The organism is Rhodococcus sp. p52 (assembly GCF_000763325.2).
GTDB classification, from domain to species: domain Bacteria; phylum Actinomycetota; class Actinomycetes; order Mycobacteriales; family Mycobacteriaceae; genus Rhodococcus; species Rhodococcus pyridinivorans.
In genome coordinates this window covers 2455325-2570667 of the sequence record NZ_CP016819.1, presented here as the reverse complement: position 1 = coordinate 2570667, position 115343 = coordinate 2455325, and the positions used below count along the sequence as shown (strand labels likewise).

Genomic DNA, 115343 nt, shown 5'->3' with positions numbered 1-115343 from the left:
CCGGCCTGCTCACCCGCCGTCTCCGCCCCTCCGACACCCTCGGATTCACGTGGGGTCCGGAGACCGTCGCCGTGGCACAGGCCATCCCGTCGGGTGTCGCCAGTTGCGCCACGATCGTCCAACTCGACGGCTCCCTCTCCACGAGCGCCTACCAGACCGGCACCGAGTTCGTCCTCGGCCGCTGCGCCGAACAGCTTCGGGCGCAACCGCTCCGGCTTCCCACACCGCTGTACGCCGATCCGTCCACGGTCGCGTCGATGCGCGCCGACTCGTTGATCTCCCGCACGCTCGAGGTCGGGCGCCGCGCGGAGGCGATGATCTTCGGTGTGGGCGCCGTGTCGACCTCGACCACCCTGTTCGAGGGCAGCTTCCTCGACACCACGATGCTCCACGAACTCGACGGCCTCGGTGCGGTCGGTGAGATCGGCGGCCGGGTCTTCCGTGCCGACGGCACCGCCGTGCACGGCGAACTCGAAAGCCGCACCATGTCGGTACCTCTCGACGACGTCCGCGACTGCCCCGCCACGATTCTCGTCACCGGCGGACAGTCCAAGCACCGCGCTGTACTCGGTGCTCTCCGAGGCGGTCTCGCGAACATGCTCGTCTGCGACATCGCGTGCGCCCAGTACCTGCTCGACCATCCCGACCAACGCCCTCGAGAACGGCACCCCGAAGGACGAGGCACCACCGAAATGAGGTAGACCATCGTGCCTACAGCAAGAAGATCCATCCGCGCGGCCGCGGCAGGAGCCGTGGCCCTGAGCGTCGCACTGACCGGTTGTGCCGGTGCAGGATCAATCGGTACGTCCGGCCGCACCGTCACCATCGCGATGGTGTCGAACTCCCAGATGCAGGACGCACAGCAACTCGCGTCGCAGTTCGAGGCCGAGAACCCGGAGATCGACCTGAAGTTCGTCACCCTCTCCGAGAACCAGGCCCGCGCCAAGATCACCGCGTCCACGGCGATGGGCGGTGGCGAGTTCGACGTCGTGATGATCAGCAACTACGAGACTCCCCAGTGGGCGGAGTACGGCTGGCTCACGAATCTGTCACCGTACATCGAGCAGACCGACGGCTACGACGCCGACGACATCATTCCCTCGCTGCGCGAAGCACTCTCGTACGAGGGCGATCTGTACTCGGTGCCCTTCTACGGCGAATCGTCGTTCCTCATGTATCGCAAGGACCTGTTCGAACAGGCCGGCATCACGCTGTCCGACCCGCCGACCTGGACCGAGGTCGCCGAGGCCGCAGCGCAACTCGACAGCCCCGACATCAACGGTATCTGCCTGCGCGGCAAGCCCGGCTGGGGTGAGCTGCTCGCACCGCTCGACACCGTCATCAACACCTTCGGCGGACGGTGGTTCGACGAGAACTGGAACGCACAGCTGAACAGTCCCGAGGTACGCGAAGCGGTGCAGTTCTATGTCGACCTCGTCCGCGAGTACGGTCAGCCCGGTGCCGCGACGAGCGGATTCAGCGAGTGCGCCACGCAACTCGCGCAGGGCCGGGTCGCCATGTGGTACGACTCCACCTCCGCCGTCTCGACCCTCGAGGATCCCGCGTCGAGCAACGTCGTCGGGAAGATCGGCTACGCGGCCGCGCCCGTCCAGGAGAAGGACCCCTCGGGCTGGCTCTACACCTGGTCGCTCGGCATCCCCGCGAGCAGCGAACACACCGAGGATGCTTGGAAGTTCATCTCGTGGATGACCGACCAGCAGTACCTGCGCACCGTCGGCGAGCAACTCGGCTGGGAGCGGGTGCCGCCGGGCAGCCGACTGTCGACCTACGAGATCCCCGAATACGCCGAGGCCGCCGCGGCCTACGGCCCGATCACCCTCGAATCCATCGAGGGAGCCGACCAGCAGAACCCCACGGTCGACCCCGTCCCGTACACGGGCATCCAGTTCGTGGCCATCCCCGAGTTCCAGGATCTCGGCACCCGGGTCAGCCAGCAGATCAGCGCCGCCATCGCCGGACGGCAGAGCGTCGAGGACGCCCTCGACCAGGCACAGAAGTACGCCGAGGCCGTCGGCGCGACCTACCGGGAGAAGACGTCATGACCGCACCTGCAGCGCAGCGTCCCGCACCGGACGCCGACGAGCGCATCCGCGCCGTACGGGAAGCGAAGGAGGAGCAGATCTCCCGCGCCGAGGGATGGCGCCGGCGCGGCCCCCTGCTCCCGGCCCTGATCTTCACGATCGTTGTCACACAGATCCCGTTCCTGTTCACGCTGTATTACTCGACCCAGTCCTGGAACCTCGTCAGCCCCGGCTCCCGCCGGTTCGTCGGACTCCAGAACTACGTCGACGTCTTCCAGGACAGCCAGTTCTGGCAGGTCACCCTGAACACGGTGATCCTCATCGTCGGCACGGTCCTGATCTCCGTGATACTCGGGCTGCTTCTTGCGCTCCTGCTCGACCGGGCGTTCCTCGGCCGCGGTATCGCACGGACCCTGCTCATCACGCCGTTCCTCGTCACCCCGGTCGCCAGTGCACTGATCTGGAAGACGTCGATGTTCGATCCCGTTTTCGGCATCGTCAACTTCGTTCTCTCCCCCTTCGGATTGGGAGAGGTGGACTGGATCAGCCGGTTCCCGCTCCCGGCCGTGATGGTCGCGCTGGTGTGGCAGTGGACGCCGTTCATGATGCTGCTCATCCTCGCCGGCCTGCAGTCGATGCCCCGCGACATCCTCGAGGCCGGCCGCGTCGACGGCGCCGGAGCCTTCGCACTGTTCCGCGAACTGACGCTGCCGCATCTGCGCCGGTTCATCGAACTCGGCACCGTTCTCGGCGCGATCTACCTGGTGAACACGTTCGACGCGATCTACATGATGACCCAGGGCGGACCCGGCACGGCCAGCTCCAACCTGCCGTTCTACATCTACCAGCGCGCGTTCCTCGGCTTCGACATCGGCCAGGCCGCGGCAATGGGTGTCGTGGTCGTCATCGGCACGATCGTCATCGCCACCTTCGCGCTGCGCCTGATCTTCACATCGTTCACCGGCAAGGAGGAAGCGGCATGAGCACCACGGCCACGCAGCCGCAGGCTTCGGACACCACGGCACCCACCGGCCGTGTCATGCGCACGGCCCGGAAGCGCAAGAACCGCAAGTTCAATCCCTGGGGTGTGGTCGCGTGGATCGCCGCCCTCGGATTCTTCTTCCCGGTCTTCTGGATGGTGCTCACCGCCTTCAAGCAGGAGGCCGACGCCTACTCCGACCCACCGAAGTTCTTCTTCACGCCCACCCTCGACCAGTTCCGGGCGGTGTTCGAGACCGGAGTGGGCACGGCCCTGCTCAACTCGGCCTTCGCCACGATCGTCTCGACGGTGCTGGTCCTGCTGCTCGGCGTGCCGGCGGCCTTCGCGCTGTCGCTGCGGCCGGTGAAGAAGACCAAGGACGTGCTGTTCTTCTTCATCAGCACGAAGATGCTGCCCATCGTCGCGGCGATCATCCCGCTGTACGTGATCGTCGCGAACGTCGGCCTGCTCGACAACATCTGGGCCCTGATCATCCTGTACACGGCGATGAACCTGCCCATCGCGGTGTGGATGATGCGGTCGTTCTTCCTCGAGGTCCCGGGCGAGCTGCTCGAGGCGGCGAGCATGGACGGCGCGAGCCTGTGGACGGCGGTGCGCGAGCTGATCCTGCCGCTCGTCTCCCCCGGCATCGCTGCGACAGCCCTGATCTGCGTGATCTTCTCGTGGAACGAGTTCTTCTTCGCCGTCAACCTGACCGCTGTTCAGGCGCAGACAATTCCCGTCTTCCTCGTCGGCTTCATCACCGGTGAGGGCCTGTACTGGGCCCGGCTGTCCGCCGCCGCGACGATGGCGGCGCTGCCCGTCGTGCTCGCGGGCTGGCTCGCCCAGAACAAGCTCGTGCGCGGCCTGTCGTTCGGCGCCATCAAGTAGACCCGATTCCTTTTACCAGCAAGGACTTCCATCATGGCCGACATCACCTACCGCAACGCCTCGTGCATCTACGAGAACTCCGACACCTTTGCGGTCGATTCGCTGAACCTCGACATCGAGGACGGTGAGTTCGTGGTCCTCGTCGGACCGTCCGGATCCGGCAAGAGCACCGCGCTGCGCATGCTCGCCGGGCTCGAGGACATCGACGAGGGGTCGATCTCCATCGGCGGCAAGGACATGACCGGTGTGCCGTCGAAGGACCGCGACATCGCGATGGTCTTCCAGAACTACGCGCTGTACCCGAACAAGACGGTCGCCGAGAACATGGGCTTCGCTCTGAAGATGCGCGGTGTGAGCGCGGACGAGCGGCGCCGCAAGGTCGAGGAAGCGGCGAAGATCCTGGACCTGACCCAGTTCCTCGACCGCAAGCCCGCCAAGCTGTCCGGTGGTCAGCGCCAGCGCGTCGCGATGGGACGCGCGATCGTGCGCGAGCCACAGGTGTTCTGCATGGACGAGCCGTTGTCGAACCTCGATGCGAAGCTGCGCGTGCAGACTCGCACCGAGATCGCGGCGCTGCAACGCCGTCTCGGCACCACCACCGTCTACGTCACCCACGACCAGGTCGAGGCGATGACGATGGGCGATCGCGTCGCCGTCCTGGAGAACGGAGTGCTGCAGCAGTTCTCCAGCCCCACCGAACTCTACGACCGTCCCGCCAACGCGTTCGTCGCCGGTTTCATCGGCTCACCGTCGATGAACCTGCTCCGCGCGAAGGTCGTCGACGACGGAGTCGTCGTGGGCAGCACCGTCATCCCCGTCGAACGCGACCGCATCGCGCGACTGCACTCTGCAGGCATCGAGGAGGTCACCGCCGGGATCCGGCCGGAGGACTTCGAGATCGCCGACGAGGGCGTCGAAGCCGTCGTCGAACTCGTCGAGGAACTCGGCAGCGAGTCGTACCTGTACACGCGGGTGCCCGGCACCGGCAATCAGGTGGTCGCGCGGGCCCTCGTCCGCACCCCCGCACGCCTCGCCGACACCGTGCACCTGCGCAAGCGCGAAGGTACGGTGCACCTGTTCCACGTCGACACCGGAGAGCGAGTGGGCGACTGACCCGGCGACGGAAGGATCCTCAGTGGGCGAGCAGAAGGAACGGATGCTGGCCGGCGAACTCTACATCGCCGACGACCCCGAACTCGCCGCCGACGCGCTGCGGGCAGCGCTGCTGACCGAGAAGTACAACGCGTCGAGTGCAGCGGATACGGATGCGCGTCGCGCACTCCTCGAGGAGTTGTTCGACTCGATCGGTGACGACGTGGAGATCCGGCCGCCACTGCAGGTGGACTACGGGTATCGGATCACCGTGGGGGACGGGACATTCGTCAACTTCGGCGCGATCATGCTCGACGTCGCGCCGATCACGATCGGCTCGGACGTGCAGATCGGCCCGAACGTGCAACTCCTCACCCCCACTCATCCCCTCGATCCCGATCTCCGCCGCGCGAAGTGGGAATCGGCGCAACCCATCACGATCGGCGACAACGTGTGGCTCGGCGGGGGCGCAATCGTCGGACCGGGCGTCACGATCGGCGAGAACACGGTCGTGGGAGCCGGCGCGGTGGTCACCCGCGACCTGCCGCCGAACGTCGTGGCGACGGGCGTACCTGCTCGGGTGACGCGCCGGCTCTGAGCCGATCGAAGCCACCGCCTCCGAGTCGATCGGAGCGGAACTTGCGTCGATCCCGACGCTCGCTATGCTGCCCCGCATGATCAGTCGCCGCGCACGCCTCGTCAGCTTCGTCGTCGTCGCGGGTGCGGCACTCGTCGCGGCAGGGGGTTCGCGCAGCGTGGAGGGTGAGGCCACCGCATCCGAAGCACCCCCCGAGCCGTCGAGCACCACGGCGACCTCGTCGGCGCCGACCACGACCGCGACCACCACGGCCGCACCGAAGCCGGTCGACCCCGACGACTACGCGGCGACCAGCGAGGGCGTGTACTACTTCGCCTCGCCGGGCGGGCAGTTCGGATGCGCCATCCTCGTCCACACCGCTCCCCTGACGGGCTGCCAGGGCACGATGCCGGCGAGTGCACCCCGGGTCCCCGGCAGCGGCGCGCCCGACGTGCTGGTGCCCGCGAACGCCCTGATGCTCGAAGGGGACGGCCCCGGAGAGTGGGTCAGCATCGGCGACATCGCGTTCACGGATCTCGGAGGTGCCCCGAATACGCTGCCCCACGGCAGCACTCTCACCGTTGATCCGTTCACGTGCACCGTCGACGAGAAGACCGCTGTCACGTGCGAGACGGACACCCATGGCTTCACCGTGTCGGAGACCGGTGGCGAGGTGTGGTGACCGCATCGGCGATCAAGGAGCGCGGTCAGGGCAGGTCGTCCCGCGCCATCGGCATCATGAAATCGCCGATCTCGTCCCGCATCCACCACTGGCGCGTCGCGCGTCGTTCGGCGCGCGTGGCGAAGCGGTAGCGGAACAGGCGGGCCCGCACCAGACGGGGCGGGTCGTCCGGGAACGGGTTGTGCCGGAGCAACTTCACGGTGGCCGGATCGTTCTCCAGCAGTTTTCCCGCGAACCGCGGGAACCACCCCGCGGCGTAGTCGCGCGAGATCCCCGCGAACCACATCAACCAGTCCAGACGCAGGTGGTACGGCGCGTACTGACGAGGCCTGCGATACACGTCGCCCGGTTTGCCCTTGAACTCGTACTCGCGCCACTCCGTCGCCGGTGTCACCACCGCATCGGTGGTGCCTTCGACGATCACTTCCCGCCGGGTGCGTGTGACGGTGCCGAACGCGCCGTAGGTGTTCACGAAGTGCCACTTGTTGAACGAGGCGTTCATCGCCTGCCGATGCGACATCAGATTCGACACCGGCCAGTAGCTGAGCACCGCGACCAGCACGGTCAGCGCCACCACGGCGACGGTGAACGCGATCGGTGTCGGACCGTAGGTCGTGGTGGAGTCGATCAGCAACCCGTAGAAGCTGTCGGGCACCACCGACAGCGCGATGACGATGGTGATCCAGTTGAGCCACGCGAAATTGCCGCTCGTCCCCAGCCACAACTGCGTGACGATCATGATCAGTGCGGCGATCCCGGCGACCGGTTGCGGCAGGAACAATCCGAACGGCACGACGAGCTGGGTGAAGTGGTTACCCGCCACCTCCACCTTGTGCAGCGGCCGCGGGATCAGGTGGAAGTAGCGGCTGAGCGGGCCGGGCATCGGCTGGGTTTCGTGGTGGTAGTACAGGCACGTCAGATCGCGCCAGCACCGGTCGCCACGCATCTTGATCAGTCCGGCACCGAACTCCAGGCGAAACAGCAACCAGCGCAGCAGGATCAGCACGAGCAGCGGAGGCGCGGTATCGGCGTTGCCCAGGAAGATCGCGAGCACACCGCCCTCGAGCAGCAGCGACTCCCAGCCGAACGAGTACCAGACCTGGCCGACGTTGACGATCGACAGGTACAGCAGCCACATCACGAACCACACGAGCATGCAGACCACGAGCGGCAACTGCTCGGTGACACCGAGCACCGTCACCACCGACAACACGAGACCCACCGCGGCAACCGCGGTGAACAGAGCGTCGGAGTATCTCCAGTGGAACAGGCTCGGCGACTGCCGGAACGATGTGAGCGCCAGGAAGCGCGGGGCGGGAAGGATGCCGCGTTCGCCGATCAGCACCCGGAACTGCAGCAGGGCCGCGAGGAAAGCCACGGCGTACAGCACCGCGAGTCCACGGGTGACCAGCAGCCGCCCGATCGTGTACCCGTCCGCGTCCAACCAGTCCATCGCTCGGCTCGTTCGTCGTCTGTCGTGCGCGCCATCTCGAGCATGCCACGTCCGGTTCGCCGACGGAGACAGTGTTGCGACGATGGGTCGACGGGATCGGGCCTCGTCCTCACTCGATACGGGTGCGGAGACGGACCGGCTACACGCGGATCTCCCGCCGCAGCCCACTCGCTCGGAGCACCTGCCGTGCCACGCCCGCGCGTACCGCATCCTCGGTCCCGATGATCCGCACGTGCGACCGCGCACGCGTGATCGCGGTGTACAGCAGTTCGCGGGTGAGCAGCGCCGATCCGGAATCGGGCAGCACCACCGAGACGGTGCCGTACTGACTGCCCTGGCTGCGGTGGATCGTCATCGCGTAGACGGTGCTCACCGCCGGGAGCTGACTCGGGCGCAGTTCGAACGGCGTCTCGCCGCGTGCGAACGCCGCGACGAGTTCGTCGCCGCGCCGCACGACCACGCCGGTGTCGCCGTTGTAGATCTGCATGTCGTGGTCGTTCGCGGTGACGAGCAACGGTCGGCCCGGATACCAGCTCTCGGGATCGAGTCGCTGCCCCGCGGCCTCCCCGATCCACTCGGCGGCCTGCCGCGCCCACCACTGCACACCGGCCGGGCCGTCACGGTGCGCGCACAGCAACCGATGTTCCTCGAACCGCTTCAGCGCCGTCTCGACGTCCCCCGTCTCGGCGGACTTGGTGACCTCGGCGGCGGAGCGGACGATGTCGTCGCGCAGGGCGTCGAGGTCGGAGGGGGCCACGAACGAGACCTCCGGGTCGCCCCTGCGCAGGATGTCGAGCACCTCGTCGTCGGCGCCCTTGCGGACGGCCACCGCCAGCTCGGCGATCGCACCACCGAAGCGGCGGCCGCGGCTCAGCCGCACGACACCGCCACCGAGCCGGGCGCGTTGGGTCGGAGTGAAGGCCGCCTCGGCGGGGTCGTCGGCGGCCGCCACATCGCGGGCGACGACCCGTTCGAAGACCGGATCGAGGGTGCCGCTGACCGGGCGCCCCACGAGGTCGGCAAGCACCGCACCGGCGTCGACCGAGGCGAGCTGGTCGGGGTCGCCCACGAGGACGAGCCGGGTGTCGGGCCGCACCGCCTCGAGCAGGCGGCACATCATCGTCAGCGACACCATCGACGTCTCGTCGACGACGATCACGTCGTACGGCAGGTGGTTGCCCGCGTGGTAGCGGAAGCGGGTGCGGCCGCGCTGCCAGCCGAGCATCCGGTGCACGGTCATGGCGGTGAGATTCGGCGGCAGACCCAGCTCGGTCTCCTGCTCGCGCACCGATTCCTGGAGGCGCGCAGCGGCCTTGCCGGTGGGAGCGGCCAGGCCGATGCGCAGTTCGTGTCCGTACAGGCGGGGGAGCAGCGCGAGGATCCGCGCCACGGTGTGGGTCTTGCCGGTGCCCGGCCCGCCCGCGATCACCGTGGTCGGTCGGGTGGCGGCGAGTGCCGCCGCGACGCGCTGACGATCGGGTGCCGGCGCGGGCCGGGAGGGATCGTCGGGATGGTGGAACAGCTCGTCGAGTGTCGTCGCGATGCGCTCCTCGTCGAGGTCGGGGAACGTCGCCGTGCGCTCGGCGAGCACCCGGCGGATCGTCTGCTCCTGCCGGAAGTACCGGTCGAGATACAGCAGCGGACCTTCGGCGGTATCGACGAGACGCAGCGGACGCAGAGGTCCGCGGTCGCCACCGACCACGAGGGGGCTGCGACGCAGCGCCGCGAGCACGTCCTCGTCGCGAGGCCACGGCAGGCTCGCGGGGGCGACGACGGGATGGCCGTCCGCGTCCTCGTCGACCGTGACCTCGCGGAAACGGGTGAGGTCGAGGCACACCGACCCGGATCGCACGGCACGCACTGCCAGCGCGGTGGCGAGATGCACGTGCGGGTCGTCCTCGCCGCCGAGCGCCGCGAGTCGCAGGGCGACGTGCACGTCGGCGGCGGAGAGTGCGCCCACCTCGTTGAACTGCCGCAGAGCGCCCTTGCCGCGCTGGGCGATCCGAACGTCGGTCATGGACTCGATCACGAAATCATGGCCTTTCCGGCGAGGAGGTCGGACAGGTCGGTGACGAGATCGGCCGGCGGATGCCAGTCGAACACGCCACTGCCGGGTGGACTGTCCGGTCCGGCCATGCCGCGGACGAACAGGTACTGCACACCACCGAGGTGGACGTGCGGGTCGTAGTCGCGCATCCGCCACCGCAGATAACGGTGCAGGGCAACGGAATAGAGCAGAGCCTGCATCGGATAGTGCGCGCGGAGCATCTCCGCCGCCATCGACTCGCGGGTGTAGTGGGCGGTGGTCAGTTCGTCGACGGGCGCGAGCCGGTTGGTCTTGTAGTCGACGACGACGAATCGCGGACCGTCGGTGCGCAGCACGGCGTCGATACTGCCGTTGAGGTAACCCCGCAGCGGCACGGACTCGAGGGTGCGCACCAGATCGGCGTAGGTCGCCATCGGATCGTCGGCGGGCAGGGGCCGGCGCAGCAACCCACCGACCGCGTCGAGGGTGACGGTGACGGGCACCGGGCTGTCGCCTCCGGTGAGCGGCAACTCGAAGTCGAGTTCGGAGAGCCGGTCGGACGGCGTGAAGTCGGCGAGGGTCCGGCCGAGTGGCCCGAGCGGGGTGCGCATCACCGGGAGCAACGCCGCCGCGAGCTGGACGGGGTCGATCGGCGACATCTGGCGTCGCACCGTCTCGTGGCAGCAGTCGAGCAGTTCGGCCTCGAGGTCGGCGGCGGAGGTGTCGACGACCTCGAGGACGGCGTGCACCAGCGTGCCGAAGATCGTGCCGCCGGGCAGTCCGTTCATCGGTGACGGAATGCCTTCGCGCGCCGCTTCCGGTGCGCTCAGCGGAGGCTCGGCAGGCTCGTCGGTCGTCACCGGTTCCTCCACCTCACCGCTCACCACGGGCGCATCGTGCACCGAGGCGGTGAGCGCCGAATAGGAGGTCCTGCGCCAGTTCTCGTCGACGACCCGATCGAAGCGCGCGGCGGCGAGTGGGCCGGTCTCCACGCGGGGGCGGGTCCAGCGCAACACCGGAATCGGGTGCGGCCCGACCGCTTCGGCGGCGATGACCCCGTCGGCGCGCGCGGCCCACCGGTCGAATTCCTCGGCCATGGCCTCGTCGTGGCCGATCCGGCCTTCCGCGGAGACCTCTGCCGAACCGGGATCGCGGGCGAACAGCAACCGGTGCAGCGGAGACCGCGAGGTGGGGGTGGACGGCGCCCACCAGAGAGTGAGCGCACACTGCGCGCGCGTCACCGCCACGTACAGCAGGCGCAGTTCCTCTCCCGCCTCCTCGAGTTCGTGCTGACGCCGCCGCGCGACATAACCGGGACCGCTCTTGCCGCCCACATCGAGGATGCGTCGGCCGTACTCGTGCAGCAGCAGCTTGTCGGGCTCGGGGTTCTTCGCGGCATCCCACCCGTACGGGACGTGGACGACGGGGAATTCGAGTCCCTTGCTGCCGTGCACGGTGAGGATCTGGACCGCCGCGGCGTCGCTGTCGAGGCGCCGGATCCGGTCGGCTCCACCTCGGTCGGGGTCGTTGATGCGATCCTCGAGCCAGCGGGTGAGTGCCGCCAGCCCCAGCGACTGTGCCGAGGCGACGTCCTCGAGCAACTGTGCGACGTGCCGGATGTCTGTGAGGGTGCGTTCCCCGGACGGCTGATCGAGGAGGCGGGCCTCGACCGAACCGAAGGACGCGAGGCGTTCGAAGACGGCGGCGAAGCCGGTGCGGGCGTAGACGTCGTTCAGTTCGCGGAGCAGTCCGCCGACCTCCACGACCAGCGCTTCGCCCTCCGAATCGATGTCGGTCATCGTGCGGCCGAGCAACGGGGTGAGCGCGGCGAGCCGGACGCGATCGGCGCGATGGGGCTGCTCGAGCGCATAGAGAACCCACAGCCAGTGCTGTGCGGACGGTGTGGCGAACACACTCGTGCCCCCGGCGACCACGCACGGCACGTTCGCCTTCGTCAGCGCGTCGTGGACGAGCGTCACCTGTTTGTGTTTGCGCACGAGGACCGCGATGTGCCCGGGTTGCACACGCTCGGGCCCGGAACCGAGGTCGACGGTGACGTTCTCGTCGTCGAGCAGGCGCACGATGTCGGCCGCCACGTCGCGAGCGACCCGCCCACGTAAGCCGTCGAGGTTCTGCGGGAAACCCCAGTCGTTGAGCGGACCGGCACCGGCGCGGGGCAGGTGACGCACCCGCAGGGGCGCGATACCCGAGAGCCGGGAATCGGCGGCTGCCGCCTTCACCGGGGTCACCACGATGCGGGGATCACCGAGAGCCGCACCGAGATGGACGTGTTCGAGCGCCCGGACGAGATCGCCGTCGCTGCGCCAATTGGTGGTCAGCTCGCAGTAGGTGTCGGATTCGGAGACGGCGTCGAGATAGCTGAGCACCTCCGCGCCGCGGAAGGCGTAGATCGCCTGTTTCGGGTCGCCGACGAGCACGAGCGTGCTGTGCCCGTGGAACGCCCGGCGCAGGATCTCCCACTGCTTGGGGTCGGTGTCCTGGAACTCGTCGACGAGGACGACGGAGAAGCGCGCACGCATCCGCCGGCAGGCGGCGTCGCCGTGCTCCGGATCGCCGAGCACCGCGTGCAGTAGGGACAACTGGTCGTCGAAGTCGCGCAGTCCGAGCCGGCGCTTGCGCCGTTCGACCTCCTCGCGGACCGCACGCGCGAATTCCACACGCTCGCCTGCCGCGGTGCCGTCGGCGTCGTTCGGTGCGAGTTCGGCCTGCGGGTCGAAGATCGCCTCCTTCGCGGCGACGGCCGCCTCGGCGTAGGTGATGGGGGCCTGTCCCCTGCCGTAGCGCCGCAGGTAGAGATCGTCGACGACCTCCACCCGCAGGTCGTCGACGTCCTCGACGACCGTGACGTCGGGTTCGCGTTCACCGGCGATCCCGAGTTCGTCGAGCATGCGGCGGCAGAAGCCGTGCGTGGTGGAAATGGTGCCGGAGTCGAAGTCGGACAACGCCTGTCGTAGGCGGGCCCGCCGCGCGTCGACGTCCTCGCTCGCGAGATGACGGACGAGCATGTCGGTGCTCGCCCGCGCACTCTCGGGATCGGCGAGGGCGGTGGCGACCTGCGCGAACCGGTTCCGGGTACGTTCGCGCAGTTCCTGCGTCGCAGCCCGGCTGAAGGTGACGAGCAGCAGATCCGACAGGTGGGCGCGCCCTTCGGCGACGAACCGGGTGGCGAGCCCGACGATCGCGTACGTCTTCCCCGTTCCCGCGCTGGCCTCGAGAACGGTGGTGCCGCTCGGGAGCCGGCCGAGCAGATCGAAGCCTGCCGGCGGCGGACCGCCCGCGGCGCGCGGATCGGTGATGGCGGTATCGGGCACGCTGCGTCCTTCTCTCACGGGCGTCCCTGGTTCTCGGAGGCGAGCAGGGGTTCCCACAACCGTCGGGCGAGCACACCGAAACGGGTGGGGTCGTCGAACCAGCCGGCCTCGACACCCTCCGGTGCGTCGGCGGTGAGCTGCCCGAACGTGACGTCGGGCCCGTACAGATACTGCACGTGACGGTCCTTGCCGTCGCCGAACGCGCCACCGAACGCCTTCCCGGCGGCCGACAGTGCCATCTCCACGGAATCACCGCGGTGGCGGCGATCGGCGTACTCGGCCGACGCGCCCGTCACGAGCGGCAGCGGCCGGCACAGTCCACGATCGCGCAGATCGACGAGTGCGGCGAGCAGCGCGACGGGATCGGCGGGGGCCAGAAGGGGCGAGCGCCAGGCCGGATACGAGCGCGAACGGCTGCGCCCGGTGGTCACCGCACGCCACTGTCCGGGATGACCCGAGGCGACGACGGCGAGCAACCGGATCCATGCTTCCAGCCGGTGTTTCGGGGACAGCTTGGAATAGGTGCTGCGGGCCAGTACCTCGCCGTGTACACCTCCGACGGTGCCGGTGAGCCGACGACCGTCGCCGAGATCGACGCGGATGTCGACGGTGCGGGCCTGCCCGGTGTGCACACCGGCGCAGGCGTGCACGAGGCGGTCGACGTTGTCGCTCACCGCGTCGAGGGTCCTGCGGCCGAGCGCGAACGGCGGGAGCGTGCCGCGACGCCATTCCGCGTCCTGGAAGGCCCCCGCGGACATGCCCGCCAATCGCGCTTCGAGCATGCGGTCGCCCAGTTGCCACTGGGCGAGACCGTCGAGTTCGACGTCGAGTGCGTCGGCGATGCCCTCGTCGGTGTCGGGGATCCGCAGACCGAGTCGCTGCCGGAGGAATCCCTGCGTCGGATGTGTCAGGAAGGAAACGAGTTCGTCGAGATCGACATCGGTGCGTGCCGGGGCCGGAAGGTCGTCGACGAGGAGCGCACCCGACCGGTCGCGCTCCACCGAAACTCCTTGTCCGGCACGGGCTCCCGCGAGTGCGGTGACACCGAACCCGAACGGGTCGTCGGCCCGGAAATTGCGCGGATCGAAGGGCTGCAGGGGATGTCGCCGCACGATGCGCTCGTCGTCGACGTCGACTCCCGTCATCGTCGACACCACGTCGCGCACCTCGGTGAGCGGAATCGCCGGTGGGCGCAGTGCTCCGGTGACGGCGTCGGCGCCGGTGTGGAACAACAGCACACGCTCCTCCGCGGCCATCAGCGCGTCGAGCAGCAGCTGCCGGTCCTCGCTGCGCGGATCACGCTCTCCCACACAGGGATTCTGGGTCAGGACATCGTCGCCGTCGATGTGGGCCGTGCGAGGGAAGACGTCGTCGTCAAGACCGAGGAGAACCACCACGCGATGGGGCACCGAGCGCATCGGCACCATCGTGCACACGGTCAGTTCGCCGGTACGGAAGTTCGAGCGCGACGGACGCCCGGCGAGCCGGGAGGAGAGCATGGACCGGACGTCGCTCAGGGACAACTGCGTGTCGCCGGCATGCTCGACGGCCTCGCCGATCTCGCGACGCGCGCGGGTGAGCTGCCATGCGTCGGCGGCGGGAACGTCGGCGAGCAGGTCGATGCCGTAACCGAGTTCGTCCGACCACCGCCCCGCCGGGTGCGGGCCGCGCAGCCGGAGCAGCACCACCGTCAGCCGGTCGATGAACTCGGCGAACCGACCGGCGAGGTCGATGTCGTTGCTGTCGACGTCGTCGAGGGGCAGTGACAGCGACAGCCACTCCCCGTCCGCTCCGTCGGCGGCGACACCGAGCAGGATGCGGTCGAGTGCCGCCCCGAAGGTGTTCTGCATGAAGTCGCCGAGACCGAAACTCTTGCGCTGCCACGGGCCGAGACCCCAACGGGCACCGGTCTCGGTGGTCCACTCCTGCAGGCGTTCGAGTTCGTCGTCGTCGAATCCGAACTTGCGGCGCACCGGGGCGGAGGCGGCGAGATCGAGGACCTCGCTGGCGGTGACCCGGCCGTCGGCGAGCGCGAGCAGTTCGGACACCACCGCAAGCACCGGATCGGTGCGGCGCAGGCCACGATCGGCGAGACGGACCCGCAGCGTGTGGCCGGGATGCTCACCGACTCCGGCACCGAAGGCGGCGTGGACGAGCGGCGCGTACGTCTCGACGTCGGGGCACATGACGACGACGTCGCGCGGTTCGAGCGTGGGGTCGTCGCGGAACAGGTGCAGCAGGCACTCGCGGAGCACCTCGACCTGCCGGGTGGGGCCGTGGCAGGCATGGATCATCACGGTCCCGTCGGGCGCGGCCGATCCGTGTGCGGGGGCGCGGTCGTCGCGGAGATCGGCCTGCAACCGGCCGAGGAGCGTCGCCGGCGGCCGGGGTGAGGGATGCGGAAGGTCGGTGCACTCGAGGCCGGAGAGCCGGCTCTGAAGTTCGCGCACGTCGCGGCCGAGCGCGGCCAGCAGCGGGTGCTGCACCCCGAGAGCGCTGTGGTCGTCGGCGCGACGCATCGACTCCGGACGCCGGGTCAGTCCGTCCCACATCACCGGGCTCGGATGCGGAAGCCAGATGTGCACGTCGCGGTGGTGCCCGAGCGCGGTCAGCACCTCGACGAGGACGGTGTCGAGGCGGGGGGGACCGAACATCGAGAGTCGTTCGGGCAGGTCGACGACGTCGGGGTCGTCTCGCAGCCGGCCGCACAGTTCGTCGAGTCGCTGCGACGGGCTGTCGACGCCGATGCGGGCGCGCAGCCGTCGCCACAGCTCGGCTTGCCAACGCAGATGGTCGTCGAGAGGCGCACCCGTGCCGTCGGTGTCGTTCCCCGCCGCCCACTGGGAGATCATCCCGGGGCGCTGGAGTCCGTAACTGCGGAGAAGGCCGGTGAGATGCGCTGCGGTGGCGTACCGGCGTCCGGCCCGGTGGTCGCCGGCGCCGTGACCGAGATGCCGCGCGAGGGTGGCGCACCACGGTTCGCCGACGCACTCGTCGATCACCCCGAGCAGCGACCACAACATGCGGGAGGGATGCCACGGATCGTCGTCGGCGGTGATGCCGGAGGCCGCGGCGAGCGCTTCGTCGACGAGGCGGGACGGGGACGGGAAGTCGATGTTGGCGGCCACCCCGTCGCCGGCGGAGGAACCGAGCATTCCCGACAACCGCTGGGTGAGCCATCTTTCGACACCGCGCGCGGGCACCGCGACGACCTCCCGCGCGAACGGATCGTCGAGGGGCTCGGCGAGCACCTCGGCCAGCGCATCCGCCAGGATGCCGGTGCGCTCGGCACGGTGCAGTATCAGCACGCGTCGCTCCCCCTCGTCGTCGCTCGTTCCCGTCCGGTACGGCTTATCACACCGCCCGGACAGGCGACTGCGTCGCAGGTCGCGAGTGCTCCGTGCCGGAGGTTGCGGGCGCTCCGTGCGACGGACGAGCTACAGGACGGGACGAACCCCGCCGGGAGAGACGCCGAAGACCGCCATCGATCGCGTACCCACGATCGAGACGACGTCCCCGGCACGAAGTGGAGTACGGGGACTGCGGACCTGGCGATGATTGACGCGGACGAGACCTTCCATGAGCAGCGCCGCCGCTTCACCGCCCGAGCCGGCCAGTCCGCTCTCCTGGAGGAAACCGAACAGGGAGTCGCGCACGAGTGCCTCCATGACACCTACGGTCCCCTCCGGAGGAGACGATGCCTCCTCACACGGGGTCCGTGCGGGTGCACATCCGATGAACACACGGCGAACACCGGCGGGCCGGGATTCAGGTCTCGGTCGAGATGTCGAACAACGACAACTGGTTCCTCGTCATCTCGGCAGTGATATCCGCGCGGTAGCGCTCCCCCAGATTCTGTGCGACATGGGCAGGGCAACCGAGTTCGCTGCCGATCTGCTCCCAGGTGTATCCGGCCTCGCGGCGTTCCCACGCGTAGCCGCCGTCCTCGTCCCACGGCATCGACATGATCCGATGGTGGCCTGGGTCACACCCCTCTTCAACGACCTGACCCGGTGTGTCGCCGACGAATCCGGCGGGAACGACGATGCCGCCGTACCTCGGAAAAGGAACGACGGCATCGGACCAGATGATCCGTCGATCGGAAGCCGATCGATCGGGCGCCCCTGCGAATCAGTTCTCCGTGAGCCACTTGTCGAGGTCGGTCCGATCGTTCTGGACGATGTTCTCGACGAGCTGGACGATCAGGCCCTCGATCTGCCCACCGACGACGGGAACCTTGACGGTGGCCTCGCCACGCACCTCGATCTCGGTACCGCCGTCCGCGTTGCCACGAAGCTCCGAACGGGCCGCGATCGTGATCGGCAGCCCCGACGTGCTGCCGGCGAGGGTTCCCTGCGCCGTACCGTCCCCGAGTCCGCCCCATTCGTCGGTGCGCTCGATGATCAGAGGTCCTCGCACCACGCCCCGGACGACCGCGGGCAGCGCGGAGGTGTCGATCTGGTCGGAGACCTTCGCGCGGAAGGTCCCGGGACCGGAGCCGACCTCGAGCTGCGCCACGCCGGTCTGGCTCGCAGCCAGTCGGCTGTTCCAGAAGTCCTCGCTGGTCAAAGCGCCGTGGACGCGTTCGACGCTGTGGTCGAGCGTGGACGTGAAAACGAATTCCTTGGACATGACCGGAGACGATATCCTCCCGCTCGGATCTGGACGAAACGGGCCTACCGGTGTCGTTCTGCCACGTCAGAGAACAGCGACGAGGGTCGCCGCCACTCCTCCGACGACACCCACCAGAGCGAGCCCGGCCGCCAGGGATCCTGCGACCACCGCGGCGGCTGCGAATCCGCAGACGGCGAGGACGACGAACATCAGCATGCCCGCGATCGGGTGCTCGAGCAGGGCCGGCATCTCCTCCGTCACCGGAGGTTCCACCTCCCTCGACGCCACGGCGGCCGACGGCGGGGCCTCGACGGACCGCGCGTCGATCGTCTGCGCCGGAATGTCGGCCGACTGCGACGGAGCAACCGTCGCCGGAGCGGTGATCACGTCCGTGGGCATGACGGGTGCTGCCGTGGTCATCGTGTCGTCCCCGCTTTCCTTTGTGCTGCTTGCGGCCGTCTCACGGTCGCCGATCACCTGAGGAGTCAGGCGGACCGCGTCTCGTCCCGGCCTCGATCTCTCACGTCAAGGTGTGCTCCGAAGTTTCCCCGCGAGTAACCGGCTCAAACCGAGACCCGTGCGACTCGCGTGCGCCGAGTGGTCACTGCAACAACGAACCCGACCAGAGGGTGTGTTATGGATCACATAGACGTTAGCAGTTACGGGGGTCGGGTAGCCGACAGTTGTCACGTCATTTCTCGATGGATGTGAATTCGTCGGTAGATCACCGACTCTTCCAGTGCGAAGGAGGCGAACGCACGATGACCGAGAACCGAACTCCCGCGTTGCTCACCCAGTTGCGCACTCTCCACGAACTGACCCATGCAGAGACCCAGGTCGCCGAAACGCGTGTCGCGCAGGCCCGAACCGAAGCGGTACGCAAGGAGCTGACCGAGAACGCCGAGAACTGCCGCATCCGTGCGGTGGCGATCGAAGAGGCGATCCGCGATCTGGGCGGACTTCCCGATGTGGTCGGGCCGTTCATCGGCCGCGCCGCCATCATGGTGAAGACCCTCACCGAGCAGGCGCAGCCGTTCGACGAAGCACTGCTGTCGGACCTCGCCCTCGAACATCAGCTCCTCGACCGTGCCCGCTACGTGAAGGCGCTGGCCATCGCGGGCGGACACAAGTCGATCGTGTCGCTGGCGGACCGTCTGATCACGGCTCACACGGCGACGGTCGAGTGGCTCACCACCGTCATCGCGGAGGAGGCGCTCGGTGGTCCTGCCGCTCTGCGTCGCACTCCTCTGCAGGCCGCGGCCGGCGCAGCGGTGCGCCTGGTCAACACGCCGGTCACCTGGTCGGCGCGCAGCATCGATCGAGCGATCGATGTCGCCCGCTCGACGCGTCCCCGCATCGAGTCGCTGCTCTCGCGCGGCGCGCATGCCGGTGACGTCGCAGCCAAGACCATCGGTGCCTCGCGCGATGCGGCTCTCGAGACGGCCGAGCGCGTGAGCCGTCGTGAAGGCGCCGACGGTACCGCCGACGCTCTGCACAAGGCACGCAGCGCCTCGGGTGTCCTCACCGAGGAGGAGTTGCCGATCCGGAACTACGACGATCTCACCGTCCCGAAGGCCGTGGCGGCGGTCAAGGAACTGACCGAGCCCGCGGACATCCGGGCGATCGTCGCCTACGAGGAAGCGCACAAGGCACGACACGGTGTTATCTCCGCGGCCCAGACCCGTCTGGCCGCCATCGCGCAGGAGGTGGTCGGCATCTGATCCGCCGCACCCCAGTCACGTCACACGATCGCCGGGTCCCTCGTGGGCCCGGCGATCGTCGTCACTGTCGCGGACCCGGCGACCGTCGTCACTGTCGCGGACCCGGCGACCGTCGTCACCGCCGGTGTCGGTCCCGCTCACAGCGGGTACCCGGCCTCTGCGTTCATCAGAGAGGACACACCATGACCCGCATCCTGTTCGTCGTCAGCTCCGCCGATCATTGGACATTGCAGGACGGCACCCGCCATCCCACGGGCTTCTGGGCGGAGGAACTCGTCGAGCCGTACACCGTCTTCGACGAAGCCGGCTACGACATCACCGTTGCCACTCCGGGCGGCCGCACGCCCGTCGTGGACCAGGCCAGCCTCGAACCCGACGCCGCAGGCGGTGAGGACCGCGTGGCCGAGTTGAAGTCGTCGCTCGAGAAGCTGCAGCCGGTACTCACCGGTGCGGCGGTGCTCGAGGACCAGCGGGCCGAGGACTTCGACCTGCTGTTCGTGCCCGGTGGCCACGCCCCGATGGAGGATCTGGCCGTCGACGAGCGGTTCGGTGAACTCGTCCGGCACTTCGTCGAGGCCGACAAAGTGGTCGCGATGGTGTGCCACGCCCCGGCTGCCCTGCTTCCCGCCCACGAGTCCGGCGGTCGCTGGTTGTTCGAGGGTTACAGCCTGACGGCGTTCACGAACGTCGAGGAGGTCCAGGCGGGACTGGCCGACAAGGCACCCTGGTTGCTGCAGGACCGACTCCAGGAGGCGGGCGCGGTCTTCTCGTCCACGGACGCCTGGCAGCCGCACGTGGTGGTCGACCGCGTCCTGTACACGGGCCAGAACCCGGCCTCCTCGCGGCCGCTCGCCGAACGCGTCGTCGCCGAGATCCCCGCGCGCGCTACGTCGTGACCTTGCGGACGAAATCGATCGTCCGCTCGAGCGCGGCACGCGCATCCGGTGTCGACAGATCGAACTGGTACTCGTGTGCCAGTTCCGGTGTGTGATCGTCCGGATAGAACAACGCATCCACCTGCACACCCAGTCCGGTGAGCCGCGGCGCGAGCCTCTCGGACTGGGTGGCGGTGAGCGGATCGGCGTTGCCACCGGAGATGTAGGTGGCCGGGAAGTTCTCGGTGACCGAGTTCAACACCGACATCTGGCCCGCCGCATCCGAAGTGGCGAACTCCCGGGCGCCGGTGTAGGCCCACATCGCCTGCTCCACGCCCCATCCGATCAGCCCGCCGCTCCCACCGATCGCGGACACGTCGTAGATGCCGCAGTTGAGCACGACACCGCGAACGTTCTCCGGAGTGAAGGCCGGGTCGACACCGAGGGTCGCGGCGTAGTCGGGATCGGTGATCGCGGCGGCGATCTGCGCGGACAGTTGCGCCCCGGCCGAATCACCGGCGAGCACGATCCGGTCGGTGTCGATGTGCAGTTCGTCGGCGTGCTCGAGCAGGTAGCGCTGCGCATCGACGAGTTGCCGCACCGGGGTCGGATAGCGGTGGCCCGGTGCGAGCGAGTAGCCGACCGACACCACGGTGAATCCGGCGGCCGCGAGACGCCTGTAGTAGCCCGCGTAGTTGGTGCGGTTGCCCGACAGCCATGCGCCGCCGTGCGTCCACACGATCGTCGGCAGCGCCTCGGTGGTCCCCGGCGGTGTGTACACGTCGAGGTAGGCGTCCGGGTCGTCCTCCCCGTAGTGGAGGTCGGCGACGAAGTCCGTCTCCGGAGCGTCCACCGCGAGCTTCGCGGTCTGCTCCCGCGCGTCGCGTTCGAACACCTTCCGCACCACCAGTGATCCCGGCACAGGGGTGAGGACGAACGCCGCCGCCACGCCGACGAGCACCACGACGAAGACGATCAGGATCCATCGACCGACGCGCCGACGCGGCGCTCTGTCCGTACTGCCCTCCGACACCTGTCACTCCTACCCGGGTCACGACGCGCCCGGGCGGATCCGGACCGAACGATCATGTCAAACAGTGCGGCGGGATGCGGGTTCTCGGGCGGGGCGTCCGCGCCGCGAGACGACCGTCAGGGTTGTTCGCTCAGCGCCTGCAATCGGGTCTCCTCGAGGTCGAGGCGGCGCTGGGCCGCACCGAGCGTCTGCGAACTGTAGGTACCGCGCGCCCGGCCCTCGAGCAGGGCCCCGCGTTCGGCCGCGATGGTGAGCAGCCGCAGTGGTCACGACGACGAGAAGGACCCCGAGTCCGCTGATGGCCTTGAAGTTCCGGCGGAAGTCCTGGGCCGGCATGCTCAGCGCGGCCGAGTACAGCCGCGATGCTCACGGTGCCGGCGATGCCGACCACTGCCATGAGAGCCAGATCCATTCGGATCATCGTGCTCGCTCATGACCCTTCGGCCGCGGAGCGGTGCACGTGGTGTTCGTCGTGCGTAGACGGATATCGCGGGCTTTCTCGTTGAATGAGAAGAATCGATCCTACGAGCCGTCATCGCTCCCACACTCGTGGAACACATCGGTGTCCCACGCGCGCGGGACGGCGACGACCACGCTGAGGAGAACTCTATGGCCTTGCTCGACGAAGCCCTGTGGACGGGAAAGATCCATCTCGACGGCTGGCGCCCCGGCAACGGCGGCACCACGAAGGTCACCAACCCCGCGACCGGGGAACAAATCGCCGAGATCGGCCTGGCCGACCCCGATGACGTCTACGCCGCCGCCCGCGCTGCCGCCGCCGCACAGAAGTCCTGGGCCGCCACGGCGCCGTCCGAGCGTGCGGAGATCCTCCGTCGCGCCGGCGAGAAGTTCCGTGAGCACGCCGACGAACTCATCGGCTGGGGACTCCGCGAGGCCGGGTCCATTCCGGACAAGGCCGCCATGGAGGTGTTCGGTTCCGCCACCGAGTGCTTCGAGGCGTCGGCGCTGCCCACCCATCCGCACGGTGAGTACCTGCCGTCGGACAACGGTCACTGGTCCATCGCGCGCCGCCTGCCCGCCGGCGTCGTCTCGGTGATCGCACCGTTCAACTTCCCGTTGCTGCTCGCGATGCGCTCGGTTGCCCCGGCTCTCGCCCTCGGCAATGCGGTGCTGCTCAAGCCGGATCCGCGGACCACCGTCATCGGTGGTGTCGCCGTGGCCCGGATCTTCGAGGAGGCCGGACTACCCGCCGGTGTGCTGCAGGTGCTGCCCGGTGGTGGTGACGTCGGCGCCGCAACCGTCGATGCTCCCGAGGTGCGGGTGGTCTCGTTCACCGGATCCACCGCCGCCGGACGCCACGTCGGCAAGGCCGGCGCGGAACATCTCAAGCGCACCCACCTCGAACTCGGCGGCAACAACGCGATGATCGTGCTCCCCGGCGCCGACGTCGATCTCGCTGCCGGTGTCGGAGCGATGGGATCGTTCTTCCACCAGGGCCAGATCTGCATGACCACCGGCCGGCACCTGGTGCACGAGTCCGTCTACGACGACTACGTGCGCGCCCTCGCCGCGAAGGCGGATGCGCTCGTCGTCGGCGATCCCGCAGGCGGCCCGGTTCACCTGGGCCCGATCATCGACGAGCGTCAGCTGGCGAACATCGACACGATCGTGCAGGACACCGTCGCCGCGGGCGGCACTCTCGCTGCCGGAGGCACGCACGAGGGGTTGTTCTACCGGCCCACCGTCCTGACCGATCTGACCACCAAGATGCCCGCCTGGGGCCAGGAGATCTTCGGTCCCGTCGCGCCGGTGCTGAAGTTCTCCGACCCGGACGAGGCCGTCGAACTGGCCAATGCGTCCGAGTACGGCCTGTCGGTGAGCATCGTCGGCGACGTGGGACAAGCGATGAAGATCGCCGACCGGATCCACTCGGGCAAGATCCACATCAACGAGATGACCGTCGCCGACGAGGCCAACGCTCCCTTCGGCGGGGTCGGGGCATCCGGTACCGGTTCCCGTTTCGGCGGTCCAGGCGCGAACATCGAGGCGTTCACCGAGACCCAGTGGGTCACGGTGCGTCCCGACATCGCGCCCTACCCGTTCTGACGCAGATCGCGAATCGGCCGGGCGAGCGTGTGCTCGCCCGGCCGTTCTCGTATGCCCGACAGGACTATTCGGCGAAGGTGAGTCCGCGGGCGGCTCGTTCCTCCACCGCCGCGGCCGTCTCCTCCGCGATCAGGTCGGCGTTCACGGCCGCCCCTGTCATCACGCCGGCGCCTGCAGCGACCACGACCACCGCGGAGAGGTCGGCGGAGTTGCCCGCCGCCCATACGCCGGGCAGAGCGGTCCTCCCCGTCGGATCGGTCTCGATGAGGGTCCCCACGGGATGGTCGGTGACCGTTCCGCCGAGCTGCTCGTACAGGTCGGCGCGGGCGACGAAACGCGGTGCGACCACCACGGCGTCGACCTCGACCTCGGTGCCGTCCTCGAGCACCACGGCACGGACCTCCTCGCCGTCCGCTCGCAGTTCCGCGACGGTGCCGTCGACGATCCGCACGTCGCGCGCCTCGAGCTGGTCGCGGGCCTCGCTCTCCAGGGCGGGCGCCGAGTGGGTGAAGAAGGCGACGTCGTCGCTGAGCTGACGGAACAACAGGGTCTGGTGCACGCTCATCGGCCCCGACGAGATCACGCCGACGCGCCGGTCCCGAACCTCCCAGCCGTGGCAGTACGGGCAGTGCAGGACACTCTTCCCCCACAGTTCGCGGACTCCGGGCAGGTCGGGCAGCTCGTCGACCAGTCCCGTCGCGAGGATCAGTCGACGTGCCTGCACGGTGGTGCCGCCGGAGAGACCGATCTCGAATCCCGTGTCGCTGCGACGAGCGGATTCTGCTCGTGCGGACAGGATTTCGGCGCCGTATCCGGCGGCCTCCTTCCGTCCGAGAGCCAGCAGTTCGGTCGGCGCGATGCCTTCGTGTCCGATCACGTTGTGCGCGGCCGCGGCAGGGGCGTTGCGCGGTTCTCCGGCATCGACGACAAGCACCGAGCGGCGTGAGCGTGCCAGCGCTGTGGCGGCACTCAGTCCGGCGGAGCCGCCGCCGATCACGACGACGTCGTAACCGTCCTGTGTGGGGTTCTCCTGGGTGTTCATCGGTTCTCCTCCTTGATTGCCTGTGCGATCCACACGGTTCGGGATCCACGCACCACCAGATCTGCCCGGTGCAGCACCGAGTCGGGACCGTCGCCGACGAGTCGATCGAGCGTGTCGAGATCCTCGTCGGACACGGCGTTGTCGAGGCCGGTCCGCATCCGGCTCAGCACCGCGTGGGCGTATCGGCGTGCGGTGTCGTCGACGTCGGCACCGAGTTCGTCGCGGCGCATCTCGACCATCCCGAACCCGGCGCGACGCAGGTTGTCGCTCCAGTCGGGCCACCTGTTCCACCCTCGGGACGCCGCGGCCTCGTGACATCTCGCTTCGAGGCCCGGTGTACCGATACCGATGTCGTCGGGCAGGAATCGTGGTTGCGACTCCATCTCGGTGACGACCACCGTCCCCCCGGGTGCCATCGCCTCGGCGAGTTGCCGGAGCGTTGCATCCGGATCCTCGATGTGGTGCAGGGACAGCGCCGCCCAGGCGAGGTCGATCGCACCGACGGCCGGAAGTCCTGCATCGAGGTCGGCCTCGACGGTCCGGATCCGATCACCGAACCCGTTGTACGCGGCGGTCTTCCGGAGTCGTTCGAGCATCCCGGCGGACCGGTCGAGAGCGACGAGCTGCGCGTGGGGGAACCGGCGCGCCAGGGCGAGTGTGCCTGTTCCTGTGCCGGCGCCGATGTCGACGACGGTGCGCGGTTCGCGCTCGAGCTGTCCGGCGACCCGGTCGAGCAACGACTCGAAGTAGGGCCGGTTCATCGCGGCGTCGAGGTCGAGCACCTCGGCCATCGACTCGTCGTGCGCGTGGTCGTGCGGTGCGTGGTGGGCGTGGTGGTGCATGACTCCACGTTAGGGCGCGTCATCCAGTTTCGGCATATACTCTTGCCTATGGAGCAAGAATCGTCCGATCTGGACCAACTCATCCGTCAGCGCATCCGCAGCCTGCGGCTCGCGCGGGGGGGGACCCTCGACACTCTCGCGGGCCGGTGCCACATCAGCCCGTCCAACCTGAGCCGCATCGAGACGGGCCGTCGCAGGATCGCACTCGACCAGCTCGTTCCCATCGCGCGGGCACTCGACACCACGATCGACCAGCTCGTCGAATCCGGCGAGGACCAGGACGTGGTGATCAGGCCCCAGGCGTGCGACACCCCGGGGTACACGACCTGGCTATTGTCGCGGGAACGATCACTGGGCGGCGTCACCATCGCCAAGATGCGGATCACGAAGCAGGAGCCGGTGCCGGCCGACACGCTCCCCGTGCACCCGGGGCACGAATGGTTCACCGTCCTGACCGGCACCGCCCGGCTCCAACTCGGCGAACGGACGATCCTCATCCAGGAGGGCAACGCAGCCGAGTTCTCGACGATGACACCGCACGCCATCAGCGCGCACGACGGACCGGTGGAGATCCTCACGATCCTCGATCAGAACGGGGAGCGTGCGCACCTGCGCAACCCCGCATCGCACTGAAAGGGCCGGGTTCACCCGTCAGGCGTACAGGCGATCGACGAACGCGCCGAGATTCTCGCGGACGCGCTCGGCCTTCTCCTCCGGCTCGAGATCCTCGCGGTACCGGCTGCCCAGTGCGGGCTTCTTCTTGCCGCGCGCGTACAGCGAGCACTGCAGGTCGATGCACATGTAGGTTCCGACCGCGTTGCCCGCTCGACCCGCATCGCCGACCTTGTTCGCCGTCATCAAAGCGATGCCACCCCGGGTGTGGGTGGTGAGGCAGATCGTGCACATCTGCGTCTTGCCCGAGCCCTGCTGTTCGAACCGCATGGCGACACCCACGAGTTCGCCGTCGCGGGGGACCACGATGTAGCCGCGACCGGGGAACGACGGGTCGGTCCAGCCGAGGAAGTCGAGTTCGTCCCACGGCCGGTCGTCGAGATCGCGCGGCACCGGAAGCCGCTTCGCATCACCCTTGGAGCAGTTGACGAAGGATGTTCGAATGTCCCGTTCGGTGAGCGGGTCCATGGCGGGGACCACCTTTCGTTCGCATATGTACCGACCCGAGGACGGTACGCGCACCGCTCACACCGGGCAAACGATTTTCGCGGCCCTCACGCCGACGAACGCGGTGCTCCGATACCCGGATCGATCGTCACCGGACCGGATGCGGTGGGCGCGACCGGGAAGTCGAAGATCGCCGTCGGAAGATACACCGTGGCACACGAATTCGGGATGTCCACGACACCCGACAAACGTCCCTCGATGGGTGCAGCCCCGAGCAGGAGATACGCCTGCTCGGGGCTGTAGCCGAATTTCGTCAGATAGTCGATGGCGTGCAGACACGCCCGCTGGTACGCCAATTGCGAATCCAGATACCGCTGTTCGCCGTCGAGCGTCACGGACGTGCCGGAGAACGCGAGCCACTCGGAATACTGCGGGTCGGTGTTGCCCGGCATGAAGATGGCGTTCTCGCTCACCCCATAGGTCTCCATACCGCCGGGGATCAGATCGACGCGCAGGTCGATGAACCCGCCCATTTCGATGGCACCGCAGAAGGTGATCTCGCCGTCACCCTGCGAGAAGTGCAGGTCGCCGACCGACAGATTCGCGCCGTCGACGAAGACCGGATAGAAGATCCGGCTTCCCTTCGTGAGGTTCTTGATGTCCTGGTTGCCGCCGTTCTCCCGCGGTGGAGCGGTGCGCGCCGCTTCGGCCGCGACCCGGTCGAAATCGGCGCCCGACAGGCTGCCGAGAATCGCGCCGTTCGGCTCGGGTGGCAGCGCCAGCGCCGGCTCGCGGTCGGGATCCGTCGCGATCAAAGCAGCTTCCCGAGTGTTCCACGTCGACAGCAGTTCGTGCGACGGCGCCGTCCCCATCAGGCCGGGATGCACGATGCCGGTGAACGACACGTGGGGCACGTGGCGGCTCGTCGCCTTCTGCCCGGAGAAGTCCCAGATCGCCTTGTAGGCGTCGGGGAACTGGTCGGTGAGGAATCCCCCGCCGTTCGTCTTCGCGAAGATGCCCGTGTAGCCCCAGCCCTGCCCGGCGAGCGGACCCGAGTCCTCCTGCGGAATCGGGCCGAGGTCGAGGATGTCGACGATCAGCAGGTCGCCGGGCTTGGCACCCTCCACTGCGAACGGTCCCGACAACGCGTGCACGATGTGCAGCGGGGCATTGCGGATGTCGTCGGCGGAGTCGTCGTTGTGGATCTCGCCGTCGAACCATTCGCGGCAGTGCACGCGGAAGGAATCCCCCGGTTTCAGCATCGCGACGGGCGGGATGTCCGGGTGCCAACGGTTGTGGCCGATCTTGTCCTGATCGGTGAACCGGCGGGTCGAATCGAGGGGGAACACGACGTCGGGCACGGGACCTCCTGGAGCGGTGTCTGATTACGGGCGGTGTCGGATCACGGGCGGTGTCGGATCACGGGCGGGGCAACGTTCGATGTCGGGGATCGGTCGTGACCGGCCGCGACGGACGCCTCGACACGCCTGGGAGGGAACCCGAGACGACGTCGGGCTCGGAAGCGGTACGGGCCGTCGCGTCGTGCAGGCGCATCGCTGCCGAACCTCCCCGACCGAGACGCGGTGGGGTGAGAAAACGACGAGACTGTTGCTCGCACCGCGGGCACGGAGCCGATGCGGAGACTTCACTCATGGGAACGGAGACGTCGAAGGGCCCGCAGTCGGCACATCGGAACTCGTACAGCGGCATCTGCATCGCCTCTCGCGCGTCGGTGCACCGACCATAACGGACCGAGCGGAAACCCGCGTGTCTACTTCGAATCTTCCTGCCGTCCGGATCTATTCGGTGACGCGCTCCCGTTTCGTCAGCACCAGCGGTTCACCTTCGGTGATCGCGATCGTGTGTTCGCTGTGCGCGGTACGCGAGCCGTCGGCGGAGCGGATGGTCCAGCCGTCCGGGTCGTAGACGATCTTGTCCGTCCCCGCCGCGAACCACGGTTCGAGGGCGAGCGTCAAGCCGGGACGCAGCACGAGCCCACGCCCCTTACGCCCGGCGTTCGCCACGTGCGGATCCTCGTGCATGGTGCGGCCGAGACCGTGACCACCGAACTCGGTGTTGACGGGATAGCCGTACTCGGCGGCGACGGCGCCGATCGCCGCGGAGATGTCGCCCAGGCGGTTGCCGGGGAGCGCGACGGCGATACCCGCGGCCAGTGCCACCTCGGTCGCCTCGACGAGATGCCGGTCCTCGGGACGCTCCGCGCCGACGATGATGCTGCGCGCCGAATCGGCGACCCAGCCGTCGATCGAGACCGCGATGTCCATGCTGAGCAGGTCGCCGTCCCGGAGCACGTAGTCGTGCGGGAGTCCGTGCAGCACTGCGTCGTTGACGGACAGGCAGATGACGTTGCGGAACGGTCCGCTCCCGAACGACGGCGCGTAATCCCAGTAGCACGAGACCGCGCCACGTTCCTCGATCATGTCCCGTGCGCGCTGTTCGAGGTCGAGCAGGTTCACGCCGGGACGGGCGCGGCCCGTCAGGTCGTCGAGCAACTCGGCGATGAACGTACCGGTCACATCCATTGCCGCGATCTCACCGGGGGTCTTCAGTTCCAACACGTGGGCACTCCTCAGGATCACGAGACGGTATTTAAATACCACCCTATCGCGACGATCGGTATTTTCATACCGACGCGGTTAGACTGCGGGTCATGGTGCGACTCCCTCTGACCCCGGAACAGCTGGCCGCCGGCAAACGCCTGGGTGGACGGCTGCGCGATGCCCGAGGCAGCAGGACGCTCACCGAGGTGGCTCAGGCCGCCGACATCTCGCCGGAGACCCTTCGGAAGATCGAGACCGGACGACTGGCGACGCCGGCCTTCGCGACGATCGCCGCCCTCGCACGGGTGCTGCCCGTTTCCCTCGATGATCTGGCCGAACTGACCCTTCCCTGTGACGACCTGCAGCAAACCGGGTGATCCCACCCCGCATGACGTAACAGCAGCAGACATCGGCAGCGATATCAGGAGGCGTAACACCGCGACAGCGAAGGGACCCGAATGTCGATGCAGCCTCCGCCGGACGGATACGGCTACGGCTACGGCGCTCCCCCGCCACCCTGGCCCACCCCGCCCCCGCCGCGACGACCGAAGTGGCCGTGGCTCGTGGGCGGTGCCCTGCTCGTCGCCGTCGTCGCCGCAGTCGCCGCCCTGGTCGTCGTCCTGACCCGCTCGTCCGATCCGGGATCGGAGAGCGCCGTCGCCGCGAGCCCGTCCCCGTCGACCGTGACGGTCACCGTGTCGCCATCCGCAGCCCCGCAGACCGAGGCGGATCCGCCCCCCCCGCGAGCGCAGACGAGCCGGCCTGCCACCCCGAGCGGCTTCCCGACCAACGGCACCCTGAAGGTCGGAGTCGACATCACCCCCGGCGAATACGCGCTACGCCCGACGGATTCGCTCGGCGGCTACTGGGAACGGCTGTCGTGCCTCACGGGCGACTTCGAGTGCATCACGGCCAACAGCATCGTGCAGGGCAACAGCTACGTCACCGTGCTGCCGGGCGACCTGGCCCTGCGGATCGAGGATCTCGAACTCACAGCAACCGGCAATCCCGCGCCCGCGACCGGACCCGCACGTCCACTACCGCCCGTGTCGGCCTCCGAGGACACCGACCCCCAGGGTTTCGTCGGCATCCCCGAGGCGCGGTGCAACCACACGAATCCCGCCGTCGCCATCGGCCAGACGGCCGACTCGCTCGTCGTGGTGTGCGAGACCGGGGCCGGCCGGTACTACTACAAGGGCGTTCGTACGAACGACGGTGCGGCGATCGAGATCGACGACCCCGTGCCCTCTGGCGACGGTTTCACCGCCACGAACGCCGGTGTGCAGTACAGCATCTCGTCGCGTGCTCTCGTCATCTCCGAGGGGTCGACGGTGCTCGCCGAGGAGCCGATGCTGCAGTACTGGTCGCAGTGATCGGCGGTACCGGTGATCACCGGGGACGCGAGGCCGCCCGCCCCGCGCCGCTCTGCCACACACCGTGCACCCCGCTCGGCCCGATGCCTCGATCAAGAGCGAGCAGCAGGACGGCACATCCGATTCCCGACAGCACCAGGCTCGTGCCGAACAGCGCGGGATAACCGAACACGTCTCCGACCACACCGGCGGTGAAGCCCGCGATGCCCTGCACCACGACGATCGCGCACGCGAGCAGGGTGTAGTCGCTGCCGGCGTGGTCCCTGTCCGCGGCGTCCATCATGAGCGTGAACACCGCGACCGTCGCGGCGCCGCCGAGGACGTGTTCGGCCAGGCTCGCGGAGACGATGAGCCCGAACCCGCCGTAGCCGAGCGACGCGACGACGTACAAGGCGAGGCTCGCCGTCTGGGTCACGCCACCGATCAGCAGGGCTTGCCGACGACCGCGACGGAAGCACAGCCACCCACCGAGTGCGGCACCGCCGAGAGCGCCTGCCGAGGACAGCACACCCTTGACCAGCGCGATCTGCCCGAGGGTGAGTCCCGAGTCGGACATGAACGGACCGACCATCGCCGAGCCCATCGAGTCACCGAACTTGAAGCCGCCGATGAGCAGGATGAACGCGAGCATCCCGGGGCGGCGCAGACGCGTCCACCACGCGACCGTCATGCGGGTCGCGCTTCGCGGTTCCCGATCCGTCGTGGCTCGTCGCTCCGTGCGCGGCAGTCGCCACACCGGGATCGTCGTCAGCACCAGCAGGAATGCCATCGCGAGGAACAGGCTGCGCCAACCGGCGAGGGAGAACACCCACAGCAGCGCTCCTCCGCCGACGATCATGCCGATGCGATACGCGCCGACCTGGATGCCGTTCCCCAGCCCGCGCTGTGTCGGTCCGAGCAGTTGCACGGCCAGACCGTCGGTCGCGACGTCCTGCGTTGCCGAGAGGGCGTTGACCACCGCGATGCCGACGAGCAGCCACCGCAGCGTCGACGACAGGTCGAGGCACGCCAGGATCAACGACACCGCCGACGCCGCGAGCTGAAGCGAGAGCAACCACTGCCGCCTCGTCCCGTAGTGGTCGACGTACGGCGCCCACAGGAACTTCAGCGCCCACGGCGCGAAGAGCACACCCGTCGCGCTGATCGCGATCAACGAGAAGCCGGACTCGCGGAGCACCACCGGAAGCGCCTGCGTGAAGAACCCGTACGGCAGACCCTGCGCGAAGTACAGGGCGGCCAGCAGCGCGAGCGTGCCGGTCGGGATGCCGAGCCGGGCCGGTGCAGTCATGCGGACATGGTGGCAGAACGGTGCCGACCGTCCCCGACGAGCATCTGTGAACCGCGCCTCGCTCTCCGATCGCGCCACCGCCGATCACCCGAGGCGCAGCTCACGTTGCAGCCGATGGGAGGATGGTGCCCGTGCCGATGCCCTCACCGTTGCCCGTCAGGAACGGGGTCGGGCCCACGCGACTGCATGTTCCGACCTCCGGTCCGTGGTCGACGGTCGCCGAGTACGTCGTCGCACGCTTCGACCATCTCGACGCCGACGATCTCTACCGCCGCTTCGACGCCGGCGAGATCGTGGGGATCGACGGAGAACCCATCGGTCGCGGCACCGAACTCGGAGCGCACCGGTTCGTCTGGTACTACCGCGATCTGCCCGTCGAGGAACCGGTGCCGTTCCACGAGGAGATCCTGCATATCGACGACGACCTCGTCGTGGTCGACAAACCGCACTTCCTGCCCACCACTCCGGGCGGGCGCTACCTGCGCGAATCGGCACTGGTCCGTCTGCGGACCCGCCTCGACAACCCCGATCTGACACCGATCCACCGGCTCGACCGGGCGACCGCCGGGCTCGTGATGTTCTCGGCCCGGCCCGAGACGCGCGGCGCCTACCAGTCGTTGTTCGAGAAGCGCCGGGTCACCAAGGTGTACGAGGCGGTGTCCGCACTGCCGGCGGAGTGGGATCCGGCAGCGCCGCAGATCGCCGGACGTCCGGTCCCCGTGCTGTACCGCAATCACATCGAGGCGCGACGCGGTGAGTTGCGCGTCGTCGCCGACGACACCCGCGAACCCAACTCCGAGACCCTGATCGAGGTGCTCGGATCCGGGGTGAGCGGGTCGGGACGGGCCGTTCTGCACACCCTGCTGCGCCCGCACACCGGTCGGATGCATCAGCTGCGAGTGCACCTGGCGGCGCTCGGTATCGGGATCCTCGGCGACCACTGGTATCCCGTGCTGCTGCCCGAGACACCGGACGACCATTCGCTTCCTCTCCAATTGCTCGCGCGGGAACTCGAATTCGTCGACCCCTTGTCGGGGGTCGAGCGTCGCTTCGCCACCCGGCGCAGCCTGGCCGAAGCACCGACCACGCAGGACTGAGTGCGCCCGAGCGGATCCTGGTCGATCCTCCGAAAACTCCGACATGCCCGGCTTCACGAAATACGCTGGTAGGCATGACCAAGGTCGTCGACGGTTACCTCCGGTCGCCACTGTCGGGCATCGCACCGTGGATCCTCATGTCCGTCCTGTCGGCCCCGGGACGGTTCGAGGAAGCGGTGTGTTTCGCTCTCGGCCTCGTCCTGCTGACGATGTGGGTGGGCGCGCGACGCGGCATCAAGATACACGCCCTCGACGTGTTCGGCGCGGCGTTCTTCGTCGTGCTGGCCGCGGTGGGCCTCATCGCGTCGGACGGCGTCATCGACTGGATGGAGATCTGGGCCGGTGAACTCACCAACATCGCGCTCGCGGTGTTCGTCGTCGCCACCCTGATCGCGCGTAGGCCGTTCACACTCCCCTACGCGAAAGAGGACACGCCCCAGGAGTACTGGACGTCTCCCCTGTTCATGAAGATCAACTACGTGATCTCCGCGGTCTGGGCCGGTGCGTTCACCTTCTCCGCCATCGTCGGGTTCATCGGCGACGCCGTGATGCGCGACCCGGGCAACTTCTGGACCGGCTGGGTGCTCCAGCTCGCGGCGATCTTCTTCGCGGTCTCCTTCACCGAGTTCTATCCGGACTACGCCGGTGCGAAGTTCGCGGCGTCGCAGGGCGAGTCCGAACCCGCCCCGTCGCTCCTGAAGCTGATCGACTGGATACCGACGTTCGTGCTGGTCGCGGGGATCTTCGGGTGGGTCACCGACTCGATACCGGACGCGGTCGGGATCGGCATGATCGTCGTCGGCATCATCGGCAGCGCCGTGATCGGCAGACTCTCACCGAAGATCGAGAAGGCCTCCACGTGACGCGGTGCCCTGGCGCCCAGGGGTGCGGATCAGGCCCGATCGATTCGGATCAGCGATGAGCGTTATCGGTCTCGATGTCGGTGGCGGTGCGTACCGTCGGCCCGATGGCAGCGAACAGGACCCGAGTGTCTCGCGTCGTGATGATGTGCGGCCCGGCCGGTGCCGGTAAGACCACCTATGCCAAGCGCCTGGAGCGCGAGGGTTGGACGCGTCTGTCGTACGAGGTGGAGTTCTGGGATCGCGGGATCACGACCATGCCCTCCGCCGACGTGGTGGCCGAGGTATCAGCAGACCTGAAGGCGCGCTTGCTGCGCCATGTGGCAGCCGGGAACGATGTCGTGCTCGACTTCGGATTCTGGTTCCGGCGACAACGTGACGAGTTTCGCGCACTGCTCGCACCGCAGGGCATCGTGCCGGAGACCGTGTACATCGCGACGGAGCTCGAGACCATCCTGAGCCGGGTCGGCGACCGGCACGGGAGGTGGGCGGACGATTGGCCGCTGACCGAGCGGACGGCGACGGAGTACTTCGAGCGGTTCGAGCCGCCGACGCCCGAGGAAGGACCGCTCGAAGTAGTCCGCTAGGCCGTGACCTGCGCCGAAGGACGCTCTGTCGCTTCCTCACCCACCGCATGTCGCATGCCCACCGCGTAGAGCACGAGTCCCACGACGATCCACGTGGCGAGGGTCGACAGCGCGACGAATCCGCCGGCACCGTCGAAGTATGCCGCGGAGCGCACGAGGGTTCCGGCAGCACCCGGGGGAAGGATCTGACCGAAGGTACCGAGTCCGGACGGCAGCCATGCCGACGTCGTCGCGATACCGGCCAGCGGATTGCCGAGGAACATCATGGCCATCGCACCGATGGTGAACCCTTTGGCGCCGAAGGCCTTCTGGAGTCCGGCCAACGGGAGTGCAAGGGCGGCGATACCGAGGGCCATGGATCCCGCGACCGGCCAGAAGGTCGATCCGATGCTTCCGAACGCGAAGGTGAGGATGGACGCGACGACGATGCCACCGACGGCAGCGAAGACGAGCAGGCCGGTCAGGTACCAGCCGTCGCTGCGCGGCAGGATCTTCCGGAATGCAACGACCGGGACGATGCCACCGAAGACGAGCGGGAAGGCGAGACCACCGATGCCGACACCGGTGGGGTCGGATTCCGGCAACGGAACGACGTCCTCGACGCTCACATCGGCCCCGAGTGCTCCGCCGACCGCCTGCGAGGTTCCGGCGAGCGAACCGGAGATGGCGGTCGAGCCCGCGCCGGCGACCAGCGTGCGAACGCCCGACTCGTCGACGACGAACCCTCCGATGACGTCGCGGTCGTGGATGGCGGCGCGCAGTTCCTGCTCGGAGGCGAATCGCTGCGAGGTGTAGGCGTCGGGGGCGGCCGTCGCGAGCGACGTCTCGAATTCTTCTGCCGCTGCGGAGGTTCCGACGATACCGACCTGCAGGTCGTGCGGTCCGCTCTTCAGCGACGGCATGATGAAGACCAGCAGCATCAGCATCAGGATCACCCCGAGCCCGCACGTCATTCCCAGCAGCGACAGCACGGGATGACGCTTGCGCGCGGTGGAGTCACCCGCGTCGGGAACTGTCGTCGTAGCGGCGTCTGCCATCGCGTCTTCCTTGTCCGAACCCTCGCTAATTGGATGATTTTCCTCCACTTTTATCGGAGATAAATCCTCCGGTTAGGATGGACATGTCAAGCGAAGTTCCTCACAGCCCGGTCCGGAAGGAAGGGAACCGATGCGTGCCGATGCCGCGAAGCGTCGTCAGCTGATCGTCCAGGAGGCGCGCCGGCTGTTCGCAGCCCAGGGCAGCGACGTCGCACTCGAGGCGGTCGCGGAGGCCGCCGGGGTCGGTATCGCCACCCTCTACCGGAACTTCGAGTCCCGGGCCGCGCTGGCCGACGAGGTCGCGCTGGCGATCCTCGCCGACATGCGCGCGGCGGGCATCGAGGCCCTGGAGCACGTCGGCTCGTCGCCCGAGGACGCGTGGGTGGGCTACGTGCAACGGCTGGTCGAACTCGACCTCGGTGCGCTCTCGGCCACCCTTGCCGAGTTCGTGACGGACGAGATCTCCGGATCGGTGCGCGACGCCCAGACCCAAACGGTCGCCGGGGTCGAGGAACTGCTCGACGCGGTGCGATCCGCCGGCATCGTGCGCCCCGACCTCGACGCGCTGGAACTGGTCCTGGCGATCGGCCTGATCACCCGCCCCTTACCCGACGCGATCCGTGCGGTGACACCGGATCTCGTTCCACGATTGGTGTCGATCGTTCTGGCGGGCATGCGACCGTCGTGAGCCGCGCGCACACCGACGACCCTGCGTATCTGCGGGCGTAGGATCGCAATCAGCCGGTGTCGGCGGCGCTCGATCGCGGGAGCGAACATGGGCAGGTCGGCGGTCCTGGACCACGCGCGGGCAGCGTACCGCGCGCGCGAGTGGCCGCGTGCCCTGGACGGATTCCGCAGCGCCGACACACTCGCTGCCCTGTCCGCGGACGACCTCGATCTGTTCGCCCGAGCCGCGTACCTCGCGGGCCACGACGACGACAGCGTCGCACTGTACGAGCGCGCCTTCGCCGCACATCTCGAAGCCGGCGAAACCGAGAGCGCGGGTATCAGCGCCTTCTGGTTGTGCTTCCTGCTGATGGGACGCGGTGAAGCAGCACGGGCCGGAGGTTGGCTGGAGCGAGCCCGACAGTCGGGTGTCCCGGACCGACCGGACTGCGCGACCAGCGGCTTCCTGATGATCCCCGGAGCAGTACAGCAGATGTACGCGAACCCGCCGACCGAGGCACTGCCGATCTTCACCGCAGCTCAGCGCATCGGACGGGCCTGCCACGACGCCGACCTTCTCGCTCTCGGCTCACTGGGCATCGGACAGTGCCGAGTCCTGCTCGGCGACGTCGACGGCGGGCTGCGGACACTCGACGAGGTGCTCGTCGCCGTCGGATTGGGCGAGGTCTCGCCCGTCGTCTCCGGCCTGGTGTACTGCGCGGTCATCGAGACCTGCTACGGCACATATCATCTGCAACGGGCGAAAGAGTGGACTCGGGCCCTCGGCCGCTGGTGCGACGATCAGTCCGGACTCGCGCCCTTCCGGGGACAGTGCCTGGTCCATCGCGCCCAGATGCTGCAACTCGAGGGCGACTGGTCGCAGGCGATGGACCTCGCCCGCCTCGCACTGCAGCGGCTGTCGGATCCGCCCGGTCAACCCGCGATGGGAATGGCCCTGTACGAGCAGGGCGAACTGCATCGTCTACGCGGTGAGTTCGCCGAGGCGGAAGCCGCCTACAGGTCAGCGGGCATGTACGGGCAGGAGGTACAGCCGGGTCTTGCTCTGCTGCGTCTGAGACAGGGCGACACCACCGCAGCGGTCGCCGGAATCCTCCGGGGTCTCGGCGAAGCCTCGAATCTCGACAGGCCGCGGATGCTCGCCGCCCACACGGAGATCGCGCTCGCCACCGGAGATGTCGCCGCAGCCCGGCGCAGCACCGACGAACTCGAGGCGCTGACCCGGACGCAGGACGCCCCTGCACTGGCAGCGATGGCCGACCACGCGCAGGGCTCGGTCCTGCTCGCCGAAGGTGACCCCTGCGGCGCCCTCGAACGGCTGCGGCGATCCGGCAGGCGCTGGCGTGACCTCGGTGCACCCTACGAACGTGCCCGGGTACGAGTGCTGCAGGGTCGATGCTGCGCCGCACTCGGCGACGACGATGACGCCCGGCTCGAATTCGACTCGGCAGCATCGATTTTCCACGATCTGTACGCGTTGCCGGATCTGCGTGAGCTCCGCGGTCCCGAACTCGCCGACGCACCGAACGGGCTGACGCCCCGGGAGGTCCAGGTGCTGCGCGCCGTTGCCACGGGCAAGACGAATCGAGCCATCGCCCACGAGTTCGTCATCAGCGAGAAGACGGTGGCCCGGCACCTGAGCAACATATTCACCAAGCTCGAGGTGTCCTCACGAGCGGCGGCGACGGCCTACGCGTACGAGCATCGCCTGCTCTGACTGGGTAGAACTGCCCATACGCTGCCACCTTCGACTGCACACTCCTCCCGACGCGGCCGAGGGGCGGCAGTGCCTAACGTCGTCGGTGTAGTTCCCTCACCTCGGGGAGTCGTCATGACCGTCCACAGCGCACCCCAGCAGATCGACACCGTCGTCGTCGGCGCAGGTCAGGCAGGCCTGTCCGCCGGTTACCATCTGGCCCGTCGTGGCCGTCCGTTCCTCATCGTCGACACGTACGGACGCATCGGCGACAACTGGCGCTGCCATTGGGACTCGCTACGCCTGTACAGCCCCGCCGGGTACGACGGACTGCCCGGCATGGCGTTCCCGGGCGACCCGCACCGCTCCCCCACCAAGGACGAGGTCGCCGACTACCTCGAGTCCTATGCCTCCCGCTTCGACCTGCCCGTGCTCGGCAACACCCAGGTCCGCCGGCTCTCCCGCGACGGCGGCCGGTTCGTCCTCGACTGCGGCGACACGCGGATCGAGGCGAACAACGTCGTCGTGGCCACGGGCACGTTCGGTCGAACCCCACGCGTCCCCGACTTCGCTTCCGAACTGGATCCCGAAATCGTGCAGTTGCATTCGAGTGAATATCACGATCCGTCGCAGTTGCGTGACGGTCCGGTACTCGTGGTGGGGGCCTCTCATTCCGGCAGTGAGATCGCGTACGAGCTGGCGGCGTCCCATCCGACGATTCTGTGCGGACGCGACACCGGGCAGTTGCCGGTGCGTGTGGACAGTCCCGCCATGCGCGTGTTGTTCCCGGTCCTGTGGTTCGTGTGGGGACATGTGCTGTCCGTACGCACCCCGATGGGACGACGTGCTCGCGAGGACGAACGGCATCACGGCGCGCCGCTGCTGCGAATCCGCCGGCGGGAGCTGGCCGCGCGCGGCGTCACCCGGATCACCGAGCGGGTGACCGGCGTGGACGAACTCCGCCCCGCACTGTCCGACGGCCGGATTCTCGACGTGACGAATATTGTGTGGTGCACCGGATTCCGTCAGAACTACGACTGGATCGACCTACCGGTGCTCGACACGGATGGCTGGCCGCGCGAGGAACACGGCGTGGTTCCCTCGGTGCCCGGCTTGTACTTCACCGGTCTGTGCTTCCAGTCGTCGTTCCGGTCGATGCTCGTCGGCGGCGCCGGCGCGGACGCGGAGTACGTCGTCCGTCACCTCGTCGCACGCGGCGCACCCACGTCCCCCGGAACGGATCCGGATCGGCACAGGACGCGCTACACGACGAAGCGGAGCTCCACCGCGTCGCCGTCGGCTACGACGTAGTCCTCGGCCATCGAGTCGGCCGACGTCAGAGCGCCCGTTCGAGTCCAACCTGGGTGCAGCCGTAGCCGAGCCGCGCCCCGAACATCCGAGCCCGCTCGTCGGACGCGTCCACGGCGACCTGCGCGAGCGTGGCACCCCGGTTCCGGCCGTGATCGTGGGCCCACTCGAGCATGGCTGTGCCGATGCCGCGGGAACGTTCGGACGAGGCGACCCGGATTCCTTCGACGAGCAGGCGGGGGGCACCGCCACGGAACAGACCCGGCACGATCGTCAACTGCATCGTGCCGACGATCCGGCCGACCTCGTCGCGCACCACCGCGAGGTAGTGCGAGGGGTCGCGGGCGACGGCGTCGTAGGCCTCTTCGTATCGGGCGAGTTCCGCACCGTCGCAGGGGGTCTGCTCGTCGTCGGAGAGCAATGCGACGATCGCCGGTACGTCGGATCGACCGGCACGTTGCACCCGATAGCTACTGTCGCCCAACCGGATCTGCCCGCCGACAGATTCGCGGGCGCGGGCCTGCAACCGGGCGATGAGCAGGTCCAGCCAGCCACCGACGTGCCGCCGAGCCTCGACGGTATCGGGATAGCGGCACCGCAGGTGCAGACCCGAGTCGTCGAGGATGAACCACAGCATCACCCCGTCGGTGCGGATGGTCGCGCCGACGTACTGCGCCTCGAGGCCGGTGGCGTCGACCCGGACGGGAAGCCTGCGCAGGTCCAGCCAGGAGATCGCGAACATGCCCGGGACCTCCGGCATACCGCCCCACGGGCGCAGGATGTCCTCGAGGGGCCAGGATCCGAGCCGGACCGCCTCCTTGACGGCGTCCGCGGCCGCGCGAGGTTCGGGGACGGACGATTCGAGCACCGAATTGGTGATGAACCAGCCGACGGAGTCGTGCCAGGTGGCGTCGTACCGGCTGTGCACCGGGAACACCGCCCGCAACGGGACTCCGGCCAGTTCGAGGGTCACCTCGGTCATGGCCGCGACCACCAGCGCGAGGGTGGACACCCCGTCGTCCTTGGCCTGGGAGGAGAAGGCGGCGCTGTCGTCGACGTCGAGCACGTCGCGCACCTCCACTCGTTCGCGTTGGAGACTCGCCACTCCGAGGGAGAGCGGGAAGCGCGGCATCACGTCACCGCTGGCGGCGAGCACCTCGGCCCAGCGCTCGTGGACTTCGGCGGGTGCGGCCGGACGGTCCTGCAGTGCCCGGGTGTGTTCCGCGAAGGCCGGTGTCGGCGACAGGGACGGTTCCCGTCCCGCGCGTACGGCGGCGAGGGCGGCGAGCAGGTCGCGAGCCATCACCAACATCGACCACATGTCGACGTGCGAGTGATCGGCGGCCACCACGACGGTCGGTTCCGTAGCGGTCTCGAGCACGCATAGTCGGTGCGACGGCCGATTGTAGGGCGAACATGCGCTGTCGAGGACGTCCCGGAGGGCGTCGTTGACGGCCTGACCGGGACCGATCGGATGTTCGACCCAGCCGCCCGGGCGGATCTCGGCCTCGTGCAGGCGCGGCTCACCGTCGTCGCCGTGGGTGAACACCGAGCGCAGGGTGCCGTGCCGCGCGATCACCGCCAGCCACGCGACCGCGAGGTCGTCGGGCGAGACCGGCTCGAACAGACGGAAGGACAGAGCCATCCAGGAGCCGGGACGATCGCCTGCGCCGACGTGCCGCCGCTGGTCGAACGACACGGGAAGCGCCCGGCCGAGCCCCGCGACGGTGATGTCGTAACCGAGCAGTCGGCCGAACGGCAGGCGCAGGTGCGCCACATTTGTCAGCCGCATGCCGGGTATCCTAGGCGCCTTCTCCAGCAACTGCTTTCCGACATCGGGAGACGACGTGCCGACCTTCAGTGTGCCGGGGGCCGAACTCGACGTGGAGCTGAGCGACGAGGGTGGCCACCCGGTCGTCCAGCTCCACGGACTGACCTCGAGCCGCCACCGCGACCGCCTCATGGATCTCGACCTGGGCCGCGGGCTCAGCGGCACTCGACTGTTGCGCTACGACGCGCGGGGGCACGGCCACTCGACGGGGCGTGCGGTGCCGGAGGACTACCGCTGGCCGGTGCTCGCCGACGACCTACTGCGACTGCTCGATCACTACTTTCCCGGAGAGCGGGTGCACGGGGTCGGGCCGTCGATGGGCACCGGGACCCTGCTGCACGCGGCGGTGAAGGATCCGGAGCGGTTCAGCAGCCTCACGCTGTTGGTGCCGGCGACCGCCTGGGCCACCCGCGCCGCGAAGGCCGCCGAGTACCGGGCCGCCGCCGATCTGATCGAGCAGCAGGGACTGGCGGCGTTCCTCACGCGCGATCTGAATGCACCACGACTACCGGCTACTGTCGACGCGCCCGACACAGTCCCCGACGTCACCGAGGAACTGCTGCCGTCGCTGTTCCGGGGCGCCGCGCTGAGCGACCTGCCCGATCCGGAGGCCGTGTCCGGCATCGACGTCCCGGTGACGGTGCTGGCGTGGATCGACGACCCCGCCCACCCGGTGTCCACAGCGGAGGCACTGGTGGGTCTGCTCCCCCACGCGAAGCTGGAAATCGCGCACACCCCGGCCGATCTCGCACAGTGGCCGAGCATCCTCTGCGAGGACGTCGCCCGGCACGGTTGATCCCGTCGGCATGACGGCCGGTTCCCGACGCGGCTACGGAACGGGGAGTACGAAACAACTTTGGTGTTCTCGACCTCGATATACGGGGTCGAGAACACCAAAATGCGATCGAGTTGGGGCAGCGGTCGCCTTGCGAACCGCGTCGTCTCGTCAGACGTTGAAGCGGAACTCCACCACGTCGCCGTCGGCCATGACGTAGTCCTTGCCCTCCATGCGGACCTTGCCCTTGGCCTTCGCTTCGGCCATCGAACCGGCCGCGTCGAGGTCGGCGAACGAGACGATCTCGGCCTTGATGAAGCCGCGCTCGAAGTCGGTGTGGATCACACCGGCCGCCTTGGGGGCGGTGTCGCCCTTGCGGATCGTCCAGGCACGCGATTCCTTCGGACCGGCCGTCAGGTAGGTCTGCAGACCGAGGGTGTGGAATCCGGCGCGCGCGAGCTGCTTCAGTCCGGCCTCGGTCTGGCCGATGGATTCGAGCAGTTCCATCGCCTCGTCCTCGTCGAGTTCGAGGAGTTCGGACTCGACCTTGGCGTCGAGGAAGACCGCGTCGGCCGGGGCGACGGCCTGACGCAACTCTTCCTTGCGCTCCTCGTTGGTGAGGACGGCTTCGTCGGCGTTGAAGACGTACAGGAACGGCTTGGCGGTGAGCAGGTGCAGGTCGCGCAGCAGCTCGCCCTTCACCTCGGCTTGGGCGGAGAAGATGGTGCGGCCGTCCTCGAGGATCGCCTGAGCCTTCTTCGTCTCCTCCAGCTGAGCGACGAGTTCCTTGTTCTTCCGGGACTCCTTCTCGAGCCGCGGCAGCGCTCGCTCGATCGTCTCCAGGTCGGCGAGGATCAGCTCGGTCGCGATGACCTCGATGTCGGCCATCGGGTCGACCTTGCCCTCGACGTGGACCACGTCGGGATCGTCGAACACGCGCACGACCTGACAGATGGCGTCCGCCTCACGGATGTTGGCGAGGAACTTGTTGCCCATGCCCTCACCGGCGGAGGCCCCCTTGACGATGCCGGCGATGTCGACGAACGACACCGTGGCCGGGAGGATGCGCTCGGAACCGAAGATCTCGGCGAGCCGGTTCAGTCGCGGATCGGGCAGTTCGACGACGCCGACATTGGGCTCGATGGTGGCGAACGGATAGTTCGCTGCCAGCACATCGTTCTTGGTCAGCGCATTGAACAGCGTCGACTTGCCGACGTTGGGAAGACCGACGATTCCGAGGGTAAGGCTCACGGAATCGGTATTCTACGCGGCCGTCCGCCGCTCATTTCACCCGCACGCCACCCGCACCAGTTGCGCGATGCGCGCTGCCTGGTCCTCGTCGGGCACGGTCGATCCGTTGGCCGCGACTTCCTGAACCTTCGCGTTCACTTCCTGGTCGGATGCACCATCGTCGATGAGAGGGCAGGTCTCGGTGACGATGGACTCGATGTCCTGCGTCTCCCGGTCGGCCGACAGCTGCGGGTAACCGGTGCGGAAGGCCGCGACGAAGACATCGAGCTTCGCCTTGTCGAAGATGTCGCCGGCCCGCTCGGCCGCGCTGGACGCGACGCTCTGCACCGACGAGATGGCGCCCTCTGCCTGCTCCTGAACGCTCGTGACCGCGACATCCGCCGAGGAGCGCACGTCCTCGTCGCTGGGAGTGTCGTCGGAGCTGCACGCGGTGAGTGCGAAGGCGGCGGCGATCGCCACAGTCGCAGCGGACACACGCAGGAGTCGGGTCGTGCTCGTTCGGTTCGTCACGTTTCGAGAATGCCACGGCAGGGGACCCTTCAGCGCCGTTTCCGGCGTGTCGTCCGGACCACGCGCGGCGCTCGGTGACCGTAGATTGGCGACTGTCGATCGGTATCGAGCTCGATACATGTCGGAAGGACCGTCGTTGACCGAATCGAAGACCGCGCCCAGCGGAAACAGCAGTGAGAAGCCGTCGGCTGAACCCGACCGCGGGAGCCTGCTGGGCACGGGCGGAATCTGGCTCGCCAAGTGGTCGGCCTGCCTGGTCGTCATCGCCGCCGGTGCGGTGGTGATCGGCTGGATCATCGAGAAGATGTGGGTGATCGTGTTGCCGGTCGCCCTGGCGATCGTCGTCTCCACCATCCTGTGGCCGCCCACCCGCTTCATGACCAAACGCGGCGTTCCTCCGGCTGCTGCGGCCGGCCTGACCCTCGTGATGTTCTTCGCGATCGTCGGCGGCATCATCGCCGGCATCGTCCCGTCGGTGGTCTCCCAGATGCCCGACCTGGCCAACAAGGCCACCGAAGGCATCAACACCGTGCAGGAATGGGTGAAGGGACCCCCGATCAACCTGCGCGACGAACAACTCGACAACGCCGTCCACGCGGTGGTCGAACGAGTGCAGGGCAGTGCTGCCACCATCGCGGGCGGTGTCTTCTCCGGTGTGAGCACGGCGGGCTCGCTGCTCGTCACACTCGCTCTCGTCCTCGTGCTGACCTTCTTCTTCATCAAGGACGGCCCGCGCTTCGTGCCGTGGCTGCACCGCGTGAGCGGTGGCCGCGCCGGACGTCACCTCGAAGCGGTACTCGGCCGCATGTGGGACACGCTGGGCGGGTTCATCCGCACGCAGGCCCTCGTGAGCTTCATCGACGCCCTCTTCATCGGTATCGGCCTGCTGATCCTCGGAGTCCCGCTCGCACCCGTCCTGGCGATCCTCACCTTCATCGGCGGATTCATTCCCATCGTCGGTGCGTTCGTCGCGGGTGCGTTGGCAGTCCTCGTGGCGCTGGTCGCCAACGGTTTCACGACCGCGATCATCGTGCTGGTCCTCATCATCGCGGTGCAGCAGATCGAGGGGAACGTGCTGCAACCGGTGCTGCAGTCGCGGTCGATGAACCTGCATGCGGCCGTGGTGCTGCTCGCGGTGACGGCCGGCTCGTCGCTGTTCGGGATCGTCGGTGCGTTCCTGGCGGTGCCGGTCGCGGCGGTGGCCGCGGTGGTCATCCGCTACATCGGCGAACAGATCGACGAACGCGCCAGTGATGGCGACGACGACGAGACGAAGGCACTCCCGGCTCCGGGCGACACCTCCGTGCCCGATCCGAAGCCGGCCTCTCCGGCACCCGCCGCCTCCGAGGACTGAGGGGCGGTCAGCTCGCGACGCGGACGGTGGATCCCGAGCGGCCACGGATGACGTGCAGCCTGCTCGGGATCCGCTGCCGCATCTCGTCGACGTGACTGACCACGCCCACCACACGGCCTCCCGCGCGCAGTTCGTCGAGCACACCCATGACGGCTTCGAGGGAGTCGGCGTCGAGTGAACCGAACCCTTCGTCGATGAACATCGTGTCGAGTACGAGCCCACCGGCCTCGGCGGCGACGACGTCGGCGAGGCCGAGGGCAAGGGCGAGGGACGCCTGGAAGGACTCGCCGCCCGACAGTGTCTTCGTCGATCGCACGGCGCCGGTGTACTCGTCGTGGATGTCGAGACCGAGACCGCCGCGACGCCCCCTGCTTTCGGCCGCGTCGGAGTGCACGAACTCGTAGCGACCGCCGGACATCCTGCGCAGGCGTTCGGAGGCGGCGTCGGCGACCTCCTCGAGTCGCGCCGCGAGCACGTACGAGCGCAACGACATCTTCTTGGCGTTCGACCCCATTCCGGCGACGACGTCGGCGAGCGCGGAGAGTTCGGCGTGTTCGTCGAGCAGCGGGACGAGTTCGGCGCAGGCACGCTCGAGTCGCCGGGAGTAGTTCTCGATGTCGAGGTGCCGGCGCTCGGCCTCGGTGGCCGCGCTCAGGGCGGCCTCGACCGCCGCGACACCGTCGTCCACCGCTGCGCGCGCGGCCGTCACGTCAGCGACCTCGTCGCCGGTGAGGGCCGCGATCGCCGGGTCGTTCAGCGTGGAGGTAGCCACCGCGCGTTCGTCGTCGGCGGCGCGCAGGACGCGGTCGATCTCGGCGAGCCGCTCGGGTGTCCGGACAGCTGCGCGGGCGCTGTCGAGGTCGGTGAAGCCCGCCTCCGCGGCTGCGGTGCGGGCGTCGGCGGCGCGTTCGTCGGCGGCCGTGCGCGCCTGCAGGGCGGCGGTGCGGGCGTCGAGCAGCGCGGTGGCGGCGGCGGACAGTGCCGCGACCGTCCTCCGTCGCGGGGCGAGCAGGTCGAGGTCGCCGACGGCCTCGACGATGCGCTCGCGGATCTCCGTGATCTCGGCCGCGCGGACCGCGTCCTCGCGGGCGAGTTCGGACAGTTCGGCGTCGAGCCGCTTCTCCTGTTCGGCCAGCACCGTGTCGAGTTTGCGCAGGTCCTCGACCGTCGCGCGCAGATGGTCGAGCCGACGGGCGACGGTGGCGGCCTCGTTGTGGGCGCGGACCGCCTCGGCGTGGGCGGTGGTGAGTTCGGCGAGTTCGGCGTCGCCGCAACGCTGTCGGAGGACGGCGACGATCCCGGAGAGTTCGGTGACGGCCTCGCGTGCTTCGCTCAGCGCGGTGGCGGCGCGTTGCTCGGCGGCGTGGGCGCGTTCCTCGTCTGCCTTCGTCGCAGTGTCGGGAGCCGGGCGCGCGGGCTCGGGATGTTCGGTGGAACCGCAGACCATGCACGGTTCACCGTCGGTGAGACGCGCGGCGAGTTCGGCTGCCATTCCGTCGATCCGGCGCTGCCGGACGTCGAGGTGCGCGTCGCGTGCGTCGTTGTACTCGGAGTGCAGTTGCAGTACCCGGGCTTCGAGCCGTTCGAGTTCGTTTCGGCGCGAAGCGAGTTCGGTGGCGGCGTCGAGCGCGTCGGCGGCACGGTCGCGTGCGGTGGACAGGCCGGGGAGCATCGCGGCTGCGCGTTCGGCCTCGGCGACCGCATCAGCAGCGGCGGTCGATCGTTCGGGCAGCGCGGCGCGCTCGTCGATCACCTGCCGACGCTCGTCGGTGAGGGCACGGCGACGTCCGGCGAACTTCTCGCGTTCGTTCTCGAGCTCGGTGAGACGACGACGGCGATCGAGTAGGACGTCGAGTCGCGCTGCCTCCGAGGACCATTCCTCGCATCGAGGTCGGATGATGTCGCGGTCGGCGGCGGACGACATCGGCCCGACAGCCTGGAGGAGTTCGCGTCCTTCGTCGTCGTTGCGGAGCGGCGCGGCGGCCGTCTCGGCGCGCGCCACGGCGGCATCGGCCTCGCGCGCGAGGCGGGCGGCCTCCCGATCGACGACCGCGACGCTCACCGCGCGATGCGCGGCGTCGCGTTCGGCTGTCACGGCGACGCGCTGCGTCTGCGTCTGCTCGAGTTCGGCAAGGATGTTCAGGGCGTCGCGGCGGCGGCGGAGTCGGTCGGCGAGAGCGACGGTCTCGTCGAGCCTGCGCCGGTTGACCTCGTCGACGGCGCGGACTCGTGCAAGCGCTGCGGCGGCGTCGTCGCGGCTCTCGGCGGCCTCGGCGAGCAGGCGGCCCGCCCATTCCAGCGGATCGGCGTCGGCTCCCGCCTCGATCCCGGCCGACGCGGCCACCTTCGCCGCGAGCACTTCGACCTTCTTTTGTTGCTCGGCAAGCAGTTTCGTTCCGGCACCGCGCCGATCGCGGAACCACTGCTCGACGTCGCCGAAACGGGTGGTGTCGAACAGACGCTCGAGCAGCCTGCCGCGCTCCTCGCTGTTCGCACGCAGGAACCGGGCGAAGTCGCCCTGCGGAAGGAGCACCACCTGGAAGAACTGTTCGGCGCTCATCCCGAGCAACGACTTGACGACGTCGCCGATCTCCTGGGCGCGGGACAGGTTCTCCCCCGACCCGTCGAGCCAGGTGAGATTCGCCTTGGCCTGCTGCTTGATCGTGCCGGTGCCGCGCTTCTTCGGGCGTTCGAACTCGGGGCTGCGTTCGATGGCCAGACGGCGACCCGCGATGGTCGCCTCGAGCCGGACCGTCGGCACAGCACCCACCCGTGCGTGGTCGGACAGCAACCGGCGCCCCTCGGAGCGAGCACCGGGGACGGTGCCGTAGAGCGCGAACGCGACCGCGTCGAGGATCGACGTCTTGCCCGCGCCCGTCTGCCCGTGCAGTAGGAACAACCCATCGGCGCCGAGCTCGTCGAAGTCGATCTCGACGGTGTCGGCGAACGGACCGAAGGCCGTGATCTCGAGGTGGTGCAGTCTCATGCCGGCACGTCCGTCCGCCACTGCGTGTCGGTCTCGTCGCCGATGCCACGACGACGGTCGACCTCCCTCAACGCTTCGTCGATCCAGCTGCGCTCGCGTTCGGACGGCTCGGAACGCACATCGGTGAGGAACGACGCGGCGATGTCGCGATCACTGCGCCCGCGCACCTTGTCGCGGTAGCTGCCCTCCGTGGACCCGGCCGGTCGCTGCCATTCGACGTGCACGGCGTACGGGAACCGCTCCTGCAGGCGACGCATGGCGTCGAGCGGGCGGATCGCGTCGGTCAGCACCGCGGAGACGTAGTGCTCCTCGACGGCGGCATGCGCCGGATCGGCGAGCAGATCGTCCAGTTCGCCTTCGAGACGAGTCAATTCGCGGATCACCGGGAGATCGACCCGCTCGACGGACGCCGCACCCGAGGCGTCGAGGTCGACGACGAAGACCGCCTTGCGGTGCGAGCGCTCGCCGAAGGAGTACGGCAACGGCGATCCCGAGTACCGGACCGTCTCGCTCACCGTCTGCGGGGAATGCAGGTGACCGAGCGCGACGTAGTCGACACCGTCGAACGACGACGCGGCGACCGTCTCGACCCCGCCGACGGAGATGGACCGCTCGGAGTCGCTGGGCTCGCCACCGACGACGAAGGCGTGCGCCAGGACGACCGTGCGGCCGTGCCGATCCGCGACATCGGCGCGCACGCGTTCCATCGCCGCGTCGAGGATCTGCTGGTGCGAACGGGCCTCGGGCACGCCGAGCTCGGCGCGGGTGATCTCGGGTTCGAGATACGGGATGCCGTAGAAGCGGACCGGGCCGTGCTCGTCGTGCAGGACGACAGGGCTGTCGATCTGAGATACGCGGGTGATCAGGTGCAGACCCCCGTGCGCGGCGAAGGCAGCGCCGGCACCGAGCCGGACCGGCGAGTCGTGGTTGCCGGAGGTGGCGACGATGATCGCCCCTGCCTCACGGATGGCCTCGAGGCCGGCGTTGCACACGGCAACCGCGTCGGAACTCGGGATCGACCGGTCGTACACGTCGCCCGGCACGACCACCACGTCGATCCGGCGTTCGGCCACCAGATCGGCGATGGCCCGCAGCGCACGCGCCTGGTCGGCGAGCAGGTCGACACCGTGGAAGGTGCGGCCGATGTGCCAGTCGGAGGTGTGCAGGATCCGCATGGGACAGACGGTAGAGGAGAGGACCGACATCCCCGGATGTCGGGTGGATGTCGCATCGATGAGGCATCATCCGCCACATGACAGCACTCACGGCACTCGGCCTGCTCGTCGCGCTCGGTCTCGGGGTGGTGCTCGGCTGGCTGTTGCGGGCCACCCGCGACGGCGAACGCGCAGCCCGTGCCGAGGCGCAGCTGGCAGCCCTGCGGGACAACGAGGAGCAGCTGCGTCAGTCGCTGGCAGCGGTGAGCGAGGATGCCGCGCGCCGGCAGTCCGGTGCCATCGGCGACCAGGTCTCGCGGCTCGTCGGCCCGTTGAACGAGGCCGTCGGAGCGCTGGCCCGGCAGGTCGAGCACGTCGAACGCAACCGCGTGCACGCCTACGCCGGGCTGAGCGAGCAGGTCGAGGGCATGCACCGCGCGTCGCAGCTGCTGTCCACGCGGACCCAGCAGCTGGTCACCGCGCTGCGTGCGCCGCAGATCCGCGGACGATGGGGCGAGATCCAGCTCGAACGCGTCGTCGAGCTCGCCGGGATGGTCCGGCACTGCGACTTCGACACCCAGGTGAGCAAGGACGGGGTGCGCCCCGACCTGCTCGTCTACCTCGCGGGTGGCAAACAGATCGTCGTCGATGCGAAGGTGCCCTTCGCCGCCTATCTGGATGCCGCCGAGGCCGAGGAGCCCGACGAGCGCGACCGGCACCTCACGCGCCACGCACGCCAACTGCGCACCCACATCGACCAACTGGCGGCGAAGGCCTACTGGGAGTCGTTCGACCCGACGCCCGAGTTCGTCGTGTTGTTCGTCCCCGGCGATCCGTTCCTCGATGCCGCGCTCGGCGCCGATCCCGATCTGCTCGAGCACGCCTTCGCCCGGAACGTCATCCTCGCCACACCGACCACGCTCGTCGCGTTGCTGCGCACGATCGCGCACACCTGGCGGCAGGAGGCGCTCTCCCGCGACGCCGCGACCATCCACCGATTGGGCCGTGAACTGTACCAACGGCTCGGTGTGGTCGGTTCCCACCTCGATCGGCTCCGCAACCAGCTCGGCAAGGCCGTCGATTCGTTCAACATGACGGTCTCGTCGATGGACACCCGGGTGGGCGTGACGGCCCGCAAGCTCCACGACCTGGAAATGTTCGACGGTGAGGTGCCCGAGGTGCAGCGTGTCGACGCTTGGCCGCGACGCAGCACTCTGGCAGAAAGAGCAGTGGCGGACGGTCCTGTCGACGAAGCGAGCTGACATCGCCACGCTAATGTCTACGTTGTGTCTGCAACCCAACGTGCACGTTCGGCGGTGCCGCTCGACATGCGGTCGTTGGTGCCTACGGTGCCCGGTGTGCCCTGGTGGGGTGCCGTGGCGATCGCAGCCGGAACGACGCTTCTCGGGGTGCTGCTCGACAGCGCACGCGGGAACGAGCTGACCTCTGCGTTCACTGTCTTCTACGTGCTCGGCTGCGTCGCGGCCGTGGTGGCGGTGCGCTATCGCGGACTGTTCACGGCCATGGCCCAGCCGCCTCTGCTGCTGGTCCTCGCGGTGCCGATCGGTCAGGAGATCGTCTCCTCCGCCAGCACCGGCGAATTGAAGGATCTCGCGCTCAACGTCGCCTATCCGCTGGTGAACCGCTTCCCGGCGATGCTGGTGGCGACACTCCTGGCACTGGCCATCGGCGGTTTCCGGATCTTCGTGACCCGACAGAACACGGGAGTACGTGCCCGTGCGCCGCGAGAGCGGGCGAAGCCGCGGGCAGCGAAGACCGGAACCGCGAAGGACCGCCCCGCTCGCGCCGCGGGCGACCGGCCGACACGCGCCGCGAACGCCCGGCCGACCAGGCGTGCGGGCCGGGGGCGACCGGCGACGGCCACCCCTGCGGATGCACGTCGCACCGCTTCGGGCCGCGGGACGCCGGCCGCGAAGGCGTCGGTCCGGGAGGTCGCCGACACCCGATCCCGTCGCCGCGTCCGTCCCGAATCCCCGGCCGCCGAGCAGCCCGCTCCCCGGCGTGCCCGCGCTCCCCGACCTGCGGACCCGGTGCAGCCGGAGGTCCGCGAGCCGCGGCGCCGTCCGGCACCCGAGCCGGACACCGGTCGACCGGCGCCCTCCCCCGCACCCACGCAGGGCTACGAGCCGCCGCGCGTGCGGTACCGCGACCGCTACGAGGACTGACCCACACGACGAAGACGACCGGTCACGTGCCGATTCACGGCGGTGACCGGTCGTCTTCGCTCTACGGAACTACCCGGTTCAGCGACGCGACGCGCGCAGTTCGCGCGGGAGAGCGAACACCAGGGTCTCGTTGGCGGTCGTCACCGACTGCACGTCGTGGAAACCGCGCTCGTCGAGGAACTGGACGACGCCCTGAACGAGGATCTCGGGGACCGACGCGCCGGAGGTGATGCCGACGGTCTCGACACCCTCGAGCCAGGCCGGATCGATCTCCTTGGCGTAGTCGACCAGGTGCGCTGCCCGGGCCCCCGCACCGAGGGCGACCTCGACGAGCCGCACGGAGTTCGACGAGTTCCGCGACCCCACGACGATCACCAGATCGCACTCGGGCGCCATCGCCTTCACCGCGACCTGGCGGTTCTGCGTGGCGTAGCAGATGTCGTCGCTCGGCGGATCCTGCAGCTGCGGGAACTTCTGGCGCAGACGCTGCACGGTCTGCATCGTCTCGTCGACGCTCAGGGTGGTCTGGGACAGCCAGATGACCTTCGACGGATCGCGCACGGTCACCGAATCGACGGCGTCGGGACCGTCGACGAGCTGCACATGGTCGGGGGCCTCACCTGCGGTGCCCTCGACCTCCTCGTGGCCCTCGTGACCGATGAGCAGGATGTCGAAGTCGTCGCGGGCGAAGCGCTTGGCCTCCTGGTGGACCTTCGTCACCAGCGGGCAGGTCGCGTCGATGGTGCGCAGCTGCCGGGCAGCGGCCGATTCGTGGACCGCGGGCGACACACCGTGCGCCGAGAACACGAGCACGGCACCCTCGGGCACCTCGTCGGTCTCGTCGACGAACACCACGCCGCGGTCGGCGAGCGTGTCGACGACGTGGCGGTTGTGCACGATCTCCTTGCGGACGTAGATCGGCGCACCGTACTTGTCGAGCGCCTTCTCGACGGTCTCGACGGCGCGGTCGACGCCGGCGCAGTAGCCGCGCGGCTCGGCGAGCAGGACGCGCTTTCCGGAGGTGGAGAGACCGGCGGACCGTGTGATCCCGACTTCGAGAGGAACAGGCGCAGACATACCTCCAGAGTACGGGGCGCGTCGGAGTGTGGCTTTCCAGCTCGCAGCCGACGTGCTCCCCGGCTACCAATCACGCCGATCATCGGGCAGTCTTGGGGCATGATCCGTCCACCGTTCCTGGCACGGGTGGCTGCCGGCGTTGCTGTCACCGCGTACGAAGAGACCCTCAAGCTGCCGAGCACAGCCGTTTCGTTGCCGATGACGACGGTGAGCCAGATCCTGCAGACGACGATGCGAGTGCAGCAGGTCATGACCTCGTTCGCCATCAAGGGCGACCAGTTCTTCGAGATCTTCGGAGCGGAGCCCGCCGAGACCGCACAGTGGGCGACCTTCGACGACGACGGCTCGACCCCTTCGGACGAGACCGCGACCTCGACGAACAGCGTCGCGAACGGCGCTCCCGGCCGGTTCGCCCTGTACTCGATCCCGCCGGCCACCGAAGCCGACGCACCCGTGGCCGAGCAGGCCGCACCGGTAAAGGCCGGCACCGCGACGACGAAGGGGCCCGCGAAGAAGACGGCAGCCGAGAAGTCTGCTCCGAAGAAGGCCGCCGCGAAGTCCGCAGACGCCGAGGTCACGAAGATCGGCGAGACCACGGACACGAAGGTCGCCTCCGACGATCGTTCCGAGATCGTCGAATACCTCGACTACGACTCGCTGACCCTCGCCCAACTGCGTGCCCGCCTGCGCGCACTGTCGGTGGACGAGCTCACAGCGGTGCTCGAATACGAGAATGCTCACGCCGCGCGTACTCCGTTCGTGACGATGCTGTCGAACCGGATCACGAGCGCGCGTAACAAGTGACGGCCGGACAGAACGCGGCACGCCCGAACTCCGCGGAGCAGCCCTGGCCCGTCCGCACCGTGGCGCAGAAGGTCGCCGGGTGGATCGACAAGCTCGGCACCATCTGGGTCGAAGGGCAGATCACGCAGATCAACGCCCGCCCCGGGACGCGGACGGCGTTTTTGACCCTGCGCGACCCGTCGGTGGACATGTCCCTGCAGGTGACCTGTTCACCCCAGTTGTTGCAGCAATCGGGGGTGCCGCTCACCGAGGGCAGCCGCGTGATCATGTTCGGGAAGATGACCTTCTGGCCCGGCCGCGGCAGTCTGGCGCTGCGAGTCACGGAGATCCGGGCCGTCGGTATCGGTGAACTGCTCGCGCGGCTCGAACGACTGCGTGCGTTGCTCGCGGCCGAGGGACTGTTCGACCCGCGGTTGAAGCGCCCCCTCCCCTTCCTGCCGCGCCGCGTCGGTCTGGTCACCAGCCGCGGCAGCGCGGCCGAACGCGACGTGCTGTCGGTCGCGCAGCGTCGCTGGCCGGCCGTGCAGTTCGACGTCCGCCACGCGACGGTGCAGGGCCCGACCGCGGTCACGCAACTCATCGACGCCATCGAAGCACTCGACAAGGACCCGGACGTCGACGTGATCGTCCTCGCCCGCGGCGGCGGCAGCGTCGAGGATCTGCTGCCCTTCTCCGACGAGGCGCTGTGCCGCGCGATCGCCGCGTGTACGACGCCCGTGGTCAGCGCGATCGGCCACGAGCCCGACAGTCCGCTCTGTGATCACGTCGCCGACCTGCGGGCCGCGACCCCGACCGACGCCGCGAAGCGCGTCGTACCCGATGCGGTTGCCGAACTCGATCTCGTCGACGAACTGAGAGCACGGTCGGCGGCGGCGCTGCGCAACTGGGTCCGGCGCGAGGAACACGTGATCGCACAGTTGCGCGACCGTCCCGTCCTGGCCGATCCATTCCGCGATCTCGACCGGCGGAACGAGGAGATCGAGCGGTTGCAGCACGCGGCACGACGCGACGTCACGCGATTGATCTCGTCGCAATCGTCGACGCTCGAACATCTGCGGGCACGGTTGGCGACCCTCGGGCCCGCGGCGACCCTGGCGCGTGGCTACGCCGTGGTCCAGCGGATCGTGCCGGGCAGCGCCCCCGAAGTGGTACGCACACTCGACGAGATGCCCATCGGCACCCAGCTGCGAGTGCGCGTGGCGGACGGCGCGGCCCGCGCCGCCGTCATGGGACACGAACGACAAGGAAGATCAGGACAGTGACGAACGCGGGAACCGACGACGCCAACGCCGATGTGCGGGAGTTCGGCTACGAGCGAGCTCGGGACGAACTCGTCAACGTCGTGAAGATGCTCGAGCAGGGCGGACTCGACCTCGACGACTCGTTGCAGCTGTGGGAGCGCGGCGAGGCACTCGCGCAGCGCTGCGAGGAACATCTCGCCGGCGCCCGCGAACGTGTCGAGCAGGCGCTCTCCCTCGCGGACGACGAGGACGAAGACGACGAGTACGAGGACGAGGACTGACCTCGACCGAGCTCACGATCAGGGCTCGGTCGCTCCGACCCGGATCAGGGTTCGAGGGGCTCGGCCCTGCCCGCGGCGGTGGCCAGGGTCGTGAACTCGGCCTCGTCGCCGGAGCCACCGATCAGGATGCGCACGTCGCCGAAGTCCGACACCCAGAGCGCTTCGACGCCCTCGCCGCCGTAGACCACCCAGTCGTGGCCCTCGACGGACCTGGTGTCGGTGGCGGTGCGGGCACCTCCGGCGACGAATCGCACCAGTTCGTCCTCACCGGCATCCGATTGGGTGAAGCGCACGTAGCGACCTGCAGGAGTGATGAAACCGACGGTGCTCGAATCGCCGCCCTGGTTACCGGAAACGATGCTGCGGCTACCGGAGTTGGGCTGCCAGTCCTCGGGCACCTCGGGGTGGCGGATCGGGAATCCGAGTTCCGCCGCGTCGTACTTCAGGCCGGCATCGATGTCGAAGCTCGGCACGGGCCCCGCCGTGGGTCCGCCGGGCTTGAACTCGCACTGGCTGGCGATCGCCGCGATGAAGAGGATCAGCACGAGCAGCGGGATCAGCGACCACGCCATATCTCGACCGTCTTGCAGGATGCGAGGTTTCTTGGATGCCACCCGTCCAGTCTGACAGCTACGAAACGGGCAGGCTCAGGCCGGGCGGGTCCGACAGCCCACACCATCGGCCGTGATGAGACAATAGCCACGCGACACACACGGATCGTGCGGGCGCCCTCGGCGCCCGCTCCCTCTGCCGGCGCAACCCGCGTCGACCGAAAAGTCTCCAGGAGGCAGTAGCCCATGACGGCCAGCACCCCACGCCGCGAAGCTCCGGACCGCAACCTCGCGCTCGAACTGGTCCGCGTCACCGAGGCCGCGGCGATGGCGGCCGGCCGGTGGGTCGGACGCGGCGACAAGGAAGGTGGCGACGGCGCCGCCGTCGACGCGATGCGGCACATGGTCAGCTCCGTGTCGATGCAGGGTGTCGTCGTGATCGGTGAGGGCGAGAAGGACGAAGCGCCCATGCTGTACAACGGTGAGGAGGTCGGCAACGGCGACGGTCCGCTGTGCGACGTCGCGGTCGACCCCATCGACGGCACGACCCTCATGTCGAAGGGCGCTCCCGGCGCGATCGCGGTGCTCGCCGTGGCCGAGCGGGGCGCGATGTTCGATCCGTCCGCCGTGTTCTACATGGAGAAGATCGCCGTCGGTCCCGAGGCCGCCGACGTCATCGACATCACCGCCCCGATCGCGGAGAACATCCGCCGTGTCGCGAAGGCGAAGAACATCGCGCACGCCGACCTGACCGTGACGATCCTCGACCGTCCGCGCCACGCGCAGATCATCAGGGAGGTGCGCGAGGCGGGTGCCCGCATCCGTCTGATCTCCGACGGCGACGTCGCCGGCGCGATTGCCGCTGCACGTCCGGGTTCGGGTGTCGACATGCTGCTCGGCATCGGCGGTACCCCCGAGGGCATCATCGCCGCGGCCGCCATGCGCTGCATGGGTGGTGCGCTGCAGGGTCGCCTGGCACCGAAGGACGACGCCGAGCGCCAGAAGGCGATCGACGCCGGACACGATCTCGACCGTGTCCTCACCACCACCGATCTCGTCACCGGCGAGAACATCTTCTTCTGCGCGACCGGCGTCACCGACGGTGAGCTGCTCCGCGGCGTCCGCTACTCCGCCGGGGGCGCGGAGACGCAGTCGATCGTGATGCGCAGCAAGTCGGGCACGGTCCGCATGATCGAGGCGTACCACCGCCTGCAGAAGCTCAGCGAGTTCTCGTCCATCGACTTCCACGGTGTCGCCGGCTCCCCGCCGCCCATGCCCTGATCATCACTGCCCTGATCGTCACCGATCCTTCCGAGGAGGGGCACTGCACCGAGTTCTGGTGCAGTGCCCCTCCTCGTTCGTTCCGGCGGCATAACGTGGAGGACATGACCGACACCGAACAGTCTTCTCAGCAGTTCCGTATCGAACGCGACACGATGGGCGAGGTCCAGGTTCCGGTCGACGCCTTGTGGCGCGCCCAGACGCAGCGCGCCGTGGAGAACTTCCCGATCTCGGGCCGTGGACTCGAACGCGCACAGATCCGCGCGCTGGGTCTGCTCAAGAGCGCCTGCGCCCGGGTGAACAAGGACCTGGGTCTGCTCGACCCCGACAAGGCCGACGCGATCGTCGCGGCCGCCGATGCCATCGCCGCGGGTGAGTACGACGACCAGTTCCCGATCGACGTCTTCCAGACCGGTTCGGGCACGAGCTCGAACATGAACACCAACGAGGTCATCGCGTCGCTCGCCGCGAAGGCCGGCGTCACGGTCCACCCCAACGACGACGTCAACATGTCGCAGTCGTCGAACGACACTTTCCCCACCGCGACGCATGTCGCCGCGACCGAGGCGACGGTGAAGGATCTGATCCCCGCACTCGAGCACCTGCACGGTGCCCTCGACGAGAAGGCGAAGGAGTGGCGCACGGTCGTCAAGTCGGGTCGTACGCACCTGATGGATGCGGTCCCGGTGACCCTGGGCCAGGAGTTCGGTGGTTACGCCCGCCAGATCGAGGCCGGGATCGAACGTCTCCGCGCGACCCTCCCCCGCCTCGGCGAACTGCCGATCGGCGGTACCGCGGTGGGCACGGGCCTCAACGCACCGGCGGATTTCGGGGCGCGTGTCGTGGCCGTGCTCGTCGAGACCACGGGGCTCGACGAGTTGCAGGGGGCCCGCAACAGTTTCGAGGCTCAGGCCGCGCGTGACGCTCTGGTCGAGGTGTCCGGGGCGCTGCGCACCGTCGCCGTGTCGCTGACGAAGATCGCCAACGACATCCGCTGGATGGGGTCCGGTCCGCTCACGGGTCTGGCCGAGATCCAGCTCCCCGATCTGCAGCCCGGTAGTTCGATCATGCCGGGCAAGGTCAATCCCGTTCTTCCCGAAGCGGTTACGCAGGTCGCCGCACAGGTGGTGGGCAACGACACCACTGTGGCGTGGAGCGGCGCGGCCGGGGCGTTCGAACTCAACGTCTACATCCCGGTGATGGCCCGCAACGTCCTCGAGTCGATTCGTTTGCTCGCCAACGTCTCCCGACTGTTCGCCGATCGCTGCATCACCGGGCTGGTCGCGAACGTCGAACATCTGCGCACACTGGCGGAGTCGTCGCCGTCGATCGTCACTCCCCTCAACTCCGCGATCGGATACGAGGAGGCGGCCGCCGTCGCCAAGGAGGCGCTGAAGGAGAAGAAGACGATCCGTCAGACCGTCGTGGACCGCGGCCTCGTCGGCGACCGCCTGAGCGAGGAGGAACTGGACCGCCGCCTCGACGTCCTGGCGATGACGCGGGTGGACGAGAAGTCCTGACCCGCAGGGTTCCGATCGACCTGTCTGCATCCGCTACGATTTTCGCCATCCGCTACAGCAATTGCTGTAGCGGATGGCGAAAACGTGAGCGGATAGCGAGGGCTCAGCGAGTCGGGGAGTCACCTCATTCCTGGACCACCTCGGTCCCGGCGCCGGGCGCCCACGTGATGTAACCGAACTGGAAGTTGCTTCGCGCACCGTCGGGGGTCTGTTCCTCGTCGGTGATCGGGAAGCCCAGGTCGCCACCGGCACCACCCGCGGCCTCCCAGGCCGTGCGGATCTCACCCCACACGATGTGGGAATCGGTGTCGGGGCTCCACGCGATGATGCCGCCCTCGAACTCCGCGACGTAACCGTCGCCGACTTCCTCCTGCTGGCCGGTCGCGGCGCCGAGCGGGCTGGACGCACCGCCGACCTCGGCGTACTTCTGCAGGATCGGCCCGCTGAGTTCGACCTGCTCGCCGTCCGGTCCCGGCACCGCACTGGACCGAGCCGCCGCGGGCTCGTCGGCCTCGGGCGAATCGTCGCCCTGCGTGATCGATTCGACGGCGCTCTCCGCCCCGGATGCCACGCTCTCCGCGGCGGACTGGACCGCGCTGGTCGCGCTGCCCACCGTGTCCTCCGCGGATTGGTCGTCGCTGCAACCGGCGACCACCAGTCCGATCGCCGCTGCGGCCGCCACCAACGCTGCTCTGCGTCGGGGAATTCGATTCATCGGTTCGCTCCTGTCACTGAGAGGACGGGTACCTGATTTCAGGGTGCCCGACTCCTCGGCGACACAACCCGGTTTCCGGTGATTCCGTGCCGTGCACCAATCCGCCCCACCTCAGGTCTCCTGCCGTTACCATGCGACGCAGCCGACGCCGAGGAGAACGATGAGCACACAGACCGTCACCGCGCACGACGCCGTCGCCACGGTGACCGATTTCCTGGAGGCAACGGCCGCCGAGGACATCGACCGCGCCGCCTCTCTGATCACCGACGACATCGCGTGGCACAACACCTGGCTCCCCACCGTCCGCGGCGGCGCCCGGGTCCGGAAGATCCTTGCCGGTCTCGCGCGACCGTCGGTGGGCTTCGGCGTCGTCGTCCACCACATCGCAGCCGAGGGCGACATCGTGCTCACCGAACGCACCGACATCCTGCGCTTCGGGCCGGTGCGCATCGAGTTCTGGGTGTGCGGCACCTTCGAACTGCGCGACGGGCGGATCGCCTTGTGGGACGACCACTTCGACGTCCTCACCTTCCTCCGCGGAACCGTCGTGGGCGTCCTGCGCGCCGTCCTGCGTCGCTCCTGACGCTCCTCGCCCTCACCGCTTCCCGAGGCTGCCCGCATAGAATCCGTTCGTCGCCGAACCGTTCGGCGACGGATCAGCAGGGAGCGATGACATGTCCGACGCCGAGCACACTCCGGGATTCACGACGGGTCTGGAGATCCGGCGCGAAGTGATGGGTGACGACTTCGTCGAGCGGGCGTTCGAGCGTTCCCGTGGCACCGACTCCGAGGCGATGCAGGAGTTCGTGACCGAGCACGCCTGGGGCGCCGTGTGGTCGCGCCCCGGCCTGGACCGCCGCAGCCGCAGCCTGCTCAACCTGGGCATGCTCATCGCGTTGCGTGCCGAGAACGAACTGCGCGGACACGTCCGCGGTGCCCTGCGCAACGGACTCGACCGCACGGAGATCGTCGAATCCGTCATCCACTGCTCGGCGTACTGCGGCGCTCCCGCCGGACTCGCTGCGATGCGCGTCGTCCAGGAAGTGCTCGAGACCGAACTCGGCCCTCTCCCCGAGGACACCGACACCTCCGACGAGGCCTGACGACGACGGCGCGTCCGGCATTGCCGGACGCGCCGTGTCGGCCGTGCCCGGGCGTCAGGCGCCCGGAGCGAACTCCTCGAGCATCTCCGTCACCAGCGCCGCGATCGGCGACCGCTCACTGCGGGTGAGCGTGATGTGCGCGAACAGCGGATGTCCCTTGAGCTTCTCGATGACCGCCGCGACACCGTCGTGCCGGCCGACACGCAGGTTGTCGCGCTGGGCGACGTCGTGGGTGAGCACGACGCGCGATCCCGCACCGAGCCGCGACAGGACGGTGAGCAGCACGTTGCGTTCGAGCGACTGTGCCTCGTCGACGACGACGAACGAATCGTGCAGCGACCGGCCGCGAATGTGCGTGAGCGGCAGCACTTCCAGCATTCCGCGGCTGAGCACCTCCTCAAGCACCGCCGGGCTGGCGAGTCCTTCGAGGGTGTCGAAGACCGCCTGCCCCCACGGATTCATCTTCTCTGCCTCGGTACCCGGCAGGTAGCCGAGTTCCTGCCCACCCACCGCGTAGAGCGGCCGGAAGACCACCACCTTGCGGTGGGTTCGTCTTTCCAGGACAGCCTCGAGTCCCGCCGTCAGTGCCAGCGCGGACTTTCCGGTTCCGGCCTTGCCGCCGAGGGAGACGATGCCGACGGATTCGTCGAGCAGCAGGTCGAGGGCGACGCGCTGTTCGGCGGAGCGCCCGTGCAGTCCGAACGCCTCCCGGTCGCCGCGGACGAGCTGCACCCGCTTGTCGGCGGTGACCCGGCCGAGCGCGCTGGAGGAGCCACCGAGAAGTCTGATCCCCGTGTGGCACGGCAGATCCCGCGCATCGTCGATGTCGACGATGCCCTCGGTGAACATCTCGTCGATGAGGGTCCGGTCGACCTCGAGTTCGGTCATGCCCGTCCATCCCGAGATCACCACGTCCTGGGCGTGGTACTCGTCGGCGTCGAGGCCGACGGCACCGGCCTTGACGCGCAACGGGATGTCCTTGCTGACGAGCACCACGTCGCGTCCCTCGGTGGCCAGGTTCAGGGCGCACGCGAGGATGCGGGAGTCGTTGGTGTCGGTGCGGAATCCCGCGGGCAGGACCATGGGGTCGGTGTGATTGAGCTCCACGTGGAGGGTGCCACCCTCGTCCCCGATAGGGATGGGCTGGTCGAGGCGTCCGTGCCGCTGCCGCAGGTCGTCGAGCAGGCGCAGCGATTCGCGAGCGAACCAGCCGAGTTCGTGGTGGTGCCGTTTCCCTTCGAGTTCGCCGATCACGACCAGCGGAAGGACGACTTCGTGCTCGGCGAACCTGGTGACCGCCCAAGGGTCGGAGAGCAACACTGAAGTGTCCAGCACGTAGGTGCGTACAGCGGATTCTTTCGCAGCGGCGGTACCGGAGGCGTGGCCGGAGCGGGTGGGGACGGAGCGTGTTGCGTTCACGTGGGGCTCCTCGGCCCGGACGGCACCGCCCGGACGTATTCGGTGGGCCGGTGGGTCCCCGGTGTCGTCACGACCACGGAGACCCGGTGCCGGCCCCCTCGCTCGGACTGTGTCAGCCACACGATCAGGGACCTCCCGTGTAGACGGCACCTGCGCCGCCTACACCCCCGACGCTAACCCCGATACGGGCGATTCGCTCGATGGCGGAGGAAGCGTGTCGGTGAAGATCACGTTAACGACACCTCATAAGTACCCCTGAACCCCAGCAAACACGGTCGGCTCCGCTGCGTCAGGAACGCGAACCCCTGGATCGCGCGGCGTACGGTCACTCGACCGTCACCGGATGCGCGCTCGGTTCCACCGTCGCGCCGCGCAGTCGTCGCAGCACCAGGGTCACGAGCAGCGCGAGGACGGCCATCGCGGCGCTGTACCAGACGACCGCGTCCGGAGCGTCGAAGATGCCGCCGAACAGACCCGCGACGAGCGCACCGACCGACATGCCCGCGACCTCCTGGGCGGACCACAGACCGTTCACCCGGCCCAGCAGCGTGTGCGGCGTGTGCGTCTGGATCAGCGAGTAGCGCAGCACCTCCTGCACGGCCCCGAACACACCGACGATCACGAGCAGCACGACGGTGAGCGCCAGGACGGACGTGAAGCCGACCAGTGCCTGGACGACGAATCCGAGGACCAGGGCGGTGAGCAGCACGCGGCCGGGCCGCACCGAACGGCCGAGCCATCCACTGGTGACCGTGGCCGCGGCGGCGCCGAGCGCGATCGCCGCGTACATGACGCCGATGGCGACCGCATTGCCCTCGAAACGCGCGTCGGCAAAGGCCGGCACGAGCACGAGCACACCGCCGCCGAGCATCGCGACGACGCCGGCGATCATCACCCCGCCGACGACGCGTTCGCGGCGCAGGAAGCCGGTCACCGTCTCCGCGGGTGCGTCGGCGTCGTGCCCGGCGTCCGCCGTCGGTGGGTTCAGCGCCGGCAGGCCCGAGAGCAGGGTGACGGTCACGGCGGTGCCGATCGCGGCCACCCAGTAGTTCCACGCCACCGAGAACGTCGCGATCACGAGTCCGCCGAGCGCCGGGGACAGGACGGCTCCCGCGCGGGCGCTGAGCACGTTGAGCGCACCGACGGCGACGAGCTGGTCCTTGGGGACGAGCGTGGGCACGACTGCCAGCAGAGCCGCGATGCTGATCGACCCGATCAGGCCGTTGACGACCGTCAGGGCGATGATCGCCGGCACCGAGGGCGACGACAGACCGGCGTTGACGGCCAGTCCGACGAAGGTGAGACCGGAGACGGTGCGGGCGAACAGGATCAGGAACTTGCGGTTGTAGCGGTCGGCGAGCATGCCGCCGAGCAGCATGCCGCCGATCGCAGCGCCCCCTTCGAGCGCGGAGACCAGACCCACCATCGGCGACGATCCGGTCAGGTCGTAGACCTGGATCGGTACGCCGACCATGAGCATCCCGATACCGAAGATCGAGATGGTGCGAGCGATGAAGATCCGGCGGAAGGCCGCGCTCTCGCGCAGCGGCCGCAGATCGAAGAGGGCGCCGTTGCTCATTGCCGGGCCGTCACTCGGACTTCGCGGCGGCGTCGGCGAGCATCGGAGCGATCTCGTCGGTGGCCCACTTCAGCGACAACGCCGACGGGAAGCCCACGGCGTTCGGCATGCCGGTGTTGCGGGCGAGCGAGACGACCGCGCCGCGCTCGACGGCCGGAAGACGGTTCCACGCCTCGAACTTGGTCAGGTATCCGAGATCGCCGGTGGGCGAGACGACCACGAGCAGGTCGGCGTCGAGCTGCGAGATCTCCTCGTAGGACAGCACACCGCGTCCGTCCGCATCGACCTGCAGTGTGTTCGCGTACTCGCTGAGCTCGAGGCCGAGCGAGTTCAGGAACTGCCCGATGCCGCGGTCGTCGGCGGCGAGCACCGACAGCTGGCCACCGGTGTCGCCGATGATCGCGTTGTAGGTCGCGCCCTCGAGTGCGGGGTACTGCTCCTTGGCGGCGTCGAGATCGACCTCGGCCTGCTCGATGACCTCCTCGGCCTTCTCGGGGATGCCGAGGGCCGAGGCGATCTTGCGGGTGGAGTCCTGCCACGGCTCACCGTTGGCGCGGTAGTCGAAGTGGACGACGGGGAACTGTTCGGCGAGCTGGTCGTAGGTGTTCTGTTCGAGTCCCCAGAAGCCGGTGGAGACGATGATGTCGGGCTGCAGCGCGGCGATCTGCTCGGCGATCACCGTGGCACCGCCGTCCATGTTCAGCAGCGGCGGGACGTCGGCGCCGAGTGCTTCGGCCTCCCACGGCCACACGCCGGTGCCGCCGGTCGCCGCGAGGTTCTGGGCATCGACGGGGAGCGCGAGCGGGGTGACGCCCAACGACAGCAGGATGTCGGCGTCCTGCGGCGACAGCGGCAGGGCGCGGGTCGGGGCCGACTCGACGGTCGTGTCGCCGAACTTGCCGGAGACGGTGACCGGGAACTCGCCGTTCGCCGCCGTCGCGCTGCCGGACGAGCTGCCGCTGTCGGTGTCCGAGCCGCACGCCGTGACACCGACCAGCATGGCGGTGGCGGCGAGGGCGACGCCGATCCGGCGCAGTCGCTTGTGGATCCTCATCGATTCTCCTCTGCTGTAGAACTCTTCGTAGGTCCGTCGTCCGGGTGTCCGTTCCCGGCGCCGCGGATCTCGTCCTCGTGGAGGGTCGCGGCGAGTTCGCCGATCGACCCGGCGGTGAAGATCGACTCGGCGTCGATCACGTATCCGGCCGCCCGCAGTCCGCCGAGGATCCGCATCACCGAGATGCTGTCGCATCCGAGTTCGAGCAGATCGTCGTCGACGCCGACCTGCTCGACGCCGGTGACCTCGGAGGCGAGGGCGCACAGCAGCTCTTCGGCCGGTGTGGACGGTGCCCGGTGCGTTCGCGGGGCGAGTTCCGGTCGCGGCAGCGCTGCGCGGTCGATCTTGCCGTTGGCGAGCGTGGGCAGGGCGTCGAGCACGACCGTCGCCGACGGCACCATGTAGTCGGGCAGCACCCGCGCGACCGCGCGTCGCAGCGTCTCGGCGTCGAGGGTGTACCCGGCGGCCGGGACGACGTAGGCGACGAGACGTGCCGTCGCACCGAGATCGGTGCGGGCGAGCACCACTGCGGTCGCGACGTCCGGTCGCGACGAGAGCACGGTCTCGATCTCGGCCGGTTCGATCCGGTATCCGCGGATCTTGACCTGGTCGTCGCCGCGTCCGCGGTAGCGGATGTGTCCGTCGGGCGTCCACAGGGCCCGGTCACCCGTGCGGTACATGCGGTCTCCGGGGAATTCCGGATCGATCGTGTCCGCGACGAAACGGTCGGCGGTGCGACCCGGGTCGGCGAGATAGCCGCGGGCCAGTCCACGACCGGCGAGGTAGAGCTCGCCCTCCACACCGATCGGCGCGGGACGCATCCACCGGTCGACGATGTAGGCCCGGGTGCCGGCGACCGGTCGGCCCGCAACGGGCGCCTCGGCGTCCGAAGCCCGTGCGACGAGCGCGTCGACGGTGCTCTCGCTCGGCCCGTAGAGGTTGTAGGCGCTCACGCCGTCCAGCCCGCGCAACCGGTCCCACATCGGTTGGGAGACCGCCTCGCCGCCGAAGCCGAGCGAGGCCGGGCACCGTCCGTCGTCCGCGAGTCCGTGATCGAGCAGCTGCGCGAGGTGCGACGGGGTGACCTCGACGAAGTCCCAGCGGGATTCGTGGGCGACGCGGACCATCTCGGCCGGATCGCGCTGGACCTTCTCGTCGACGACGTGCACCGCGTGCCCGTCGAAGAGCCACAGCTGCGGTTGCCAGGACGCGTCGAAGGCGAACGACCACGCGTGGCCGACCCGGAGCCGGTCGCGTCCGGTCCGTGCCTGCGTCGGCGCGTAGAGGTCGGCGCGGTGGCTGTGGAACAGCGCGGTCAGGCCGCGGTGCAGGGCGAGGACCGCCTTGGGTGTGCCGGTGGAGCCGGAGGTGTACACGACGTAGGCCGGGTGGTCGGCGCGCAGCGGTGCGAGCCGGTCGGCGTCGGTCAGCGGGGCGTCGTCGTAGCCGGCGACCCGCGCCGCGAGCGTCTCGTCGTCGAGCGCGAGCACCGGCGCGTCCACCGCGGGCAGCGACGACGCGAGTTCTCGGGTGGTGAGCACGACGGCCGGCTCCGCGGTGCCGAGGATCGTCGCGAGACGCTCGGTGGGAGTGCGCGGTTCGAGCGCGACGTAGGCACCGCCGGAGACGAGCACCGCGAGCATCGCCGCGATCGTGTCGGCCGTGCGGGGCAGCACGAGCGCCACGCGGGTCTCGGGAGCGACACCGTGGTCGACGAGCAGTCGCGCCCACCGGCGGACCAGGGACGCGAGGTCGGCGAAACTCCATTCGAGATCGACTGCCACGAGCGCGGTCTCGTGCGGGTGACGGGCGACCGCGTCGTCGAACAGGTCCGCGACGGTGACGGCTTCGGCGACCGGTGCCGGTGTGGCCCGCCACTGTTCGAGCCGGGCGCGTTCGTCGGCCGGCAGGACGTCGATGGCGGACAGGCGCCGGTGCGCCTCTCCCCCGGCCAGCGTGCGCAGCACCCGGTCGAGTCCGGCGACGAGACGTTCGACGGTGCCGCGGTCGTACAGGTCGGAGCTGTACTCGACGACGCCGACGAGGGTGTCGGTGCCCACATACTCGACGAGGTCGAACGACAGGTCGAACTTCGAGGTCTCCATCGGGTGCGGTTCGGGGGTGACCCCCGCCGTGAGCCCACCCGCACTGCGCGGATCGGGTTCGACGAGATAGACGATCATCACCTGGAACAGCGGGTGCAGGGCGCGCGAGACGGATCGGTCGGAGCCGAGCACCGCGTCGACGACCTGCTCGAAGGGCAGGTCCTGGTGGTCGAACGCCTGGAGGTCGGTGCGGCGGATCCGGTCGAGCAGTTCGGCGACGGTGGGGTCGCCGGACAGGTCGGTGCGCAGCACGAGGGTGTTGAGGAAGAAACCGACGAGATCCTCGAGTTGCGCGTCGCCGCGTCCGGAGACCGGGGTGCCGAGGGGGATGTCCTCGCCGCCGCCGTAGGCGGCGAGCAGCACCGCGACGGCGGCCTGCACGACCATGAACATCGAGACGTCGTGTGCGCGTGCGAGTTCCCGCAGTGCGCGCACGACCTCCGCGTCGAGCGCGAATGGCACCGCGCCACCGCGATAGGAGGTGCGGGCCGGACGGGTCCGGTCGGTCGGCAGCGGCATTTCCTCGGGCAGGCCGGCGAGGGCGTCGCGCCAGTAGGCGCGCTGACGCGCGGCGAGCGACTCCGCATCCGCCGGGTCGCCGAGCAGGTCGCGCTGCCACAGTGTGAAGTCGGCGTACTGCACGGCGGGCTGCGTCCACTCCGGTGCCCGCCCCACCTGCCGCAGCGCGTAGGCGGTCGCCAGATCGGTGAGCAGCGCCTTGGTCGACCACTCGTCGACGGCGATGTGGTGAATCACCAGCGCCACCACGGTGCCGTCCCCGGCGTCGAGGACCGACAGCCGCACCGGGAGCTCGGCCGACAGATCGAAGCGGTGATCGATCGCCTCGGCCAGAGCATCGTGGACATCGGCCGCGGCGACCGAGCGGTGGTCGACGACCACGCGGACCTCGTCCGGCGCGAGCACCTGCTGGTAGGCCTGTCCGTCCGCGCTCGGGAAGACCGTGCGCAGCGCCTCGTGGCGCAGGACGACGTCGCGCACGGCCGCTTCGAGTGCCGGGACGTCGACGCGCCCGTGCCCCCGCCACGTGACAGGCACGTTGTACACGCCGCCGCGGGCCCCGAGCTGGTCGAGAATCCAGAGGCGTTGCTGCGCGTACGACAGCGGCACCATCGCAGGTCGCGGGTCGGCCGCCACCAGCGCGGGTCGCGGCGACGCCTGCCCGGCGGCCGCGCACCGCTGCGCGAGCGACTCCACCGTCGGGGCGCCGAAGACCGTGCGCAGGGCCAGATCCGCGCCGAGCTCCGAACGGATCGCGTTCACGAGCCGGATCGCAGCGAGGGAATGCCCACCGAGCGCGAAGAAGTCGACGTCGATACCGACCTCGTCGAGTCCCAGCGCATCGGCGAACAGTGTCGCGATCGTCGCCTCGAGTTCGGTACACGGCTGCCGTCCGGATCCGGTGTCGAACTCCGGTGCCGGAAGGGCACCGCGATCGAGTTTGCCGTTGAAGGTCGTCGGGACCGCGTCGATCACGAAAACCCGTGCGGGCAGCAGATAGTCGGGCACACGTCCGACGAGTGCGTCACGGACCGCCACCGGATCCACCGCGACTTCCGCTGCGGGAACGATATATCCGACGAGCACCGAATCGCCTGCGGGACGGGGTTTGATCGCGGCCACAGCACGGGCGACACCGTCGACGGCATCGAGAGCCGCCTCGAGTTCGCCGAGTTCGATGCGCAGACCGCGCAGCTTGATCTGGTCGTCGCCGCGGCCGAGATATTCGAGGTCGCCGTGGGCGTCCCAGCGTGCGAGGTCGCCGGTGCGGTAGAGCCGGTCGCCGGGATCGCCGTAGGGGTCGGCGACGAACCGCTGGGCGGTGAGCGCCGGGCGCCGCAGGTAGCCCTGCGCAACCTGTACTCCCCCGATGTACAGCTCACCGGGGGTGCCGGCCGGCACGGGGCGCAGATACCGGTCGAGCACGTACAGGCACACGTTCGCGCCCGGCCGCCCGATGACGGAACCGCGGGTAGGCGAACCGATCCGGGCACCCGGGTCGGCGTCGAGGGTCACCTCCACCGCGGCTTCGGTCGGGCCGTACAGGTTGTGGACCTTCACCTGCGGGAGCACCGTCGCCGCGCGTGCGACGGTGCGCGGCGACAGTGCTTCACCGCTGCACACGATGCGGCGCAGGCTCGCGGCGTCCGCGGTGGCGGGCACGGCGAGGGGCTCCTCGAGCATCGACGGCACGAAGTGGGCGACGGTGATGTTCCCGTCGCGCAGCAGGGTCGCCGATTCGACGGGATCGCGGTGCGCGTCGGGTCCGCCGACGACGACGCTCGCACCGTCGACGAACGGCGCGAACAACTCCCACACCGACACGTCGAAGGTCGCGGGTGTGCGCAGCAGCACCCGGTCGTCGGGCGAGGCGGGCAGTTCGCGGCGCACCCATTCGAGCCGGTTCGCCACGGCGCGGTGCGACACGGCGACGCCCTTGGGCAGACCCGTCGACCCCGAGGTGTAGATGACGTAGAGCGGGTGGTCGAGGGTGAGCGGCGCGATCCGGTCGGTGTCGGTGACCGACTCCGGGCTGCGGGCGTCGATGCGGGCACGCACCTCGGTGTCGTCGAGGTCGAGTCGCGGATGCTCGCCGGGCAGTTCGATGTCGCTGCGCGTCAGCACGACTCGCGGATGCGCATCGCCGAGCAGGTACTCGATGCGCGTTTCGGGCAGCGTGGTGTCGATCGGCTGGTAGGCCGCACCGGACTTCACGACGGCGTGGATCGCGACGACCTGCCCCACGGAGCGGGGCACCGCGACCGCGACGATCGCACCCGGACCGGCGCCGAGCGCGACGAGTTCGCGGGCGAGGCGGTTCGAGGCGGCGTCGAGGGCGGCATGGGTGAGGGTGTGGTCGGCCGCGACGAGAGCCGGCCGTTCGGCGTGCTCGGCGGCGCTGCGGGCGAGCACCTCGCTCAGCGGGGCGAGAGCGAAGTCGACGCGCTCGCCGGTGCCGACGGCGAGTTGTCCCGCGGCCTCGTCGGCGTCGAGGATCGCGACGTCGCCGATCCGGGCCGCGGGTGCGCTCGCGACCTGATCGAGCAGAGTGAGCAGCGCGGCGAGAAGCGTGTCGGCCATGGTGGCGTCGAACAGGTCGGTCGCGTACTCGACCGATACGGCGACCTCGCCGGTGTCCGGGGCGTCGACGAAGGTGAGGTTGAGGTCGAACTTGGCGCGGACGTTGCTCAGCGGTTCCCAGCGGGTGGGCACACCGAGCAGGTCGGGCAGCTGCGCGGGGCGCTGCAGGTAGCTCATCATCACCTGGAACAGCGGGTTCCGTCCCTCGACGCGCGGCGGTGCGAGTCGCTCGACGAGCTGCTGGAAGGGCACCTCCTGGTGCGCCATCGCCGCGAGATCGGTCTCGCGCACCCGGTCGAGGAGTTCGGCGAAGGTGGGCTCGCCGGACAGATCGGTGCGCAGCACCAGCGTGTTGACGAAGAAACCGACGAGTTCGTCGAGTGCGGTGTCGGAACGGCCCGAGACGGGGGTGCCGACGACGATGTCGTCGCCCGCGCCGAGCCGGGAGAGCAGTGCCGCGACGGCCGCGTGCAGCGCCATGAACATCGTGCCGCCGCGGGCATCCGCGACCGCGCGCAGGCGGGCGGCGATGTCGGCGGGGACCGTCGCGGTGGTGTTGCCCGCCGCTCCGGTCGGCCGCGCGGGGCGGGGCCGGTCGGTGGGCAGGACGATCTCGTCGGGCAATTGCGCGAGAGTGTCGGTCCAGTAGTCGATCTGGGTGTCGATCCGGCCGGCCTCGATCAGTTCGCGCTGCCACAGCGTGTAGTCGGCGTACTGGACGGGCAGCGGAGACCATTCGGGTGTCGCGCCGGCCGACCGGGCTTGGTAGGCGCGGGTGAGGTCGCCGAGCAGCGGCGCATCCGACCATTCGTCGGTCGCGATGTGGTGCAGCACCACTGCGAGGACGTGCCGGTCGGGCGCGACGCGCACCAGCACCACGCGCAGCGGCGGGGCGGTGTGCAGATCGAACGACGCGGTGAGCCGCTCGGTGAGCAGCGCCCGGACGGCATCCTCGGACTCTGTCTCGTGCAGTTCGAAGCGCACGGCCTCGGGCGTGTCCAGGATCCGCTGGTAGGGCGTGCCGTCCTCGGAATCGACGACGGTGCGCAGGCTCTCATGACGTTCCACGACGTCGGCGACCGCCGCGACGAGGGCATCGGCGTCCACCGCGCCGTCGAGGCGGGCGACGTGCGCGTAGTGGTAGGCGAGGCTGTCGTCCTGCAACTGCTGGAGCAGCCACAGGCGTTCCTGGGCGGCCGACAGCGGCACCCGGTCGGGGCGCGTCCGCGCGGTGATCGGCGGGAGCGCCGCTGCGGCGCCGGGGATGCGGCGGGCGAGTTCCTCGACGCTGCGAGCCTCGAACAGGTCGCGGATGGTGACGTCCACACCGAGTTCGGAGCGGATGCGGCCGACGATCCGCATGGCGATCATCGAGTGCCCGCCGAGTTCGAAGAAGTCGTCGTCGGCGCCGACCTCGTCGACCCCGAGGACGTCGGCGAAGACCTCGCACAGGACCTTCTCGGTCTCGGTGCGCGGGGCGCGTCCACCGAGGCCCGTGGCGGCCTGCGGTTCGGGCAGGGCGCGGGTGTCGAGCTTGCCGTTGACGGTCATCGGCACGGAATCGATGAGCTGTACCCCGGCCGGGACCATGTAGTCGGGCAACTGGGCGCGCAGGTGGGCGACGAGCCGCGACGACAGGTCGGGCGGATCGCCGTCTCCGACCGGAACGGCGTAGGCAGCAAGTCGTTTCGTGCCGGGCACGAGCGGGTCGTCGACGGCGATCACCGCCGCGGTACCGACCTCGGGGTGCTCCTCGAGCACAGCCGCGATCTCGTGCAGTTCGACGCGGTAACCGCGGATCTTGACCTGGTCGTCGACGCGGCCGAGATAGTCGAGGTTGCCGTCGGTGCGGCGGCGCATGAGGTCGCCGGTGCGGTACATGCGGCCACCGGCCGACCACGGATCGGCGACGAAGCGGTCGGAGGTGAGCCCGAAACGGTTCAGATAGCCGCGCGCGAGACCCACACCCGCGATGTACAACTCGCCGACGACACCGTCGACGACGGGTCGCAGCCACGGATCGAGGATGTAGGCGCGGGTCGCGCGGATGGGGACGCCGACCGTGGGGGTCGCGCTGTCGTCGGTGCCGCCACCGAGGGTGTTGATGGTGTACTCGGTGGGGCCGTACAGGTTGTACCCGAGGGTGCCATCGGTCTCGCGCAGGCGCGTCCACACCGAATCCGACACGGCCTCACCGCCGAGCAGAACGAGCGGCGGGCGGTGCTGTCCCGGACCCTCGTCGAGCATGCCGTCCGCGATCAGCTGCGTCGCGTAGGTAGGGGTGACGTTGACGACGTCGATGGCGTGGGTGTTGCAGTACTCGACGAGCGCGGTGGCGTCGCGACGCAGGTCCTCGTCGCAGACGTGCACCTCGTGGCCCTCGACGAGCCAGAGCAGTTCCTCCCACGACATGTCGAAAGCGAACGACACGGTGTGCGCGACCCGCATCCGGCGTCCGTCCACCGACGAGACCACCGGATCGAAGATCTCGTCCTGGTGGTTGCGCTGCATGTTGGTCAGGCCCCGATAGGGGGTGACCACGCCCTTCGGCTTGCCGGTGGACCCCGAGGTGTAGATGACGTAGGCGGGGTGCTCGAGCCGGCCCGGCCGACCCGGGGCGAAGGCACCGAGTTCGGCGTCGGTCAACGGCGCGGTACTCGCGGCGAGGGGCCCGTCCAGGCGGATGCTGCGGTCGGCGGGCAGGCCGAGACGGTTCTGCACCGCGGTCGTGGTGAGGAACAGCGCCGGCAGCGCGTCGTCGATGACGGTGCGCAGACGCTCGTCGGGCTGGTCGAGTTCGAGCGGCAGGTAGGCGGCACCGGTGCGCAGGATCGCGAAGAGCGCGACGACGGTGTCGATGCTGCGGGGCAGTCCGAGGCACACGATGGTCTCGGGTCCCGCTCCCCCGGCGATGAGGGTGCGGGCGAGCGCTTCGACGCGGCCGGCGAGTTCGCCGTAGGTGCTGCTCTGTTCACCGGAGACGAGGGCGATGCGGTCGGCGTCGGTCGCGGCGCGGGCGATGAGCATCTCGGCGACGGTGACGTCCTCGACCTCGGGGATCTCGGCGCGCAGCCGGGCGTCGGTGACGGTGTGTTCGGCGGCCGTCAGTGCGGGCACGGACGCGACCGGCAGATCGACTCCGCGGGCGACGAAGTCGAGCAGCGCCACGAAGCGGTCGTGCAGGGCCCGGGCACGCGCACCGTCGACGACGTCGGGCCGGTAGTCGATCTTGACGTGCATGGTCCGCCCCGGCGACACGACGATCGCGAGGGGATAGTGCGTGTGGTCGAGGCTGTCCTCGGCGAGGATGTCGTGCCGCGCGGACTGCCGGGCCATCTCGTCGGCGTCCTTGAAGTTCTGCAGTACGAACAGGGTGTCGAACAGTTCGGAATGACCGACGGCGCGGAGGATGTCGCCGAGTCCGAGATATTCGAACTCCATGCGGTCGGCGTACTCGTCCTGCATGCGGCGCAGCAGGTCCGCGACGGTCTCGGCGCCGGACAGGCGCACCCGCACCGGGACGGTGTTGAGGAACATGCCGACCACGCGGTCGAGTCCGACGATCTCGGTGGGCCGCCCGGCGACGGTGGAGCCGAACACGACGTCGGTGCTGCCGGATTCGGCGGCGAGCAGCAGGCCGACGACGGCGTTCATCAACGCGTTGAGGGTGACGCCCGTGCTGCGGGCCCGATCGCGCAGTGTCGCGGTGAGCGTCTCGTCGATGTACGACTCGATGCGCAGCGGCACGATGGCGGCGCGGTCGCGGGTGGATCCGGCGAGCAGCGTGGGCTTGTCGAAACCGGCGAACTCGTCGCGCCAGGCCTGCTCGGCGGCGGCGCGGTCGCGGGCGGCGAGCCACTGCAGGTAGTCGGTGAAACCCGCTTCGGGCGCCGCGATTTCGTCACCGGCGTAGCGGGCGAGCAGTTCGTCGACGAACAGCGCACCGGACCAGCCGTCCCACAGGATGAATTCGCGGTTGACGACGAGACGGTCGATGCCGTCGAGGTGCAGCAGCAGCATGCGCCACAGCGGCGGGGACGCGAGGTCGAACGGCTGCAGCCGATCCTCCTCGATGAGTTTCTCGGCGCGGGCCTGCTGCTCGGCGGGGTCGAGGTCGGTGAGGTCGACCTCGGTGAACGGCACCTCGAGATCCGCCGCGCCGATGAACTGCACCGGATCGGCCAGACCGTCGTCGGTGAAACCGGCACGCACGGTGGGGTTCTCGGCGAGCAGACGTGCGGCGGCGCGGCGCAGGCGCTCGACGTCGAGGCGGTGGCCGAAGTCGAGCGAGAACTGGGCGGTGTAGATGTCCTTCGACGAGTCGAAGACCGACTGGAAGTACAGGCCGCGCTGCAGCGGCGACAGCGGCCAGATGTCCTCGATCCGCACGGGCGCGATCCGTGCGACGCGGTCGATCTCGGTCTGCGTGAGCGTGACGTGCCCGAGATCGGACGGAGTGAGACAGGTCCGCCCCAAAGCTGCGTCGGCGCGGCCGAGGAGATCGTCGAATGCCGCGCGCCATGCCTCGGCGAGCCGGGCCACGAGATCGGGGTCGAGCGCCTCGTCGGCGGTCAGATGCACCGTGGCGCCGCCGGTTCCCCGTTCGACGTGGATATCGAGCAGGTAGTTGCCGATGCGGTCTCCGCCGCTCCGCACGAGCACCTGCGGCTGTCCGAGCGGCGCGAGGGCCGGTCCGGCCTGGACGTTGGCGTAACGCAGCATCGGCCAGCCGATGCCCCGGTCGGGGGCTGCGCGCAGGCGTTCCTTCGCGGTGCGCAGGGCGTCGAGCGGATCGGTGGCGAGCGCCAGCCGCACCGGCGTCGTCCAGTCGAGCGCGCCGACGGTGCGGGTGAGGTCGGCGTCGGGGGCCAGTGCGATGCGGCCGTCGCGGACGATGTCGACGAGCAGTTCACCGTCGCCGCTCTCGCGGGTGGCCGCGACCGCGGCTGCGGTCACCGCGGTCCACACATCGGTCGAGACGCCCGAGACGAGACCGGCCACTGCGGTGGTCGCCATGGAGAATTCGTCGTCGGTCAGGGTGAGGGTCACAGGCGTCCGTGTGCGGCCGGTGGCCACCGCTGCGGCGAACTCGGCACCGGGTGCGACGGTGGTCATCCAGTCGGGAAGCTCGGCGAGTCGCTGCGGGGAGGCGGCCTGCTCGGTGAAGACGCGGGCGTGGGTCGCGGGCGAGGTGGGCACGGGCGGCAGCACGATCTGCGTGCCGCGCCGGGCGGCGCGCAGGGCACGGTGCAGGTCGGCGGTGACGATCGACCAGGACGTCTCGTCGACGAGCCCGGCGGGGGCGAGGAAGACCAGTTCCCCGGCGCTCTCGTCCGCAGCGGTGAGCCGCACCGCGGTCAGGACCCGGCCGGCGGTGGCGTCGGGGCGCAGGGGCAGGTCGGCGGTCGCGGTTCCCACCGGCAGGGCGGCGTTCGCGACGAGGGTCCGGGCGTCGACGGCGGCGGTATCGTTCACCGACAGCAGCCACAGCACCGGGGCCGGTGCGGTGAGGGTCGTCCGCAGCGCCGGGTGGTGCTCGACCACGGCGGCGACCGCGGCGAGCACGGCGTCGTCGGTGAGATCCTCCGGAGCCGGGACGCGGTATTCGCGCAGGTCGGCGTCCACGGAGAGTCCGGCGTCGCGGCGTCGCGCGGTGGCCGGCAGCAGCGCGAGCGGTCCGGCGGCGGTGTCCTCGTGGTCGGCCTCGGAGCTGTCGCCGAGGGCCGGCGCCGGGGCGACGTCGAAGGTGCCGAGCGGCGCGTCGAGGTCGTCGAGGATCGCGGCGAGGAAGTCGTCGAGATCGGCGGCGCAGCGCTGCGCGAGCGGTGCGTCGTCGGCATGACCGCGCAGTCCGATCTCGATCGGATGCCCGGCCTTCTCGAGCACGAGGATGAATTCCAGTTCGCCGACCGGCCCGGAGGACAGCATGTGCGCCTGCGATTCCCGCCCGACCGAGTACCGCGAGGCAGCTGCGGGCATGATGTTCACGCCGACGGTCGGGGGCCGCCAGTCCGGGTCGATCTCGGCGAGTTCGCGACCGAGATCCTCACCGCGGTACCGGCCGTGTTTGAGCAGGCCGAGCAGTTTGCCGTCGATCACCTCGGCGACGTCGGCCAGGCGCGCGTCGTCGGGAACGTCGAAGCGCAGGGGCAGGACGCTGGCGACCATCGCGGGCACGGTGCGCAGTTCGCGGGTGCCGCGCGCGGTCGTGGGCAGGCTGATCACCACGTCACGGCGACGGGTGGCCCGAGCCAGATAGGCGCCGAGGAGCGCGATGAGCACGGTGGCGGGCCGGGTGCCGTGGGCCCTGGCGTACCGCTCGAGCCGGCCGCGTCCGTCGGCGTCGATGTGCGACCAGGCGACGAGTTCTCCGGGGCTCGACAGGCGACCAGAGCCGAGCAGGCGCGTCACCTGCGGGAGGTCGGCGAGTTCGTCGAGCCAGTAGCGGCGGTCGAGTTCGCGTTGTTCGCTCGCGACGTACTCCTCGTCGACGCGCACGTACCGTTCCAGGGTCCACTCCGTGGCGCGGTCGGGACCCTTGCCCTCGACGTACGCCCTGGTCATCGCGGTGGTCGCGAGACCGATGCCGTAGCCGTCATTCACGATGTGGTGGTACTGCTGGTACAGCCGCATCGTGTTGTCGGAGAGGCGGTGGATGGCGAATCGGAACAGCAGGTCGCGGGCTAGATCTTGCGGTTCGTTCATCGTGGCGCGCATCCAGCGGTCGGACGCCGCGGCCGGGTCGTCCTCGCCGCGGAAGTCGATGACCGGCAGGTCCCACTCGCGGGTCGCGCGCCGGATCTGGACGACATTGCCGTCGGCGTCGACGTCGAAGTTGACGTGCAGGGTCTCGGCGGCGTCGAGGACCGAGTGGATCGCCGTGATCATCCGGTCGATGTCGATGTCGTCACCGATGGTCTCGGTGTACATGCCGGTGTTGTAGAGGTGCCCGGTGGCGTCGAGCTGATGACCGAAATAGATGGTCCGCTGCGCGCGCGTGACGGGATACACCGACTGCATCGAACTTCTCTCTCCCACGGATGCCGCGACGAACCGCGGGCGCATACCGACTAGCTAATGGTTAGGCTAACCATACTAGGCGCCCGAGGGGGTACTGAAACCTGCTCCCACCGGCGCGTTCATCGCCGTCGTCCAGGCCTCGGACAGCCCTCGGATCTCCTCGCAGGAAATTCGTCCGTCCGACCGCATCGTGGCTGTGAATATACGACCGCCCGCTTTCTCCTCGATCCGCACCGACAGCTCGAGGGCGCGCCCGCACGGGGTCCGCCGCTCCGTCGGCACCGTGTCGATCCGGACGAGAACGTCGGGCCGGGCCAGTGCCATGAAGGCCGGTGCGGCCTGGGCGTTGAGGTGCCGCAGCAGCGCGTAACCGGACCCGTCCCCGGGCACCGCGTCCACGGCGGCGGCCACACCGGTCGACACCGCGTCCGGATCGTCGGCGACGGGAACCCGCACGGGCACACCGACGGCGAACGGACCCACGGTCCGGGTGCAGTCCGGCTCGCCGTCGGAGAATTCACGTGCGTCGCGTTCGATCTCGACGAGCAAATGTGCCGGCGCGGCCTCGCGGACGCGTCCGACGGCGACTGCCAACGCGGTCACTGCCGCGACAGCGAGGTCCTGCCCACCGGACGGACCGGCGTTGACCTCGACTGCGGCGATCTCGACCGGATCGCCGACGGGGAGCACCGCGGTGCTCAGCGCGGCGCCCGGGGCGAGGACCTGCACCCAGTGCGCCAGTTCCCCGAGCAGCGCCGGGTCCTGCGCGCGCTCGTTGATGCGGGTCGCGAGTCCCTGCGCGGTGGCTGCGGGAACGGCAACCGGTCCCCCGGTGACCGCCGCAGCCAGGTCGGCGGCGAGCACGCCGACGGAGACACCGTCGGCGACGATCGGGTGGACCGCCACCACGAGTCGACCGGTCTGCCCGGTGGTCAGCCACACGGCCGAGAGCACCGGTCCGGCCTCGGGGTCGAGAGCCTCGGCGGCCTCGGTGCGGGCCTGCTGCTCCGCTGTTGCGAGGTCGGTGGTCTCGACGACCCGTACCGGTACCTCGTCGCCGGCGGGGGGGGTGTCGAGCGACCACAGCACCGAGGCCACGCGGGTGAGCCGCATGCGCAGCGCATCGTGAGCGGCGACCACCGTGCGCACGGCACCCGTCGCCTTCTCCTCGTCCGCCGGGGTGTCGACGGCGAACACGAGTGCGGCTCCGGCCGGCTCTGCACCGATCTCTCGCAGTGCGTGCACGGCCGGCGGCACGGGCACCGGGCCCGGTTCCCGGTCGTCCACGGGGCCCGTCGGCTGTTCCTCCGTCTCGGCGAACTGCGCGACGGCGGCGAGACCGGCCGGGGTGCGCCACCGGAAGATCTCGCGCGGGCCGAATTCGATGCCCTTGCGGCGCGCGGCCGTGACGACCTGCATCGAGACGATGCTGTCGCCACCGAGCGCGAAGAAGTCGTCGTCCGGTCCGACGACGTCGAGACGCAGTGCCTCCTCGAACAATTCACACAGTGTGGCCTCGGCGGGGGTCTCCGGGTCGCGGCGCGTCGTCGCGGTCGGTTGCGGATCGGGAAGTGCCCTGCGATCGAGTTTGCCGTTCGGTCCGAGCGGCAGTACCTCGAGCACGGTCACGGTCACCGGGACCATGTGATCGGGCAGGGAGGTCGCGGCGTGCGCGAGTAGATCGGCCGGTTCGACGGTGCGCCCGGACAGGGGCACCACGTAGCCGGCGAGCATGCCGTCGCGCACCACGACGGCGCTCTGCGCGACGTTCGGATGCGCGACCAGCGTCGCCTCGATCTCCCCGAGTTCGATGCGCAGGCCGCGGAGTTTGACCTGCCCGTCGGCGCGGCCGATGTAGTCGAGTTCGAGGCCCGCGCCCCGGTCGCGCCACCGCACGAGGTCGCCGGTGCGGTAGAGCCGCTCCCCCGCGTCGCTGTAGGGGTCGGCGACGAACCGGCCCGCCGTCAGGCCCGCGCGCCGGTGGTAGCCGCGGGCGAGCTGGACACCGCCGAGATACAACTCGCCGACGACGCCCGGCGCCACGGACCGGAGCCGCTCGTCGAGGACGAGGGTGCGGGTGTTGTCGATCGGCCGTCCGATCGGGACCCACGGAATGTCCTGCGCCGGAATCGGTGCCGCGGTGACGTCGACGGCCGCCTCGGTGGGGCCGTAGAGGTTGTGCAGTTCGGCGTCGACGAGGGTGTGGAAGCGGTCGCGATGGTCGGCGGTCAGCGCCTCACCACTGCAGATCACCCGGGTCAGGCGCAGTGCCCGGTCCTGCTCGGCGGCGAGCACGTCGAGCAACGCCGCGAGCATCGACGGCACGAAGTGCGCCGTGGTGATCGACTGCCGGGCGATCACAGCGCGCAGATAATGCGGGTCGCGGTGACCGTCGGCGGTCGCGACGACGAGCGTGGCGCCGGTGATCAGCGGCCAGAAGAACTCCCACACCGACACGTCGAATCCGGACGGGGTCTTCTGCAGCACCCGATCCTCGGCGGTGAGACCGTATTCGTCCTGCATCCACCGCAGCCGGTTGGCCACGGCGCGATGGCCGACGACGACACCCTTCGGGGTTCCGGTGGATCCGGAGGTGTAGAGCACGTACGCCGCGCAGTCGAGGGGCATCACGGTCGGTGCTGCGACCGGATCTGCGGGATCGGTTCCGACGGAACCGGATTCGTCGACCTCGAGCACCGGCACACCGGAGTCGAAGGTCATCGCCACACCGGCGGCCGCCACGACCGCGACGGGCTGCGCGTCGGAGAGCATGTACGCGAGTCGCTCGGCGGGATAGTTCTCGTCGAGCGGCAGATAGGCCGCACCGACGCGGTGGATCGCAAGGAGGGCGATCACGAGAGCGGTGCTGCGCGGAATCGCCACGGCCACGACGGCATCCATTCCTACTCCGGGAACGGCACGCAGATGCCCGGCCAGAGCGGCGACGGCACGGTCGAGTTCGGCGTAGGTCCACCGCCGTCCGGTGGCGTCGTCGACGAGCGCGAGGGCATCCGGTGTCGCAGCGACCTGCTGCGAGAACAGCTCGGGGACCGTGCGATCGGGACCGTCGTCTCGGACCGTGCCGATCTCCGCTGCCACCAATGCCTTCCGGTCGTCGACGGTGAGCACGCTCAACTGCGACAGCGAGGCGTCCGGATTCGCCGCGATCTCCGCCAGCAGAGCCGTGAGCCGCTGCGCGAATCCGTCGACGGTGCCGCGGTCGAACAGATCGGTCGCGTACTCGATGCGACCGCGGATCCCGCCGTCGTCGGTCTCGGCGAGGTCGAAGGTCAGGTCGAACTTCGACGTGCCGGTCTCGACGAAGACCGGTTCGGCGTCGAGACCGGGCATACGGATCTCGTCGAGGCGGTCGCGGTACTGCACCATGATCTGGAACAGCGGCTGGCGTGCGAGCGACCGTGCCGGGGCGAGTCGTTCGACGAGCACCTCGAACGGCAGGTCCTGGTGAGCATAGGCGTCGAGGTCCACCTCCCGGACCCGCGTGAGCAGGTCGCGGACGGTGGGGTCGCCGGACAGATCGGTGCGCAGCACGAGCGTGTTGACGAAGAAGCCGACGATCCGGTCGAGGGCGGCGTCGGGACGACCCGCGACGGGAGTGCCGAGGACGATGTCGTCCCCGGCGCCGTGCGCGCGCAGCAGTACTGCGACGACCGCGTGGGTGAGCATGAACATCGTCGCGCCGGATTCGGCGGCGACGTCGGCGAGTGCTTCCCTGGTGCGCGGGTCGACGGTGAACGGGACCGCGCCACCGCGGTAACTGCTGACGGCCCCGCGCGGCCGGTCGTGCGGAACGGCGAGTTCCTCGGGTGCGCCGTCGAGGACGCGTGCCCAGTACTCGGTCTGGACCTCACGCAGAGACTCGTCCCCGGTACCGAGACATTCGTCCTGCCAGAGAGTGAAGTCCCGGTACTGCACCGGCAGCGGCGCAGGCGCGGGTGCCCCGGTGGTCAGGTGCGCGTACCAGGCGGACAGGTCGGCGACGAGCGGCGTGGCGGACCACTCGTCGGCGGCGATGTGGTGCACGAGCACCAACAGGCGCGCGTCGTCGGGAGCGGTGCGCACGAGCGTCGCGCGGATCGGCAGGGCGTGGGCGAGATCGAACGGACGGCCCGCCTCCTCGGTGAGCAGCACGTCGAGATCCGCCAGGGCGGCGTCGACGATCCGCAGGTCGACGGTGCAGTCCTCGGCGGGCAGCACCCGCTGGTAGCCGATCTGCTCGACGTCGCCCTCGTCCGGCTCGGTGAACACCGTGCGCAGCGTGTCGTGCCCGGCGGTCAGGTGCTGCAGGGCACCCCGCAGAGCGTCGACGTCGAGCGCGCCACGCAGCCGCATCGTGTACGGGATGTTGTAGGTCGCCGACGCGCCCTCGAGGCGGAAGAGGAACCACAGCCGGCGCTGCGCCGCCGACATCGGGACGAGATCGGCGTGGTCGCGGCGCACGAGTTCGGGTCCGACGGCGGTGGCCGGGACCGTCGCCGCGAGTCGCGCGGGGGTGCGCAGATCGAAGATGTCGCGGATCGACGGGTTCCGGCCGGTGCGCATGCGCAGCGCCGCGGACAGACGTGTCGCGAGGAGCGAATTGCCGCCGAGGGCGAAAAAGTCGTCGTCGGGGCCCACCTGGCGGACACCGAGGAGTTCGGCGAGCACCTCGCACACGACGCGTTCGTCGTCGGTCGCCTCGCGCGTGCTGTGGCTCTGTGCGGGATCGGGCAGAGCCGCGCGGTCGACCTTGCCGTTGGGCAGGGTCGGCATGGCGTCGAGCACGTCGAAGACCGAGGGAATCATGTAGTCCGGCACCACGGTCCGCAGATGGTCCTGCAGGTCGATGGCCGCCGGACGCGGCGCGGCCGGATCGGCGACGACGTAACCGACGAGCAGATCGGTCCCGGACGCCGACGGGCGCACGGTGACGAGGGCCGCGGTCACCGCCGGGTGCCGCAGCAATGTGGCTTCGACCTCGCCGGGTTCGATGCGGAAACCGCGCAGGCTCAGCTGGTGGTCGGCGCGCGAGACGAACTCGAGTTCTCCGGAGGCGTTGCGCCGCACCAGGTCCCCGGTGCGGAAGAGCCGGGTGCCGCTGCCGGTGGGGTCGGCGACGAACCGCGCCGCGGTCAGATCCGGGCGGCCGAGATAGCCGCGGGCGGACTGCACTCCCCCGACGTAGAGTTCGCCGGTCACCCCGTCCGGGACGGGACGCAGGTGCCGGTCGAGGATGCGCGCGGTCACGCCGTCGACTGGGGCACCGATGCGGACGCGGTCGACGTCGGGGCCCGGCGCCGTCCAGATCGTGACGTCGCCGGCGACCTCCGATGAACCGTACGAGTTGATCACCCGTGCGCCCGGCAGTGCCGCGATCACGCTCGTGCCGAGGGGTTCTCCACTGAGGAACCACGTGTCGACGAGTTCCGCGGCCTCGGGGCGCAGGGCGGCGAGGGTCTCGGCGAGGCTCGGCACCGCGGTGAGCATCCGGACGCGGTGCCGGACGACGAGATCGGCGAGGGCCTCGGCGTCACGGGAGGCGGCGTCGTCGGCGAGGACCATCGTCGCACCGGAGAGCAGACCGGCGAACAGCTCGGTGGATCCGTCGATGAAGCTCAGCGAGCTCTTGGCCAGGCGCACGTCGTCGCCGGCCGGGCGGACGCGTGCCGCCTGCCAGACCAACCGGTTCGCCAGCGCCGCAGCGGTTCCGACGACACCCTTGGGCACACCCGTCGAACCGGAGGTGTATACGACGTACGACCCGTCCGCCGGATGCAGCGGGCGGCTGCGGTCGAGGTCGGTGATCGGTGCGTCCGAGTAGCCTTGCGCCGCTTCGGCCAGTGCGGCGAGGGTCAGCTCCGGTGCCTCTCCGGGCACGGCGCCTTCCGTATCCACAAGCACGAGATCGGGTGCGGCGTCGGTGAGCATGAACTCGATGCGCGCCGGCGGGGACGACAGGTCGACGGGCAGGTAGGCGGCACCGGAGACCACGACGGCGGCCAGCGCCACCACGGCGGCGTCGGACCGTGCCGCCGCGACCGCGACGACACTGCCGGGCCCGACCCCCCGTTCGGCGAGCGCGCGAGCCGAACGGTGCACGCGCGCCCCGAATTCCCGATAGCTCGACGTCTCGGTGCCGAACACGAGCGCCGGGTGATCCGGGCGGGCGGCGAAGGCCGCCGCGAGCAGGTCCGGCAGCAGCTGCGTGGTGGCGGGCACCGTCGCGACGGTGTCGGCGGCGCGCTCTTCGTCGGTGCGCACGTCGATCGATGAGAGGTGTCGCGGTTCGGGGTCGGCGAAGGCCGCGAGCACCGACAGCAGACGCTGCCCGAGGGTCCGTACGCTCGTACGGTCGTAGAGGTCCTCGGCGTACTCGAAGCGGATCGACAGGCCGTCGGCCGCGTCGACGAAGTCGACGGTGAGATCGAACTTCGACGTGCCGGTGGACAGATACGACACGGTCGCGGTGGTGTCGCCGATCTGCGGGACGACCGGTTCGGTGCGGTACTGCACCACCGTCTGGAAGAGCGGGTGCCGCGCGAGCGACGGGGTGACACCGACGGCGTCGACCACCTCGTCGAAGGGCACCTCCTGGTGGGCCAGGGCGGTGAGGTCGGCGTGCCGTACGCGCGTCAGAATCTCGGCGGTATCGGGATCGCCGGACAGATCGGTGCGCAGGGCGATGGTGTCGACGAAGAATCCGACGACGTCCTCGAGTCCGCTGTCGGCGCGACCCGCGACGGGCGCGCCGAGCACGATGTCGTCGCCCGCCCCGAGCGCGGTGAACAGGGCGGCCACGGCGGCGTGGGTGAGCATGAACATGCTCGTCCCGGAACGGGAACACATATCCCGCAGGGCCGCAGACAGTTCCGAATCCACCTGCACGTGTACCTCGCCGCCGCGGTGGCTCGGCACCGCGGGTCGCGGACGGTCGTGTGGCAGGGCGAGTTCCTCCGGTGCTCCGGCAAGGGTGGAGCACCAGAACGCGAGGTCGCGGTCGCGGAGCACGGCGGCGGCGGGGTCGTCGGCGAGACCGCGCTGCCACACCGCGAAGTCCGCGTACTGGGGACGCGGCGCGTCGTCGGGCACACGACCCGCAGAGAGATCGGCGTAGGCGGCGGCGAGGTCGGCGAAGACCGTCTCGGCCGACCACTCGTCGCCGGCGATGTGATGCACGACGAGCAGCAGCACCGCGTCATCCGGTGCGCGTCGCACGAGATGCGCACGGAACGGACGGTCTTGTCCCAGATCGAAGGATGCCCGCGCGGCCGCGTCGAGAAGTGCCGCGGCATTCCCGTCGCGCGCCTCCGCGACCTGCAGGACCGTCGACGGCGTGTCGGTGACGACCTGCACGGGCTCACCGTCGACGACGTCGACGACGGTGCGCAGCACCTCGTGCCGGGCGACGACGTGCACCAGCGCACGGTCGAGCAGGCCGGCGTCGAGCCGGCCGCGCAGTTCGAGGGCGAAGGGGATGTTGTAGGTCGGCGACGGTCTCTGGGCACGGTCGAGGAACCACAGGCGCTGCTGGGCCGACGACAGCGGGATCCGCGCCGGTCGCGGTCCTGCGACGAAGCGGGGACGTGCCGGGCTCGCGCCGTCGACCACCACGGCCAATTCGGCCACGGTGGGAGCGTCGAAGACGTCGCGCAGCGACACCTCGATGTCCAGCGCCGAGCGGATCCGGGCGACGAGACGGGTGGCGGACAGCGACGTTCCGCCGAGGGTGAAGAAGTCGGCGTCGACACCGACGGCCGGGAGTCCGAGCAGCTCGGCGAAGACACCGGCGAGGGTGTGTTCGGTGGCGGTCTCGGGATCGCGACCGGTGTTGGGGGCGCCGATCTCCGGGGTGGGCAGTGCCTTGCGGTCGACCTTGAGGTTCGCGGTGAGCGGGAACTCGTCGAGCACGACCGTCAGCGACGGCACCATGTACTCGGGCAGACGTGTGCGGAGGAAGTCGTGCAGTGCTGCGGTGTCGACGTCGGTGCCGGTCACGTAGCCCACGAGGCGGGCCGCACCGGTGGCGTCGGGCCGGGCGACTACGACGGCCTGCGCCACGCCGGCGAATTGCGCTGCGGCGGTCTCGATCTCACCGAGTTCGATGCGGTGTCCGCGGACCTTGACCTGGTCGTCGCCGCGTCCGAGATACTGCAGGGTGCCGTCGGCGGTCCAGCGCACGAGATCGCCCGTGCGGTACATCCGGCCGGCGCCGAAGGGATCGGCGACGAAGCGGGCCGCGGTGAGGTCGGGGCGGCCGCGGTAGCCGCGCGCGAGCTGCTGCCCCACGACGTACAGCTCACCGGCCGCGCCGACCGGCACGGGCTGCAACTGCCGGTCGAGCACGCGCACACCGGTTCCCGGATAGGGGCGGCCCACCGACCCGGTCCACGGCAGATCCGGCGCGACCGGAGCGGAGGTGCACCACACCGTCGCCTCGGTGGGGCCGTACATGTTGACGACCGAACACGCTCGCGCGGCGAGGGTTCCGGCCAGGACGGCGGGCAGGCCCTCGCCGCCCACAAGCACGCCCGTACCGGCGAGATCCAGACCGTCGTGTTCGACGATCGCGCCCCACAGCGACGGGGTGGCCTGGATGCAGTTCACCGACTCGGTGGCGGCGAGCGCGGCGAGGGCCGCCGGATCGCGCGCCTCGTCGTCGCCCGCGAGCACGACGGCCCCGCCGCGGCACAGCGGCACGATCAGTTCGAGCACCGAGATGTCGAACGACAGGGTGGTCAGGGCGAGAAGCCTAGTGTGCGCGCCGATTCCGGCGAGATCGGTCGCGGCGTCGACGAAGCGGGCGAGTGCGCCGCGCGAGAGCACGACACCCTTCGGCCGGCCGGTCGAACCCGAGGTGTAGATGACATATGCCGACTGGTCGGGCACGACTCGCTCGGAAGGCGCGGTGCCGACGGGGACGTCGCCGCGCCAGTGCAGGACGCCGTCACGGAAGACCGCCGTGGCGTCCGGGGTCGATGCGCCGAGACGGTCGGCGAAGTCGTCGGTGGTGAGCAGGATCGCCGGTCGCGCGTCGTCGAGCATGTACTCGAGTCGCTCGGCGGGGAAGGCGGGATCGAGCGGCAGGTACGCCGCGCCCGTCCGCAGCACGGCGAGGAGCGCGACCACCATGTCGGCGGTGCGTGGCAGGGCGAGCGCGACCGTCACCTCGCACCGCGCACCAGCCCGTGCGAGTTCGCCTGCGACGGCATCGATGCGCGCGTCGAGTTCGGCGTAGGTGAGACGGTCGGCGCCGGCGACGAGCGCGGGTGCGGCACCGGCGGCGGCCACCTGCGCGTCGAACAGATCCATCGCGTCGGGCGCGACAGACTCGGATACGACTCCGTGCCAACGGGATTCGAGATCGGCGCGGAAATCCGGGTTCAGCAAGTCGGCGTGGGCGAGAGGACGTTCGTCCGCGTCCTCCCGGGCGGCGAAGGTGAGCAGTCGCGCGATGGCCGCGGCGTGACCGGCGACCTCCTCGGCGGTGTACCGGTCGGCATCGGCGTCGAGGGTCAGTTCGAGTGCGCGGGTGCTGTCGACACGACGGGCGACCACCGCGAGGTCGTGGACGGGACCGCGCGCGAGCGAGTGCACGGTGGCGGTCGCGTCGCCGAATCGCACGGTGTCGCCGAACGGCTTGATGTTGACCGTCGGGCCCACCGGACCGGGACTGGTCGCGGGCAGACGCAGGTCGCGGTGGATGTCCTCGCCCCGGTAGCGACTGTGGCGTCCCTGCGCAGCGACGGTGGCGCGCACGTCGGCGGCGAGCGCCGCGAGACTCGCCTCCGGAGCGACCTCGATGCGGAGGGGCACGACATTGACGGCGGTGGTGAGCACCTTCGCGGCGACGCTGCCCATCCGGTTCATGGCCGGGAAGCCGAGCACCACGTCGCGGACCGCGGTGACCCGGCCGAGATAGGCGGCGGTCGCGGCGGTGACGAGGTCGGGCCAGCCCACCCCGGCGCGGCGTGCCGCTACGTCGAGCGCCTCGGCGACGTCCCCGGGGACCTGCACCGATTCGGTGACCACCGCGCGGGCGAGCGAGGACGCGGCCGGCACCGCGGTCTCCGCGAGGCCGAGCGCGTCGGGTGCACCATGCAGCGTCTCGGTCCAGAAGTCGCGGTCGGCGACGATGCGCTCGCCGCTGCGGTACTCCTCGTCCTCGGCGACGACCTGCTCGACGGAGCCGAAGGTCGCGGGCGGGACGTCCTCGCCGCGCACGAGTGCGGTGTACACGGCGACGATGCGGCGTTCGACCAGGCTGTAGCCGTAGACGTCGAGCAAGGCGTGGTGGGCGCGCAGGAACAGCAGGACACGGTCCGGTCCGAGAACGAACACCCGGGCGCCGATGCCGGCTTCGGCCGTCGGATCCATCGGCACGCGCAGGATCGCGCGCATCGTGTCGACGGCCGTCCGCCGCGGATCGGCGTCGGCGGTGAGGTCGGTGACCTCGATCTCCGGCGCCGGATGGGCACCGGGGAACTGGACGGGCACCTCGTCGACGACGGCGATCCGGGCGCGCAGTCCGGCGGATTCGTCGAAGACCGTGTGGACGGCGCGGGCGAGCACGTCCGGATCCATGGCGCCGTCGATCTCGAGGAAGTGCCCGGTGACGAGTGTCGCGTTCGAGGGGTCGATCGTCTGCGCGAACCACATTCCCGCCTGGGCAGCGGTCAACGGCAGAGGCACGATCGATTCCACGGGTACTCCTCGGCATTCCTGGACCCGCCCCCCCGGATCCGCCCCTCCGTCCGGATATAGTTAGGGCCGCCTAACCATACCAGCAGCGACGCGCCCGCCCGAATTGTCCGGCCGGTCCCGTCCGGAAGGAGCTCACCATGCCGGTGACGACGCCCCCGACCCGCGTCTCCCTACCCATCGTCCTGCGGCGCCTGACCGTGCTCCGCGCGGTGGACGTGACACCGCGGATGCGTCGGATCACCCTGGGCGGCGAGCAGCTCGGTGCCTTCCGCAGCGGCGACTACGATGCCCCGGCGTTCACCACCGAGGGTGCCGACGACTACGTCAAGATCTTCCTGCCCGAACCCGGCAGCGAGACCCCTGCCCTGCCCGAACAGCACGACGGGCACCTGCACTGGCCCCGCAAGCCCGCACCCGTGGCCCGCGCCTACACGGTGCGTCGCTTCGATCCCGTGGCCGGGGAGCTCGATCTGGACTTCGTCCTGCACGGACACGGCCCCGCCGGTAACTGGGCCCGCACCGCCGAACCCGGCAGCGTGCTCCACCTCGCGGGACCCAAGGTCGCGATCATCCCGCCGCAGGGCGCCGACTGGTGGCTGCTCGCCGGCGACGAGACCGCACTACCCGCACTGGGGCGCTTCGTCGAGACCTACGGTGGCACGGTGCCGATGCACGTCTTCGCGCTGGTCGACGGTCCGCAGGAGGAACAGTCCGATCTCGCGGGCGTGAGGTGGGTGCACCGTCGTCCCGGAGTCTCCGACGCCACCGTGCTCGCCGAGGCCGTCGAGTCGGGTGCGCCGCGCGGCGGGGAGGGCTGGATGTGGATCGCCGGCGAGGCATCGATCGTGAAGGAACTGCGCGCCGTGTCGAAGCGACTCGGCATCGCCAAGCCGATGCTCGACGCGTCGGGCTACTGGCGCAGCCCCGAGTCCGATCGCCCGCTGGCCCGCCTGCGGCTGCTGCGCGAGCAGGCCGTCGAGACGCTCGAGGCGCGTCGTCGCGGCACCACCTAGACGATTCCTGTGTGCTCTGTTTCGGTGTTCTCGACCGCGCCTGGCGACGTCGAGAGCACCGAAATCGCTTCCCGCGTCAGCGCGGTGAGAGTTGGTCGCGGTCGATCGTCACCGATCCGACGTAGTGCAGATCCGCGTGGGTGACGGTCGCGCGATGGATCTTGCCGGACAGAAGAATTCGCTGCATGTGCTGAAGTTCCCGATTCTCGGACCGTGCCGGTCAGCGCAGCGATGCGGTGAGTTCTTCGGTCTCGCGGTCGCGGCGACGCGCTGACGCGGTAATCGACTCGATCAGCGCGTCCGTGGTCTCGACCCGGCCGACCCGCTTGGCGACGTACTGGAGCGCCATGAGGTGCTCGTCGCGGGAGAAGTCGGCGGTGGCGTCGAGGGCCATGAACGGCGCGACGTCGCTCATGAAGGCGTCGGCGGCGCTGAGCATACAGCCCATGTGTGCGTAGACGCCGGTGACGATGAGCTGGTCGCGGCCGTTGTGCGCGAGCAGCTGACGGAAGTCGGTGCGCTGGAACGCCGAGTAGCGCCACTTGGTGACCTGGATGTCGTCCGGGCCGGGGGTCAGTTCGTCGATGACCTCGGTGTCGCGGCCGGTGCTCAGCCCGACGCCCCAGAAGTCGGCAAGGATGCCGCGACGCGACGGATGCTGGTCGCCGGGCTGCATCGTGTAGACGACGGGGATAACGGCGGCCAGGCACGCCTCGCGGAGGCGGACGATGTTGGGCACCACGGTCGCGAGGGGTTCGGCATCGCGCCGGTAGGCGTCGATGAAGTACTGCTGCATGTCGTGGATCAGCAGTGCACAGCGGGACGTATCGATCGTCCAGTCCACCCGAGCAGCGGGAATCTCGTCGCTGGTAGGCAACTCGTACGGATCGATGCTCGGGATGGCCATGCGACTTCCTTCTGCTGTTCGGGGTACGCGTGCGGGCACCGACAGTGTCGGCATGCGTAGGCTACCCTAACCAGCCCTACGGTGGGATGTCTCGACCCCTGATACGCCGACCGGCCCGCACCGGAGATCGGTGCGGGCCGGTCGGCGACAGTAGGAAGCCGTCAGATCAGACGCCAGTCCTCGAGGCCCTCGTACAGCGGCACGGACTGTGCCAGGGCGCTCACGCGGGTCCGCAGCGACTCGGCGTCGGCGCCACCGACGAGCGTCTGCGCGATGATCTCGGCGACCTCGGTGAACTGCTCGTCGCCGAAACCGCGGGTCGCGAGCGCCGGGGTGCCGATGCGCAGGCCCGAGGTGACCATCGGGGGACGCGGATCGAACGGCACGGCGTTGCGGTTGACGGTGATGCCGACCTCGTGGAGGGCGTCCTCACCCTGCTGGCCGTCGAGCTGCGAGTTGCGCAGGTCGACCAGGACCAGGTGCACGTCGGTGCCACCGGTGAGCACCGAGATGCCCTTGTCGGCGACGTCGGACTGCGACAGGCGGTCGGCGATGATCCGGGCACCGGAGAGGGTGCGCCGCTGGCGGTCCTTGAACTCGTCGCTCGCGGCGATCTTCAGCGCGACGGCCTTCGCGGCGATCGCGTGCATGAGCGGTCCGCCCTGCTGACCGGGGAAGACGGCCGAGTTGATCTTCTTCGCCCATTCCTGCTTGGCGAGGATCAGGCCGGAACGCGGGCCACCGAGGGTCTTGTGCACGGTGGTGGAGACGACGTCGGCGTAGGGCACCGGCGACGGGTGCAGGCCTGCGGCGACCAGACCGGCGAAGTGCGCCATGTCGACCCACAGGTAGGCACCGACCTCGTCGGCGATGGAGCGGAAGGCGGCGAAGTCCTCGTGGCGCGGGTAGGCGGACCAGCCGGCGACGATGACCTTCGGCTTCTCGCGCAGCGCGATGTCGCGGACCTCGTCCATGTCGATGCGGTGGTCGTCCTTGCTGACCCCGTAGGACGCGACGTCGTACAGCTTGCCGGAGAAGTTGAGCTTCATGCCGTGCGTGAGGTGGCCGCCGTGCGCGAGGTCGAGACCGAGCAGCTTCTCGCCGGGGGTCATCAGCGCCATGAGCACCGCCGCGTTCGCCTGCGCACCCGAGTGCGGCTGCACGTTCGCGAAATCGGCGCCGAAGAGCTCCTTGGCGCGGTTACGGGCGAGGTCCTCGACGACGTCGACGTTCTCGCAGCCGCCGTAGTAGCGACGACCGGGGTAACCCTCGGCGTACTTGTTGGTCAGGACGCTGCCCTGGGCCTGGAGGACGGCGCGCGGCACGAAGTTCTCCGACGCGATCATCTCGAGCGTGTCGCGCTGACGCGACAGCTCGCCGGTCATGGCCTCGGCGACCTCGGGATCGAGGTCGTTCAGTGCGGCAGTGTTCACGTCGGCGCCGGGCGCAGCGGTCATCGAGGTTTCTCCAAGCAGAGGACGTCAGGGATACGTCCTCCAGTCTACGAAGGCCGTCCACCGCTCCGGAAGCCGGTCCCCGAGCGACCTGCGGTTCACCGCAGGCTGCTGGGCACCAGGGGTTCGTCGAGCAGGCGCCGGAAACGGTCGGCGCGCTCGGCTCCGGCCGGAACCTGCCCGAGCCAGCTGCCGAGGAGCCGGTAGCCCTCCACATAGGTGCTGATATAGGCGCGCCACAACGGCGACGACAGGAACCGCAGCGACTGCCGGGCACGTTCGGGGCTCGACAGCGACCAGCGCTGCAGGAATTCCACGACCTCGTCGTGGCTGCGCCCGCGATCGTGGAGCAGCAGCGCGGCGTCCTGCCGCACCGAGAGCAACTGCTCGGACGCCTCGGACAGTTGCTCGGCCAGTTCGCCGTCGAACCGGAGCCCGAGATCGGCGTAGATGTCCTGTGCCCACTCCCCCCAGCCCGGGCCGACGATCGCTTCGAGCGCAAGATCGGCGAGCCCTTCCGCCATGAGGCACTGCGGGGTGTTGACGAGGAACAACGTCTGCTCGGCCTGACCGCCGGCGACGAGACCGGCCTCCTTGCGGCAGTGCTCGGTGTGGTGCCCGGGATACGCCTCGTGCGCGATCAGCCGCGGCAGGTGCGCCATCGTCTGTTCGAGATCGGAGTTGATCGCGACCCGCGAACGGTAGTCGCCGAGGTAGTAGTTGAAGCCCGACCACGGCTTGTCGCCGACGATCTCGTACTCGACACGCTCGGTGTCGGGCAATGGGTAGACCGCCCGCACCCTCTCCCGTAGAGCGCTCGAGAACGCGTCGACGCATTCGGCGAGACGATCGGCGGGGATCACATCGGACTTGCGGTGGGCCTGCATCCGTTCGGTGAGCGATCCGGTGCCGGGCAGCAACGCATCGAGGCGACGGTGCGCGTCGCGGTAGGTGTCCTCGTCGCCGGGCGCGATGCGGACGTCGAAGTATGCCTCGACCTCGTCGACGAAACCGATCTCCTCCCCCGCGAACTTGCGGGCCGAGCAGTCGAGGGCGCGCAGATGCACGTCGAGGAAACGGGTGCGCTCGTCGGACAGTGCCGCACCGGGAAGTTCGTCCCGCAGGCGTCGCGCGGTGTGTGATAGATCACGGGGATCGGGGGTCGGGGCGTTCTCGACCTTCCGCCGCAGCGCGGGATCGCCGGTGTAGGCGTCGACGTACCCGTCCTCGAGCCGGTCGAAAGCCAGGCCCAGCAGCAGATATTCGTTCACGAAGTCGTCGGCTCCCATACCGGCCGAGCGTAGTCGCTCGTCGGCGACCCGACACGGGAGAACCCGCCGGGGTGGGGACCCCGGGGAGGCATCCGCCTGTGTCAGCGAGCACAATCCGTTACATGGACATGCAACGCCGCATCCGCCGCGCCACCGGGAAGCCGTGCCGATGGCTCGTCTGAACGAACCGAGCCCGTATGTCGAGTTCGACCGCAAGCAGTGGCGGACGCTGCGGAAGTCGACTCCCCTCGTCCTCACCGAGGACGAACTCATCGGGCTTCGGGGCCTGGGCGAGCAGATCGATCTCGCGGAGGTCGCGGAGGTGTATCTCCCCCTCGCCCGGTTGATCCACCTGCAGGTCGCAGCGAAGCAGCGGTTGTTCGCCGCGACCGCGACCTTCCTCGGGGAGAAGCATCCCGACCAGCAGGTGCCGTTCGTGATCGGTGTGGCCGGTTCGGTGGCGGTCGGCAAGTCCACCACGGCCCGTGTGCTGCAGGCGTTGCTGGCACGCTGGGACCATCACCCGCGGGTGGATCTCGTGACCACCGACGGGTTCCTCTACCCCACCAAGGAACTGGTGCGGCGCAACATCATGCACCGCAAGGGTTTTCCCGAGAGCTACGACCGGCGCAAACTGCTGCGGTTCGTCACCGAGGTCAAGTCGGGAGCGAAAGAGGTTGCGGCGCCGTTCTACTCCCACATCTCGTACGACATCATCCCGGGTCAGTACCACATCGTGCGGCAGCCGGACATCCTCATCATCGAGGGCCTGAACGTGCTGCAGACCGGTCCGCGGTTGATGGTCTCCGACCTGTTCGACTTCTCGATCTACGTCGACGCGCGTATCGAGGACATCGAGAAGTGGTACGTGGAACGCTTTCTCGCCCTACGTAAGACGTCCTTCGCGGATCCCGAGGCGCACTTCCACCACTACGCGAACCTGTCGGACCGGGACGCGATGAGTGCCGCGAAGGAGATCTGGCACTCGATCAACCTGCCGAACCTGGTGGAGAACATCCTGCCGACGCGTCCCCGCGCGACCCTGGTCCTGCGCAAGGACTCGGATCACGCCATCAACCGGCTCCGGTTGCGCAAGCTCTGACGCGCCCCGCCGCTCGGTCCTGTTCCAGGCGCCGAACCGGCGGGTGCCGTCAGGCGCCGAACCGGCGGTGCCGGGCGGCGTAGTCGCGCAGCGCGCGCAGGAAGTCGACCCGGCGGAACTCGGGCCAGTACGCCTCGGTGAACCAGATCTCCGAGTAGGCGGACTGCCAGAGCAGGAATCCGGACAGTCGCTGCTCGCCGGAGGTACGGATCACGAGGTCCGGATCGGGTTGACCGGACGTGTAGAGGTGGCTGTCGACACCGTCGACCGTCACGGACTCGACGAGCTCTTCGCCACGCAACCCCTGCGCGTAGCGCACCCGCAGGAGCGACTGCACCGCGTCGACGATCTCCTGGCGACCGCCGTACCCGACGGCGACGTTGACGTGCGTGCCCGTCCGGCCCGCGGTGCCGGCCGCGGCCTCGTGCAGCCGCTTGGCGTGGTCGGCCGGGAGCAGGTCGGTGGTGCCGACGATCTTCACGCCCCAGTTCTGGCCGGGCGCGGAGATCTCCTCCACCACGTCGGAGATGATCTCGAGCAGAGCATCGAGCTCCTCCGGGTCGCGCCGGAGGTTCTCGGTGGACAGCAGGTAGATCGTCGCCGTCTCGATACCGGCCGCGTCGCACCAGCTCAGCAGCTCGGCGATCTTCTTGGCACCTTCGCGGTGGCCGTGACTGACGTCGGTGAAGCCGTTCTCGCGCGCCCAACGCCGATTGCCGTCGCACATGACCGCGACGTGTCGCGGATGCCGTGCTCCGTCGAGTTCCTTCAGCAGCCTGCGCTCGTAGAGCCGGTACAGCAGTCCGCGGACGCTCACCCCGTCATCACCACGCGAGTCACATTACGCCCAGGCGTACGGACGGTCGCGTCGGTGGCCACAGAGTCTCCCGGAGCGCCCTCACGGGCTGTAACGTGACGACGGAACAAACCTACGGGTGCGTAGGTTACTGATCGGTACCGAGAGGAGCGCACGCATGACGGCATTCGGCCTCGAGGAACTACCCGTCAAACCGCGGATGCGCGGATGGATCCACGCCTGGGCCTTCGGTGTGGCCGTCATCGCCGGCGTCGCCCTCGTCTCGGCCGCCGCCTTCCTCGCCGACCGCCCGGACGCCGTACTCCCCGCGACCATCTACAGCCTCACCGTGTGCGGTGTGTTCGGCGTCAGCGCGCTCTACCACCGCCTGAACTGGGGGCCCCGGTCCCGCGTGTGGATGAAGCGCGCCGACCATTCGATGATCTTCGTGTTCATCGCCGGCAGCTACACCCCGTTCGCGACACTCGCCCTGCCCCCGGAGTCCGGGCGACCGCTGCTGATCGTCGTGTGGGCGGGCGCGCTGGCGGGCGTGGCCCTGAAGATGCTGTGGCCTACGGCGCCGCGCTGGGTCGGTGTGCCGCTGTATCTGTTGCTCGGATGGGCCATCGTGCCCGTTGCCGGACAGTTGGTCGCCGAAGTCGGTCTCGCTCCCATGCTGCTCCTGCTGTTCGGAGGGCTGTTCTACAGCGGAGGAGCGATCCTCTACGCGACCCGCTGGCCCGATCCGTGGCCCGCGACCTTCGGGCACCACGAGTTCTTTCACGCGGCCACGGTCATCGCGGCACTGTGTCACGCGATAGCGGTGTGGCTCGTGATTCTCGGTTGAAACCTCACCGACCGCTTCGTGCAACTTCTCACACCACCTGAAGCATCCGGCACCCGTTTGTAGACTCGCGGGGGATGTCTATTCCGTTGCTCGCCTTCGAACTGACCGAGACCAACAGGGACTGGCTGATCCACCGGCCGCTCGCGATCGTGAGTTACATCGTCGTCGCGATCGTGCTCCGCTTCGTCCTCCACCGACTGATCGACCGCATGACGAAGCCGCGTGAGAAATCCGGCAAGCCCCGCCGATCGTTCCTCGCACCGCTGCAGGAACGCGCCGAACGCGCCATCGGTGATCCCTACGCGCGCGAACGCCGGATCCAGCGTGCCCAAACGATCGGCTCGGTATTCAAGTCCGGTGTGTCGGTCGTCGTGCTCGTCTGGGTGGTGCTGCAGACGCTCGACACGCTCGGCTTCAACGTCGCGCCGTTCATCGCCTCGGCCGGTATCGCCGGCGTTGCTCTTGGTTTCGGTGCGCAGAACCTCGTGCGGGACTTCATCTCGGGCATGTTCATGCTGCTCGAGGACCAGTACGGTGTGGGCGACGTGGTGGACCTCGGCGACGCGGTGGGCACCGTCGAGTCGGTCGGCCTGCGCGTGACGACCGTCCGCGACATCGACGGCACCCTGTGGTTCTGCCGCAACGGCGAGATCCTGCGCGTCGGCAACATGAGCCAGGGCCACGCGGTCTCCGTGATCGACGTACCCATCGCACCGACCTCCAATGTCGACCGCGCCTGCCAGATCGCCCTGCGGGCCGTACTCGACGGCGTCGAACGCGAGGACATCGCACCCGACGTCCTGGAGAAGCCCGAACTGCTCGGGGTCAACTCCGTGACGGCGGGTGCGGTGACGCTGCGGCTGACCGTGCGCGTGCGCGCCGGCAAGCAGTGGGCGATCCGCCGCAGTCTCACCCGCGCGGTGCTCGAGGCGTTCGATCAGAACGGCATCGAGTCGCCGAACGTCGCGGTCGCAGCCGCCGTGAGCAGCTAGACCCTCGAAGTAGAGGACCGAGCGCACCGATTCACCGCCCCTGGCACCGCCTGGCCCCGACGAGTCAGAGCGCGGCGAGCACCTCGCGCAGATCCGTCTCCGTCGTCACCGGCCGATCGCACACGAAGCCCCGGCACACGTAGGCCGCGGATGCTCCGTCGACGAGCGGCCGACCATCGAGCAGCGGCGACGAGTCGGGTTCGCCGCCCACCACGATCGCTCCCCCCGGTGCGAGCCGGCGCGCGAGGTCGAGGAGTGCGCCGCCACCCGCGACGGCGACCTGCAGCGGACCGCGCACCGACGCCTCGGCCACGGTCAGCCAGTGCCCTCCGGCACGCGGCGCTTTCTCGAGCAGGATCGAGGCCGCCGACAGCGACAGCGCGGCGGCACCGGCGTAGCGGGGGTCGTCGTGCACCAGCGCGGACAGACCGAGCAACGCCTCGGCGATCAGCGACGCCCCCGACGGCGTCGCCCCGTCGACCGGATCGCGCGGCCGGGCGACCAGCGATTCGGCGTCGTGCGCGGTGTCGAACCAGCTCCCGGGACGTTCCGGATCCGCGAACTGCGTGAGCGCGACGTCGGCGAGTTCTCGCGCGCGCTCGACCCAGCTCCGATCCCCGGTCCCCTGATGGACGGCGAGCAGCGCGGTGACGAGTGCTCCGTAGTCCTCGAGCACGCCCACCGGAGATCCGACGACACCTCCGAGCGACGCGCGGCGCAGTCGTCCATCGACGAGGTGCCGGTCGAGCAGGAACCGCGCGCACCTCGCCGCCGCGTCGATCCAGGCGGGTTCGCCCAGTGCGTTGCCGGCCTCTGCCAGTGCAGTGATCGCGAAGCCGTTCCACGCGGTGACGACCTTGTCGTCGCGTCCGGGTTGCGCGCGATCCTGCCGGGCCGCGAACAGGCGTGCCCGCACGTCGGCGAGACGGGCCGGATCGTCGGGCTCGTCGAGCAGCTGCAACACCGAGGTGCCGTGTTCGAAGGTGCCGCCGGGAGTGACGGTGAAGGCCTCCGCGGCCCACCGGCCGTCGTCCGCACCGAGCACCTCGACGAGCTGGTCGGGGGTCCACACGTAGGTCAGGCCCTCGACCCCGTCCGTGTCGGCGTCGAGCGCCGAGGCGAATCCGCCGTCGGTGGTGAGCAGGTCGCGCAGCAGGAATTCGGCGGTCTCCCGGGTGACCCGCGTCGGCAGTTCCGCGCCGGTCACCCGCGCGAGGTGCGCGTACAGCCGTAGGAGCAGCGCGTTGTCGTAGAGCATCTTCTCGAAGTGCGGCACCGTCCAGGCGGCGTCGACGCTGTAGCGGGCGAAACCGCCACCGAGCTGGTCGTAGATCCCACCTCGCGCCATCGCGTCGGTCGTGCGCTCGACGAGACCGAGCGTGTCGGCGGAGCGCGTGCGCTCGTATCCGCGCAGCAGGCCCTCGAGCAGGTTGGACGGCGGGAACTTGGGTGCGCCCCCGAAGCCGCCGTGTTCGCGATCCTCGTCGGTGGCGATCGCAGCGGCCGCCGCGTCGAGCAGGACCGCCTCGACAGCGGCCTCCCCGACGGGCAGTCCCCCGCTGCTGCGACGGAGTTCGGTGGCCACGGCGTCGGCGGCCTGCGAGACCTCATCGCGCCGGTTGTGCCAGGTCTGGGTGATGGCCTCGAGAAGTTGGACGAAGGACGGCATGCCGCCGCGCGGCGTGTTCGGGTAATACGTGCCGCAGTAGAAAGGCGAGCCGTCGGGGGTGAGGAAGCAGGTCATCGGCCATCCGCCCTGACCGGCCATGGCGACGGTCGCGTTCATGTAGACCGCGTCGATGTCCGGCCGTTCCTCACGGTCGACCTTGATGCACACGAAGTTCTCGTTCATGACAGCGGCCGTGGCCTCGTCCTCGAACGACTCGTGTGCCATGACGTGACACCAGTGGCAGGCCGCGTACCCGATCGACAGCAGGATCGGCACGTCGCGCTCGCGCGCCTCCGCGAGCGCGTCGTCGCCCCATTCCTGCCAGTGGACCGGATTGTCGGCGTGCTGCCTCAGATAAGGGCTCAGGGCGTCGGCCAGTCGGTTCGCCATGCCCCCACGCTACGGAAGGAGCACCGCCGGTGACGGCCGGTCGTCAGCTTCCCTTGGTGGGTTCCGGACGTTCCGGACCGGTGGCCTTCGTGCCGCCGGCCTTCTCCTCGGCTCCGCCGGGCATCGCACCCGGCAGCGTGCCGTCGTCCACGGCCTGGTCGGGTTCGGGATGCTCCGGCTGGAAGTTCTCGGGCAGCTTCTTCAGCCGCTTGTTCATGTTCCAGATCAGCAGAGCGGTCGCGACCAGCAGGACCACCACGATGGCCAGTCCGAGCGGAGACGCCTTGCCGAACTCGGGGCCGGTCGGCTCCTGGGCCAGAATCTCGACGGCCAGAACATCGACCGCGAGCGTGCCTATCGTCATTTGCCCTGTCCGTCCTCGATGCCCGCGAACAGATCCGTCTCGGGAAGTACCGTGCTCACGCGGGTCTTGGCCAACTCGAACTCCTCGGTCGGCCACACCTTCTGCTGGATGTCCAACGGCACCGCGAAGAAGGATCCGTTGGGGTCGATCTGGGTGGCGTGGGCCCGCAGCGCGTCGTCGCGCTTCGGGAAGTAGTCGCCACAGGTGATCTGGGTGGTCACGCGCCCCATGATGTCGCCCCGCTCGGTGCGCCACTTGTTGAGCCACTGCTCCATCGGGAACGGCTCCCCGCGACGCTCGTACTCCTCGCGGAACAGCTCGAGCCGCTTACGGATGAAACCGTGCGAGTAGTAGAGCTTGTTCACCGCCCAGGGCTCGCCCAGCTCGGGATGGAAATCCGGATCCGCGGCCGCTTCGTAGGCCGCGACCGACACCTCGTGGCACCGGATGTGGTCGGGATGCGGGTAGCCACCGTTCTCGTCGTAGGTGGTCATGACGTGGGGGCGGAACTCGCGCACCGACTGCACGAGCCGGCGGACCGGTTCGTCGAGCGGGATCGCAGCGAAGCAGCCCTCCGGCAGCGGAGGCTTGGGGTCGCCCTCGGGCAGTCCGGAGTCGACGAAGCCGAGCCACTGGTGCCGCACCCCGAGGATGCGGGCGGCCTCGGCCATCTCCTCCTGACGCACCTCGCTCATGCGTTCGCGAATGCCGGGCACGTCCATGGCGGGGTTCAGGATGTCGCCGCGCTCTCCGCCCGTGAGCGTGACCACCAGGACCTCGTGTCCCTCGGCCGAGTACCGGGCCATCGTGGCCGCGCCCTTGCTCGACTCGTCGTCGGGATGGGCGTGCACGGCCATGAGCCGTAGTCCGCTCACGTGTATTCCTCCACCTCACGTCGTCTGCTTCGCCGGAACCGACCCTGCGCCCGCGTCGCGGTCGCTACGGATCCGTCCTCTATAGTTCCATCTGATAATTCCGACGTCAGCCGTGACCCTGCGGCGACGCCCGATCCATCGTTCCGCTGTGAAAGCAAAGTGATGAGCAACACCCTGCCCACCGACCGGTACCCCTCCTCCCGGTACCCCGGGCCCCGCGTGTCGACACGCGGCAAGCGCTGGGGTTTCACCATCGCCGGTCTGCTCGCCGGGCTCGTCGTGGCGTTCGTGCTGTTCCAGAACAACTCGGCTCCGATCGAGTCGGAGGTGGTCGCCTTCGAGATCATCGACGACAGCACCATCGACATCCAGCTCAAGGTCACGCGGGACGATCCGTCCGAGGATGCTGTCTGCATCATCCGGGCGCGGTCGAAGGACGGCAGCGAGACCGGACGGCGCGAGGTCCTCATCCCGGCGTCCGATTCGCAGACGGTCGTGCTGACATCCACGGTCAAGACGTCACAACGCCCCGGAATGGGCGATACCTACGGCTGCAGCACCGAGGCTCCCGTCTACCTCCGCGCACCCTAGAAATCTACCGCGACCAGCGGCTTCCTGCGCTTTTCCGGAGCAGCGACGATAGTGATGCTAAAATAGCCGGATACACGGTTCCACCCTTTGGGGCCGTGTATTGCTGCATAAGAGCATCAACAGACAGTACGACTTCCGTTCAGCCTGACAACCAGGGGGGGACGACGGGGGTCGTGCTGTCGCGGTCGTTGCATGTGCACGACTTGTCCACGGAGCCGGGGGCTCCAACCCGAAGGAAGTGATCGAGGATGACCGAGACCCAGGTGACCTGGCTGACGCAGGAGTCGTACGACCGGCTCAAGGCCGAGCTGGACCAGCTCATCGCGAATCGTCCTGTCATCGCCGCCGAGATCAACGAGCGTCGCGAGGAAGGCGACCTCAAGGAGAACGGCGGCTACCACGCGGCCCGCGAGGAGCAGGGCCAGCAGGAAGCCCGTATCCGTCAGCTCCAGGAGCTGCTGGGCACCGCCAAGGTCGGCGTCGCTCCGACCGAGTCGGGCGTGGCCCTCCCCGGTTCCGTCGTCACCGTCTACTACGCCGGCGACGAGTCCGACACGGAGACGTTCTTGATCGCGACCCGCGAAGAAGGTGCCCGCAACAGCGAGCTCGAGACCTACTCCCCCAGCTCGCCCCTCGGTGGCGCCCTGATCGACGCGAAGGTCGGCGAGACCCGCGAGTACACGCTGCCCAACGGCAACACCATGAAGGTGACACTGGTGAGCGCGGAACCTTACCGCGGCTGATCGCCGAGTGCCGCACCGCGGCAGTCCCCTCTGCAGCCGAAAGGCCCGACCGGATTCTCTCGGTCGGGCCTTTCGCGTGTTCACGGCAGGTGTCAGAAGATGCGCCGCGCCTTCATGTCGGGGAAGACCGGCCCCACCCGCACGACGTCGCCGGTGGTGGGTGCGTGCACCATCTGCCCGCCACCGATGTAGATGGCGACGTGACCGGGTCCGCCGGCCTGCCAGTTGCCGAACAGCAGGTCGCCGGGGCGCGCCGCGTACAGCGGCACCTCGGTGCCGATGTGCCACTGTGTCTCGGACGTGCGCGGCAGCGTGATGCCCGTCGCGGCGAAGACCGCGTACGACGTCAGGCCGGAGCAGTCGAAACCGCCGCCGGACGGCCCGTTGATATTGCCGCCACCCCATACGTACGGCAGGCCGAGGTACTTGAAGGCAAGGTCGACGATGCGATTACCGACGTCGCCGGCTCCGCCTCCGATGCCCAGACCCAGGAACGGCGAGAGCATGCGGGCGAAGACGTGCTCGGTCGCGCGGATCTTCGCGACGTAGGGCTTCGTCTGGTTCTCGTAGTCGGGATGACCGGACGGCATGCCACCCGAGCGCTTCACCGCGCCGACGCCGGCGTTGTAGGCCGCGAGGGTCAGATCGAGGGTGTCGCCCTCGACCAGTCCGCGCTTCTTCCAGTCGTCGATGAGCTTGTAGTTGTCGCACAGGAGGTTGCCCGACGCCATGACCGGGTCGGCGATGCCGAGGACGTCGGCCTTGCCGTCACCGTCGGCGTCCTTGCCGTACTGGTCCCAGGTGCCGGGCATGAACTGTCCCGGGCCGCGGGCGCCGACCGGCGAGACCGGCGCGGCCGGGCCGTACCGGAAACCGTTCTCGGCGGAGTAGAGGGCCGCGAGGACCGGCGCGGAGACCCCTTCGCACAGTTCGCCGGCCTTCTTCAGCCACGGCGCGAACACTGCGATCGCACCGATGGGTGCGAGTCGCGTTCCGGGAAGGATCGCCGGGATCGACGGCAACGTGATCCCGGTGCCCGGGATCGTGGGACCCGGTTGCGGGTTCCCGACCACACCGGTCGCCGGGGGTTGGACCGGTATTCCGAAGGGCCCGGGACGCGCGGCCGGCGGTTCGGGCGCCAGAGCGGGCGGAGCTGCTTGCGGATCGGCGGGGTGCAGGGCCGCGGCCGCATCCTCGGGCAGATGCGGCTCGATCGCTCCCGCGACCGCCGTCGTCGCATCCGCGACCGCCTGTTGTGCTCCCTGCTGCATCGGTTCCGGCAAGGACGCGACGAGATTCGCCGCATCCGTGTCGGCGTTCTCGGCAGTTGCCTCGAACGACTCGATCGCCCCGTTGATCTGATCCTTGATCTCTGCTGGTAGGTCCACGCCCTGAACGAGCGCACTTGCTGCCGTAGCCACTGCCACGATGACCGCAGACGGGTCCACCGACATCCGCTACCCCCACATCCATCCATCAACCGCTCTCACCGTAACTGTGAGGTCGATCACCAGTGCGGCTTCCGGATGTTCTTATCACATATATTCAGGAACACGTTCTAGTACTGGGACCAGTGGGACCGGTGCTTCCTGAGGGTCCGGAGTTACGGTTCCGGATAGAAGTCTGCGGCGTCCGGCTGGGTCAGGACGTCCATGATGTCCACCGGATCGACCGCGTCCTCGTCCAGCAGCGTGACGAGCGTGTCCCGCTGATCCTTCGTCACCGGTTCGCAGCCGCCGGGCATCACCCACCGGTCCTCCCCCACCGGCATCACACGGGCGCACAGCAACGTCCCGGCGGGCACCTCACCCGCGAGCCAGGGCGCGGACACCTCCACCACCCGATCGCTACGGACGTCGCGCAGCGTGAGCGACTCCTCCGGCGCACTCGCCTCGACCTCGAAGACCGAACGCTCGACCGCCAGCCACGAGCGGGCGAGTTCGGCCTCGTCCTCGGGCAGCAACTCACCGCGACGCTCGACGAAATCCGCGAAGGCGCCGGCATCGAAGAGCAGGACGTCCTCGACGAGAGGATCGGCGACGGCCTCGGCCACCGCGTCGTCGTCCCCGTAGCCGGAACGCGCCTCCGCCAGCGCGACCCGCTGTTCGGCCCATCCGGGTTCGAGGGCGTGCATGGCCGCCTTCATGTACAGCCAGTCGGAGCGTTCCTCGAGCGAGTGCTCGGCGCGCCCGAGATGGCACGCCTTGTACTTGCGGCCCGACCCGCACCAGCAGCGGTCGTTGCGGCCGAGCCCCGGGACCTCCTTCGGCCGGTACCGTTCGAGCACTTCGTGGAGGGGATGTTCGTCGCCGCCCGGCACCCGGGCGAGCAGAGACAGCCCCCGTATCGCGTCCCCGCGATCGGAAGCGAAGCGCGCGAGGTCGAACAACGGGAGGTCGAAGGCGGAGTCGAGGTCGGCCGAGCGCTCGTAGTGCCGTTCGGCTTCCGTGAGGCGTCCGGTCGATTCGGCCGCGCGACCGGCGATCCAGTGCGCTGCCCCCGCCGCACGTCGCGGCGCATGGTCGAGCAGCCACAGCGCGGCCTGTTCGATCGCCTCGGGCGCGAGCTTCTCCCCCACCAGTTCGTCGTAGACGGTCTCGGCGATCTCGGGATCGGACAGCACCGAGTACAGACCGGATTTTCCCACGGCGAAACGCTCGTCGAGTTCGGCGTCGTCGCCGCGTTCGAGGGCTTCGACCAGCGACGCGAACAGGGCCACGCCGGGCACGGCGTCGACGGGGATCCCGAGCTGTTCGGCATAGATCTCGAACATTGCCCGGTCGGAGTATCCGTCGAAGTCGAAACCGTTCGGTGCCACCAGGTCTCCGCTGCGGGCCAGACCGGCTCCGGCGAGCAAGTCCCCGAGCGGCAGGGACGGCGCGGAGAACGCGTCCGGTACATCGGCGAGCACGTCGAGGAAGGCGCCCCCGAGGCTCGCCACCTGCTGGCGGGCGATGGTCTGTTCGAGCGCGTGCACGAATTCGGCCTCACTACTTCGGACTTCGTCGTCGACCGGAGCGAACGACAAGCGACCGTCCCGCACGGTGAGTGCGAGCAGGTCTCCCGCCTCGTGACCCGACAGGGCTCCTTCGGGAAAGACGATCGTCTCCTTGCGGACGATCTCATCCGAATCCGGATCGTTTTGCGTGGCAGCAGCTTCGAATCCACCGGGCTGCACGAGATCGAACTCGTCGTCCTCGGAGACGAGCAGCAGGAGCGGTTCGATGTCGTCGACCGGGATCGCGTGCCGGTCGAGTTCGTCCGCGGTGAGGCGGTGTGTGAGCATCCTGCCCTCGAACAGCGCATCCGTCGCCGCCACACGGTCGTCGGACAACCACATCAACAGCGGATGCGGTTCCGACTGTTCGAGATCGATCATCACTTGCTCGGCCGAGCCGAATCCGTGCTCCTCGAGATGATCGGCCACCTCGTCGATCGTCATGGGTCCATGGCGCCGTACCGTGTCGAGCACGGTGTCCCACAGGGCGGATTCGGGATGTTCGCTGTCCGTCACCACGTGATCGTACGGCGCCCGGCAGTGCTTCCGGGGGCTATGCGGTTCCTTCCGCACGTCGCCGTCGGTGTTTTCCCGATCGACACGAGAAGAAGGCGTCCTTCGGGACGCCTTCTTCTCCTGTCTTCTACGACCGGTGTGTCAGCCGAGCGCCTGTTCGACGTCGGCGAGCAGGTCGGCGGCATCCTCGATACCCACCGACAGCCGGACGAGATCCTCGGGGACCTCGAGCAGCGACCCGGCGGTGGAGGCGTGGGTCATCGCACCCGGATGCTCGATGAGCGACTCCACACCACCGAGCGACTCGGCGAGGGTGAAGATCTCGGTGCGCTTGCAGAAGTCCAGCGCGGCCTGGCGGCCACCGGCGAGGCGCACGGAAATCATGCCACCGAAGCGACGCATCTGCTTGGCCGCGTACTCGTGGCCCGGATGCGATTCGAGACCCGGGTACAGCACCTTGGTCACGGCGGAATGTCCCGACAGGAAGTCGACGAGCTTCTCGGCGTTGTCGGAGTGCTTCTCCATCCGCACCGCGAGCGTCTTGATGCCGCGCAGCGTGAGGAAGGCGTCGAACGGGCCCGGCACGGCGCCCGCACCGTTCTGCAGGAACGCGAAGGCGGCGTCGAGCTCTTCGTCGTTCGTCACCAGCGCGCCACCGACGACGTCGGAGTGACCACCGATGTACTTGGTGGTCGAATGCAGCACGACGTCGGCACCGAAGGTGAGCGGCTGCTGCAGGTACGGCGACGCGAAGGTGTTGTCGACGACGAGCTTGGCACCACCCTCGTGCGCGATGTCGGCGAGCGCCGAGATGTCGCCGATGTTGAGCAGCGGGTTGGTGGGCGTCTCCACCCACACGAGCTTGGTGTTCGGGCGCACGGCCGCGCGCACCTCGTCGGCGTCGTTGATCGCGGCCGGGGTGTACTCGATCCCCCACTGCGTGAACACCTTGTCGATGAGACGGAAGGTGCCGCCGTACGCGTCGTTGGGGATGACGAGGTGGTCGCCCGGACGCAGCACCGAACGGAGCAGGCAGTCGGTAGCGGCCATGCCCGAGCCGAACGCCCGGCCGTAGGTGCCGTTCTCGAGCGCGGCGAGGTTCGCCTCGAGGGGACGACGGGTGGGGTTGCCGGTGCGGGCGTACTCGAAGCCGTTGCGCATCTCGCCGACGCCGTCCTGGGCGAAGGTCGACGACGCGTAGATCGGCACGTTGACGGCACCGGTCTGGGGGTCGGGCTCGTACCCGGCGTGGATGGCGCGGGTCGCGAAACCGTGCTGGTTCTGGTCTGTCATGAAGATCTGTGTCCTATCGGCCTTGAGAGATGAATCCGAGCAGGTCGTGGCGGGGGATGACACCGACGGGCTTGCCGTCGTCGATCACCATGAGCGCGTCGGTATCGCCGAACGCCTTCGTGGCGGAGTCGATCGACTCGCCCACGCCGATGTTCGGCAGCGGCGGGCTCATGTGCTTCTCGACCGGATCGGCGAGATTCGCGCGACCTTCGAAGACGGCGCTGAGCAGTTCGCGCTCGCTGACCGAACCAGCCACCTCACCTGCGGTGACGGGCGGTTCGGCACCCACGACCGGCATCTGCGAGACGCCGTACTCCCGAAGGATCTCGATGGCGTCGCGCACCGTCTCGGACGGGTGGGTGTGCACGAGGTCGGGCAGGTCGCCGCTCTTGCCGCGCAGCACGTCGCCGACGGTGGAGTCGTCGGGCTTGCCGTCGAGCGGCGCGCGGAGGAAGCCGTAGCTGGCCATCCACTTGTCGTTGAAGATCTTCGACATGTAGCCGCGACCACCGTCGGGCAGCAGCACGACAACGACCGCGTCGGGGCCCTCGCGCTCGGCAACCTGCAGTGCGGCGACGACGGCCATGCCGCAGGAGCCACCGACGAGCAGGCCTTCCTCGCGGGCGAGGCGACGGGTCATCTCGAACGAGTCGGCGTCGGAGACGGCGATGATCTCGTCGGGGATCGACGGGTCGTAGGCCGAGGGCCAGAAGTCCTCACCGACACCTTCGACGAGGTACGGCCGGCCGGTGCCGCCCGAGTACACCGAGCCCTCGGGGTCGACGCCGACGACCTTCACCGCACCGTTGGAGACCTCCTTGAGGTACCGGCCGGTACCCGAGATGGTGCCGCCGGTGCCGACGCCAGCGACGAAGTGCGTGATCTTGCCGTCGGTGTCGTTCCAGATCTCCGGGCCGGTGGTCTCGTAGTGGCTCGCCGGGCCCCCCGGGTTGGAGTACTGGTTGGGCTTCCAGCCACCGGGGAGCTCACGGGCGAGACGGTCGGAGACGCTGTAGTAGCTGTCGGGGTGCTCCGGCGGGACCGCGGTCGGGCACACGACCACCTCGGCACCGTAGGCCCGCAGCACGTTGCGCTTGTCCTCGCCGACCTTGTCGGGGCACACGAACACGCACTTGTAGCCGCGCTGCTGCGCGACCAGGGCCAGGCCGATGCCGGTGTTGCCGGAGGTGGGCTCGACGATCGTCCCGCCCGGCTTCAGTTCGCCCGACGCTTCGGCCGCATCGATCATCTTCACCGCGATACGGTCCTTGGAGCTGCCGCCGGGATTGAGGTATTCGATCTTCGCCGCTACGAGCCCCGATCCGGGTTTCACCACCGTGTTGAGCTTGACGAGGGGGGTGTTTCCGATGAGGTCGATGACGGAATCCGCAATGCGCATGACTCCATGTTCCCACGTCGTGGCTTTCCGACAGGGTGAAGGTGTACACCCCTGGGAAAACACCCCCTGGGAAACGACGAAGACCCCGGACCGTGGTCCGGGGTCTTCATGGCGTACTGCTAGTCGTTCTGGAAGTAGCTGAGCAGTCGCAGGATCTCTACGTACAGCCACACCAGGGTGACGGTCAGGCCGAGGGCGACGCCCCAGGCGGCCTTCTCGGGGGCCTGTGCGCGGATCAGCTGATCGGCGGAGTCGAAGTCCAGCAGGAAGCTGAACGCCGCGATGCCGATGCACACGAGGCTGAAGATGATGGCGATCGGGCCGCCGTCGCGCAGGCCCAGGCCACCGTCGATGAAGAAGCCGGCGACGAGGTTGCCCAGCGCCAGGACCAGGACACCGACGAGGGCGCCGACGATCATGCGGGTCAGGCGCGGCGTGACGCGGATGGCGCCGGTGCGGTACACGACGAGCATGCCGAAGAACACGCCGAAGGTACCGAGGACGGCCTGCGCGATCAGAGTCGCGCCGCCGGCGCCACCGAACGTGATGTCGGTGAACATGAACGACAGCGCGCCGAGGAAGAAGCCTTCCGCCACCGCATAGGCGAGGACGATCGCCGGGTTGTCCATCTTGCGGCCGAACGTCGCGACCAGCACCAGGACGAGGCCGATCAGACCGCCGCCGATGACGAACGGAGCTGCCAGGCCGACGTTGGAGTTGACCAGGACGTAGGAGATGAGTGCCGAGACGGCGAGCACGCCGAGCGTGATGCCGGTCTTGGTGACGACGTCGTCGATCGTCATGGTCCGCTGGTCGGTGGGACGTGCCCACGGATCCGTCTGGGGCTGACCGAATTGCTGGGTGGCCTGCGCGGCGCCCGCCGTCGCAGAGCCGAACGTGGCGTATCCGCCGCCCTCTTGCTTGGGCAGGTTGCGGAACACCGGGTTACTGGTGGTGCGCACCGTGCACTTCCCTTCTCGTGGTCGCTTCTGTCCGTTCAACGAGGCAGTAACCTCACGAGTTCCCGTTTCGTCGAGAAAGCTCGGACTAATCGGACTCTACCGGCTCCGTACCGACCTGGTCACCGTGAACTTGCGGTTGCGGCCCTCGACGCGGGTCGGCCCGACGATGCCCGACAGCGCGGGGCGGTAGTCGAGGTGGCGGTTGTAGACCGTCCACATCTGTCCTCCCGGGCGGAGGATCCGGGCTGCGGCGTCGAACATCTTGTGGGCCGCGCCGGTGTGCATGGCGGCGCCGATGTGGAAGGGCGGATTACACACCACGAGGTCGACCGACCCGGCGGCGATCGAACTCGCGGCGTCGTCGCGGAGCGTGTCGATCCGGTCGGCGAGCCCGTTCGCGGCGGCCGTCTCCGCGGCGGAGGCGACGGCGGCGGCGGAGTGATCGGTCGCGATCAGGCGAACGTCGGGCAGTTGCCGGGCGAGCATCGCGGCGAGGATGCCGGTGCCGCAGCCGAGGTCCACCGCGATCTGCTCGTCCGTGTCGTTACGGGGGAAGTCGAGACGGGGGAAGAAGTCGAGGAGGAAACGGGTACCGATGTCGAGGCGCGGGCCGGCGAAGGCGGCCCCGTGCGCGACCACGGTGAGGCCGAGTTCGTCGAGCCTCTCACGGACGGGATACGAGGCCGGTCCGGGCGTTGCTCGGCGCGCGGTGAGCACACGCGACTTCTGCCGTCCCCGCGACGCGCGGACCTCTGCGAAGGACGCAGCGAGGACGTCGTTCATCGCAAGGCTGATGTGCTTGTCGCGGCCACCGGCGAACACGACGACCTCGGGGTCGGCGTGGCGGGCCACGATCTCGGCGATCTCGGTGAGCGCCGACAGCGAACGGGGAAGACGCAGCAGTACCACTCGGGCACCGGCGAGCAGGTCCGCGTCGAGTCCGCAGGAACGGTAGCGGTCGGTGAGATCCTCACGCTCGGCGTTCGCAGCCAGGGCGCGTTCGGCCACCACCGAGTCCTGATGCACCCGGATCCGCTCCGCGCCGAACCGGACGGCCGCACCCAGGGTCAGGGCGCCGTACTGGTCGTCGACGACCACGATCGTGCCCGGCGCTGCGGATTCCAGTGCGGGCGCGGCTTCGTCGAGGAGCAGGCGATCGGCCCCGTCGACGGCGAACAGGTTGGGCGCTTCCACATCCGGGAAGCGCCTCAACCTGTCGTACAACTCGTCGATCACCACTCGACCGTCAGCACTCGCCCTTTCCGGCGTTCTCGATGGCACGCAGGGTGTCGGCCTGCTCCTCTTCGCTGAGATCCTGCCAGGCCGGGAGCTGCTGCTGGGCGTCGGCGACGGCCTGGGCAGCTGCCACGCGGTCCTGGCCCCACTCCTCGAGCTCGTCGAGGTAGGGCAGCAGAGCCTCGCAGTTCTCCTCGTAGCTCTTACCGAGTTCGACGCTGGTGCCCGAGCTGCCGGCCTCCGCCGAAGCCGAGGTGCTCGTCGTGGTGGTGGTCTCCTCGGCCGAGTCGGATCCGTCCGAGGATCCACACGCCGCCGCAAGCAGGACCACACCTGCACCGAACAGCGCCGCGAGAGTCTTCTTCATCTATGTCCCACTTCTGGTCGCAGTGTCGTTTCGTCCGTTCCCGGTGAGGCACCGTGGTCCGGCCGGACCACGTTAGAACAGGGGCGACGCACGATCTGCGGCGGGCGTGCACATTTCGAGACTATCCTGGGGAAACGGCTTCCCGAGGTGATTGCGCCGATGACCGAGAACGATCCGGCCGCCACTCAGCGCGCGCCGATTGTCGACGTCGCAGAGACGGACATCGTGCGCGCGCTGCACGATGCCGGTTTCACCGATGCCGTGGAGATCGGCCGCGGCGGCTTCGGTGTGGTCTACCGCTGCCGGCAGGCCGAACTCGACCGCGACGTCGCGGTGAAAGTGCTGCGCCGCTCCCCCGACCCCGCCGATCTCGAACGCTTCCTACGCGAGCAACGCGCGATGGGGCGGCTCTCCGGCCACCCCAACATCGTCACCGTGCTGCAGGCCGGCGCGACGGACACGGGCCTGCCCTATCTGGTGATGCACTATCACCCGCACGACTCTCTCGACACCCGCATCCGGCGGCACGGACCGATCGCCTGGCCGGAGGCGGTCCGGATCGGGGTGAAGGTCGCCGGTGCACTCGAGACGGCGCATCGTTCCGACGTCCTGCACCGCGACATCAAGCCCGGCAACATCCTGCTCACCGAGTACGGCGAACCGCAGCTGACGGATTTCGGTATCGCCCGCGTCGGCGGCGGCTTCCGCACCACTGCCGGTGAGATCACCGGTTCCCCCGCGTTCACGGCACCGGAGGTGCTGCGCGGTCATGCCGCGACTCCGGCCGCCGACGTCTACGGCCTCTCCGCGACCCTGTTCGCGGCGATCACCGGTCACGCCGCCTTCGAGCGCAAGGAGGGCGAGAAGATCGTCGCGCAGTTCGTGCGCATCACCTCCGAGCCCGTCCCCGACCTGCGCGGCGAGGGCATCCCCGACGACGTGTGCGAGGCCCTCGAGCGCGGCATGGCGACCGATGCCGAGGACCGGCCGCAGACGGCCGCCGAGTTCGGCGATCTGCTCCGCGACGTCCAGCGCGCCCACAACCTGCCCATCGACGAGATGGCGCTGCCCGGGTCACCGCCGTCCGGCCCGCTCCCGCCGCGTTCGGCGCCACCGCTCACCGGACCGGCCTCGACGGTCTCCGGCCGGTCGTCCACGGTCTCGGGACGCACCGGTCCGTCCACCGCACCGTCGACCAGGTTCCGGCCGCCCTCGACCTCACGTCCTCTGATCGAACGCAGCCGTCTGATCTCGTTCCTGCGGGCAGGCGGACGACGCCGTCTCGTCCCCATCCACGCCCCCACCGGCTTCGGTAAGTCCACCCTCGCGACGCAGTGGCGCAACGTACTCGCCGCCGAGGGAGTGCCGGTCGCGTGGTTGACGGTGGACAGCGACGACAACAACGTCCTGTGGTTCCTCGCGCACCTCGTCGAGGCCATGAAGCAGATCCGGCCGGTCCTCGCGCGCGAACTGGGCCAGATCCTCGACGCGCACGGCGACGAGGCCGAACGGTACGTACTGTGCACGCTCATCGACGAGTTGCACCGCACCGACACCGCGGCGACGCTGGTGATCGACGACTGGCACCGCGTCACGTCGACGGAGACCGTCGCTGCCCTCGAGTTCCTGCTCGACCGCGGATGCCATCACCTGCAGCTCGTGGTGACGAGCCGCAACCGATCCGGACTTCCGCTCAGCTGCATGCGTGTTCGCGACGAGCTGGTCGAGATCGATTCGACGGCATTGCGGTTCGGGGTGGACGAATCGAACGCCTTCTTGCGCGACATCGGCGGGGTAGACCTCGGCCCCGAGGACGTGGAGGATCTCACCCGCACCACGGAGGGCTGGGCCGCAGCCCTGCAGCTCGCGTCGTTGTCGTTGCGCGACAGCGACGATCCGTCGTGGCTCATCGAGAACATCACCGGTCGGCACCACGCGATCGGTGAGTTCCTCGCCGACAACGTGCTGGCCGGTCTCGAACCCCGGATGTACGAATTCCTCCTCGCGACGAGCATCACCGAATCGATCAGCGGCAGCCTCGCCGCGGCGCTCACGGGCGATCCGCGCAGCCAGGCGATGCTCGAGGAGGCGGAGGAACGCGACCTGTTCCTGCGGCACGTCGACGACGAACGCGTGTGGTTCCGCTATCACCACCTGTTCCTCGACTTCCTGCGTCGACGTCTCGAACGCGACCATCCCGAGAAGGTCGCGGACCTGAATCGCACCGCCGCCGACTGGTTCGCCCGCAACCGCATGCTGCAGGAGGCCGTCGACCACGCCCTCGCCGCCAACGACACCGACTTCGCCGTCGACCTGCTCGCCGACGACGGCATGTACCTGATGGAGCACGGGCACATCGCCACGCTGCTCGCCCTGATCGACAAACTGCCGCCGCGGGCCGTCGCAAACGATCCGCGCCTGCTGCTCACGCAGGCCTGGGCGAACAGTGCGCTGCTGCGGTTGGACCGATGCCGCAGAACCCTCGCGGCAGTACGGGAACTGCTCGACCGTGGGGTGACGGACAGCTACGACGTCGAAGCACTCCACATCGAGGCGGATGCCGTCGAGGCGTCGATCCTGATGAACTCCGACCGCATCGACGGCATCTACGAACTCATCGCGCCGTGCCTGGAGAATCCGACCTCCGTGCACCCGTGGGTGGTGGCGGCCGCAGCCGACTTCGCCTCGTACGCCGACATCTTCCGCTTCGACTTCACCTCAGCGATCCGGCGGCAGGAATGGGCGGAGCCCTACCACCGCGAGACCCGCGGACCGTTCGCGTCGATCTACGGTCAGTGCCTGTGCGGCATCGCCGCGAACGAACGACTCGACGTCGCCTCGGCCGAGAAGTACTTCCGCACAGCGCTGCGCCGAGCGCGACGAAACGGCGGAATCCACACCCACGGAGGGCGTCTCGCCGCTGCCATGCTCGGAGAGCTGCTCTACGAACAGGGACGGACCGCCGAGGCCGAAGCACTGCTCGACGAGAGCAACCTGCTCGGAATAGAAGGCGGTGGAACGGATTTCCTCATCGCTCGCTTCGGTACCGCTGCGCGCCTGAAGATGTTGCAGGGCAACCGGGAGGAAGCCGTCGCCCTGCTCGCCGAAGGACTGCGGGTCGCGGCGCTGCACGACCTGCCGCGCCTGCGGGCACGCATCGAGAACGAACGGGTCCGGCTCGGAATCGCCACTCCAGGTCCCTCGACACGCACGATGCCGGAGAACACCACACCCCACCCCGACGGAACCGTCGAGATCACCCTCCAGATCGAGGACTCCACCGCGATCCGGCTGCTCAGCGAGAACGGGGAGCCCGAGGCGTCGGAACAGGCCGTCGAATGGGCGCGGATGTGGGTACAGCGCACCACCTCGCGTCCCCGCGCCCACCTGCAGGCCCACCGTCTGCTCGCCTCCTGCCTGCACGCGGCCGGACGCATCGAGGAGGCCGAGGAGACCCTGGCCGTCGTGGTCGACGCGTGCGCGGCGCGCGGAATGGTGCGCTATCTGACCGACGGCGGGCCACACGTGATCGCCACGCTCACCTCGATGCGGGTACGGATCGAACAGGGTCTGCGGCCTGACGATCGGCCACGGATCGACCTCGGGTTCGTCGACGAGGTGCTGCGATTGGTGGACACCGAGCATCGTCCTGTCGTGTGAGCCCGGTCGTGACGGGAACGTGGTGTGAAGCCCGCCGATTTCGGGGACACTGCCGAGGTGACGGACCGATACGACAACTCCATCCGGACCCGGCGGTGGGCCCACGGGAAACTCGTCGACGAAGGTTTCCCGCTCTCAGCCGTCTCGGAGCATCTCGCCGATCCCGAGGCCCTCGTCTGGGTGGATCTGTGGAATCCCGATCACACGGCTCTGCTCGAACTCGCCGAGGAATGGAACCTCGACCCGCACGCCGTCGAGGATTCGCTCGCACACGGCGAGCGCACGAAGGCCACCCGCTACGCCACCCATACCTTCCTCACGGTCTACGCGACACACCTGTTTCCGGATTCCGAGGACGAGAATCAAGCGCACGAGTCCCGGCTCCGCACCACCCGGATCTCCGCCTTCGTCCTGCCCCGCGGCGTCGTCACCGTTCGCCGCGGCACTCCGTTCGACATCGACGAGGCGGTGCGCAGGTGGGACGAGAACACCGACCTGCTGCAGTACGGACCGGGTGCGCTGATCCACGGCCTGCTCGACACGGTCGTCGACGGGCAGTTCGAGACCATCCAGGAACTCGACGACGCCGCCGAGGACCTCGAGGACTGCCTCTTCGAGGACGGCGCCTCCACCCGGCAGATCCAGCGACGCGTCTACCGGCTCCGCAAGGAACTCGTGCAGCTCCGGCGGGTTGTGCTGCCGATGCGCGAGGTCGTCAATGCCGTCCTGCGGACCCGCGCCGAGAGCAACCACCACCCCGAACTCGACAGTTCCTACAACGACCTCTACGACCACGTGATGCGTGCTGCGGAGTGGACCGATTCACTGCGCGAGATGGTGAACACCGTCTTCGAGACGAACCTGTCGCTGCAGGACGCGCGCCTGAACATCGTCATGAAGAAACTGACGGGATGGGCCGCGATCATCGCCGTCCCCACGGCCGTCACCGGTTGGTACGGCATGAACGTGCCCTATCCCGGGGTAGGCGAGGCCTGGGGACTGATGAGTGGGGTCGGGATCATGGTCGTGTCGGCGATCGTGCTCTACGTGCTCTTCAAGCGCCGCGACTGGTTGTGAACCCCGCGTTGCTCGGTGAACGGCTCTGTTCAGAGGAAAACTACGAGCAGCACGACGATCACGACGACCACCGCGACGGCTGCGATCACCGCCCCCGCCGAACGCCGGCGCTGCACCGGCCCGTCGCGGACGAGTTCGGGATCGGCGTCGGGCGCGTCCCCGATCGGGTCGTTGTTCTCGGGACCGGAGTTGGTGGGATGCGACATCGGTCTCCTCCTGGCTGTCTGTGTCGAAGTCTGACACGGACGAGCCGGTCGTGTTCGGTTTCAGGCTGTTCGGGTGGGGTACTCCGTCAGAGCAACGTTCGATGACACAGGAGGACCCCATGGCCGACTTCGTCGATAAGGCAAAGCACAAGGCAGAAGAAGCGGGCGGCAAGATCAAGGAGAACACCGGTCAGGCGACCGGCGATCGTGATCTCGAAGCCGAGGGTCGCGGCGACCAGGCCTCCAGCGGTCTGAAGCAGGCAGGCGACAAGGTCTCGGATGCCGTCGAGAACGTCAAGGACGCTTTCAAGAAGTAGCCCTTGAACTGCGCGGTGCCGGTAGTTACGACTACCGGCACCGCGCTGTTGAGGTGCTCGGCACCGCGCTGTTGAGGTGCTCGGCACCGCGCTGTGTCGGTGCGTGCAGCACCCCGCTCTCACGGGGTGCTGCCGGGACTACTTCGAGGAGGTGCCTTCGGTGTCGTCGAAGAAGTGCCAGGTACCGTCCTGCTCGTTCTGCGCCTCCATACGCCAGCCGAGTTCGCTGTTGTCGGCGCGCTGGTCGACGAACCAGGCGTGCGCGTCGTCCGCGCTCTCGATTTCCTTGGTATCCACGACGTTCCCGGTCGGGTCGATCACTCTGTAGGTAGCCATGCCGAGTGTCTTCCCACGCGACTCGCCGGTCAAACGTCGCGCGAACCTTCTGGTGTAGGGTGGAGACATCGTTCGGCTCGCACATGATGAGCAACCTCGCACCACAGTGCCCGAAGGTTCCGAACCGGACGTGAGAGTTCCCCGCCGCGTGTACCGCGGCCCCTCTTCTTCGCACTGCCCCACGGCTGGGGTCTACCCGGCCGCACCCGAAAGGACGGCCATGAGCCAGAACAAAGAATTCGACGGACCCCTCTTCCTCGCGCCCACCACTCCGGAGACCGACGCCGAGACCGAACCCGTCACCGCTGTCGCCGAGGTGAGCGCCCCCCACGACTACACCTCGATCTTCTCCGCGCGCGGCGCCTGATCCCGCCTCATCCGACTGTGAAGCTACCGACTCGGTCGGCTGCGAAGTCGGCGAGCGTCTGCGATACCTGCTCGGGCCGCCCGTCGTTCTGATCGGCGGCCGCAGTGAGTACATCGATGTGCTTGTATCCGGGCAGCACCCACCTGCGTTCGTTCGGATGAGCCTTCTCCGGCAACGGGATCCCGCCGCTCGCCACCAGCGTCACCACAGGATTGCGCGCGACACCGTCGCGGTGGAGATGCCCTTCGAAGCGGGTCGCCGATGCGAGGTCGAACGGAAGCCTCGACGGGAAGTACCACTCGGTGAAATCCAGTGGTGGCTCCGACAGATTCCGCGCCAGCTCCGCGATCGACGTCACCTCGCTCCCCCGATCGGTGTACCGCGCCTCGTCGGGTGACGACGCCCCAGTGCCCACCTCGTCGTAGTCGAGCCACCGGTAGACGACTCCCGGATCCGCGAACACCGCCGGCGACGCCTTGAGCGCATCGCCGAAGAATCCCGACCCGAGCACCTCCGGCGTGGCGGGAACAGGAAACAGCTTGTCGCGCACGGGCGCCCCGGTAATGAATCCGACGCTCACCTGCAGGAACCCCAGCGGTTGCGAATTGTCGTCGAGGATCGCGCCGAGCACCGCCTCGTTGGTCGCGTTCAACGTCCGCACATCCGGGTCGCCCGTCGCGAACATCGCGTAGTCCCCCGACAACAGAGTGCGCAACGTCCAGTCGATGTTCGGGTTGTCGGGCATGCGCGGGACAATGCCGTCGGTGCTGTCCGGGTCCAGTCGCGCGGCGAGTCCGGTGAGTGCGAGCAGATTCGTCGTCTCGGGATTGATGACCGTGGGAAGTGCCAGCACCGGCGATGCCGTCGAGATGGAGCCGAAGAACGCATCGAGTGGCGCCGAGACCGCTTCGGGCAGATCCGGGAGGGCACTCTGCCCGGGGGAGGGCGCTCCCGCCTCGATCACCGTATCGAGCGCAAAGTACCCGCCGCACTGGTTGTAACCGGCGTCGCCCGTGGTGGCGGGATCTCCGTCGAAGTCCCATTCCGCGAAGTAGCCGGTGATGAAACCACCGAGAGAATGTCCGCCGCACAACACTTTCCGTTTCCGCAGTTCCGGGTC

The 115343-nt window shown here is 69.0% G+C and carries 88 protein-coding genes and 1 pseudogene (2 of these 89 running past the window's edge); 40 read left to right on the top strand and 49 right to left on the bottom strand.

The window, feature by feature from the left end:
• The 7 genes from IM25_RS11935 to IM25_RS11905 all read left to right on the top strand — a co-directional run.
• Nucleotides 1–701: the 3' portion of a sugar-binding transcriptional regulator gene (locus IM25_RS11935; protein WP_065996062.1), read on the top strand. 367 nt of this gene lie to the left of the window's left edge; the window shows 701 of its 1068 coding nt (coding positions 368–1068); the start codon falls outside the window, past its left edge; it ends in the stop codon at nucleotides 699–701.
• 6 nt (nucleotides 702–707) lie between these two features.
• Nucleotides 708–2063, top strand: coding sequence for an ABC transporter substrate-binding protein (locus IM25_RS11930; protein WP_228044940.1), 1356 nt, complete (start codon nucleotides 708–710; stop codon nucleotides 2061–2063).
• Nucleotides 2060–3025 carry a carbohydrate ABC transporter permease gene (locus tag IM25_RS11925; RefSeq protein WP_006550640.1) on the top strand — a complete coding sequence of 322 codons (966 nt, stop codon included), beginning with the start codon at nucleotides 2060–2062 and terminating at the stop codon, nucleotides 3023–3025. Before IM25_RS11930 ends, IM25_RS11925 begins: the two co-directional genes overlap by 4 nt.
• Nucleotides 3022–3912 carry a carbohydrate ABC transporter permease gene (locus IM25_RS11920; RefSeq protein ID WP_033097267.1) on the top strand — a complete coding sequence of 297 codons (891 nt, stop codon included), beginning with the start codon at nucleotides 3022–3024 and terminating at the stop codon, nucleotides 3910–3912. Before IM25_RS11925 ends, IM25_RS11920 begins: the two co-directional genes overlap by 4 nt.
• A 33-nt stretch (nucleotides 3913–3945) precedes the next feature.
• Nucleotides 3946–5025, top strand: coding sequence for an ABC transporter ATP-binding protein (locus IM25_RS11915; protein ID WP_033097266.1), 1080 nt, complete (start codon nucleotides 3946–3948; stop codon nucleotides 5023–5025).
• Between the two features lie 22 nt (nucleotides 5026–5047).
• Nucleotides 5048–5602: a sugar O-acetyltransferase gene (locus tag IM25_RS11910; RefSeq protein ID WP_033097265.1), complete on the top strand. Its 555-nt coding sequence runs from the start codon at nucleotides 5048–5050 to the stop codon at nucleotides 5600–5602.
• 76 nt (nucleotides 5603–5678) lie between these two features.
• On the top strand, nucleotides 5679–6263 hold the full coding sequence (locus IM25_RS11905; RefSeq protein ID WP_232333314.1) for a hypothetical protein: 585 nt from the start codon (nucleotides 5679–5681) through the stop codon (nucleotides 6261–6263).
• Nucleotides 6264–6288: 25 nt separating this feature from the next.
• Here the strand turns inward: IM25_RS11905 and IM25_RS11900 are convergent, their stop codons facing one another.
• The 8 genes from IM25_RS11900 to IM25_RS11865 all read right to left on the bottom strand — a co-directional run bounded on the left by IM25_RS11900 (nucleotide 6289) and on the right by IM25_RS11865 (nucleotide 18108).
• The gene (locus IM25_RS11900; RefSeq protein ID WP_065996060.1) at nucleotides 6289–7716 is read right to left on the bottom strand and encodes a lipase maturation factor family protein; all 1428 of its coding nucleotides are present in this window, start codon (nucleotides 7714–7716) and stop codon (nucleotides 6289–6291) included.
• Between the two features lie 139 nt (nucleotides 7717–7855).
• On the bottom strand, nucleotides 7856–9733 hold the full coding sequence (recD, locus tag IM25_RS11895; protein ID WP_065996519.1) for an exodeoxyribonuclease V subunit alpha: 1878 nt from the start codon (nucleotides 9731–9733) through the stop codon (nucleotides 7856–7858).
• A gap of 8 nt (nucleotides 9734–9741) precedes the next feature.
• On the bottom strand, nucleotides 9742–13074 hold the full coding sequence (locus tag IM25_RS11890) for a UvrD-helicase domain-containing protein (RefSeq protein WP_065996059.1): 3333 nt from the start codon (nucleotides 13072–13074) through the stop codon (nucleotides 9742–9744).
• A gap of 14 nt (nucleotides 13075–13088) precedes the next feature.
• Nucleotides 13089–16382, bottom strand: a complete 3294-nt coding sequence (gene recC / locus IM25_RS11885; protein ID WP_065996058.1) for an exodeoxyribonuclease V subunit gamma — start codon at nucleotides 16380–16382, stop codon at nucleotides 13089–13091.
• Between the two features lie 129 nt (nucleotides 16383–16511).
• Nucleotides 16512–16742 (bottom strand): RNA-binding S4 domain-containing protein, encoded by a 231-nt coding sequence (locus IM25_RS11880; RefSeq protein WP_006550649.1) that lies wholly within the window; start codon nucleotides 16740–16742, stop codon nucleotides 16512–16514.
• Between the two features lie 100 nt (nucleotides 16743–16842).
• The gene (locus IM25_RS11875) at nucleotides 16843–17040 is read right to left on the bottom strand and encodes a hypothetical protein (protein ID WP_019287992.1); all 198 of its coding nucleotides are present in this window, start codon (nucleotides 17038–17040) and stop codon (nucleotides 16843–16845) included.
• 165 nt (nucleotides 17041–17205) lie between these two features.
• Nucleotides 17206–17706 (bottom strand): DUF2505 domain-containing protein, encoded by a 501-nt coding sequence (locus IM25_RS11870; RefSeq protein WP_033097261.1) that lies wholly within the window; start codon nucleotides 17704–17706, stop codon nucleotides 17206–17208.
• Nucleotides 17707–17772: 66 nt separating this feature from the next.
• Entirely contained in the window at nucleotides 17773–18108 is a 336-nt protein-coding gene (locus tag IM25_RS11865; RefSeq protein WP_033097379.1) for a hypothetical protein, read from the bottom strand.
• Between the two features lie 341 nt (nucleotides 18109–18449).
• Between IM25_RS11865 and IM25_RS11860 the strand changes: the two genes are divergently transcribed.
• Entirely contained in the window at nucleotides 18450–19409 is a 960-nt protein-coding gene (locus IM25_RS11860) for a hypothetical protein (protein ID WP_006550653.1), read from the top strand.
• Nucleotides 19410–19424: 15 nt separating this feature from the next.
• Here the strand turns inward: IM25_RS11860 and IM25_RS27370 are convergent, their stop codons facing one another.
• A complete protein-coding gene (locus tag IM25_RS27370; RefSeq protein ID WP_257785272.1) occupies nucleotides 19425–19550 on the bottom strand; it encodes a hypothetical protein in 126 nt (41 codons plus the stop codon).
• A gap of 41 nt (nucleotides 19551–19591) precedes the next feature.
• Between IM25_RS27370 and IM25_RS11855 the strand changes: the two genes are divergently transcribed.
• Nucleotides 19592–20305 (top strand): type 1 glutamine amidotransferase domain-containing protein, encoded by a 714-nt coding sequence (locus IM25_RS11855; RefSeq protein ID WP_033097260.1) that lies wholly within the window; start codon nucleotides 19592–19594, stop codon nucleotides 20303–20305.
• On the opposite strand, the gene IM25_RS11850 is transcribed toward IM25_RS11855, so the two are convergent.
• Nucleotides 20295–21317: an alpha/beta hydrolase gene (locus IM25_RS11850; RefSeq protein ID WP_065996057.1), complete on the bottom strand. Its 1023-nt coding sequence runs from the start codon at nucleotides 21315–21317 to the stop codon at nucleotides 20295–20297. The two genes, IM25_RS11855 and IM25_RS11850, sit on opposite strands and share 11 nt — an antisense overlap.
• A gap of 609 nt (nucleotides 21318–21926) precedes the next feature.
• Here IM25_RS11850 and IM25_RS11845 point away from each other — a divergent pair.
• Nucleotides 21927–23384, top strand: coding sequence for a benzaldehyde dehydrogenase (locus tag IM25_RS11845; protein ID WP_033097378.1), 1458 nt, complete (start codon nucleotides 21927–21929; stop codon nucleotides 23382–23384).
• Nucleotides 23385–23448: 64 nt separating this feature from the next.
• Here the strand turns inward: IM25_RS11845 and IM25_RS11840 are convergent, their stop codons facing one another.
• Nucleotides 23449–24426, bottom strand: coding sequence for an NAD(P)/FAD-dependent oxidoreductase (locus IM25_RS11840; protein WP_019287986.1), 978 nt, complete (start codon nucleotides 24424–24426; stop codon nucleotides 23449–23451).
• Nucleotides 24423–25268: a class I SAM-dependent methyltransferase gene (locus IM25_RS11835; protein ID WP_019287985.1), complete on the bottom strand. Its 846-nt coding sequence runs from the start codon at nucleotides 25266–25268 to the stop codon at nucleotides 24423–24425. Before IM25_RS11835 ends, IM25_RS11840 begins: the two co-directional genes overlap by 4 nt.
• 48 nt (nucleotides 25269–25316) lie before the next feature.
• Between IM25_RS11835 and IM25_RS11830 the strand changes: the two genes are divergently transcribed.
• Complete coding sequence (locus IM25_RS11830) at nucleotides 25317–25901, top strand: helix-turn-helix domain-containing protein (protein ID WP_065996056.1); 585 nt, start codon at nucleotides 25317–25319, stop codon at nucleotides 25899–25901.
• Between the two features lie 18 nt (nucleotides 25902–25919).
• Here IM25_RS11830 and IM25_RS11825 read toward each other — a convergent pair whose 3' ends face one another.
• From IM25_RS11825 to map, 4 genes are all read right to left on the bottom strand, one after another.
• Entirely contained in the window at nucleotides 25920–26408 is a 489-nt protein-coding gene (locus IM25_RS11825; RefSeq protein WP_006550660.1) for an FBP domain-containing protein, read from the bottom strand.
• Between the two features lie 86 nt (nucleotides 26409–26494).
• Nucleotides 26495–27748: a formamidase gene (gene fmdA / locus IM25_RS11820; protein ID WP_006550661.1), complete on the bottom strand. Its 1254-nt coding sequence runs from the start codon at nucleotides 27746–27748 to the stop codon at nucleotides 26495–26497.
• Nucleotides 27749–27806: 58 nt separating this feature from the next.
• Complete coding sequence (locus IM25_RS25465; RefSeq protein WP_084295085.1) at nucleotides 27807–28097, bottom strand: FmdB family zinc ribbon protein; 291 nt, start codon at nucleotides 28095–28097, stop codon at nucleotides 27807–27809.
• Between the two features lie 89 nt (nucleotides 28098–28186).
• A complete protein-coding gene (map, locus tag IM25_RS11815; protein WP_019287982.1) occupies nucleotides 28187–28966 on the bottom strand; it encodes a type I methionyl aminopeptidase in 780 nt (259 codons plus the stop codon).
• Nucleotides 28967–29058: 92 nt separating this feature from the next.
• Here map and IM25_RS11810 point away from each other — a divergent pair, with 92 nt between their 5' ends.
• Together IM25_RS11810 and IM25_RS11805 are read left to right on the top strand one after the other, a co-directional pair.
• Nucleotides 29059–29325, top strand: a complete 267-nt coding sequence (locus IM25_RS11810; protein WP_006550664.1) for a helix-turn-helix domain-containing protein — start codon at nucleotides 29059–29061, stop codon at nucleotides 29323–29325.
• Nucleotides 29326–29412: 87 nt separating this feature from the next.
• Entirely contained in the window at nucleotides 29413–30321 is a 909-nt protein-coding gene (locus tag IM25_RS11805) for a hypothetical protein (protein ID WP_157126948.1), read from the top strand.
• 16 nt (nucleotides 30322–30337) lie between these two features.
• Here the strand turns inward: IM25_RS11805 and IM25_RS11800 are convergent, their stop codons facing one another.
• Nucleotides 30338–31609: an MFS transporter gene (locus IM25_RS11800; protein WP_033097258.1), complete on the bottom strand. Its 1272-nt coding sequence runs from the start codon at nucleotides 31607–31609 to the stop codon at nucleotides 30338–30340.
• A gap of 122 nt (nucleotides 31610–31731) precedes the next feature.
• Between IM25_RS11800 and IM25_RS11795 the strand changes: the two genes are divergently transcribed.
• From IM25_RS11795 to IM25_RS11785, 3 genes are all read left to right on the top strand, one after another.
• Nucleotides 31732–32706: a pseudouridine synthase gene (locus IM25_RS11795; protein WP_033097257.1), complete on the top strand. Its 975-nt coding sequence runs from the start codon at nucleotides 31732–31734 to the stop codon at nucleotides 32704–32706.
• A gap of 74 nt (nucleotides 32707–32780) precedes the next feature.
• The gene (locus tag IM25_RS11790; RefSeq protein ID WP_033097256.1) at nucleotides 32781–33569 is read left to right on the top strand and encodes a hypothetical protein; all 789 of its coding nucleotides are present in this window, start codon (nucleotides 32781–32783) and stop codon (nucleotides 33567–33569) included.
• Between the two features lie 104 nt (nucleotides 33570–33673).
• Nucleotides 33674–34153: an AAA family ATPase gene (locus IM25_RS11785; protein WP_225623737.1), complete on the top strand. Its 480-nt coding sequence runs from the start codon at nucleotides 33674–33676 to the stop codon at nucleotides 34151–34153.
• Here the strand turns inward: IM25_RS11785 and IM25_RS11780 are convergent.
• Entirely contained in the window at nucleotides 34150–35190 is a 1041-nt protein-coding gene (locus IM25_RS11780) for a hypothetical protein (protein WP_033097255.1), read from the bottom strand. The two genes, IM25_RS11785 and IM25_RS11780, sit on opposite strands and share 4 nt — an antisense overlap.
• 130 nt (nucleotides 35191–35320) lie before the next feature.
• On the opposite strand from IM25_RS11780, the gene IM25_RS11775 reads away from it, so the two are divergent.
• From IM25_RS11775 to IM25_RS11765, 3 genes are all read left to right on the top strand, one after another.
• Nucleotides 35321–35878, top strand: a complete 558-nt coding sequence (locus tag IM25_RS11775) for a TetR/AcrR family transcriptional regulator (RefSeq protein WP_006550671.1) — start codon at nucleotides 35321–35323, stop codon at nucleotides 35876–35878.
• 87 nt (nucleotides 35879–35965) lie between these two features.
• Entirely contained in the window at nucleotides 35966–37591 is a 1626-nt protein-coding gene (locus IM25_RS11770; protein WP_033097254.1) for a LuxR family transcriptional regulator, read from the top strand.
• Between the two features lie 114 nt (nucleotides 37592–37705).
• Nucleotides 37706–38881 carry a flavin-containing monooxygenase gene (locus tag IM25_RS11765; protein WP_033097253.1) on the top strand — a complete coding sequence of 392 codons (1176 nt, stop codon included), beginning with the start codon at nucleotides 37706–37708 and terminating at the stop codon, nucleotides 38879–38881.
• Nucleotides 38882–38906: 25 nt separating this feature from the next.
• On the opposite strand, the gene IM25_RS11760 is transcribed toward IM25_RS11765, so the two are convergent.
• Entirely contained in the window at nucleotides 38907–40670 is a 1764-nt protein-coding gene (locus IM25_RS11760) for a GNAT family N-acetyltransferase (protein ID WP_065996054.1), read from the bottom strand.
• 55 nt (nucleotides 40671–40725) lie between these two features.
• Here IM25_RS11760 and IM25_RS11755 point away from each other — a divergent pair, with 55 nt between their 5' ends.
• Nucleotides 40726–41505 carry an alpha/beta fold hydrolase gene (locus IM25_RS11755; RefSeq protein ID WP_033097251.1) on the top strand — a complete coding sequence of 260 codons (780 nt, stop codon included), beginning with the start codon at nucleotides 40726–40728 and terminating at the stop codon, nucleotides 41503–41505.
• A 150-nt stretch (nucleotides 41506–41655) separates the two neighbouring features.
• Here the strand turns inward: IM25_RS11755 and ychF are convergent, their stop codons facing one another.
• Entirely contained in the window at nucleotides 41656–42735 is a 1080-nt protein-coding gene (ychF, locus tag IM25_RS11750; protein ID WP_019288713.1) for a redox-regulated ATPase YchF, read from the bottom strand.
• A 36-nt stretch (nucleotides 42736–42771) separates the two neighbouring features.
• Entirely contained in the window at nucleotides 42772–43209 is a 438-nt protein-coding gene (locus IM25_RS11745; RefSeq protein ID WP_080678549.1) for a hypothetical protein, read from the bottom strand.
• A gap of 154 nt (nucleotides 43210–43363) precedes the next feature.
• Here IM25_RS11745 and IM25_RS11740 point away from each other — a divergent pair, with 154 nt between their 5' ends.
• Nucleotides 43364–44599, top strand: coding sequence for an AI-2E family transporter (locus IM25_RS11740; protein ID WP_033097250.1), 1236 nt, complete (start codon nucleotides 43364–43366; stop codon nucleotides 44597–44599).
• Nucleotides 44600–44606: 7 nt separating this feature from the next.
• Here IM25_RS11740 and IM25_RS11735 read toward each other — a convergent pair whose 3' ends face one another.
• Entirely contained in the window at nucleotides 44607–47585 is a 2979-nt protein-coding gene (locus IM25_RS11735) for an AAA family ATPase (protein ID WP_033097374.1), read from the bottom strand.
• On the bottom strand, nucleotides 47582–48760 hold the full coding sequence (locus IM25_RS11730) for an exonuclease SbcCD subunit D (RefSeq protein ID WP_033097249.1): 1179 nt from the start codon (nucleotides 48758–48760) through the stop codon (nucleotides 47582–47584). The genes IM25_RS11735 and IM25_RS11730 overlap by 4 nt, the downstream gene beginning before the upstream one ends.
• 77 nt (nucleotides 48761–48837) lie before the next feature.
• On the opposite strand from IM25_RS11730, the gene IM25_RS11725 reads away from it, so the two are divergent.
• Complete coding sequence (locus IM25_RS11725; RefSeq protein WP_065996053.1) at nucleotides 48838–50001, top strand: DNA recombination protein RmuC; 1164 nt, start codon at nucleotides 48838–48840, stop codon at nucleotides 49999–50001.
• A 24-nt stretch (nucleotides 50002–50025) separates the two neighbouring features.
• Nucleotides 50026–50925 (top strand): DUF6542 domain-containing protein, encoded by a 900-nt coding sequence (locus IM25_RS11720; protein ID WP_232333312.1) that lies wholly within the window; start codon nucleotides 50026–50028, stop codon nucleotides 50923–50925.
• 78 nt (nucleotides 50926–51003) lie between these two features.
• Here the strand turns inward: IM25_RS11720 and IM25_RS11715 are convergent, their stop codons facing one another.
• The gene (locus IM25_RS11715) at nucleotides 51004–52002 is read right to left on the bottom strand and encodes a 4-hydroxy-3-methylbut-2-enyl diphosphate reductase (RefSeq protein WP_006553909.1); all 999 of its coding nucleotides are present in this window, start codon (nucleotides 52000–52002) and stop codon (nucleotides 51004–51006) included.
• Nucleotides 52003–52101: 99 nt separating this feature from the next.
• Between IM25_RS11715 and IM25_RS11710 the strand changes: the two genes are divergently transcribed.
• The 3 genes from IM25_RS11710 to IM25_RS11700 are packed head-to-tail and all read left to right on the top strand — an operon-like array spanning nucleotide 52102 to nucleotide 54328.
• Nucleotides 52102–52806, top strand: a complete 705-nt coding sequence (locus IM25_RS11710; protein ID WP_033097246.1) for a lipid droplet-associated protein — start codon at nucleotides 52102–52104, stop codon at nucleotides 52804–52806.
• Nucleotides 52803–54068, top strand: coding sequence for an exodeoxyribonuclease VII large subunit (xseA, locus tag IM25_RS11705; RefSeq protein WP_033097245.1), 1266 nt, complete (start codon nucleotides 52803–52805; stop codon nucleotides 54066–54068). The genes IM25_RS11710 and xseA overlap by 4 nt, the downstream gene beginning before the upstream one ends.
• A complete protein-coding gene (locus IM25_RS11700; RefSeq protein WP_033097244.1) occupies nucleotides 54065–54328 on the top strand; it encodes an exodeoxyribonuclease VII small subunit in 264 nt (87 codons plus the stop codon). The genes xseA and IM25_RS11700 overlap by 4 nt, the downstream gene beginning before the upstream one ends.
• Nucleotides 54329–54372: 44 nt before the next feature.
• On the opposite strand, the gene IM25_RS11695 is transcribed toward IM25_RS11700, so the two are convergent.
• Nucleotides 54373–54942 carry a DUF4245 domain-containing protein gene (locus IM25_RS11695; RefSeq protein ID WP_024103281.1) on the bottom strand — a complete coding sequence of 190 codons (570 nt, stop codon included), beginning with the start codon at nucleotides 54940–54942 and terminating at the stop codon, nucleotides 54373–54375.
• Between the two features lie 183 nt (nucleotides 54943–55125).
• Here IM25_RS11695 and glpX point away from each other — a divergent pair, with 183 nt between their 5' ends.
• Both glpX and IM25_RS11685 read left to right on the top strand, forming a co-directional pair.
• Nucleotides 55126–56160, top strand: a complete 1035-nt coding sequence (gene glpX, locus IM25_RS11690) for a class II fructose-bisphosphatase (RefSeq protein ID WP_006553904.1) — start codon at nucleotides 55126–55128, stop codon at nucleotides 56158–56160.
• A gap of 104 nt (nucleotides 56161–56264) precedes the next feature.
• Nucleotides 56265–57680 carry a class II fumarate hydratase gene (locus IM25_RS11685; RefSeq protein WP_033097373.1) on the top strand — a complete coding sequence of 472 codons (1416 nt, stop codon included), beginning with the start codon at nucleotides 56265–56267 and terminating at the stop codon, nucleotides 57678–57680.
• Nucleotides 57681–57804: 124 nt separating this feature from the next.
• Here IM25_RS11685 and IM25_RS11680 read toward each other — a convergent pair whose 3' ends face one another.
• A complete protein-coding gene (locus IM25_RS11680; RefSeq protein ID WP_232333311.1) occupies nucleotides 57805–58395 on the bottom strand; it encodes an LGFP repeat-containing protein in 591 nt (196 codons plus the stop codon).
• Between the two features lie 160 nt (nucleotides 58396–58555).
• Between IM25_RS11680 and IM25_RS11675 the strand changes: the two genes are divergently transcribed.
• Nucleotides 58556–58978, top strand: coding sequence for a limonene-1,2-epoxide hydrolase family protein (locus IM25_RS11675; RefSeq protein WP_019288723.1), 423 nt, complete (start codon nucleotides 58556–58558; stop codon nucleotides 58976–58978).
• 91 nt (nucleotides 58979–59069) lie between these two features.
• Nucleotides 59070–59498, top strand: a complete 429-nt coding sequence (locus IM25_RS11670) for a carboxymuconolactone decarboxylase family protein (protein WP_019288724.1) — start codon at nucleotides 59070–59072, stop codon at nucleotides 59496–59498.
• A gap of 54 nt (nucleotides 59499–59552) precedes the next feature.
• On the opposite strand, the gene IM25_RS11665 is transcribed toward IM25_RS11670, so the two are convergent.
• The 5 genes from IM25_RS11665 to IM25_RS11645 form a co-directional block, all read right to left on the bottom strand.
• Nucleotides 59553–60917: a PhoH family protein gene (locus IM25_RS11665; protein ID WP_198162483.1), complete on the bottom strand. Its 1365-nt coding sequence runs from the start codon at nucleotides 60915–60917 to the stop codon at nucleotides 59553–59555.
• Between the two features lie 325 nt (nucleotides 60918–61242).
• The gene (gene entS / locus IM25_RS11660) at nucleotides 61243–62496 is read right to left on the bottom strand and encodes an enterobactin transporter EntS (RefSeq protein ID WP_006553898.1); all 1254 of its coding nucleotides are present in this window, start codon (nucleotides 62494–62496) and stop codon (nucleotides 61243–61245) included.
• 10 nt (nucleotides 62497–62506) lie between these two features.
• Nucleotides 62507–63550 (bottom strand): ABC transporter substrate-binding protein, encoded by a 1044-nt coding sequence (locus IM25_RS11655; RefSeq protein ID WP_006553897.1) that lies wholly within the window; start codon nucleotides 63548–63550, stop codon nucleotides 62507–62509.
• Nucleotides 63547–75774, bottom strand: coding sequence for a non-ribosomal peptide synthetase (locus IM25_RS11650; protein ID WP_065996052.1), 12228 nt, complete (start codon nucleotides 75772–75774; stop codon nucleotides 63547–63549). Before IM25_RS11650 ends, IM25_RS11655 begins: the two co-directional genes overlap by 4 nt.
• Before the next feature lie 75 nt (nucleotides 75775–75849).
• Nucleotides 75850–86475 carry a non-ribosomal peptide synthetase gene (locus tag IM25_RS11645; protein ID WP_157126947.1) on the bottom strand — a complete coding sequence of 3542 codons (10626 nt, stop codon included), beginning with the start codon at nucleotides 86473–86475 and terminating at the stop codon, nucleotides 75850–75852.
• A gap of 137 nt (nucleotides 86476–86612) precedes the next feature.
• Between IM25_RS11645 and IM25_RS11640 the strand changes: the two genes are divergently transcribed.
• Nucleotides 86613–87488, top strand: coding sequence for a siderophore-interacting protein (locus tag IM25_RS11640; RefSeq protein WP_019288729.1), 876 nt, complete (start codon nucleotides 86613–86615; stop codon nucleotides 87486–87488).
• A gap of 85 nt (nucleotides 87489–87573) precedes the next feature.
• Here IM25_RS11640 and IM25_RS11635 read toward each other — a convergent pair.
• The 4 genes and pseudogenes from IM25_RS11635 to IM25_RS11620 all read right to left on the bottom strand — a co-directional run.
• A pseudogene (locus tag IM25_RS11635) lies at nucleotides 87574–87675 on the bottom strand (aspartate 1-decarboxylase); the annotation flags it as partial.
• Nucleotides 87676–87708: 33 nt separating this feature from the next.
• Nucleotides 87709–88395 (bottom strand): isochorismatase family protein, encoded by a 687-nt coding sequence (locus IM25_RS11630; RefSeq protein WP_033097241.1) that lies wholly within the window; start codon nucleotides 88393–88395, stop codon nucleotides 87709–87711.
• Nucleotides 88396–88556: 161 nt separating this feature from the next.
• A complete protein-coding gene (gene glyA, locus IM25_RS11625) occupies nucleotides 88557–89852 on the bottom strand; it encodes a serine hydroxymethyltransferase (protein ID WP_033097240.1) in 1296 nt (431 codons plus the stop codon).
• Between the two features lie 95 nt (nucleotides 89853–89947).
• Nucleotides 89948–91138: a hypothetical protein gene (locus IM25_RS11620; protein WP_033097239.1), complete on the bottom strand. Its 1191-nt coding sequence runs from the start codon at nucleotides 91136–91138 to the stop codon at nucleotides 89948–89950.
• Between the two features lie 151 nt (nucleotides 91139–91289).
• On the opposite strand from IM25_RS11620, the gene coaA reads away from it, so the two are divergent.
• Nucleotides 91290–92222: a type I pantothenate kinase gene (gene coaA, locus IM25_RS11615; RefSeq protein WP_033097238.1), complete on the top strand. Its 933-nt coding sequence runs from the start codon at nucleotides 91290–91292 to the stop codon at nucleotides 92220–92222.
• Nucleotides 92223–92271: 49 nt separating this feature from the next.
• On the opposite strand, the gene IM25_RS11610 is transcribed toward coaA, so the two are convergent.
• Entirely contained in the window at nucleotides 92272–93039 is a 768-nt protein-coding gene (locus IM25_RS11610) for an isoprenyl transferase (protein ID WP_006553884.1), read from the bottom strand.
• A 157-nt stretch (nucleotides 93040–93196) separates the two neighbouring features.
• Between IM25_RS11610 and trhA the strand changes: the two genes are divergently transcribed.
• Nucleotides 93197–93865 (top strand): PAQR family membrane homeostasis protein TrhA, encoded by a 669-nt coding sequence (gene trhA / locus IM25_RS11605; RefSeq protein WP_019288732.1) that lies wholly within the window; start codon nucleotides 93197–93199, stop codon nucleotides 93863–93865.
• 74 nt (nucleotides 93866–93939) lie between these two features.
• Nucleotides 93940–94857: a mechanosensitive ion channel family protein gene (locus tag IM25_RS11600; RefSeq protein WP_033097237.1), complete on the top strand. Its 918-nt coding sequence runs from the start codon at nucleotides 93940–93942 to the stop codon at nucleotides 94855–94857.
• 64 nt (nucleotides 94858–94921) lie between these two features.
• On the opposite strand, the gene IM25_RS11595 is transcribed toward IM25_RS11600, so the two are convergent.
• Genes IM25_RS11595 through mca form a run of 3 tightly spaced genes read right to left on the bottom strand, consistent with a single transcriptional unit; the run spans nucleotide 94922 to nucleotide 98155 of the window.
• Nucleotides 94922–96916 (bottom strand): thioredoxin domain-containing protein, encoded by a 1995-nt coding sequence (locus IM25_RS11595; RefSeq protein WP_033097236.1) that lies wholly within the window; start codon nucleotides 96914–96916, stop codon nucleotides 94922–94924.
• A 43-nt stretch (nucleotides 96917–96959) separates the two neighbouring features.
• Nucleotides 96960–97280, bottom strand: a complete 321-nt coding sequence (locus IM25_RS11590; RefSeq protein ID WP_006553881.1) for a hypothetical protein — start codon at nucleotides 97278–97280, stop codon at nucleotides 96960–96962.
• The gene (gene mca, locus IM25_RS11585; protein ID WP_033097235.1) at nucleotides 97277–98155 is read right to left on the bottom strand and encodes a mycothiol conjugate amidase Mca; all 879 of its coding nucleotides are present in this window, start codon (nucleotides 98153–98155) and stop codon (nucleotides 97277–97279) included. Before mca ends, IM25_RS11590 begins: the two co-directional genes overlap by 4 nt.
• A gap of 162 nt (nucleotides 98156–98317) precedes the next feature.
• Between mca and IM25_RS11580 the strand changes: the two genes are divergently transcribed.
• Complete coding sequence (locus IM25_RS11580) at nucleotides 98318–98746, top strand: DUF4307 domain-containing protein (protein WP_006553879.1); 429 nt, start codon at nucleotides 98318–98320, stop codon at nucleotides 98744–98746.
• A 248-nt stretch (nucleotides 98747–98994) separates the two neighbouring features.
• Complete coding sequence (gene greA / locus IM25_RS11575) at nucleotides 98995–99489, top strand: transcription elongation factor GreA (protein WP_033097234.1); 495 nt, start codon at nucleotides 98995–98997, stop codon at nucleotides 99487–99489.
• 92 nt (nucleotides 99490–99581) lie between these two features.
• On the opposite strand, the gene IM25_RS11570 is transcribed toward greA, so the two are convergent.
• From IM25_RS11570 to IM25_RS11540, 7 genes are all read right to left on the bottom strand, one after another.
• Nucleotides 99582–100943 (bottom strand): C40 family peptidase, encoded by a 1362-nt coding sequence (locus IM25_RS11570; RefSeq protein ID WP_033097233.1) that lies wholly within the window; start codon nucleotides 100941–100943, stop codon nucleotides 99582–99584.
• 149 nt (nucleotides 100944–101092) lie between these two features.
• Nucleotides 101093–103003 carry an SEC-C domain-containing protein gene (locus tag IM25_RS11565; protein WP_019288735.1) on the bottom strand — a complete coding sequence of 637 codons (1911 nt, stop codon included), beginning with the start codon at nucleotides 103001–103003 and terminating at the stop codon, nucleotides 101093–101095.
• A 141-nt stretch (nucleotides 103004–103144) separates the two neighbouring features.
• Nucleotides 103145–104296 (bottom strand): cystathionine gamma-synthase, encoded by a 1152-nt coding sequence (locus tag IM25_RS11560; protein WP_019288736.1) that lies wholly within the window; start codon nucleotides 104294–104296, stop codon nucleotides 103145–103147.
• Between the two features lie 13 nt (nucleotides 104297–104309).
• Nucleotides 104310–105695, bottom strand: a complete 1386-nt coding sequence (locus IM25_RS11555; protein ID WP_065996050.1) for a cystathionine beta-synthase — start codon at nucleotides 105693–105695, stop codon at nucleotides 104310–104312.
• Between the two features lie 119 nt (nucleotides 105696–105814).
• A complete protein-coding gene (locus IM25_RS11550; RefSeq protein WP_006553873.1) occupies nucleotides 105815–106657 on the bottom strand; it encodes a Bax inhibitor-1/YccA family protein in 843 nt (280 codons plus the stop codon).
• A 96-nt stretch (nucleotides 106658–106753) separates the two neighbouring features.
• Complete coding sequence (locus IM25_RS11545) at nucleotides 106754–107896, bottom strand: class I SAM-dependent methyltransferase (RefSeq protein WP_033097232.1); 1143 nt, start codon at nucleotides 107894–107896, stop codon at nucleotides 106754–106756.
• A 7-nt stretch (nucleotides 107897–107903) separates the two neighbouring features.
• Nucleotides 107904–108260: a hypothetical protein gene (locus IM25_RS11540; RefSeq protein WP_033097231.1), complete on the bottom strand. Its 357-nt coding sequence runs from the start codon at nucleotides 108258–108260 to the stop codon at nucleotides 107904–107906.
• Between the two features lie 159 nt (nucleotides 108261–108419).
• On the opposite strand from IM25_RS11540, the gene IM25_RS11535 reads away from it, so the two are divergent.
• A complete protein-coding gene (locus IM25_RS11535; RefSeq protein WP_065996518.1) occupies nucleotides 108420–111920 on the top strand; it encodes a serine/threonine-protein kinase in 3501 nt (1166 codons plus the stop codon).
• Nucleotides 111921–111977: 57 nt separating this feature from the next.
• Nucleotides 111978–112997, top strand: a complete 1020-nt coding sequence (locus tag IM25_RS11530) for a magnesium transporter CorA family protein (protein WP_033097370.1) — start codon at nucleotides 111978–111980, stop codon at nucleotides 112995–112997.
• 29 nt (nucleotides 112998–113026) lie between these two features.
• On the opposite strand, the gene IM25_RS26425 is transcribed toward IM25_RS11530, so the two are convergent.
• Nucleotides 113027–113203, bottom strand: a complete 177-nt coding sequence (locus IM25_RS26425; RefSeq protein WP_162836410.1) for a hypothetical protein — start codon at nucleotides 113201–113203, stop codon at nucleotides 113027–113029.
• Nucleotides 113204–113322: 119 nt separating this feature from the next.
• Between IM25_RS26425 and IM25_RS11525 the strand changes: the two genes are divergently transcribed.
• A complete protein-coding gene (locus tag IM25_RS11525; RefSeq protein WP_019288742.1) occupies nucleotides 113323–113520 on the top strand; it encodes a CsbD family protein in 198 nt (65 codons plus the stop codon).
• Between the two features lie 138 nt (nucleotides 113521–113658).
• Here the strand turns inward: IM25_RS11525 and IM25_RS11520 are convergent, their stop codons facing one another.
• Nucleotides 113659–113856, bottom strand: a complete 198-nt coding sequence (locus IM25_RS11520; protein WP_006553868.1) for a hypothetical protein — start codon at nucleotides 113854–113856, stop codon at nucleotides 113659–113661.
• Nucleotides 113857–114076: 220 nt separating this feature from the next.
• Here IM25_RS11520 and IM25_RS26420 point away from each other — a divergent pair, with 220 nt between their 5' ends.
• Nucleotides 114077–114223, top strand: a complete 147-nt coding sequence (locus IM25_RS26420) for a hypothetical protein (protein ID WP_198162481.1) — start codon at nucleotides 114077–114079, stop codon at nucleotides 114221–114223.
• A gap of 7 nt (nucleotides 114224–114230) precedes the next feature.
• Here the strand turns inward: IM25_RS26420 and IM25_RS11515 are convergent, their stop codons facing one another.
• Nucleotides 114231–115343, bottom strand: the 3' portion of a protein-coding gene (locus IM25_RS11515) for a hypothetical protein (RefSeq protein WP_232333310.1). It continues 600 nt past the right edge of the window; only the last 1113 of its 1713 coding nucleotides appear in the window; its start codon lies off the right edge, out of view; its stop codon occupies nucleotides 114231–114233.

Bases quoted from the DNA above. Each gene is read 5' to 3' on its own strand.
- IM25_RS11740 (WP_033097250.1), top strand. From the start codon at position 43,364: ATGTCGGAAGGACCGTCGTTGACCGAATCGAAGACCGCGCCCAGCGGA.
- IM25_RS11805 (WP_157126948.1), top strand. From the start codon at position 29,413: ATGCAGCCTCCGCCGGACGGATACGGCTACGGCTACGGCGCTCCCCCG.
- IM25_RS11640 (WP_019288729.1), top strand. From the start codon at position 86,613: ATGCCGGTGACGACGCCCCCGACCCGCGTCTCCCTACCCATCGTCCTG.
- IM25_RS11785 (WP_225623737.1), top strand. From the start codon at position 33,674: ATGGCAGCGAACAGGACCCGAGTGTCTCGCGTCGTGATGATGTGCGGC.
- IM25_RS11855 (WP_033097260.1), top strand. From the start codon at position 19,592: ATGACCCGCATCCTGTTCGTCGTCAGCTCCGCCGATCATTGGACATTG.
- IM25_RS11810 (WP_006550664.1), top strand. From the start codon at position 29,059: ATGGTGCGACTCCCTCTGACCCCGGAACAGCTGGCCGCCGGCAAACGC.
- IM25_RS11790 (WP_033097256.1), top strand. From the start codon at position 32,781: ATGACCAAGGTCGTCGACGGTTACCTCCGGTCGCCACTGTCGGGCATC.
- IM25_RS11765 (WP_033097253.1), top strand. From the start codon at position 37,706: ATGACCGTCCACAGCGCACCCCAGCAGATCGACACCGTCGTCGTCGGC.
- IM25_RS26420 (WP_198162481.1), top strand. From the start codon at position 114,077: ATGAGCCAGAACAAAGAATTCGACGGACCCCTCTTCCTCGCGCCCACC.
- IM25_RS11600 (WP_033097237.1), top strand. From the start codon at position 93,940: ATGTCTATTCCGTTGCTCGCCTTCGAACTGACCGAGACCAACAGGGAC.
- IM25_RS11770 (WP_033097254.1), top strand. From the start codon at position 35,966: ATGGGCAGGTCGGCGGTCCTGGACCACGCGCGGGCAGCGTACCGCGCG.
- IM25_RS11670 (WP_019288724.1), top strand. From the start codon at position 59,070: ATGTCCGACGCCGAGCACACTCCGGGATTCACGACGGGTCTGGAGATC.
- IM25_RS11830 (WP_065996056.1), top strand. From the start codon at position 25,317: ATGGAGCAAGAATCGTCCGATCTGGACCAACTCATCCGTCAGCGCATC.
- IM25_RS11840 (WP_019287986.1), bottom strand. From the start codon at position 24,426: ATGAACACCCAGGAGAACCCCACACAGGACGGTTACGACGTCGTCGTG.
- IM25_RS11860 (WP_006550653.1), top strand. From the start codon at position 18,450: ATGACCGAGAACCGAACTCCCGCGTTGCTCACCCAGTTGCGCACTCTC.
- IM25_RS11535 (WP_065996518.1), top strand. From the start codon at position 108,420: ATGACCGAGAACGATCCGGCCGCCACTCAGCGCGCGCCGATTGTCGAC.
- IM25_RS11880 (WP_006550649.1), bottom strand. From the start codon at position 16,742: ATGGAGGCACTCGTGCGCGACTCCCTGTTCGGTTTCCTCCAGGAGAGC.
- IM25_RS11825 (WP_006550660.1), bottom strand. From the start codon at position 26,408: ATGGACCCGCTCACCGAACGGGACATTCGAACATCCTTCGTCAACTGC.
- IM25_RS11655 (WP_006553897.1), bottom strand. From the start codon at position 63,550: ATGAGGATCCACAAGCGACTGCGCCGGATCGGCGTCGCCCTCGCCGCC.
- IM25_RS11650 (WP_065996052.1), bottom strand. From the start codon at position 75,774: ATGCAGTCGGTGTATCCCGTCACGCGCGCGCAGCGGACCATCTATTTC.
- IM25_RS11595 (WP_033097236.1), bottom strand. From the start codon at position 96,916: ATGGCGAACCGACTGGCCGACGCCCTGAGCCCTTATCTGAGGCAGCAC.
- IM25_RS11520 (WP_006553868.1), bottom strand. From the start codon at position 113,856: ATGGCTACCTACAGAGTGATCGACCCGACCGGGAACGTCGTGGATACC.
- IM25_RS11590 (WP_006553881.1), bottom strand. From the start codon at position 97,280: ATGACGATAGGCACGCTCGCGGTCGATGTTCTGGCCGTCGAGATTCTG.
- IM25_RS11905 (WP_232333314.1), top strand. From the start codon at position 5,679: ATGATCAGTCGCCGCGCACGCCTCGTCAGCTTCGTCGTCGTCGCGGGT.
- IM25_RS11800 (WP_033097258.1), bottom strand. From the start codon at position 31,609: ATGACTGCACCGGCCCGGCTCGGCATCCCGACCGGCACGCTCGCGCTG.
- entS (WP_006553898.1), bottom strand. From the start codon at position 62,496: ATGAGCAACGGCGCCCTCTTCGATCTGCGGCCGCTGCGCGAGAGCGCG.
- IM25_RS26425 (WP_162836410.1), bottom strand. From the start codon at position 113,203: ATGTCGCATCCCACCAACTCCGGTCCCGAGAACAACGACCCGATCGGG.
- glpX (WP_006553904.1), top strand. From the start codon at position 55,126: ATGACGGCCAGCACCCCACGCCGCGAAGCTCCGGACCGCAACCTCGCG.
- IM25_RS11525 (WP_019288742.1), top strand. From the start codon at position 113,323: ATGGCCGACTTCGTCGATAAGGCAAAGCACAAGGCAGAAGAAGCGGGC.
- IM25_RS11845 (WP_033097378.1), top strand. From the start codon at position 21,927: ATGGCCTTGCTCGACGAAGCCCTGTGGACGGGAAAGATCCATCTCGAC.
- IM25_RS11865 (WP_033097379.1), bottom strand. From the start codon at position 18,108: ATGACCACGGCAGCACCCGTCATGCCCACGGACGTGATCACCGCTCCG.
- IM25_RS11540 (WP_033097231.1), bottom strand. From the start codon at position 108,260: ATGAAGAAGACTCTCGCGGCGCTGTTCGGTGCAGGTGTGGTCCTGCTT.
- IM25_RS11795 (WP_033097257.1), top strand. From the start codon at position 31,732: ATGGTGCCCGTGCCGATGCCCTCACCGTTGCCCGTCAGGAACGGGGTC.
- IM25_RS11780 (WP_033097255.1), bottom strand. From the start codon at position 35,190: ATGGCAGACGCCGCTACGACGACAGTTCCCGACGCGGGTGACTCCACC.
- IM25_RS11710 (WP_033097246.1), top strand. From the start codon at position 52,102: ATGATCCGTCCACCGTTCCTGGCACGGGTGGCTGCCGGCGTTGCTGTC.
- IM25_RS11835 (WP_019287985.1), bottom strand. From the start codon at position 25,268: ATGCACCACCACGCCCACCACGCACCGCACGACCACGCGCACGACGAG.
- IM25_RS11630 (WP_033097241.1), bottom strand. From the start codon at position 88,395: ATGGCCATCCCGAGCATCGATCCGTACGAGTTGCCTACCAGCGACGAG.
- IM25_RS11685 (WP_033097373.1), top strand. From the start codon at position 56,265: ATGACCGACACCGAACAGTCTTCTCAGCAGTTCCGTATCGAACGCGAC.
- IM25_RS11715 (WP_006553909.1), bottom strand. From the start codon at position 52,002: ATGTCTGCGCCTGTTCCTCTCGAAGTCGGGATCACACGGTCCGCCGGT.
- recD (WP_065996519.1), bottom strand. From the start codon at position 9,733: ATGACCGACGTTCGGATCGCCCAGCGCGGCAAGGGCGCTCTGCGGCAG.
- IM25_RS11675 (WP_019288723.1), top strand. From the start codon at position 58,556: ATGAGCACACAGACCGTCACCGCGCACGACGCCGTCGCCACGGTGACC.
- greA (WP_033097234.1), top strand. From the start codon at position 98,995: ATGACCGAGACCCAGGTGACCTGGCTGACGCAGGAGTCGTACGACCGG.
- IM25_RS11875 (WP_019287992.1), bottom strand. From the start codon at position 17,040: ATGTCGATGCCGTGGGACGAGGACGGCGGCTACGCGTGGGAACGCCGC.
- coaA (WP_033097238.1), top strand. From the start codon at position 91,290: ATGGCTCGTCTGAACGAACCGAGCCCGTATGTCGAGTTCGACCGCAAG.
- IM25_RS25465 (WP_084295085.1), bottom strand. From the start codon at position 28,097: ATGCCGCTGTACGAGTTCCGATGTGCCGACTGCGGGCCCTTCGACGTC.
- IM25_RS11555 (WP_065996050.1), bottom strand. From the start codon at position 105,695: ATGCGCATTGCGGATTCCGTCATCGACCTCATCGGAAACACCCCCCTC.
- IM25_RS11560 (WP_019288736.1), bottom strand. From the start codon at position 104,296: ATGACAGACCAGAACCAGCACGGTTTCGCGACCCGCGCCATCCACGCC.
- IM25_RS11925 (WP_006550640.1), top strand. From the start codon at position 2,060: ATGACCGCACCTGCAGCGCAGCGTCCCGCACCGGACGCCGACGAGCGC.
- IM25_RS11915 (WP_033097266.1), top strand. From the start codon at position 3,946: ATGGCCGACATCACCTACCGCAACGCCTCGTGCATCTACGAGAACTCC.
- IM25_RS11920 (WP_033097267.1), top strand. From the start codon at position 3,022: ATGAGCACCACGGCCACGCAGCCGCAGGCTTCGGACACCACGGCACCC.
- IM25_RS11680 (WP_232333311.1), bottom strand. From the start codon at position 58,395: ATGAATCGAATTCCCCGACGCAGAGCAGCGTTGGTGGCGGCCGCAGCG.
- IM25_RS11620 (WP_033097239.1), bottom strand. From the start codon at position 91,138: ATGGGAGCCGACGACTTCGTGAACGAATATCTGCTGCTGGGCCTGGCT.
- glyA (WP_033097240.1), bottom strand. From the start codon at position 89,852: ATGACCGCTGCGCCCGGCGCCGACGTGAACACTGCCGCACTGAACGAC.
- IM25_RS11580 (WP_006553879.1), top strand. From the start codon at position 98,318: ATGAGCAACACCCTGCCCACCGACCGGTACCCCTCCTCCCGGTACCCC.
- IM25_RS11870 (WP_033097261.1), bottom strand. From the start codon at position 17,706: ATGTCCAAGGAATTCGTTTTCACGTCCACGCTCGACCACAGCGTCGAA.
- trhA (WP_019288732.1), top strand. From the start codon at position 93,197: ATGACGGCATTCGGCCTCGAGGAACTACCCGTCAAACCGCGGATGCGC.
- IM25_RS11730 (WP_033097249.1), bottom strand. From the start codon at position 48,760: ATGCGGATCCTGCACACCTCCGACTGGCACATCGGCCGCACCTTCCAC.
- IM25_RS11570 (WP_033097233.1), bottom strand. From the start codon at position 100,943: ATGTCGGTGGACCCGTCTGCGGTCATCGTGGCAGTGGCTACGGCAGCA.
- IM25_RS11760 (WP_065996054.1), bottom strand. From the start codon at position 40,670: ATGCGGCTGACAAATGTGGCGCACCTGCGCCTGCCGTTCGGCCGACTG.
- IM25_RS11775 (WP_006550671.1), top strand. From the start codon at position 35,321: ATGCGTGCCGATGCCGCGAAGCGTCGTCAGCTGATCGTCCAGGAGGCG.
- IM25_RS11900 (WP_065996060.1), bottom strand. From the start codon at position 7,716: ATGGACTGGTTGGACGCGGACGGGTACACGATCGGGCGGCTGCTGGTC.
- IM25_RS11735 (WP_033097374.1), bottom strand. From the start codon at position 47,585: ATGAGACTGCACCACCTCGAGATCACGGCCTTCGGTCCGTTCGCCGAC.
- IM25_RS11725 (WP_065996053.1), top strand. From the start codon at position 48,838: ATGACAGCACTCACGGCACTCGGCCTGCTCGTCGCGCTCGGTCTCGGG.